The following is a 111,991-nucleotide window of genomic DNA, read 5'->3' as shown; positions in this document are numbered from 1 at the left end:
TGGTCGTGCTCGCGCTCTTGGCATAGTCACCATATTGCGGACCGAGCTTTTCGCCGATCTGTTCAACGGTTTCCTCGATGATGTTGGCGATGTTGCCGAGCGTGGTCGAGCCGCTCTTCAGGCCATCGCCGACAAGACCGCGGGCGCGGCCCATGGCTTCGTCCTTGGCTTTGCCGGTGACGTTGCTGACCATGCCGCGGATGCCGCCGTTCGAGGTTTCGTTCGAACCGGTGGCGCCACCGGTCGAGTCGCCGGTGATCAAGGCGTCGGTCTGGGTGTCGCCCGAGGTCGCGGTGGTGCGGCCCGCGGCCGAATTGATCGCGCTCGACGTGCTCGCGCTGTTCGAACCGGTGCCGCTGCGGCCAAGGCCGCCGCTCGTTCCGCCGGTGCCGCCGGCTTCGATCACCGTGTCGGTGCCCTCCGGTAGCTTGTTCGTGGTATCGGCCATCAGCCTGTCTCCTTCGTAATGCTGGAAAACTTGGGTATGGGCCGATAACGAGCCGCCATCGCCGCCGTTCCGGCTTTCCGTGACCGACCCAACATGGGTTGTGATGATCGGGACCGCAACGCCTGCGTAACGAAATCAGACTGACGGAGTGTCTTTCCCAATGACCGCCATCCTCGACATCCACGCCCGTGCCATTCTCGACAGCCGGGGCAACCCCACGGTGGAGGTGGATGTGACGCTGGAAGACGGCAGCATGGGCCGGGCCGCGGTGCCGTCGGGCGCGTCGACCGGGGCGCACGAAGCGGTCGAATTGCGCGACGGCGACAAGGGCAAGTGGGGTGGCAAGGGCGTCGGCAAGGCGGTCGACGCGGTGAACGGCGCAATCGCCGACGAGCTGGTCGGCTACGAGGCCGAGGACCAGGCCGAAATCGACGCCGCGCTGATCGCGCTGGATGGAAGCGAGAACAAGAGCCGGCTCGGCGCCAATGCGATCCTCGGCGTCAGCCTTGCCACCGCCAAGGCGGCGGCCGATGCGCGGGGCCTGCCGCTGTACCGTTATGTCGGCGGGGTCGCGGCGGACACGCTGCCGGTTCCGATGATGAACATTTTGAACGGCGGCGCGCATGCCGACAATCCGATCGATTTCCAGGAATTCATGGTGATGCCGGTCGGTGCGCCGACGTTCGCCGAAGGGCTTCGCTGCGGCGCCGAGATCTTTCACGCGCTGAAGGGCAAGCTGCATGCCGCGGGCCTCTCGACCGCGGTGGGCGACGAGGGCGGGTTTGCACCCAACATCGCCTCGGCCCGCGCAGCGCTCGATTTCATCGGGGAGGCGGTGCATACAGCCGGCTACACGTTGGGCGACGACGTGCTGCTGGCGCTGGACTGCGCCGCGACCGAATATTTCAAAGGCGGCAAGTATGCGATGGACGGCGAGGGGCTGAGCCTGTCGCCGGAAGAGAATGCCCGCTTCCTTGCCGACCTTGTGCGCGATTACCCGATCGCCTCGATCGAGGACGGCATGGGCGAGGACGACATGGCCGGGTGGAAAGCGCTGACCGACCTGCTCGGCGACAAGTGCCAGCTGGTCGGCGACGACCTGTTCGTGACCAATGAGCGCCGCCTTGCCGATGGCATCCGCGACGGCATCGCCAATTCGATCCTGGTCAAGGTCAATCAGATCGGCACGCTGAGCGAGACCATCGCGGCGGTGCGGCTGGCGCAGACCAGCGGCTATACGGCGGTGATGAGCCACCGGTCGGGCGAAACGGAGGATTCGACCATCGCCGACCTCGCCGTCGCGCTCGCTTGCGGGCAGATCAAGACCGGCAGCCTGGCGCGCTCGGACCGCACCGCCAAGTACAACCAGCTGCTCCGCATCGAGGAAGAATTGGGCGATGTGGCGCGCTATCCGGGCCGGGCGGCGCTGAAGGCGTATCGGCGCTGACACAAAATCGACGCGGCTCGGCATTTTTTTGTTGCTGAGCCGTGTCGAACCCCTTGCGTAGCGTGCTCAAAACTGATTCTGTCTCCGCATGGGACGGGGAGCAGTCAGCCAGGCGCAAGGCCTGATCCGCAGGGCGATGTGGCCCGCGGTGTCGCTGCTCATCATCGGCACCTTCGCTGGTCATGCGGTGGCCGGCCCCAATGGCCTGCTGGCGTGGGGCGGCTATCACCGTGACCTTGCCGACAAGCAGCAGCAACTGGCCAAGCTCGAGGACCAACGGTCCGCGCTCAAGCATCGCTCGGCGCTGCTCGATCCGCGCAAGGCCGATCCCGACATGGCCGACGAGCTGATCCGCCGGGACCTTGGTCTCGTCCGCCCCGACGAAGTGATCGTCACCCTCGACGATTGAGCCGCGTCTGCGGCGTTGCGGGGGCTTGCCGCGGCTCCTATAGACCCGGCTGATCATTCTTCCGACGAGGTACACTGTGGCGCGTACGCCCAAGGCCGCGGCTCCGGCCGATCCGTTGACACTGACCCACGCGGACGAGGCGTCGCCGCTACTCGCCAACCGCGAACGCCCGCCGCAGCCGCAGCGTTATCAGGCGAGCAAGGAAGAATTGCTCGATTTCTACAAGCAGATGCTGCTGATCCGCCGCTTCGAAGAGCGCGCCGGCCAGCTCTACGGCCTCGGCTTCATCGGCGGCTTCTGCCACCTCTATATCGGCCAGGAAGCGGTCGCGGTCGGCCTTCAGTCGGCGATGACGGTGGGCAAGGACAGCGTGATCACCGGTTATCGCGACCACGGCCACATGCTGGCCTATGGAATCGATCCCAAGGTCATCATGGCCGAACTGACCGGCCGCGAAGCCGGCATTTCGCGCGGCAAGGGCGGTTCGATGCACATGTTCAGCGTCGAGCATGGTTTTTACGGCGGGCACGGCATCGTCGGCGCGCAGGTCTCGCTAGGCACCGGGCTGGCGCTCAAGCACAAGTATAGCGAGGATGGCGGGGTCAATCTCGCTTACTTCGGCGACGGCGCGGCCAATCAGGGCCAGGTCTACGAAAGCTTCAACATGGCGAAGCTGTGGGACCTGCCGGTGATCTACGCGATCGAGAACAATCATTACGCGATGGGCACCAGCGTCGAACGGTCGGCGTCCGAGCCCGCTTTCTACAAGCGCGGCGAAAGCTTCCAGATCCCCGGCATTCAGGTCGACGGCATGGACGTGCTGGCGGTGCGCGGCGCGGCCGAAGTGGCGCTCGAATGGACCCGTTCGGGCAAGGGGCCGATCATCCTTGAGCTCAAGACCTATCGCTATCGCGGCCATTCGATGAGCGATCCCGCCAAGTACCGCAGCCGCGAGGAAGTGCAGAGCTATCGCGAGAACCAGGATCCGATCCAGCGCGCCGAGAAGGAGCTGGTCGCGATGGGGGTCGCCGAGGACGAGCTCAAGGGCATCGACAAGGAGATCAAGGACATCGTGGTGGAAGCTGCAAAGTTCGCCGAGGAGGCGCCCGAGCCGGATGCGGCCGAGCTTTACACTGACGTACTGGTGGAGCGCTACTGATGGGCGTTGAACTGAAGATGCCGGCCCTGTCCCCGACGATGGAAGAGGGCACGCTCGCCAAGTGGTTGGTCAAGGAAGGCGACACCGTGTCGTCGGGCGATATCCTGGCCGAAATCGAGACCGACAAGGCGACGATGGAGTTCGAGGCGGTCGACGAGGGCGTCATCTCCAAGATCCTGGTGCCCGAAGGCACCGACGGGGTGAAGGTCGGCACTGCCATCGCGCTGATGGGCGGCGAGGGCGAGGAAGCCTCGGCCGAACCGGCTCGGGCCGAGCCACCGGCGCCCGCTCTCGCTGCGGCTCCGACGCCTTCCGATCAGACGGCCGAAGCCCAAGCGCCGAAGAAGGCCGAGACGGGTACCACCCAGCTGGTGAAGCCGCAGGCCGTCGATCCCGAGGTTGCCGTCGGCACCGAAATGCAGAAGCTGACCCTTCGCGAAGCGCTGCGCGACGCGATGGCCGAGGAAATGCGCCGCGACGAGCGCGTGTTCGTAATGGGTGAGGAAGTCGCGCAATATCAGGGCGCTTACAAGGTGACCCAGGGCCTGCTCGACGAATTTGGGCCGAAGCGCGTGATCGACACGCCGATCACCGAATATGGCTTTGCCGGGCTCGGCACCGGCGCGGCGATGGGCGGACTGAAGCCGATCGTCGAATTCATGACCTTCAATTTCGCCATGCAGGCGATCGATCACATCATCAATTCGGCGGCAAAGACCAATTACATGTCGGGCGGCCAGATGCGCTGCCCGATCGTGTTCCGCGGTCCCAACGGCGCCGCCAGCCGCGTCGGCGCGCAGCACAGCCAGAACTATGGTCCTTGGTATGCCAGCGTGCCGGGCCTCATCGTCATCGCGCCCTACGACGCGGCCGACGCCAAGGGCCTCCTCAAGGCCGCGATCCGGTCCGAAGATCCGGTCGTGTTTCTCGAGAACGAGCTGCTCTACGGTCAGACGTTCGAGCTTCCGGCGGTCGACGACTGGGTGCTGCCGATCGGCAAGGCCCGCACTATGCGCGAAGGCAAGGACGTCACCATCGTCAGCTATTCGATCGGGGTGGGCGTCGCGCTCGACGCGGCGAACACGCTGGCCGGCGAGGGGATCGAGGCCGAGGTCATCGACCTGCGCACGCTGCGGCCGCTCGACAAGCAGGCGGTGCTGACCAGCCTAGCCAAGACCAACCGCATGGTGGTCGTTGAGGAAGGCTGGCCGACCTGCTCGATCGCGAGCGAGATCATCGCGATCTGCATGGAAGAAGGCTTCGACGACCTCGACGCCCCGGTGATGCGCGTGACCAATGCCGACGTGCCGCTGCCTTATGCCGCGAACCTCGAAAAGCTGGCGCTGATCAAGGCGGCGGACGTGGTCGAAGCGGTGAAGAAGGTCACCTACCGATAGGCCGTCATCCCGGACCTGATCCGGGATCCCGCTCCGTTTGGGGCGGGTAAGGCAGAAGCGGAAGCCGGGGTGACGAGGGTAGGATTAGGCACTAAGTGGCCGCGCATGGCCATTCTTCCTATCGTCTGCATTCCCGATCCGATCCTGCGCGAGACCTCCACCCCGGTCGAAACCTTCGACGCGGAACTGAAGACGCTCATCGCCGACATGTTCGAGACGATGTACGACGCGCCGGGCATCGGCTTGGCCGCGGTGCAGGTTGGCGTGCCCAAGCGACTGCTGGTCATCGACCTTCAGGAAGAGGACGACGCCGAAGGCAAGCCGGTCAAGGACCCGCGCGTCTTCATCAATCCCGAGGTGTTGGAAGAGAGCGACAGCTTCGTGCCCTATAAGGAGGGCTGCCTGTCGATCCCCGATCAATATGCCGACGTGATGCGGCCCGACCGGATCAAGGCCAAGTGGCAGGATGCCGAGGGCGATTGGCACGAGGGCGAGATCGAGGGGCTGCTGGCGGTCTGCCTGCAGCACGAGATCGATCACCTCAACGGCGTGCTGTTCATCGACCACCTCAGCCGCCTTAAGCGCGAGATGCTGCTCAAGAAGCTGGCAAAGGGCCGTAAGGACGGCACCATCACGATGTGATCAGGCGATCGCAGCCAGCTTGAGGCCGCTCTCCTCCGCCTTCTTCTCGGTCAGATCGGTGAGCCGGGTTGGATAATCGCCGGTGAAGCAGGCATCGCAGCGTTGCGGCGCCGCGGGATCGCGCTGGTCGCCGAGGGCGCGGTAGAGGCCGTCGATGCTGATGAAGGCAAGGCTATCCGCGTTGATGTATTTGGCCATCGCCTCGACATCCATCTGCGCTGCGAGAAGCTTGGCCCGCTCCGGCGTGTCGACGCCGTAGAAGCAGCTGTGCCGCGTAGGAGGCGAGGCGATGCGCATGTGGACTTCGCGCGCGCCCGCGTCGCGCATCATCTGGACGATCTTGACGCTGGTGGTGCCGCGGACGATCGAATCGTCGATGAGGACAATGCGCTTGCCCTTGATCAGCGCGCTGTTGGCATTGTGCTTCAGCTTGACGCCGAGGTGGCGGACTTCCTGGCTCGGCTGGATGAAGGTCCGGCCGACATAGTGCGAGCGGATGATTCCGAGCTCGAACGGAATGCCGCTTTCCTGCGCATAGCCGATGGCGGCCGGCACCCCGCTGTCGGGGACGGGGACGACGATGTCGGCGTCGATCCCGCTTTCGCGCGCCAGTACCGCGCCGATGTTCTTGCGCGATTCGTATACCGAAATGCCCCCCGCGACGCTGTCGGGACGCGAGAAATAGACATGCTCGAAGATACACGGGCGCGGGGAGGCGGCGGCGAAGGGGCGGAAGCTGCGCAGGCCATCGGCGTTGACGACGATCATCTCGCCCGGCGCCACTTCGCGTTCGAAGCGCGCGCCGATGACGTCGAGTGCGACGGTTTCGCTGGCAAAGATCACCGTGTCGCCGATCCGGCCCATCACAAGTGGGCGGATGCCGAGCGGATCGCGGCAGGCGATCAGGCCCTGCTCGGTCAGCATGAGCAGCGAATAAGCGCCTTCGACCTGATGCAACGCATCGACGATGCGGTCGAGCATCTTGCTCTGGCCCGAGGTGGCGACAAGGTGGATGATGACTTCGGTGTCGGAGGTCGACTGGAAGATCGAGCCGCGGCGGTTCAGGGTGCGGCGCAGTTTCATCGCATTGGAGATGTTGCCGTTGTGGGCGACTGCGAAGCCGCCGTCGGCCAGTTCGGCGAACAACGGCTGAACGTTGCGCATCGCGCTGGAGCCGGTGGTCGAATAGCGCACGTGTCCGATCGCGGTGCGGCCGGGGAGGGCGCGGATCACTTCGTCTTTGTCGAAGTTGCCGGCGACATGACCCGACGCACGGTGCGAATGGAAACCGGCCCCGTCGCAGCTGGTGATTCCCGCCGCTTCCTGCCCGCGATGCTGAAGCGCGTGGAGACCGAGCGCGACGAAGCTTGCCGCATGATCGGCGTTCCACACGCCGAACACGCCGCATTCCTCGCGAAGCTTGTCGTCGTCGAAGGGATTGGTCGTCAGCATGATGCTCGCCCGAATGTCCATGAGGAGCCGCGCATATAGGGGCGAGTCGGAGGTTTGTCGCGGTCCAAACGTGTCGGGCTTGAAGGGGCGGGCGGAGCAGGGCAGGGATTGGTCATGCGCGCCCTGCTTCTCTCGCTTCTTCTCCTCTCAGCATGCAAGCAACAGGAGCAGCAACCCAACGCCGTTGATGCGCCGGTCGCCGCGATGACCGGTGTCTATGCTGGCACCGGCCGTGACCGGCTTTGCTACAATGCCGATTCTAAGCGGATGGGAATGATCACCTTCGGCGCGGCAGAAACGAATTGCGCCATCAGGGGGAGCTTCGACGGCAGCAGCGTAAAGCCCGACGGCGACACCAAGTGCCAGGTGCCCGTCGCCATCGAAGGCAATCGCATCACGTTGATCAACCAAGGCGGCGCGGAGTGCGCTTATTATTGCGGACCGAACGCTTCCTATGCGGGCAAGACCTTCGACCGGATGGATAATCAACCGCCGGCGACCGATATTGCTGGCGACCCCCTTTGCTGACAATTATGTTGATAGCGAGCCTTTGCCCACCTAGACCCTAGCCAACGCCTTTTCCCCGGAGAGCCAAGACATGCCCGTCTACAACGCCCCCGTTCGTGACACCCGTTATGTCCTCGACCACATCGTCGAGATGCAGAATTACGGCAATCTGCCGGGCTTCGCCGATGCGACGCCCGACCTCATCGAAGCGATCCTCAACGAAGGCGCGCGCTTTACTCAGGAAGTGCTGGTACCCTTGAACCGCACCGGCGACGAGGAAGGCTGCACCCGCCACGAGGACGGGTCGGTGACCACGCCCAAGGGCTTCAAGGACGCTTACAAGCAGTTCTGCGAGCTTGGCTTCACCAGCCTGGCCGCGCCGCAGGAGTTCGGCGGGCAGGGACTGCCGCACGTGCTGGCGACCGCGCTCAGCGAATATGTGCTGTCGGCCAACCAGAGCTTCGAAATGTATCACGGCCTGACCGCGGGCGCGATCGCGTCGCTGCTGGTCAAGGGCAGCCCCGAGCAGCAGGAAAAGTATGTGCCCAAGATGGTGTCGGGCGAGTGGACCGGCACCATGAACCTGACCGAGCCGCATTGCGGCACCGACCTTGGCCTGCTCAAGACCAAGGCCGAGCCACAGGCCGACGGCAGCTACAAGATCTCGGGCACCAAGATCTTCATCTCGTCGGGCGAGCACGACATGAGCGAGAACATCATTCACCTGGTGCTCGCCAAGATCACCGGCGCGCCCGACAATGTGAAGGGCATCAGCCTGTTCGTGGTGCCCAAGTTCATGGTCGGCGACGATGGGTCGGTGGGCGAGCGCAACAGCCTCGCCTGCGGGTCGATCGAGCACAAGATGGGCATTCACGGCAATTCGACTTGCGTCATGAACTATGACGGGGCGACCGGCTGGCTGGTCGGCGAGCCGGAGAAGGGCCTCGCCGCCATGTTCATCATGATGAACGCGGCGCGCCTCGGGGTCGGGCTGCAGGGCCTGGCGCAGGGCGAGATCGCCTATCAGAACGCGGTCGCCTACGCGAAGGACCGCCGCCAGGGCCGGGCGATCAATCCGGCGCTGCGGGATCCCAATGCCAAGGCCGACAATCTGTTCGTCCACCCGGACGTCCGCCGCATGCTGCTGGAAGCAAAGGCGTTCAACGAAGCGGCGCGAGCGCTGATCCTGTGGGGCTCGCTCCAGGTCGATCTCAGCCGCAAGGGCGCGACCGAGGAAGAGCGACAGAAGGCCGACGACCTGATCGGCCTGCTGACCCCGGTCATCAAGGGCTATCTTACCGACAAGGGCTTCGAGGCCACGGTGAACATGCAGCAGGTGTTCGGCGGGCACGGCTATATCCGCGAATGGGGGATGGAGCAGTTCGTCCGCGACGCGCGCATCGCCCAGATCTACGAAGGCACCAACGGCGTGCAGGCGATGGATCTGGTCGGCCGCAAGCTCGCCCAGAATGGCGGCCGCGGGGTTCGCCTGCTGTTCGAGGTGATCGGCGCCGACATCGCCAATGCCCGCAAGAATGGCGACCCGGTCGGTATCGCCGATCCGCTGGAAAAGGCGCTGGGCCACCTTCAGGCCTCGACCATGTGGCTGGCGCAGAACGGGATGCAGGACCCGAACCACGCGGGCGCGGGCGCTGTGCCTTACATGCACCTGATGGGGCTGGTGACGCTCGGCTGGATGTGGCTCAAGATGGCCGACGTGTCGGCCCGGCTGGAGAATGAGGCGGGCGAGGATGCCGGCTTCCACCAGACCAAGCTTGCCACCGCGCGTTTCTACGCGCAGCGCGAGCTGCCCAAGGCGAGCGCGTATCGCGGGCAGATCGAGGCCGGCGGCGACACACTGATGGCGCTGGCCGAAGACGCTTTCTAAGCGGCGCCAAAGGTCGCCACGGGCTCGTGATGAGCGCCGTGGCGGCCGAGGTGGCTTTCGAACAGGGTGAAGCTGCGCACCGTCCATGGCGTGGACGACAGCGTGCCGTGGCGGGTCAGCCGGGGTTGGAGATCTGGCGCCGGCCCGCTCCACCGGGCGAGCGTCATGTGCGGCATGAAGGCGCGGGTTTCGGGCGGCAGACCGGCCGACGCTACGGCGCGGTCCACCCGTGGGGCGAGCGCGGCAATTGGGTCGCGCTGGGCGATGCCGGCCCACAACGTGCCCGAGCGGCGATGCTGAAATTGGCCGACACCGCTCAGTGACAGGTCGAACGGTTGGAAGCGGAGGGAGGCGAGGGCGATCGCCACGTCTTCCGCGGCGGCGCCATCCACTTCACCGATGAATCGCAGGGTGAGGTGCAGGGTATCGGCATCGACCCAGCGCAGACGCTCGGGTCCTTCCATCAAGTCGAGCAGTTGGTCGGTGACGAAATCGGGGATCGGAAGCGCGACGAACAGGCGGTGCATGGCGCTTCTAACGCTGTTCGAGCCGCTCTAGTCGCTCTTCGATTCGGGCAAGGCCGGCGATGATGCGCTCCTGCTCTTCGTGGGTGAACTGGTGCTGGTCGTGACTCATGCGCTCGATCAGTCGCACCACGATCAACGGCGCGATGACAAAGATACTGATGTGCATCAGCGCCACCGCGACCAGCTTGCCCCCCAGCGTTTTTGGGCTGATGTCGCCATAGCCGGTCGAGGTGGCGGTGGTTCCGGCCCAGTAGAGGCTATCGAGGAAGGGCTGCCCTTCCAGCATCGCGAAGGCCAGCGCGGCCGTCAGCAACAGCACGAAATAGATTACCGCGACTTCCTTCAGCGTGTCGGTCGCGGAGCGGAGGGTGTGAAGGGCCATCGTGTCAGCCTTCGATGATGTGCGGCACGAAGCGGGCGTCGTCGGCGGTGATGCGGCCGCCTTCGCGGATGCCGAGCCCGGCGGCTTCGCCGCCGACGGTCCAGACGCCGAGGACCGGATAGGCGCCGTCGAACTGCGGCACGTCGTAAAGCTGCTGATAGACCTGCCCAAAGTCGCCGTAGGGCCCGTCGGAGCGCGCGGTTTCCAGGCCATCCTCGACGATACGGACGTTGGCGCCTTCACGGGCGAGGATCGGCTTGACGACGTGGCGCGGACCGACGCTTGTCGCATCCCAGCCGGCGGGCAGGAGATTGGGGTGCTTCGGCTCAAGCTCATACAGCAGCGGCAGGATTGCTTTGTTCGACCACAGCATCTTCCAGATCGGCTCCAACCACAGCGTCGCATCCATCCGCCGCACGATCTCACGGCCATAGTCCTCGGCGACGATCCATTCCCACGGGTACAGCTTGAACAGCGCGGTGATGAGGAAGTCTTCCTCGTCCACCAGCCGCCCTTCGGCGTCGAGGCCGATCCGCTCGATCAGGATGCCGCGAGTCTCGAGCCCGGCCTGCTCGGCCAGATCGCGCATATAGGTGGCGGTGACGGTGTCTTCGTGAAGGTCGTCGGCATGGTGGGTGACCCACACCCTGCCGCCGAGGTCGCGCGCCATGAAGCGCCAGCGGTCGATCAGTTTTTCGTGCAGCGAGGTGAACTGGTCGTGGGCGGGAAAGACCTCTTCTTTCCACTGCCATTGCACCACACCGGCTTCGAGCATCGAGGTCGGGGTGTCACAATTATATTCGAACAATTTGGGCTCGCCGCTGCCGTTCCAGCCGAAGTCGAAGCGGCCGTAATCGAGGGCGGGGCGGTCGCGTTTCCATTCGGCCAGGACGGCGTCGATCGCCCAGTCGGGGATGCCGAAGCGGGTGAGTTTTTCCGGGCGTTTGGCGAGGTGGTCGCCGGCTTTCAGAAACAGCTCGTGACAGCGCTCGGCGGCGGCTTCCAGCGTTTCGATCTGTTTCAGCGTGAAGACGTAGGCGGCGCTTTCGTCCCAATAGGGCTTGCCGTCCTGCGTGTGCCAGACGAGGCCCTGGTCCTCGACGATCCGCTGCCAGCCTTCGCGCGGACGAAGCCTGCGCCGCTCCACTAGCCCCCGCGCCCGAAGCTGCGCGCGCTGCTGCCGAGACCGCCGCGCGAGATGGCGGTGGAGCGCGCCATGTTGGTCGCCGCCGGTGCGCGGACGAAGGATCCGCCGGGGGCCGTGCGGCTGACGTAGCCGGCGTATCGGGGATCACGGATGTTGTCGTAATAATAAGGAATCGGGGCGCCGCGCCCGAGATAGAAGAAGCTACCGCCGCGGCGTTGTTCGCAATAATCGTCGGAAATGCGCTGACCCCAGTCGTCGGCGCAAACCCGGGTGGTGCCTGCCGCGCGCACGTCGAGATTGTCGCGGTTCGAGCAACCGCCGAGCCCGGCCAGCGCCGCGGCCAGCGACACGGTCAGCGTGAGTTTCTTTTCCATCTGCTCAGGGAACCATGCAGGCGGCCTGAAGCACGCCGATGCCCAGCCCCATCCCGCCGACGAAGATCCCGCTCGCCGCGCAGCCGTCCTCGATCCGGGCCGAAATACCACGGAACAGCAGCCGGGCGATGATCACGAAGACGAGCAACTGCACGACCAAAGCCACCGCACCCCACAGCAGCATGTCGGGAATCGAAACGCTGTTTCCGATCACCACCGCGACCGGCAGTGCGAAGCCGAGGAACGTGCCGGTCAACTGAATCGCCGCAGCGCTGTTGCCGGCGCGGATTAGTGCCATCTCGCGATGCGGGGTCAACTGAATGTAAAGCGCAAGGAAAGCCGCAGCAAGTAGCAGCGCGGCCCCGAAATAGGCAAGGAAATGCGGCAAAACCGCCGTGAAATAGCCGAACAACTTCTTCCCCCTTCGAACTAACGGCGAGCCTAGCAGCCGGAGGGCGACACGCAAGCGTCACCGCGCCGATCGTCCGCCCTTCCGAAACCGCCACTTCGGCTACCGAAATTCCTTGAAACCTTCAGAGCCCTCTACGATATATGATCACGTGGACGAGCCCTTTGGCTCGCCGACGATGGAGCTTGAGAATGCAGAACTGGTCTGACCCTCGCACGACGACCGCCTATGATCCGGCGGTGTCGGTCGGCGTTCCGCGCGCCGCACGCGATGCGGGCCTGCGGTCCTACATGTTGAGCGTTTACAATTACATGGCGTCGGGTGTGCTGCTGACCGGCATCGTCGCCCTGTTGTTCGCCTCGAGCGGCCTGGCGCAGCAAGTGTTGTCGACCCCGCTGCGCTGGGTGATCATGCTCGCGCCCTTGGGCTTCGTGATGGCGATGAGCTTCGGCCTCAATCGCATGTCCACCGCGACCCTGCAGATGCTCTATTGGGCATTCACGGTGGTCATGGGCCTGTCGATGAGCTCGATCTTTCTCGTCTACACCGGCACCAGCATCGCCCAGACCTTCTTCGCCGTCTCTGCGGCGTTCGCTGGCCTGAGCCTGTTCGGCTACACCACCAAGAAGGATCTGTCCGGCATGGGCACCTTCCTGATCATGGGTGTGGTCGGCCTGATCGTGGCGATGTTGATCAACCTCTTCCTGCAATCGAGTGTGCTGCAGCTGGCGATCAGCGCCATCGGCGTGCTGATCTTCGCCGGACTGACCGCTTACGACACGCAGAAGATCAAGAGCATGTATGCCTATGTCGCGGGCAGCGACATGATGGGCAAGGTCGTGATCATGGGGGCGCTGAACCTTTATCTCGACTTCATCAACATGTTCACCTTCCTCCTCAGCTTCATGGGCAACCGCGAATAAGCGGAACGCCTGAAAGGCAGTGAACAAGGGGCTCGGCGGGAAACCGCCGGGCCCTTTTTCTTGTGCCGGTCGGCGCGCCCGTGCCATTGGCCCCGGGCGGCCGTCACGGCCGGTGGGGGAGTATCGGCGTGATCGACAGGCGGGCGTTCGTGGCGGGAGGCTTGTGCCTTGGCGTGCCGGTCACCGGATGGGCGAACGGTCAGGCGCGATCGCGCGCCGCCGCCCTCAGCGCCATCGCCTTGCCGTCCGGGTTCAACGGCGTTCTCGCCTACGGCCGCCGCGGACGGATCGAGGCGCTGCGCAACGTCGGCTTGGCGGATCTCGAAAGCAAACGCCCGATCACCGCCGACACAACCTTTCGTTGGGGATCGGTTAGCAAGTGGCTGACAAGCGTCGCGGCGCTCCGACTGGTCGAACAGGGTCGCCTTCGCCTCGACACGCCGATTGCCGAGCAGCTTCCGGAACTCCCCCGAGACACCAGATCCCGGGTCAAGCTGCGCCACCTGTTGTCGAATACCAGCGGCATCCCCGACTTGCTCAGCCGCCGCCTCGGGGCCGAGCCCGAGCTGCGCACCTCGACCGCCACGGCGACGCAAATTCTGGCTCGTTTCGGCGGCGGTGAGCTCGCGTTCACGCCGGGCGAGGGATGGGACTATGCCGCGCTCAACTGGGTGTTGGTCGCAGCCATATTGGAACGGGCCGGCGGCACCGACTTCTCGACTTTGCTCCGTGACCGCGTCTTCCGGCCGCTGGGCATGCGCGGTGCGCAACTCGTGCAGGCTGGCCAACCTGAACTGCCGACCCTCGCCGCCGCCTATGACGCGGGCAATCCGCCCCGCCGCAAGATGTCGCCGGTGCCGCCCTTTCTGGCAGCCAGCGGTAATGTCGCCGGAAGCGCGAGCGACGCGGTTCGCGCGGCACATGGCATTTTTCATGGATCGCTGCTCGGAGCGGAGGCCCGCCGCCAACTGACCCAGATTGTCTGGCCCGCCGAAGACTATGCCTTGGGCGGCCGCGTGCGCACGATCGGCGGCGAACGCTGGGCGTGGGAAGCTGGCAAGGTCGGTGGGTACCGGACCCTCATCGTGCACCGGCTGAAGCAAAGCGAAACGATCGCCCTGTTCGCGACCGGCGACCAAGAGCAATCCTTGCTATCCCAGTGGGCGGAACGCGTCATTCAGGGCTGACCGATTTACCCGTGATCTTGCGCCAGGTTAGCGCTTCGCCGTAAAAGCGAGTCGGTCCATCTGGGGGTGGGCCGAATGAGGCAGGGGAACGCATATGCCTTATCGTCACGCGCACTGGTATATTCTGGGCCTGTTCCCACTGATCGCGCTCGCCTATTGGCCCGGCTACCTGTCGACGCTCCCAACCGCGAGCTGGCAATTTCACCTTCACGGTTTGACCGCCTTCGCGTGGCTGATGCTACTGGCCGCGCAAAGCTGGACCATCCAGCACGGCGAGCGCGAGACGCACCGCCTGGCGGGGCTGGGCAGCCTGGTGCTGTTTCCCCTGTTCATGGCGGGCGGCGCCGCGCTGTTCTTCGGGATGGCGGCCAAGATGAATGCCGGCAGCGAGTTTCACGTTCTCTTCGCGCCGCAGCTTGCCTGGCTCGATACCGCCAGCGTGGCGATGATGGTGGCGTTCTACCACCAAGCGCTCCGCCATCGCCGCAAGGTCAAACTTCATTCGGCCTATATGCTGGCGACGGTGATCCCGTTGCTGCCGCCGATCCTCGGCCGGCTGAGCGGCATCCCGCTGGGCGTGCGGGGGCCGGGGACGCTGCACCTCCTTTATCCAGGCTTCATCGCCGCCCAATTGGTCGCTGCGGCCGTGGCCTTGCTGATCGCGCGCGGACGCGGCGCCGATGGGCGGCCGTGGCTCTGGGCGGCCTTGGTCAGCACGCTGGGCGCGCTGGCCTTCGCCACGATCGGCAGTCTGCCGGCCTGGCGGAACCTCTATGCGTTGCTGGCCAATGTGCCGCAGGCGCCGATCATCGTGGCTGCCGGCGCCTTCGGCGCACTGGTCGCGTGGTCTGGCTGGAACGCCGGCAAGCGCCCCAGCCAGAGCGGCGCGCTGCCCGCCTAGCCGAGGTTCTTCTTGAAGAAACGCAGGGTCCGCTGCCAGCTCAGTTCGGCGGCGGCCTTGTCGTAGCGTTCGGCCGAGGTGTCGTTGTGGAAGGCGTGATTGACGCCGTCGTAGAGCTGGAAGGTCACCGGCTTGTTCGCAGCCCGCAGCGCCTCGACCCACGGGAAACCGGTCTGATTGACGCGGGTGTCGAGCCCGGCCAGTTGGATCAGCAGCGGGGCCTGGACCTTGGCGGCCTGACTGGGGTCGGGTGCGGTGCCGTAATAGACCACGCCTGCGTCGAGATCGGCCCCGGCATCGACCGCCAGCCGGTTCACATAAGCTCCGCCCCAGCAGAAGCCGACCGCGCCGACCTTGCCGCCGCGGCTCGACTTGGCGAGTTCGCGGGCCATCGCGACACCCGCCGCGCTGGCCTGGGCGAGGTCGAGCTTGCCGATCATCTCTCGCGCCTGATCCTCGTTGGCGGGCGTGCCGCCGAGCGGGGTGAGGAAGTCGGGCGCGACCGCGCGATAGCCGGCAAGCGCGGCACGGCGGGCGACGTCCTTGATATGGGCGTTGAGGCCGCGATTCTCGTGGATCACGATCACCGTCGGCTTGAGGCTGCGGCTGCGCGGCTCGGCGACATAAGCCTTGGTGCCGGCGATGGTTTGATCGCGGATGGTCAGGCGCTTGTCGTTCTCGGGCACGATCGCGGCGGCGGCGGGGGAGGCGGCGATGCTTCCGATCAGCGCTTCGGCAGCGGCGGCGCTGCCTGCCAGCACGACCATCCGCGACATGAATTCGCGCCGCGGCATGCCCTCGTGGGTGTAGCGGTCGTATAGCGCGATTGCGCGGGCCTTGAGGTCGTCGGTCATGCTTTTCTCTCCATTTCGTCCTACGGGCGCGGCCCGGGATCCCGCTTCTCACTCAGAAGAGAACGCAGAAGCGGGACCCCGGATCAAGTCCGGGATGACGAAAGGCGGGGTCAGCCCGCGGCCTTCATCGCTTCGGCCGCGTCGGCGTCCTTCTGCTTGGCGCGGCAATACGCTTCACGTGCCCCTCTCGCCCTGCGGCAGGAGGGGCGTGGATCGATCAGCCGCGTTCGCCTGCTTGGCGGGCGGCAGGGGCGGGAACCGCTCCATCGCGCTCCGACGCGGAGGCATCACGCGCGCCGCGGAATTCGCTGTCTTCGCTCCAGTTTGGCCAAGCGGTCGAATTGGCCAGCGCACGGCCGACGTTGTGGAGGATCTGCGCGTCCTGGACGAGGCCGGTGAAGTCCCAGTTGGGATCGAATTCGTCGGCCGGCTGGTGATAGCGCTTGGCGGTGTAGTCGTCGGCCAGCGCCTTGGCCCGCGCCTTGCCGCCGTTGACCAGATCGCGCCCGCCGTTCCAGCTGATCGCCGGCACCCCGCGCTTGGCGAAGGGGAAGTGGTCCGAACGGAAGAAGGAGCCGGCTTCGGGCCGCTCGTCGGGCGAATAAGTGCGGTTCTGCTTGGCGGCTTCGGCGGTCAGGAGGTCGAGCAGGCCGAGCTTGGCCGAGCCCGAGATCGAGAAGTCGCGCGCCGGACCGTACAGCGCGCCGCCATCGGTGTTGAGCACGCCGGCGGTCTTGCCGAGGGCATAAAGGGGGTTCGACACGTAATATTCGGTGCCGAGCAGGCCCTTCTCCTCGGCGGTCACGAACAGGAAGACGAGGCTGCGCTGCGTGCGCGGTTCCTTGGCGAACCAGCGGGCCTGTTCGAGCACGTGGGCGGTGCCGGTCGCATTGTCGGCCGCACCATTATAGATCCGGTCGCCGCGCGCGTCGGGCTGGCCGACGCCGAGGTGATCCCAGTGCGCGGAATAGATCACCGTCTCGTCAGGACGCGTGGTGCCGGGCAGCAGGCCGACGACATTATAGCTGGTGATGGTCTCGGCCGCGGCATTGCCGGTGGCGCTGAGGCGGACGGGCAGTTCGACCGGCTTGAAGTCGCGGCGGCGAGCGGCGGCCTTGGCCTGCGCCAGGGTCATGCCCGACGCGGCGAAGATCTTTTCCGCCGTCGCAGCGGTGATCCAGCTTTCCATCGCGGGATGCGCGCCGCCCGGGTTCTGGCGGACGACGTCGAACATGGTGTTGGTGTTGGAGTTCTTGACGGTGGCCCAGCCGTAGGAAGCAGGCGCATCCTCGTGGACGATCAGCACGCCCGCGGCACCGAGCTTGGCGGCCTGCTCGTACTTGTAGGTCCAGCGGCCGTAATAGGTCATCGCCTTGCCGCCGAAGTCGGGGCCGCCGTCGGCCAGCGGGCCGTCGAAGTCGGGGTCGTTGATGAACACGACGAGGATCTTGCCCCGCACGTCCATGCCCTTGAAATCGTCCCACTGCCGCTCGGGCGCCTGGACGCCGTAGCCGGCGAACACCAGCGGAGCGTTCTGGAGCTGTAGCTGGCTCGCGCCGTTGAGCGGGGCACGGACGGCGATGTCGGTGCCTTGCGCAAGCCGCCCGGCAGCGGCGCCGCCTTGCAGCGTAACGACCGGATCGGCGCTCCAGTTCGACTGCAGCAGCGGGACGCGCTGGGTGTATTGGCGCTGGCCGTTCACCACGTCGCCGCCCGGCTGCACGCCCGCGGCCTTCAATTGCTGGGTGAGGTAGGCGACGGTCTTGGTCTCGCCCGCGGTGGCCGGGCCGCGCCCTTCATAAGCGTCGGAGCTGAGCGTCCTGATGTCCTGCGACAGGCGCGGAACCGAAAAGCTCTGCGCGGCAAGCGGCGCGGCGGCGAGGAAGGTGGCGGCGAGCAGGAAAGCGGAACGGATCACAAGCGAACTCCGGATCGGGAATCGGGGGTGCGGGCTTCATGCGCCGCTCGGCGGAGCGAGGAAAGAGGGAGCGGCAATCTCGCAATCGCAGCAAATTCGTATTCGCACTTGCAACATTTCGTGAAAAAGCGCGTATATGGCTCCGACTCGAGGCCGCCGCCTGAATGACGACGACCCCTGTTCTAGGGTTCAACAGGCGCAGGAACGTCTTCGCTCATGACTGAAAGCACTGCCGCCGGCTCGACCGGCCCAACCGTCGACGCCCACGCGCCGCGCGGCTCCACCCCCTTGCTGACGCTGGGCGCGATCGGCGTGGTGTTCGGCGATATCGGTACGTCGCCGCTCTATGCGCTCAAGGAAAGCTTCATCGGGCACCATCCGATGCCGGTGTCGGAAGAACGCGTGCTCGGTGTCCTCAGCATCGTCTTCTGGACGTTCATGCTGGTGGTGACGCTGAAGTACGTCTTCATCATGATGCGCGCCGACAACAAGGGCGAGGGCGGTAGCCTGGCGCTATTGGCGCTGCTGTCGCGCCATGGCGAGAAGAAGCGCTGGACCGCTGGCCTGACCATCCTCGGCGTGTTCGCGACGGCCTTGTTCTTCGGCGATGCGATGATCACGCCGGCGATCTCCGTTCTGTCGGCGGTCGAGGGCGTTCAGACCATCAACGCCGATTTCCTGCCGTTCGCCATGCCGACCGCCCTGGCGATCATCGTTCTGCTGTTCGCCGTCCAGCGGCACGGGACGACCAAAGTCGGCGCCGTCTTCGGCCCGATCATGTTGCTTTACTTCGCTGTGCTGACGGCCCTCGGCCTGCTGTCGGTGATTGAGCGGCCGGACGTGCTGCGCGCGCTGTCGCCGCTATGGGGCCTCCGCTTCATCGTCGACGATCCGTGGTTCGCCTTTCTCGCCTTGGGCTCGATCGTGCTCGCGGTGACCGGGGCGGAAGCGCTTTATGCCGACCTTGGCCATTATGGTGCCAAGCCGATCCGGCTGGCCTGGCTGCTGGTCGCCTTTCCGGCGCTGATGACCAATTACCTCGGCCAGGGCGCGCTGTTGCTGCGCAGCCCGGAAGCGGTCGAGAATCCGTTTTACCTGCTGGCCGGCGAGGAATGGCGGCTGCCGCTGATCCTTCTGGCGGTCGCGGCGACCGTGATCGCCAGCCAGGCGGTGATCACCGGCGCGTTCAGCGTGGTGCGGCAGGCGGTCCAGCTCGGTCTCGTGCCCCGTCTCACCATTCGCCACACCAGCACCACCGCCGAAGGCCAGATCTTCGTGCCGGCGATCAACTGGCTGCTGTGCCTGTCGGTGATCGCACTGGTCGTGGTGTTCAAGAACAGCTCCAACCTCGCCAGCGCCTACGGCATCGCGGTGACGGGCACGATGGCGATTACCACCCTGATGCTGGCGGTGCTGCTGACCCAGCATTGGCAATGGCCGCGGTGGGTGAGCTGGCCACTGATCGCGGTGCTGGGCGTGGTCGACCTGACATACTTTGCGTCGAACCTGACCAAGCTGTTCGACGGCGGCTGGTTCCCGGTGATCGTGGCGCTGATCGCCTTCACGCTGCTGACGACCTGGGCCAAGGGGCGCCAGCTGGTCCGCGCGCAGCAGGAGGAAGCCGCGATGCCGGTCGAAGTGTTCGTCAAATCGGTCGGCAAGGGCGTGCATCGCATCCGCGGCACCGCGGTCTACCTGACCAGTGCCGCCGCCGGCATTCCGCCCGCGCTGCTGCACAACCTCAAGCACAACCAGGTGCTCCACGAGACGGTGCTGCTGACCACGGTCAAGGTGATGGACGTACCCTTCGTCGACGAGGCGAACAGGGTCAGCGTCGAGGAACTGGGCGCGGGCCTGAAGCGCGTGATCGTGCGCTACGGTTTCTCCGAAGACCCTGATATTCCCGCGGCGCTCGACGGGGCGGCGGACCGGGTCGGGAGCTGCAAGGCCATGACCACCAGCTATTTCCTGTCGCGGCAGACCATCCTCTCGTCGGCGCGACCGGGCATGGCGCGGTGGCGCGAGCGGTTGTTTGGCTGGATGATGCGCAATTCGGCGACCGCGATGGACTTCTTCAAGCTGCCGCCCAACCGCGTCGTCGAACTCGGCAGCCAGGTCGCGATCTGAGGCGGCGGGGCCGGGGAGGACCGGCCCCACTCGCTGCTTATTTGGTCCGGTAGCGGTCGAACCAGGCGGTGATCGCCGACACGCGCGCCGCCGCTTGGCTCGGCCGGCCGTCGAGGCTGTGCGGGGCGCCCGGCACCTTGATCAGCAGCGAGGGTACGCCTTGGACCCGAAGCGCGCCATACCATTGCTCGGCCTCGGCGTTGGGGGTGCGCAGATCATCGCCGCCGACGATCACCAGAGTTGGCGTCTTGACCTTGCCCGCGAGACTGAGCGGCGAGCGCTGCCAGTATTTTTCGGGCTGTTCCCACGGTTCCGCGCCGAGCCAGTAGCGTCCGAAGAAGCCGATCCCGTCGGCGACCAGCGCTTGGCTGGTCCAGTTGATCACCGGCTTCTGCACCGCTGCCGCCTTGAACCGGTTGGTGTGGCCGGTCATCCAGGCGGTCAGCAGACCGCCGCCCGACCCGCCGGTAATGAAGAGGTTGTTGGGATCGGCCAGCCCCGCCGCCACCGCCGCATCGACGGAGGCCATGAGATCGGTTTCGTTGGGTGTCGGATAACTTTTCTCGATCCCGTCGGCGAAGGCTTCGCCATAGCCGGTCGACCCGCGCACGTTGGGGAACAGCACGGCATAACCGGCCGAGGCGAACAGCTGGTAGTCGGTCGAGAAATAGGGGCCGTAGCTGGTGTAGGGGCCGCCGTGGATCTCGAGAATGGTCGGGACCTTTTGCCCTTCCTGATAGCCTGCGGGAAGCAGGATCCAGCCGGGGATTGGCGTGCCGTCGGGCGCGGTGGCGTCGAGGGTGCGGACCTCGCCCAGCCGCTTGCCCGACAGCCACAGGTCGTTGAGCGCGGTCAGCCGCCGCGCGGTGCCGCCGCGAGCCATCGACACATCGGCCGGACGGCTGGCCGAGCCGCTGGTGAACGCCACCGTGCCGTCACGCGCTACGCTGAATTCGCCGCCGGTATAGGGACGACCCACCGCCGGTGCCGCGAGATCGAGGGGCAGGGGGGTGACCGCGCCTGCGGTGCTGATCCGGGCCATGCGGTAGTGGCCTTTCTCCTCATAGCCGACGAACAACTGATTGCCGGCCCATTCGACCTGATTGATCGAGCGGTCGAAACCGGCGGCGATCCGGCGCGAACCCGAGCCGTCGGCGTTCATCAGGTAGAGCTTTGTCTGGTTGTAGGCCTGCCCATCGTCGTCGGCGCCGAGATAGGCGATGGTGCGACCGTCGGGGGATACCACCGGTGAGCCGTCCGGGCCCTTGCGGCGGGTCAGTTCGCGAACGGCGCCGGTCGCCACGTCGACGGCCAGGATTTCGCTTTCCTGCGGCTCGGCTTCCCATTCGGGCGCGTGATTGCCGCTGACAAGTACGCTGTTGCCGCTCCACGCCAGCGGTCCGTTCAAGGGGAAACCCCCAGCGGTCAGCCGCCGCGGGGCGCCGCCATCGGCATCGACCACGAACAATTGGTCGAAGCCCGGCTTGACGTTGCCCGACCCGTCGTTGCGATATTGCAGGCGGTCGACGGCCTGCAGCGGCTCTGCCCAGGTCGCACCTTCGGGTTTGGGCGGGGCCTTGCCGATGCTCGGTCCCTCGCCGGGCACACGCATCAGATAGGCAAGGCGGCGGCCGTCGGGCGACCAGGCGATGTCCGAGGGGCCGTCGGGAAGGCCGGTGATCCGGGCGGTCTGCCCACCGTCCATCCACCGCACGTGAAGCTGCGCGCCCGGTCCTTCCGCCGTCGAAACATAAGCCAGGCGGCGGCCGTCGGGCGACCAGCGCGGGCTGCGGTGCGCGCCGCTGCCAGCGATCAGCGGCTCCTGCCGGCCGGTGGCGGTGTCGATCAGCCAGATGGTCGGACGATAGCGGTCGGTCATCACGTCCGCGCTCATCCGGACATAAGCGATGCGCTTGCCGTCGGGGCTGATCTGCGGATCGGACGCATAGGTGAGGTTGAACAGGTCGCCGCCGGTGAAGACGGGGGAGGGGGCGGGGGTGACCGCAGCGATCGGCTGCTGGGCAGCGGCCGCGCTCCCCAGCAGCGCAAGGGTCAGCGCGAAGGCAGTTCTGGTCGTCATGGTAGTCCCCCGATTAGTTGCGGTGGCACTCAATCATCTTTCGCGCGCGCGCGCCAGCGGATCGCGATTGACTTGATGATCGAGCTTGGCGTATTACATCACCAATACACTTACAGGGGAACCACCATGAACAAGATCGTCGCACTCACGCCGTTGCTCCTGCTGGCCGCCTGCAAGGCCGAGGTAAGGGAGCCGGCGGCGGGTGACGAGACGGTGCAGATGCGGGCCGACGCCGATGGCCGCGTCGCGTTCAACCTGCCCTTCGCTAAGGGCGAAATCAAGCTTCCGACGGGCATCATGTCGAATGCCAATTTCGATATCGACGGGGTGAAGATGATGCCCGGTGCCACGCTGACCGGCTTCAATCTCGATGCCGGCGACGGTAAGCCCGGCAAGGTCAATTTCACCTTCACCGCCCCGGCCTCGCCGGCGGAAGTGCAGACCTATTTCATCGACCAGTTCAAGGCGCAGGGAATCGAAGCGGCGCTGGCGGCCGATGCGCTTCAGGGGAAGACCAAGGACGGCGCCACCTTCGTGATGCGCTTCGCCCCGCAGGGCAGCGGCACCAGCGGGACGATCCTGCTCGACGAACGCAGCTAGGGCGCCCGCAAAGAGCGACTGGTGTTCTGCAAAGAAAAGAGGCCGGGGGCATGACGCTCCCGGCCTCTTTTCTTAGCGCTCCCCGCCGCCTTATTCGGCGGTGGGCGTTTCGGGCGTTTCGCCCGGCTCGGACTGGTCGCCAGTCTCCGGCTGGGACGGCTGGTCGACAGGACGGGCCGAGCGTGCCCTGACCGGCTTGGGCTTGCCCTTACCCTTGGCGGTCTTGGCCGGAGCCGCGGGCGTGATCTCGAACACCGGCGCATTGTCCTTCAAGCGGACCTTGACCTCGCCGCCGTGGACCAGCTTGCCGAACAGCAATTCCTCGGCCAGCGGCTGCTTGATCTTCTCCTGCACCAGACGGCCCATCGGACGCGCGCCGTAGAGCTTGTCATAGCCCTTGGCGGTGAGCCACTCGCGTGCCTCGTCGTCCAATTCGATGTGAACGCCGCGATCGGCCAGCTGAAGCTCGAGCTGCAGGATGAACTTGTCCACCACGCGGGCAACGACCGCGGGGGGCAGGTAGCCGAACGGCACCACCGCATCGAGGCGGTTACGGAATTCGGGCGTGAACATCTTGCGGATCGCGTCTTCCTGCACGTCCTCGCGGCTCATCGCCCCGAAGCCGATGCTCTCCCGCGCCATGTCCGACGCACCGGCATTGGTGGTCATGATCAGGATCGTGTTGCGGAAATCGACGGTCTTGCCGTGGTGATCGGTCAGCTTTCCGTTGTCCATCACCTGCAACAGGATGTTGAACAGGTCGGGGTGCGCCTTCTCGATCTCGTCGAGCAGGAGGACGCTGTGCGGCTGCTGGTCGACCGCGTCGGTCAACAGGCCGCCCTGGTCGTAGCCGACATAGCCCGGAGGCGCGCCGATCAGCCGGCTGACGGAGTGACGCTCCATATATTCCGACATGTCGAAGCGCTGCAGCGGGATCCCGAGGATCGAAGCGAGCTGACGCGCCACCTCGGTCTTGCCGACGCCGGTCGGACCCGAGAACAGGTAGTTGCCGATCGGCTTGTCAGGGTCGCGCAGGCCGGCGCGGCTGAGCTTGATGGCCGAAGCCAGGCGCTCGACCGCGAGGTCCTGCCCAAAGACGACGCGCTTCAGGTCCGCTTCGAGGTTCTGGAGCGTCTTCTTGTCGTCGGTGGACACGCTCTTCGGAGGGATTCGAGCCATGGTCGCGACGACCTGCTCGACCTCCTTGGGCGTGATCACCTTCTTGCGCTTGCCCGGCGGCACCAGCATCTGCATCGCGCCGACTTCGTCGATCACGTCGATCGCCTTGTCGGGCAGCTTGCGGTCGTGGATGTAGCGCGCCGACAGCTCCACCGCCGACTTGATCGCGTCGGGGGTATAGCGGACCTTGTGATGCTCCTCGAAGCTCGACCGCAGACCCGAGATGATCTTGATCGTGTCCTCGACCGTCGGTTCGTTAACGTCGATCTTCTGGAAGCGCCGGAGCAGCGCCCGGTCCTTTTCGAAGTGGTTGCGGAATTCCTTGTAGGTGGTCGACCCGATGCAGCGGATCGAGCCACCCGACAAAGCGGGCTTGAGGAGGTTGGACGCGTCCATCGCCCCGCCGCTGGTCGCGCCGGCGCCGATCACGGTGTGGATCTCGTCGATGAACAGGATCGCGTGCGGCAGCTTCTCGAGTTCGGTGACGACCGACTTCAAGCGCTCCTCGAAATCGCCGCGATAACGGGTGCCGGCCAGCAGCGCGCCCATGTCGAGCGAGTAGATCACCGCGGGCTTCAGCACCTCGGGCACATCACCTTCGATAATCTTACGTGCGAGGCCTTCGGCGATGGCGGTCTTGCCGACGCCCGGATCGCCCACATAGAGCGGATTGTTCTTGGACCGGCGGCAGAGGATCTGCACCGTCCGGTCGACCTCGGCCATGCGCCCGATCAGCGGATCGACCTTGCCGTTCTTGGCCTTTTCGTTGAGGTCGACGGTGAACTGCTTGAGCGCGCTTTCCTTCTTGTCGGCGCCGGGCTTGTCGGACTTGGTTTCGGGCTGCTCGGCGCCGGCAGCGGGCTGCTGGCCTTCCGCATTCTCGCCCTTGCCGACGCCGTGACTGATATAGGTCACCGCATCCAGGCGGCTCATGTCCTGCTGCTGCAGGAAATAGACCGCATAGCTTTCCCGCTCGGAGAACAAGGCGACCAGTACGTTGGCGCCGGTCACTTCGTCGCGGCCCGAGCTCTGGACGTGCAGGATCGCGCGCTGAACCACGCGCTGGAACCCGCTGGTCGGGGTCGGGTCGGTGCCGCTGTCGGCAACCAGCGCGCCGAGTTCGCCGTCGAGATACTGTTTGACGGTGGCCTTCAATTCATCGCGGTTCACACCGCAGGCGGTCATCACCTTGGACGCATGGCCGTCGTCGATCAGCGCCATCAAGAGATGCTCGAGCGTCGCATATTCATGGCGACGGCGGCTCGCTTCCCCAAGCGCATTGTGGAGGGTCTGTTCGAGCTCGCGGGCGAAACTGGGCATTAGGGGAACTCCTTGGCCGGGCGGAGACAATCTCCCGGCATTCTTAAGATCTTATCTTGTGAGGCGGCGCGGCCGCTGCAAGGGCGGCCAAAAACGTCAGGGGGTGCGGCCTATCGCTTGAACAGCGCATCGGCCGCGGATCGGTGCTTAGCGACCGCCTCGCTGTGCGCGCGCACCCGCGCGATTTCGGCTTCGAGCGCCGCGATCCGCTCGTCCAGCTCATGCTGGCTCAACGGATCGAGATCCTGGCGGGCAAGGCTCGCCAGCGGATCCTCGGGGCGTGACGAGAAGAGATCATCGTCCATGAGCATCAAGGTCGGGGCGGGGGTCCTACAAGTCAACACGCATCTGGAGGCAATCCACAAGATTTCGCTTTGCCGCGTCCGTTCAGCGACTATGGCTAAGCGAAACTTCTGCAGCGTGGGACATCATGGACATTCCTGACGTCATGACGGCGATCGAGATCAGCACGCCCGGCGGGCCAGAAGTGCTGGTTCCGGTCACGCGCCCAGTGCCCCGGCCTGCCGCAGGCGAGTTGCTGGTCCGGGTCGCGGCGGCGGGGGTCAATCGCCCTGATGTCCTGCAGCGCCGCGGCTTCTATCCGCCGCCACAGGGCGCCAGCGACATTCCGGGACTCGAAATCGCCGGCGAAGTGGTCGCGGCGGGCGAAGGGGCGACCCATCATATCGGCAGCAGGGTTACCGCGCTGATCGCTGGGGGCGGTTACGCCGAATATGCTGTGGCGCCGGCCGCCTTGGCACTACCGGTGCCGGACGGCCTGTCGATGGCCGAAGCGGCGGCGCTGCCCGAAACCCTGTTCACCGTGTGGGTCAATCTGTTCGAACGCGGCTTCGCTGCCGAAGGGGATTGGGTGCTAGTCCATGGCGGGACCAGCGGCATCGGCACCACCGCCATCACGCTTTGCCGCCTGCTGGGCGTCAAGGCGATCGTGACCTGCGGCAGCGACGACAAATGCGCGGCGGCGCTGCGTCTCGGCGCGGCGGCGGCGATCAACTACAAGACGCAGGATTTCGTCGCGGAGGTGAAGCGGCTGACCGGCGGCGGTGGCGTCAATGTCGTCCTCGACATGGTCGGCGGCGATTACCTGCCGCGCAACCTGTCCTGCCTCGCCGACGACGGCCGTCACGTCTCGATCGCCACCCAGCGCGGGGTCTCGGCCGAGCTCAACATCCTCGACGTCATGCGCCGCCGGCTGACCCTCACCGGCTCGACGCTGCGCCCGCGTGCCGTCGCCTTCAAGGCGCTGGTCGCCGAGGAACTCCGCCGCGAAGTTTGGCCTTTCGTCGAAAGCGGACAGATGCGGCCGGCAATGGACCGCACCTTCCCGCTGGCGCAGGCTGCCGCCGCGCATGCCCAGATGGAAGCGGGCGACCATGTGGGCAAGATCGTGCTCGTCGTCGATCAACCCTGAGGCGCGTGTCTCGGCGGTCGCCACGACTTGGTGAACAGATTGGTAAGAGTGTTCCGTTAGGACGGTGGACATGAGCTTCATGTCCCCGATCACGTCCGCCGCCCCGGCCAAACGCGATCTTCGCCCAGTCCATTATCTGCTCGTCCTCGCGGTCTTTGCGCTGCTCGCAGCTCTGCGCCTGCCGCTGACGTGGGTCGAAGGCCGCTTCCAGGACGAGGAAGCCACCGTGTTCCTAGCCTTTGCCTGGCATTTTCCGGGGGAAGCGCTGTTTCGCTCGTTCGGCGGCTATCTCAACCTTGCCGCCAACGGGACGACGCTGGTCCTGGCCGAGCTGATCAAGGGCGGCGTCCTTTCGCTCGAAAAAGCGCCCTATTTTACCATGCTCGCCGGGCTGGCGGGTCAACTCGTGCCGGCCGTCCTCATTCTCAAGAGCCGGTCGCCGTGGCTTGCCGACTACCGCCATCGGGCCGTGGCGCTCCTGATCCTCCTCGTGATGCCGACCACCGAGGAAGTCTTTCTCAACGTCATGCACATCCAGTTCCACCTGGCGCTGGCGGTGGGGTTGATCGCGACGCTTCACGCCGGGGACGGGCGGAGGCGAGCGTGGTTCGAAGGGACGATCCTGTTCCTGGCCCCGCTGTGCGGTCCGGCGGCGATCGTGTTTTTACCCCTGTTCGCGCTTCGGGCGCTCGTCGATCGCGATGCCCGTCGCTGGCGGCAGTTCGCCATTCTTGGCGCGGGCGCGGCCATCCAGCTGCTGTTCTTCTATCATTCGACACCGCTTCGCGGCGCCCCGTTCGATCCGGTCAATCTTGCCGCAGCCCTGTTCATTCGCCTGCCCGTGCTGGCGCTGAGCGGGCTGAACGGTGCCGATCATGTCGGGCTGGCAGCGGCGACCGGATTGGTGAACGGCGGCCCCTGGCTCCATCTCATCGCGGCCCTGTCGGCAGTCGTCTTCAGCGTTCTCTTCGCCGCGACGCTCAAGGTCCGCGACGATGCCTTCTGGCTGTTCGCCGGCGCTTTGGGCGTCGGTGCGGTCAGTCTCGGGTTCGGCATCCTCACCGGAACGCCTTATTCCGTCTTCTTCTCGATCGCGGGGCCGCGTTACAATTACATCCCGCTGGTGATGCTGGGGCTGTGCTTTCTGTGCCTCGCGACCAGGACCAACCCGGTCGAACGCCGCGCTCCGCGCATGTTGGTCGTACTGATGCTGTTCGTTGGTGCCGTATCATGGTTTCGGCCCATCCCCACCTATGCCGAGGGCCCGAGCTGGAAAGCCGAAGTCGCTGCCTGGCGCGCCGATCCCACCTATCAGCCGCGCACCTGGCCGTTCTATCGCGCCGATTTTTCCGATCGCCATATTCGCTGCGACACCGCCTTGGCGCCGGACCAACAATATCCGCGTTATTGCGAACAAGGCTGGCTCCGCTCTTTCGACAGCTGGAAGCACAAGAAAACCACGCCCTCTAATTGATTGGCGACCTTGCCCGCAGGGGCGGATCGGTCTATCAACGCTGCAACGCGGCCGCTCCTTCAACGGGGCGGCCCTTTTTGTGTCCGGAGACGAACAATGGCCCAAGCCCCGCAGGCAACTCAGGCAACCCCGCTCATGCCGCACGCGACCGCCGCCTGGCTGGTCGACAATTCGAGCCTGACATTTGAGCAGATCGCGTCGTTCTGCGGCCTTCACATCCTCGAAGTGCAGGCGATCGCCGACGATACCGCGGCGACCAAGCTGACCGGGCGCGATCCGCTTCGCTCGGGCGAGCTCACCCACGAGGAGATCGAGCGCGGTCAGGCCGACCCGAACTACAGCCTCAAGATGTTCAAGGCGCCCGAGCAGGTCACCCGCACCAAGGGCCCGCGCTACACCCCGGTGTCGAAGCGCCAGGACAAGCCCGACGGAATCGCCTGGATCATCAAGAACCATCCGGAAGTGTCGGACGGCGCGATCGGAAAGCTGATCGGCACCACCCGCACCACCATCGCCGCAATTCGCGACCGCAGCCACTGGAACATCGCCAACATCCAGCCCAAGGATCCGGTCACCCTGGGCCTGACCTCGCAGCGCGAACTCGATGCGGCGGTTGCCAAGGCGCAGAAGGCTGCCGGCATCGAGCAGGTCGACGACGGCCGCCTCGATACGGATCGCGCCAGCCTGATCGAGCAGCTCCGTGCCGAGCGCGAGCAGCATGTTCGCGACGCAGAGGCCGCCGCGATCGACGCCCAGCGTGACGAGCATGGCCTTGCCCCGGGCGAGATCGTGCCCGGCATCGCCGACCCGTTCCGCAAGGCCTGATCGGTGGCAAGGGGGCCTTGCGCCCCTCGCCATGACGGCTAATCGGTAGGCATGGCTTCAGCCCCCGAAAACATGTCCTTCGAGGCCGCTCTCCAGCGGCTCGAGGAAATCGTCCGCCTGCTGGAACGCGGCGAAGCGCCACTCGATCAGTCGATCGACCTTTATCAGGAAGGCGACCGCCTGAAGCGCCTCTGCGAGGAGCGGCTGAAGTCCGCTCAGGCGCGGATCGACGCCATCGCGCTCGGCCCCGACGGCCAGCCCGCGGGCACCCGCCCGTTCGAGGCACAATGATGGCGAGCGTGGCCGACGTCACCGACCTGCTCGGTGAAGCCAAGCGCATCGCCGCCGGCGTCGACCGCCTGTTCGAACAAGCGCTGGCCGACCGTTGCGATGGCCGCGACCAATTGTGCCAGGCGATGCGCCATGCCGGGATCGGCGGCGGCAAGCGGCTCCGTCCGCTGCTGACCGTCGCCGCCTCCCGCCTGTTCGGCATCGACGAGAAACGCGCGCTGCGTGCCGGCGCGGCGATCGAGGCGATCCACGTCTACAGCCTGATCCACGACGATCTCCCCTGCATGGACGACGACGACCTGCGCCGGGGCAAGCCGACCGTCCACAAGCTGTTTGACGAAGCCACCGCCGTGCTGGCAGGTGATTGCTTTCACGCGCTGGCGTTCGAATTGCTGGCCGACGAGCGCACGCACGAAGATCCGTTCGTCCGCGCGGACCTGGTTCTCGAACTCGCCAAGGCCTCGGGCATCGATGGCATGGGCGGCGGACAGGCGATGGACCTGGCCGCTGAAGGCCAGATCCTCGACCTCCAGGCAATCACCCGCCTTCAGCAACTCAAGACCGGCGCCCTGATCGAATATTCGGTCGAAGCCGCGGTCATCATGGGCCGCGTCGCCGAGGAAGGACGCGCGCGTTATCGCGGCTATGCCCGCAACATCGGCCTCGCGTTCCAGATCGCCGACGACCTGCTCGATCACGAAGGTGACGAACAGGCCGCTGGCAAGAAGCTGCAAAAGGATGCCGAGGCCGGCAAGGCGACCTTCGTCTCGCTGCTTGGTGCGGACCGTGCCCGCCAGCAGGCGGAAATGCTGGTCGAACAGGCCATCGAGCATCTGCATGGCCATGGCGAGGAAGCCGATCTCCTCCGCGCGATCGCCCGTTATGCGGTGGAGCGCGACCGGTGAGCCGCACTGCCGTCTATCCCGGAACCTTCGACCCGATCACGCTCGGTCACCTCGACATCATCCAGCGAGGCGCGCGGATGTGCGACAAACTGGTCATCGGAGTCACCACCAATCCGTCCAAGCAGCCGATGTTCACGGTCGAGGAGCGGATGGCGATGGTCGAGCGCGAGGTCGCCGATTTCCCCAACGTCTCGGTCACCCAGTTCGACAGCCTGCTGATGGATTTCGCCGAAAGCCAGGGCGCCGCGATGATCCTGCGGGGTCTGCGCGCGGTGTCAGATTTCGAATACGAATATCAGATGGCCGGCATGAACCAGCAATTGAACGACCGGATCGAGACCGTCTTCCTGATGGCCGACGTCTCGCTTCAGCCGATTGCGTCAAGGCTGGTGAAAGAAATCGCGCGTTATGGCGGCGATATCAACAAGTTCGTTACGCCCGCCGTGGCCGCCGACGTGGCCGCCCGGATTGGGCACAAGGGGAAGAAATGAAGCTCAAGTTCGCCCTGCCGTTGCTCGCCCTCCTGTCCGCGCCGGCGCTGGCCCAGGCCCCCGCCGCCGCGCCCGCCCCGCTGCCGATCAATGCGCCCGCCAATATCGTCGCCGATCTCTCGAACCGCTGGTCACTCGAGCTGTCGAGCGGCGGCACCGTGGTGGTGCAGCTGCGCCCCGACGCCGCCCCGCTGGCGGTCGAGCGGATCAAGACGCTGACCCGCCAGGGCTTCTACAATGGCCTGACCTTTCACCGCGTGATCCCCGGCTTCATGGCGCAGGGCGGTGATCCCAAGGGCAATGGCAGCGGCGGCAGTGAGCTTCCCGACGTCAAGGCCGAGTTCAATGTCTTGCCGCATTTGCGCGGCACCGTCGCCGCCGCTCGTGCCGACAGCCCGGACAGCGCGAACAGCCAATTCTACATCATGTTCGTGCCGCGCATCTCGCTCGACAACAAGTACACGGTGTTCGGACGAGTGGTCTCGGGCATGAACTTCGTCGACGGTATCGCGCCCGGCGAGCCGCCCGCCGAGCCCACCCGCATCGTCCGCGCGACGCTCGGCGGCTGATCCTTTCCCGGCGACGCCGAGGCCAGTAGGGGCGGGTCCATGAAAGTGGACCTGTTCGACTTTGACCTTCCCGACGAGAATATCGCGCTGCGCCCGGCCCGGCCGCGCGACAGCGCGCGGCTGCTGCTGGTCGACGGCGACACGATGCAGGACCGAACCGTCCTCGACCTGCCTTCGCTGCTGCGTCCCGAGGACGTGCTCGTCTTCAACGATACCAAGGTCATCCCCGCACAGCTCGAAGGTCGACGCGGGGAAGCGAGCATTGGCGCCACCCTGCACAAACGCCACGACCTGCGCGCCTGGTGGGCATTCGTGCGCAACGCCAAGCGGGTGCGGGTCGGGGATACCGTCACCTTCGGCGGCGGGGTTGAGGCGGTGTGCGAGGAAAAGGGTGCCGACGGCGCGCTGCTGCTCCGCTTCGCCGGGGAGGAGCCGGTCGAGGTGCTGCTGCATCGCGCAGGCACTATGCCGCTGCCGCCCTATATCGCGTCAAAGCGTCCGATCGATGCCGCCGACGCCGAAGATTATCAGACGATGTTCGCGGCCGCGGAGGGCGCCGTTGCGGCTCCTACTGCCTCGCTGCACTTCACACCGCGACTGATCGCCGCTCTCGATGCCGCCGGAATCACGCGCGAAACGCTGACGCTGCATGTCGGCGCCGGCACCTTCCTGCCGGTCAAGGCCGACGACACCGCCGAACACAAGATGCACGCCGAATGGGGCCGCATCGACGCCGCCACCGCCGACCGGCTGAATGCGGCTCGCGAACGGGGCGGGCGGATCATCGCGGTCGGGACCACGGTACTGCGCCTCCTCGAAAGCGCGGCGGACGAGGATGGCCGCATCCAGCCGTTCGAAGGCGACACTGCCATCTTCATCACGCCCGGTTATCGCTGGAAAGCGGTTGGCGGCCTGATGACCAACTTCCACCTGCCGCGCTCGACCCTGTTCATGCTAGTCTCGGCGCTGATGGGGCTCGACACCATGCAACGCGCTTATGCCCATGCGATCGCGAGCGGATACCGCTTTTACAGCTATGGCGATTCGAGCCTGCTGCTGCCGAAGCGCTAGGCGGACAGGGCCGCTTCGACGATCTCTGCTGCGCGTTTGGCGCCGCCGGCTTGATCGAGCGCCTTAGCCACCGCTTGGCAGCGCGTTTTCATCGCCTTGTCGGCCATCATTCGCCTGATCTGCTCGGCGATCAGGCCGCTCCGTCGCGGGCTCGCCAGCTTCTCGCCGAGCCGATGATGCCGCACCCGCGCGAGATTGCCGGGCTGGTCGAAGCCGACCGGGCGGATCAGCAGCGGTACACCGCACGCCAAAGCATCTAGCACCGTGTTGCTGCCGCCATGCGTGATGACCAGCGCCGCGTGCTCCATTACCGCGCGATAGGGAAGAAAAGCCGCGGCGTGATGCACGTCGAGCTTGTCGGCGTCCGCGTCGCTTAGCCGCCCGCCGTGCGCGATCACCAGTGAGGCTCCGGCCTCACGGCTTGCCTTGGCCAGTACTCGCCACAGATTGAGATCGCCGCCAAGCAGCGTGCCCATGGTGGTGAACACCAAGGGCTTGTCGGGCAGCGCAAAGGGCAGCGGCGCGTCGGCGAGTTCTTCGGGCCGTCGCAGCGGTCCGACCGGGACAAAGGGCAAAGGCTCGGGCCGAGGAAGGTCGAGCGCTGGCACCATTTGCGCGATCTGCACCGGGCCAAGGCAATCGGTCAGGCTTGCCAGCGGCCCGATTCCGAACCGCTGACCCCAAGCGGCGATCACCTGGTTCTGGCGGCGGCTCAAGGCTGCGGCGATTTTGCTGGTCCGGCGGTGCTTGCCCTCGGCTTCGGGCTCGTAGGGCCAATCGAGAAAGGGGAGGGGGACGCCCGGCGCCGGGTCGATCGGCACCGCGCAGGCGAGGCCGACGAACGGCAGGTCGAGCGCCTTGGCAAGCAGAAACCCGGCCGGCTCCATCTGATCGCCGACGACCGCATCCACCCCCAGCGCCTCGAGCCGCGTCCGCCCGCCGTCGCACAATTGGTCGGTCAGCGCCGCGCTGTCGGCGATGGTGCGCAGCGTGGCGACCAGCCCGCCGGGCTTCTCGGCAGCGACCAGCACACGCGCCACATCGGGATCGCCGTCTCGCGCGGCCACGTGATGAACCGGAATGTCGCCCACCGCTGCCTCGGCACCGGCGTTGAGCAGGAAGAACGGCTCGTGCCCGCGCGTCCGCAAGGCTTCGCCCAGCCCGCGAAAGCTCGCCAGATGCGCCGCGAAGGGCGGGCAGATGAAGGCGATGCGGGCCAAAAGGAAAGGCTAGAGGCTGAGTTCGCGGCGCTTGGCGGGAAGCGCCCACCACGGTGTTCCGGGGCTCAGGTGATGCTCACGATGATAGCCGAAATGGAAGCAGGTCAGCAGCGAGGCCACCACGCCATAATCGTTGCTGCGCGCCTTATGCTCATCGGCAAACGGCGCGTCCTCGTGCCGATGCGGCAGGTAGGTGCCGAAATAAAAGAGCTGCAACGACGACAGGATCGCCGGCACCGCCCAAAACAGCAGAAGATTGCCAATCGGCGCGCCGAGCAGCAGCACGTAGGTCCACACGATCGCGCTTAGCACCAGAAACTCGCGCAGGCCGAAATAGCGGACCATGAACTGGTGGTACCAAGGCCAGAAGCGGGTCGGATGATCGACCGCGAAATCGGGGTCGCCTTCGGAGCCGACATGCTTGTGATGGTCGAAATGCTTCGGGCGCAGCCGGTCCATCCAGAACCCTGCATAGAGCAGCAGGGTCAGCCGTCCGAACAACAGGTTCACGCCGGGGCGCCCGGGCGCGAGGCTGCCGTGCATCGCGTCATGTGCGACGATGAACAACCCGACGCTCAGCCAGCTCAGCACCGCCACCAGCGGTACCGCCAGCGCCCAGCGCCAGCCTTCAAGCGGCAGGAAGAACACCGACCACACGTGCAGCGCGACGAACGCCGCGATGATGCCGACCGCGAGGGTCAGTCCGATCCGCGTTTGCCGCCGTTTCTGCGCCTCGCTCAGCATGACGTGCATATAGGCGCGTGGGCGGCGGCGCGCCACGGGCCTAAAGGCTGGTGACACCCGCCCCGTTCGTTGCCATCATGACGCCAGCGTCATCAGGGGAGACAGCGGCCATGATTTCCGACTTCCGAGCCTTTATCGCCAAGGGCAATGTCCTCGGCCTTGCCGTCGCCGTGATCATCGGCGCGGCGTTCGGGACCATCGTCACCAGCCTCACCGACGACATCATCATGCCGGTGGTCGGCTCAATCATCGGCGGGATCGATTTTTCGAGCTATTTCGTGCGCCTCGGCGAGATACCGGCGGGCTATGCCGGGTCGCTGACCAACTATGAGGAACTCAAGAAAGCGGGCGTGCCGCTGCTCGGCTACGGCCAGTTCATCACCGTGGTGGTGAATTTCCTGATCCTTGCCTTCATCATCTTTCTCCTGGTCCGCGCCGCGGCCAAGGTGATGAAGGAAGAAGAAGCCGCCGGCCCGACCGAGGAAGTGCTGCTCCTTCGCGAGATTCGCGACAGCCTGCGTCAGCCGCCGCTGAAATAGCCCCACAGCAGCCGCGCGGTCATCGCCACGCTGGCGGTGATCAGCAACGGGCGGATCAGCTTCGCGCCGAAGCGCATGGCCGTATGGCTGCCGAGCCAGCCGCCGGCCATCGCGCCTATCGCCATGCTTGCGCCGAGCAGCCACAGCACCTTGCCGCTCACCGCGAACAGCAGCACGGCGGCGACATTGCTGGTCCAGTTGAAATATTTGCACAAAGCCGTCGCGCGGGTCAGGCCGTAGCCGCGTAAGGCCACCAGGCTCGAGGTAAAGAAGCTGCCCGTGCCCGGCCCGAAAAAGCCGTCGTAAAAACCGATCGCCCCGCCCACCGGGGCATAGCCCGCGGCGCTGATCCGCTGATGCGCATCCTCGTCGCTCATCCGCGGACTGACCAGGATGTAGACGGCATTGGCCAGCAGCAGCAGCGGGATCACCAGCGCCAGCGTGCGCGCTTCCACATATTGCACCAGCAGCGCGCCGCTCGCCGCGCCGGCAAAGACGATCAGCGCGGTCGGCAGGTTGGCCCGCCAGTCGATCAATCCCTTGGAACCGTAATTGCGCATCGCGACGAAGGTGCCGAACATCGATTGCAGCTTGTTGGTCCCGAGCGCGAACAGCGGCGGTACCCCGCTGACCAGCAGCGCCGGCATCATGATCAGCCCCCCACCGCCGGCGATCGCGTCGATGAAGCCTGCGCAGAAGGCAACGCCGGTGAGAAGGGGGTAAAGCCAGGGTTCGATCACGCGTTCGCCCGTAGCCGCTCGATCCGAGCGAAGTCGAGGACCCACCCCTCGACTTCGCTCGGGGCAAACGGATAGGGGCTCACCCCATGTCTCCCCGCTTCCAGTTCACCATCCACGCCACCGACGGCCGCGCGCGGCTTGGCACCATCGCCATGCAACGAGGCGAGATCCGTACGCCCGCCTTCATGCCGGTCGGCACCGCCGCGACGGTCAAGGCGGTGAAGCCCGAGGGTGTCCGTGCGGCCGGGGCCGACATCATTCTTGGCAACACCTACCACCTGATGCTGCGCCCCGGCGCCGAGCGGGTGGCGCGCCTCGGCGGGCTGCACCGGTTCATGGGCTGGGAACGGCCGATCCTGACCGACAGCGGAGGCTACCAGGTGATGAGCCTGTCCGACCTCAACAAGGTGACCGAGGAAGGCGTCACTTTCAAAAGCCATCTGGACGGGTCGCGCCACCTGCTCAGTCCCGAACGCTCGATCGAGGTCCAGCGGCTCTTGGGCTCCTCGATCGTGATGCAGTTCGACGAACTGGTCCGCCCCGACGTCCCGGAGAAGAAACAGCGCGAGGCGATGGATCGCTCGATCCGCTGGGCCCGCCGCAGCCGCGAGGAATTCGACCGTGGCGGGGCTCACGCCGAGACCAATGCCATCTTTGGCATCCAGCAAGGCGTACTGGACGAGAAACTGCGGCGGGAGAGTGCCGACGCGCTGATCGACATCGGCTTCGACGGTTATGCGGTCGGCGGGCTGGCGGTGGGCGAGGGGCAGGAAGCGATGCTCCGCTGCCTCGACTTCGCGCCGGGCCAGCTACCGGCCGACAAGCCCCGCTACCTGATGGGCGTCGGCAAGCCCGACGACATCGTCGAAGCGGTCACCCGCGGCATCGATATGTTCGACTGCGTGCTCCCGACCCGCTCGGGCCGCACCGGCCAAGCGTTCACCGCCGACGGTCCCCTGAACATCCGCAACGCCTGCCATGCCGAGGATACCGCGCCGCTCGAAGAAGGCTGCCCATGCCCGGCCTGCTCGACCTACAGCCGCGCCTATCTCCACCACCTCGTCCGCTCAGGCGAGATCCTCGGCGCGATGCTGATGACCGAGCATAATCTGTGGTTCTATCAGCGGATGATGCAGGGCCTGCGCGATGCGATCGGCGAGGGACGGTTGGCGGCCCATGCGCGCGGCTTCCTCGACCGTTATCGCGGGAAGGGCCTTGAGCAGGCTTGACCCGCCCTTTACCAACTGGCGTCGAACATCGGCTGGGGTTTGGATAGATGGGAAAGAAAGCTTGATTCGGCTTCGGTGCCTTCCTGCTCGTGGCGGGATTCGTCTGGGTGGTGTTCGACAATCTCGCTCTAGGCCTGATCTTCGGCTTGATCGCCGGCGGGAGAGCCGCGGCCCGGGCGCAGGGAAATCAGGTACAGTGACGATCGTCGTCGGAGGCCGCAGTGGACTGGCTTAGCGCGCAATTGATCGCGCTCCAGCTTGCGGTCGCAACTCCGACACCATCGGTCCCCCGCGCCGCCGTTCCCGTTCAGGCCGATGCAGCCTTTGCCGAGCTGAGCCGAATGGTCGGCCTGTGGCGGCCGGCGGACAGGCCCGACAGTCCGCTTCGGATTCGCTTCGCCCTGACCGCCGGTGGCACGGTGCTGGTCGAAGAATGGACCGCACGCGGCAAACCGCATTCGCTGACCTTGTACCACCGCGACGGGGCCCGGCTGCTTGCGACCCATTATTGCCCGCAAGGCAATCAGCCGCGTCTGGTGCTGACTGGCCGCGACGCAGGCGGGCTTCGTTTCGGCTTTCTGGATGCGACCGGCCTCGATCCGGCAACTGAGACACACCAGCACGATCTGTGGATCGACCGCTCGAACCCGGTTCATCCGGTTCGTAGCGAGATCTATGTCGGCAAGGACGGTCCTGGCCAGATAGAGCGACTGCGGCTTGTCGCTACGAAATAGAGGGTAAGCTTACACCGCCGCCAGCTCGTCCACCCTGTCGAGGATCGCAAGGTCGCGCAGCAGGTGGTCGACGCCGCGGGTCATCTCGGGGAGGAAACTCACCTGATGCCGCGCGCCGCGATAGGCTTCGGCCATCAGGATCGCGTCGATGAGGATGCCGACGACCTGGCTTTCGGCATCGTCGAGCTCGCCGAGGCGCTGCAGGCGGGCCAGTACCTTGTGGCGGGCGGCCTCGGGATCGGCGAGCGCCTCCGAGCGGGCGATGTTCCAGGCCATAAGTGTCTCCTTTGTCTGAAGGAGATAGACGGCGGCGCGGGGAGGGGAAGCTCGGCTCGGCGCAAGCAGATTGGGGCGGAGCGTTAACGGCCGCGCTAACGCTTAAAGAAGGTCGAGCACCTTGTCCTTCGGGCGGCACAGCGCCGTGCCCTTGGGAGTGACGACGATCGGCCGGTTGAGCAGGATCGGGTCGGCCTCGATGGCGTCGAGCAGCGCGTCTTCGGTTAGGCCCTCGTCCGCAAGGCCGCGCTCGGCATAAGGCGCGACGTTTTCGCGCAGCAACGCCCGCACTGGCACGCCCGCCGCCGCCGCCAGCCGCCGAACCTCGTCGCGGCTTGGCGGAGTCTTGAGATACTCGATGACGCGCGGCGCGATCCCATGCTCCTCGAGCAGCGCGAGAACGCCGCGCGACGTCCCGCAGGCCGGATTATGGTAGACAGTGACGTCCATCGCTCAGCTGCCCAGCGACACCGACAGGAAGCTCGGCATCGGGCCGTTCCAATCGTCCTCGCCCGCAGGCTCGGCGACGCGCGGGGCGGGGGCGGGCTTGCGCGGGGCCGGCGCGGGCGTCGGCTCCTCGCGGCGCTTCGGCTCGCTGGCACGCGGCGCGGGGGCCGGCGCTTCCTCGCGCGCGGGCTGGCTGGTGCGCGCCGCGGGCTGCGGCTTAGGCTCGGCCTTGGCGCTCTCCGCCTTGCCCGATCGCCGCGCCGGGCGCTTGGCCTTGGGCTTCTCGTCCTGCTCCAGCGCCAGCTTCTCGCCGGCTCCCGCCGCGATGTCCTGACCAAGCCGCGGGATCTTGCTGCCTTGCAGCTTCTCGATCTGCGACACGGCTTCGCCATCCTCGCGCGTCGCAAGGGTATAAGCCTTGCCCTTGGCGCCGGCGCGACCGGTGCGGCCGATCCGGTGGACATAATCGTCGGGCTGCCACGGCACGTCGAAGTTGAAGACGTGGCTGACGCCCTTGATGTCGAGCCCGCGGGCGGCGACGTCGGACGCGACCAGGATATTGATCTCGCCCGCCTTGAACCGGTCGAGCTCGGCGATGCGGGCGGCCTGCTCCATGTCGCCGTGGATCTGCCCCACCGCGAAGTTCGAGCGCTTGAGGCTGGTGGTCAGCTCGCGCACCGTGGTCTTGCGATTGCAAAAGATAATGGCGTTGGTGACGTCCTCGGCGCGCAGCAGGTCGCGCAGGACCTCGCGCTTCTTGTCGGACCGGGTTTCGACCAGCTTGGCCTCGATATTGAGGTTCGAGGAGGCCGGGCGCGCGACCTCGATCCGGCGCGGTTCGTTGAGAAACTTGGCGGCCAGCTTCTGGATCACCGGCGGCATGGTCGCCGAGAACAGCAGGGTCTGACGCTGCTTTGGCAGCTTGGTGCAGATTTCCTCGATGTCGGGAATGAAGCCCATGTCGAGCATCCGGTCGGCTTCGTCGATCACCAGAAGGTCACAGCCGGTCAGCAGAATCTTGCCGCGGCTGAACAGGTCCATCAGGCGGCCGGGTGTTGCGATCAGCACATCGACGCCCTTTTCCAGCGCCTTGATCTGGTCGCCCATCTGCACGCCGCCGATCAGCAGTGCCATCGAAAGCTTGTGATACTTGCCGTATTTTTCGAAATTCTCAGCGACCTGGGCAGCGAGTTCGCGGGTCGGTTCGAGGATCAGGCTGCGCGGCATGCGGGCGCGGCTGCGGCCTTCGCCCAGGATGTCGATCATCGGCAACACAAAGGCGGCGGTCTTGCCCGTGCCCGTCTGGGCGATGCCGATCAGGTCCTTGCCCATGAGAACGGGGGGAATGGCGCCGGCCTGGATCGGCGTCGGCTCGGTATAGCCGCTATCGCCGATGGCGCGCAGCAGGTCGTCGGAAAGGCCGAGATCGGCAAAAGGCATCAAGTTATCCGGATAAGAGAAAAGGCCGGCGCTGCATCGGGCAGGCCGGGCGCTTTGCGCCGTGCCTCAAAAGGCCGTTTTTGTCAAGAAAAGCGGGGTCAAAGCGCCTTTGGAACCATCCGCTTGAACTTCTCGATCCGGCAGGATCCGCCGATCCGGCTGCGGATCTCGTCGCGCTTGGCGCAGACCCGATCGTCTTCGGGTTGGATGTAAAAATTGCCGTAGAAATCGAGCGTCGGGCAATCGTCGTCCATCCTCGCCCGAATACGGGTCCGGTCGGACAGCAGGAAATCGACCGAGCGCGCATCGCCCAGCGCGGCGGCGACGATGCGATCGGACCCGATACATTTCGGTCCCTTTTTCTCTGCCCATTCGATGCGCCGGACCGCTCGCGGCCGGATCACCGGCACCCGCAGGATCAATTCCTCGCGCACCACCAGACGCGTCACCGTCACCGGCTGCAACTGCGCCACTCCCACCAGGGAGGCCAGCCAGGACAGAAGCGGAAGCGAAACCAGCATGAAGGATCGAAAAACCTGCCAAGGGGGCGCCGGGCAGCGCCATGGGGTAGTGGCCCTTGCACATGTCCGCCCCGCCTTGAACCCGGGGTGAACTCGGCGTGGCTTTTGTGCACGGGATGGAGCCACACTTGCAAGGCTCCCAAAGCCCGCATAGAGGCGCGGCCCACTACGTCTTCATCAGGGGCGGGCTGGCGGGCCATCCCCAATCCATTCTTCAGGAGAGATCAATGGCTTCCGCTGCGCCTAACATGGGCCTTCCGCTCCTTTACAATCAGCTGGAGCCGATCAGCAGCCAGCAGCACGGCACCAAGAAGGTGCGTGGCCTGCCGGCGCTTCCCGCCGTCGCCAATGTTCATGCAGTTCCGCTGACGGTGGACGAGTTTGGGCTGGCGCAGCGCCATTATCCGATCATCTTCTCGGCCGGCGACGATCCTGTGCCGCTGGCGCTGATGGGCCTCAACGAAGGCGTCAACACCTTTATCAACGCCGAAGGCCAGATGATCGATCGCCATGCCTACGTCCCGGCGTATATGCGTCGCTATCCCTTCCTGCTGGCCCGCCTCGACCCGCAGGGCGACGAATTGTCGCTGTGCGTCGATCCAACCGCCAATGCGGTTGGCGACTTCGAGGATGGCCAGCCGCTGTTCGACGGCGATCAGCCGAGCGATGCGACCAAGGCGATCCTTCAGTTCTGCGAGCAGTTCGAGGAAGCCGGCCAGCGCACCGGCATGTTCATGGCCGAGATCAAGAAGGCCGGTCTCCTGATGGACGGCGAAGTCGCCATTCAGCCGGAAGGCGCCGAGCAGCCGTTCATCTATCGCGGCTTCCAGATGATCGACGAAGAAAAGCTGCGCGACCTGCGCGGTGACGAGCTTCGCAAGATGAACCAGAGCGGCCTGCTTCCGCTGATGTTCGCGCATCTGTTCAGCCTATCGCAGACCCGCGAGATCTTCGCTCGTCAGGTGGAGCAGGGCAAGGGCCCGATCAACCAGGGCAATCCGGCGCCGCAACCCGTCGAGGCGTGATCGGGGCGCGGCAGGGCGAGGGCAGGCACTGCTTGCCCTTCCTGCCGCCGCCACCACATCGGGCTGGCACCGGACGACTAATCGTCGGCCGGCTGCGTTCCCCTCGACCTCAATAGCCCTCGGCGGTTTCGCCGGGGGCTTTTTTTATTCGGCGGCGAGGGGAAGCGCGCCGCGGTCCAGAAGCGCCTTGCCGACCGTGTCGGCGATGGCCTGGATCAGCCGCGCCGACCGGTCGAAGCCAAGTCCCGGCGCCCGTCCCGCGCTGTCGAGATAGCAGCGTCTATCGAGTTCGAGCTGGATCGCATGGACCCCGCGGACCGGCGCCGAATGAGCGGCGATGATGTGTCCGCCCGCATAAGGCTCGTTGCACGCGGCGGAGAAACCCTGTTCCTCGGCGGTGCTGCGGCAAAGATTGGTGACAAAGGCGGCCGCGGTGCTGCCGTGGCGATCGCCGATCACCACCTCCGCTTGCCCCGACCGCCACGGCATCGAATGGCAGTCGAGCAGCAGCACCTCGCCGTGGCGGCGCTGCAGCGCGGCAAGCGCTTCGGCGACGAGCCGGTGATAAGGGCGCCACGCGGTGTCGAGCCGCGCTTTGAGTTCGGCCGGCCCGATTCGGCGCCGCCACAGCTCCCCGCCGGCGGCGAGCCTGCCGGGGATCAAGCCAAGCCCGGCGCGCACCCGCCAGCCGTCGTGGCCCGTGCCCGGCGGCAGGCTGATTACCGCCGGGTCGAGCTCGTCCTCCGCCCGGTTGCAGTCGATCGCGGCGCGCGGCGCATCGGCGATCACGCAAGCAAGCCCGAGCGTCTGCGCCCGCCACACTAGCCGATCGACCAGCGGGTCCTCGAGCGGGCGAAGGCTGTCGCGTCCGCGCCGGCTGAGACGCACCAGCCAGTCGGGATAATCGCGCCCGGCGTGCGGCACCGACAAAAGGACGGGCAGCCGCCCGTTGCCCGGGATCAGCCGGGGCGGAGCGAGGGCACCAAGGTCGGCGGAACGAAGGGGCAAGCGGCAGGGGCTCCGTTGGGGACGTCGGCGCGTCTTGGCACCTTGCGCCCTTTTTCTTCAAACCTCGACCCTCCAAGTGCCGTTCCGCCTAGAAAATCTTAAAGCTTCGGGGCATAAGAGATCGTTCTGATGATCAAGATTCTCCTCGCCGAAGACGACACCAGCATGCGCGAATATCTTGCGCGGGCGCTGGAGCGCGTCGGTTACAGCGTGAAGGCGGTCGGCTGCGGCACCGAGGCGATGCCGCTGCTGGAGGCCGAATCGTTCGATCTCCTGCTGACCGATATCGTCATGCCCGAAATGGACGGGATCGAACTGGCGCAGAAGGCGGGGGTGATTGATCCCTCGATCCGAGTCATGTTCATCACCGGCTTTGCCGCCGTGGCCTTGCAGAGTGGCCGTACGGCCCCTGAAGCCAAGATGCTGAGCAAGCCGTTCCACCTCAAGGATCTGGTCGCCGAAGTGGACCGGATGTTCCAGACCGAAGATCAGCACGGCCGCCTCTAGGCCGGCCTGGGACACCCGTTGCGGCACCCGGAACCGGACCGCCTCCGTTCCGTTCAGGATGGCGAAAATCCATCTCTTGTACGGAAACATGCATGCGTAAGACCTTTCTTCTTCTGAGTGCTGCCGCCGTCGTATCGGCGCCGGTGATGTTGTCCGCGCAAACCGCCAATCGCGGTCTTGCGAGCCGTTACGTGCAGGAAGCGCAGCAGCAGCATCCCGCCGTGGTCCAGGAGTTCGGCGGTGCCGAAACCGGCGCGCGCGCCGCTTACGTCGACGGCGTCGGCCGGCGGGTCGCCACCTACTCGGGTGTCAATCCGGCCTCCTTCCGCTTCACCACGCTCAATTCCGCGGTCGAGAATGCCTTCGCGGTGCCGGGCGGTTACATCTACATCACCCGCCAGCTGATGGGGCTGATGAACGACGAGGCCGAACTGGCCTTCGTGCTCGGTCACGAGACGGGCCACGTCGCCGCCAATCACGCCCAGGCCCGCCAGTCGGCGGCGCAGCGCAATGCGATCGGCGGCGTTCTCGGCGCGATCCTCGGCTCGGTGATCGGCGGCGGGATCGGCAGCGCGATCGGTCAGCTGGCGCAGCAGGGTTCGACCCTCAACACCCTGCGCTTCAGCCGGGGTCAGGAATATGACGCCGACCGGCTCGGCATCAGCTATCTCGCCCGCGCCGGCTACGATCCGGCCGCCTCGGCCTCGATGCTCTCGGCGCTTGGCCGAGCCACCGCGCTCGGAGCCCGCGTACAGGGCAAGGAAAACCGCTCCACGCCCGAATGGGCGACGACCCACCCGAACAGCGAAAATCGCGTCGCGCAGGCGTCGCAGCTGGCGCGGCAGACGGGCCGCGCGGGGACCGGCCTGCGTAACCGCGACCAATTCCTGGCGCAGCTCGACGGCGTGTTCGTCGACGACGATCCCGCGCAGGGCGTGATCGACGGGCGGACCTTTGTTCACCCGGATCTCCGCCTCGCCTTCACCGTGCCGACCGGATATCTGATGCAGAACGGGACCGACGCCGTGTCAATCCAGGGATCGGGCGGGCAGGCGCAGTTCAAGACCGGGCGTTTCTCGGGAAATCTCCAGGCATATATTCAGCAGCGCCTGCAGGAGCTGACTGGCGGCCGGACCCAGATCCAGCTGATCGAGAACAACCGCACTCAGGTGAACGGAATCCCGGTCGAATATGTGGTCGGCCGTGCGCAGACCTCGAACGGGATCGTCGACGTCAGCGTGTTCGCTTATGCCTTCAACCAGAACACGGCCTACGATTTCACCATGCTGACCCGTGGTGGCCAGGGCGTCGGTCAGTTCGCCCCGATGGTGAATTCGCTGCGGCGGATTTCGGCGCAGGAAGCGGCGTCGATCCGGCCGCGGGTGATCGACATCTACACCGTGCGCGGCGGCGAGACGGTGCAAAGCCTGGCCGCGCGAATGGCCTATCCCAACTTCCAGGCCGAGCGCTTCCTGTCACTGAACGGCCTTGCGGGCAATGCGCGGCTGGTGCCGGGTCAGAAGGTCAAGCTGGTGGTCTACGGCCAGCGCCGCTGACCGCTGCTGAAAGCACCAAAGGGTCGGCGTCTCTTAGGTAAGGCGCCGACCCGTTGAGTCACTTGATCGGTGAAGCTCAGGTCACCTTGTTGCTTGCCTTCACCACCCGCTCGTCGATCTTGCCCCACATGCCGTTGCTGCCGCCGCCAAGCGTCGACAGACCGGTAATGCAGGCGACCGCGAGTAGGGCCGCAATCAATCCATATTCGATCGCCGTTGCGCCGCTCTGGTCAGCGCGCAACCTGCGCAACATCGTTCGGATAGCGTCCAAGCCACCCTCCTCTGGTCCACGTCCACGCCGATGGTGCTAACCCCGCGCAGTTAACGAACCTTGCGCAGCATGTTCTTGCTTTCCGGTTAAGGACGCTTGCTCGCCGGTCTGGCCCAGGCGGCGAAATGAAGAAGGTCGATGCGCTCGGCCGTGACGGCGCCGTCGCCAGCCTCGGAGAAGCACAGGCGCGCGGCGTCCAGTCCGGCCTTGCCGAGGCCGCGGCGGGGGCGCGCCAGCAGCACGTTGGTCGCCGCATGATCGCGCAGGTCGGCGATCAACCGCTCGAGGCTGCGATAGCGCACGGTCAGCCGGTCGATGTCGACCACCGCGTCCTTCAGTCCCGCGTCGCCAAGCAGGGTTGCAAGCGCGCCCGGCTCGATCCGCGGATGGCTGCGCGCGGCAAACGCCCCGCCGCCTTCACGGTCCGCGCTGTGCAGGGCCAGACGCAGGGCAGGGAGGCTTTGGCCACCCGGGATCGCTCCGGCCAGCAAGCCCCCGGCCGCCAGGCGCGAAGCGATAACGCGCAGCAGGAGTGGCAATTCGTCCCGGCTGTCGAGTTCGCCCATGACGAGGATCAGGTCGAGGCTCGCTTCCTCCTCGGAGGCAAGGGCATCGATCGAACCCGCAAAGCGCACCTCGTCGCCAAGCCCGGCGAGCGCGTCATGCAGCGCGGCCGGCACGCCGGTGACGAACACCCGCTCGAAGCGGCGGCTGACCGGGCGGAGCCGCTCAAGCCATTCATCGACGATCCGCTCCGCCAGAAAAGGGCGCGGCTCGCGGCGGATCGCGCGTTTCCGGCGTGCCGCGCGCGCCGTGTCGTCGAACAAAGTTTCGGCCATGCCCCCTTGTGGGAAGGCCGGGGCTGACGGACAAGGGGACATGGACGGGGCAGCGGCCTTGCGCGGGATTCGGATGGCGGGCGGCTGGCTGCTCGACTTCGCCCTGCCGCCACGCTGTCCGGGCTGCGGCGAGATCACCACGGCGGTGGATTTGTTTTGCGGCGAATGCTGGGGCTCTCTCGACTTTCTTAATGAGGGTTGCGAGCGGTGTGGGCTTGGCCTGAAGCCGGGAGAAGCGGGCCGCTGCCAATCCTGCGAGCAGACTGATGGGCCGCTCTGCCGGATACGCGCCGCGGTAGGCTATGGCGAGGTGTCCCGCTCGATCGCCATGCGCCTGAAATACGGCCGCAAGATCGCGCTCGCGAAGACCATGGGGGGCATGATGCAGCGGCCGCTCCACGCGCTCGATCCGGACGCGATCCTGGTGCCCGTGCCTCTGCATCGCTGGCGCCTGTGGGGAAGGGGGTTCAACCAGTCGGTGCTGATCGCCCGCGCGCTTGGGCGGCCGATGGACTGCGATCTTCTCCGCCGCATCCGCTCGACGCCGCGCCTCAAGGGCCTGAGCCCGGCCGAGCGCCGCCGGACGGTGGACCGGGCGATTGCCTTGCGTCCGGACGCGGACGTCAAGGGCCGCTCCTTCATCCTGGTCGACGACGTCATCACCACCGGCGCCACGGCCGAGGCCTGCGCGCGAACGCTTCGCCGCGCCGGAGCGGCCCACGTGGACCTGATCGCCTTCGCGCGCGTCCTACGCTGACTGGCACTTCAGGTGCCGCGCTCTATCTAGGACCCAAAGCAACCTTTTCGGAGATCAGAACGCCGTGGCGAACGTGGAAATGTATTTCAAATCGACCTGCCCCTACTGCATCCGCGCCGAAGCGCTGCTGCGCTCCAAGGGCGTCGAGGCCGACATCTACAATCTCGATGCCGGCGGACCGAAGCGGGACGAGATGATCCAGCGATCGGGCCGGATGACCGTGCCGCAGATCTTCATCGACGGGCGCCATGTCGGCGGCTGCGACGATCTGTTCGCGCTGGAGCGGGACGGACAGCTCGACACGCTTCTCGCCGCATGACCCGTATCGCGCTGCTTCAGGCGCAGACCGGGATCGACCCGCGGCGCAACGGTGCGGCGCTGGTCGACGCCGTAGCCAAGGCCCGCGAAGGCGGCGCGGCGATGCTGTTCACGCCCGAAATGAGCGGGCTGCTCGACCGCGAGCGCGAGCGGGCAGCCGCCAATCTCTTCGCGCAGGCGGACGATCCGGTGCTCGGCATGGTGCAAGAGGCTGCCGCTCGTGAGGGCCTATGGGTGCATCTCGGCAGCCTTGCGATTCGGCGCGAGGACGGCTTGCTCGCCAACCGCGCGTTCGTGATCGATCCCGCCGGCACCATCCGCGCGACCTACGACAAGCTGCATCTGTTCGACGTCGATCTGCCGACCGGCGAAAGCTGGCGCGAATCGGCGAGCTATGCGGCGGGTGAGGGGACGGTGGTGGTCGAGGGAACGCCGGTCGGCCGCCTCGGCCTCGCCATTTGCTACGACATCCGCTTCCCGGCTTTGTTCGCGGCGCTGGCCGAAGCCGGCGCCGACTCCATCGCGGTGCCGGCGGCCTTCACGGTTCCAACCGGACAGGCGCATTGGGAAATCCTGCTTCGCGCCCGGGCGATCGAAGCGGGCCTGTTCGTGGTCGCGGCGGCACAGGCCGGGCAGCACGAAGATGGTCGCACGACCTATGGGCACAGCCTGGTCGCCGACCCGTGGGGCGAGCTTCTGCTGCACATGGATGGCGCGCGGGGCCTCGGGTTTGCCGACCTCGAGAAGGCGCGCATCGCCGAGGTGCGCGGGCGCGTGCCGGCCCTGTCGCATCGCCGTGCCATCCCGCCGGTCGCGCTGCGCTGAACCCTTCGCGTTGATTCCGCCCGCCGCCATCCTCTAAGGGAGAGGCGAAGGCCCCGTAGCTCAGCAGGATAGAGCGCCGGATTCCTAATCCGTAGGCCACTGGTTCGAATCCAGTCGGGGTCACCATCTAAGCCCAAGGGAGGCGAATTTGATTGGCCGGCTGTTTCTCGACCACCCTCGAACCCTTGGCATGGGGTGGGCCGGGCATGGCGCCGGCGCCGTCGTGATCGGGATGCGGATGATCGGCGGCGGGGTTGCGTGTCTTGTCCACGCCGCGGTCCCCGCGCTGTTTACCGAAACCGCCGGGCGGACGATCATGAGCCTCCATGCCTACATGACCCGCCGCAAGGCCGCCGCCCCCGATCCGCAGGCCTGGCCCGATTATGAAATCTGACGCGGCGCCGGTTCGTCCGGTTGCCATTGTCGGCGGTGGGTTCTCGGGAACCATGACTGCCGTTCAGTTGGCGGCGCGGGGCGTGCCCGTGGCGCTGATCGACGGGTCGGGCAGGCTTGGCCGCGGGGTGGCTTATTCGACGCGGGAGGCGGTGCATCTGCTGAATGTCGCGACCGCCAAGATGAGCGCGTGGCCCGACCGACCGAACCATTTTGCCGACTGGTGCGAGGACGACGGCCTGAGCTTCGCCCAGCGCCGCGACTTCGGTCGCTACCTTGGCGAACAATTGGCCGCCGCCGAGGGCGTGGACCGGCTCGAAGCGATGGTTGTCGCGGCGGAGCGGGCAGGGGACGGGTGGACCATCACTCTGTCCGACGGGCAGCGCATCGACGCCTCCGCGCTGGTCCTCGCGCAAGGTAACCAGCCGCCGACACCGTTTCCGGGCTCGGCCGATCTTCCCGGCGACCTATTCATCAACAATCCGTGGAGCGCGGCCGCCCATGGCGCGATCGAGCGGGTCGCGGCCGAAGGGTCGGACGTGCTGATCCTCGGCACCGGCCTGACCATGGTCGATACTGTGCTGTCGCTGGCCGCCGCCGGGCATAAGGGGCGGATCACGGCGCTGTCGCGGCGCGGCCTCATTCCCCGTCCGCACGTCCACCCGCCGGGCCCGCCCGCACCCGTCTCGCTGGACGAGGTGCCGCAGGGCAATCTCCTCGCTCTCTGGCGATGGCTGCGGCGCCGTGCGGTCGAGGTCGGTTTCCGCGCCGCGGTGGATTCGCTGCGGCCTCATACCCACGCCATCTGGCAGCAGCTTTCTTCAGATGAGCAACGCCGCTTCCTGCGCCACGCCCGGCCATGGTGGGACGTTCACCGCCACCGCATCGCGCCGCAGGTCGCCGAACAACTCAAGGACATGATCGCTGCCGGCCGGCTCGAAATCATCGCCGGCCGCACCCGCCGCATGGAAGCCGCAGACGGCAAGCTCCGGGTCGAGATCGCCCGGCGAGACGGCCGGCAGGTTACCCGCGAGGTCGGCGCGGCCTTCAACTGCACCGGCCCGCTCGGCGATCTTCGCCGCACGTCGGACCCGTTGCTCGCCCAATTGCTCGACGCGGGGAACGTCAGGACCGACGCCTTCGCCATGGGCCTTGCCGTCGACGGCCACAGCCGCGCCGGAGACAAGGTCTGGGCGCTCGGGCCGCTGACCAAAGGTCGCTATTGGGAAATCGTCGCGGTGCCCGATATCCGCCATCAGGCCGAAGCCGTCGCCGCCCACATCCAGAAGGAACTCGCCGCCCATGTCTGACACCCCCGACGACGGCGATCTCGTCGCCCCGCCGCCCAAGCTCCCCGTGCCCGACGACGTCGCCGACGCGGTCCGCACCCTGATCCGCTGGGCCGGCGACGATCCCGAACGCGAAGGCCTGCTCGACACCCCCGCCCGCGTCGCCCGCGCGTGGAAGGAATATGCCCGCGGCTACAACGAGGATCCGGCCGCGCACCTTTACCGCACCTTCGAGGAGGTCGGCGGCTATGACGAGATCGTGCTGCTGAAGGACATTCCGTTTCAATCGCATTGCGAACATCACATGGCGCCGATCATCGGCAAGGCGCACATTGCTTACCTGCCCAACACCCGCGTGGTCGGCATCTCCAAGCTCGCACGCGTGCTGCACGGCTTCGCCCGGCGCCTACAGGTGCAGGAGCGCCTGACCGCCGAAGTCGCCGACTGCATCTGCGAGCATCTTCAGCCCAAGGGCGTCGCGGTGGTAATCGAGGCGACCCATGCCTGCATGACCGCGCGCGGGGTCAACACGCCGGGTGTGATCATGACCACCAGCCGGATGATGGGCACTTTCCGCTCCGACGAGCGCAGCCGCAAGGAGGTGCTGGCGCTGATGGGGAAGGGCTAGGCGACGAGATCAGGCCGGCAGGCCGCGTGCGCGCCGGCTGAGCCAGCGGATCGGCAAACCCGCCAGCGCCAGCGCGCCGCCCCACAGCGTCGCCTCCAGGCCTGAGCCGACGAACATGGCGATGGCATAGAGAACGGCGATCACCGCAATCGCCGGCTTTTCCAGCCGGAGCTTGAGCGCCGCCGCCGCGCAGATGAAATAGAGCACCAGCGCCGACACCGCCGAGACCAGCGCGACAAAGGTAAAGACCGCGACGAAACTGTCGCTTACGCTCGCCACCACCAGCAAAATCGCGATGCTTGCCGCGACCAGCAGCGACCCGGTCGCCACGCCCGCTTTGTTGGTCCGTGCGAAAAAGGGCGGCAGGTCGCCGGCATTGGCCATGGCGCGCGAAATCTCCACCGCCAGCAGGATGATCGCATTGCCCGCGCCAAGCGCGCTCACCGCCGCGACGATGGCGACGAAATTGCCCGCTATGTCGCCGAAGGCAGGGGCGATGGCATCGGCGAACGGTGCCTGGGAGGTTGCCGCGCTCGCGCTCGGCAGGAGCCAAAGGACCGCCACGGTGGCAACGAGATAGAGCAGCGCAACCAGCACCGTGCCGCGAATGGTCGCTCCGGGCACCACGTCGCCGGCATCCTCGGTGACATTGGCGGTGACGGCGGCCGCTTCGAACCCGGTGAAGGCAAAAAGCATCAGGGCGCAGGCCGAGATCGTCGCACCAAGGCTGAGCGGAACGGGTGCGAAGGGTTCGAGCGGCGGCCCGCTGACGACCCTCAACAGGACGAGCAGCGCGACCAGCAGCAACGGCACGATCTTGATCAGCGTCGCGGTCACCTGCACCGCACCGGTCGAGCGTGCCCCGCGCAGATTGACCAGCACCATGCCGATGATCGCCCCGCACGCGGCAAAGGCGAGCGGCCAGCCCGAAGCGATGGCGGGAAACACATGGCCGAGCGCACCCATCGCCGCAATCGCCACCGCCGCCACCGCCGTCCATTGCGAAACGACATAGCTCCATAAGGTCACAAAAGCAGCGCGGTCTCCGAAGGCCGCGGCGATATAGGCATAGGGACCGCCGGGCAGCCGCCGCGCCAGCCGGGCCAACGACAAGGCGAGGCAACAGGTCCCGACGATCGCGATGGCGAAGGCGAACAAGATATTGGCGCCGAAAGGCGCGACCGTCGCGGGCAGGATGTAGATGCCCGACCCGATCACCGTGCCGACGACCATCGCCAGGCTCATAACCGGGCCGAGCCGGCGCGACGGCGGGGGAGGGGCTGGCGGCGGGGGAAGTTGCGCGGCGATCTGGGTCATCCTTCGCCCCGTCGCACCGCCAAGCAAGCTTGGCAATCGGCGGCGTCCGGACTAACCCGCGCCCCGCAAATCGAAGGGTCATTCATGCGCGCATTTCTTTTTCCCGGACAGGGCAGCCAGTCAGTCGGCATGGGCGCAGAGCTCGCCGCCGCCAGCACCGCCGCCCGCGACACCTTCGCCGAAGTTGACGACGCGCTCGGCCAGCATCTTTTCACGCTGATGCGCGACGGCCCGGAGGCTGACCTCACCCTCACCGAAAATGCGCAGCCGGCAATCATGGCGCACAGCATCGCGGTGCTGCGCACGCTCGGGATCGATCTGGCGGCCAAGGCGGACTTCGTCGCCGGCCACAGCCTTGGCGAGTATAGCGCACTATGTGCGGCGGGCAGCTTCGATCTCGCCACCACTGCCCGGCTGCTGAAGAAACGCGGGCAGGCGATGCAGGCAGCGGTGCCCGTCGGCGTCGGCGCCATGGCGGCGCTGCTCGGTGCCGATCTCGACAAGGCGCAGGCGATCGCCAACGCCGCCGCGCAGGGCGAGGTCTGTACCGTCGCCAACGACAACGATCCGAGCCAGGTCGTCATCTCCGGCCACCGCAGCGCGATCGAGCGGGCGATCGCCATCGCCAAGGATCACGGCGCCAAGCGCGCGGTACTGCTGCCGGTGTCGGCGCCGTTCCATTGCCCGCTGATGCAGCCCGCTGCCGATGTCATGGCCGACGCGCTTGGCGACACCGACATCAACGCGCCGGCCGTCCCGCTCTACGCCAACGTCATCGCCGCCCCGGTCACCGACCCCGCCCGCATCCGTGAGCTTTTGATCGAGCAGGTGACCGGCATGGTCCGCTGGCGCGAAAGCATCGCCGAGATGCGCGCGGCGGGGGTCGAAGAATTCGTCGAGATCGGCGGCAAGGTGCTGGGCGCAATGGTCAAGCGCATCGCGCCCGACGCGAAGATTACCAGCGTGGTGACGATGGAAGACGTCGAGGCGCTGGCCAAGGAGATTGCATGATGTTTTCGCTCGAAGGAATGACCGCGCTCGTGACGGGCGCTTCCGGAGGCCTCGGCAGTGCCATCGCCAAGGCGCTAGCCGCGCAGGGTGCTCGGCTGGCGGTGAGCGGGTCCAATGCCGAGAAGCTCGAAGCCTTCCGTGCCGGCCTCGGCGGCGAGCATGTCGCGCTGCCGTGCAATCTTTCGGACGGCGCCGCCGTCGACCAGCTCGTCCCCAAGGCCGTCGAAGCACTCGGCGGCAAGCTCGACATCCTCGTCAACAATGCGGGCGTCACCCGCGACAATTTGCTGATGCGAATGAAGGACGAAGAGTTCGAAAGCGTCATCGCGATCAACCTCGAAGCCGCTTTCCGCCTGATGCGCGCCGCCGCCAAGCCGATGATGAAGGCCCGATTCGGCCGGATCGTCAGTGTCACCTCGGTGGTCGGCCAGACCGGCAATCCGGGCCAAGCCAACTACGTCGCCTCCAAAGCTGGTCTCGTCGGCATGAGCAAGGCGGTCGCGCAGGAACTCGCCACCCGCAACATCACCGTCAATTGCGTGGCGCCCGGCTTCATGACTTCGGCCATGACCGATGCGCTGAACGATGCGCAGCGCGCCGCCATCCTGGCGAAGATCCCGTCGGGGGCGATGGGCAGCGGCGAGGATGTCGCCGCCGCAGTCTGCTATCTCGCCAGCCGCGAGGCTGGCTACGTCACCGGCCAGACGCTGCACGTCAATGGCGGCATGGCGATGATCTAACGCCAGCCGTCGACCGGCATGGCGATGGTGTAAGCCCGGCGCCCGATTGGTTCCCGGGCTTCGTCACTGTTCGCACGGCCGTATTGCATTCGTGCAACACCGACGTCTTGTCGCTGTTTTTGCCCTACCTATATCGCCGCCAGAACAATGACACGGACGCGCCTTTGAAAGGGCGTCCGGGGGCGAGTGAAAGGGTAGAAGAATATGGCAAAAGTGATCGGGATCGATCTCGGCACGACCAACAGCTGCGTTGCGGTGATGGAGGGCGGCAAGCCCAAGGTCATCGAAAATGCCGAAGGCGCGCGCACCACTCCGTCGGTGGTCGCCTTCACCAAGGATGGCGAGCGCCTCATCGGCCAGCCGGCCAAGCGCCAGGCCGTCACCAATCCTGACAACACGATTTTCGCGGTGAAGCGCCTGATCGGCCGCCGCTTCGATGATCCGGTGACCAAGAAGGACACCGAACTGGTCCCCTACAAGATCGTCAAGGGTCAGAATGGCGATGCCTGGGTCAATGCCGGCAGCCAGGATTACAGCCCGTCGCAGATCAGCGCCTTTATCCTGCAGAAGATGAAGGAATCGGCCGAAGCGTATCTTGGCGAAACCGTCACTCAGGCGGTGATCACCGTGCCCGCTTACTTCAATGACGCGCAGCGCCAGGCGACCAAGGACGCCGGCCAGATCGCGGGCCTTGAAGTGCTGCGCATCATCAACGAACCGACCGCCGCGGCGCTCGCCTACGGGCTTGAGAAGAACGACGGCAAGACCATCGCGGTGTACGATCTTGGCGGCGGCACGTTCGACGTGTCGGTGCTCGAGATCGGCGACGGCGTGTTTGAAGTGAAGTCGACCAACGGCGACACCTTCCTCGGCGGCGAAGACTTCGACGCTAAGATCGTCGAGCACCTGGCGGCCAAGTTCCAGGCCAAGGAAGGCATCGACCTCCGCAAGGATCGTCTCGCCCTCCAGCGCCTCAAGGAAGCTGCGGAAAAGGCCAAGATCGAGCTGTCGTCCGCCCAGACGACCGAGATCAACCAGCCCTTCATCACCGCCCGCATGGAAGGTGGCCAGACCACCCCGTTGCATCTGGTGGAAACGATCACCCGTTCCGACCTCGAGAAGCTGGTCGCCGACCTCATCAACCGCACGCTCGAGCCCTGCAAGAAGGCGCTCAAGGATGCCGGTCTCGACGCGTCGGCGATTGACGAAGTCGTGCTGGTCGGCGGCATGACCCGCATGCCGCGCGTGCGTGAAGTCGTGAAGGAGTTCTTCGGCAAGGAGCCGCACACCGGCGTCAACCCGGACGAGGTCGTAGCCATCGGCGCCGCGATCCAGGCCGGCGTCCTCCAGGGCGACGTCAAGGACGTGCTGCTGCTCGACGTCACTCCGCTCAGCCTCGGCATCGAGACGCTGGGCGGCGTCTTCACCCGGATGATCGATCGCAACACGACGATCCCGACCAAGAAGAGCCAGGTCTTCTCGACCGCCGACGACAACCAGAACGCCGTCACCATCCGGGTATTCCAGGGTGAGCGCGAAATGGCCGCGGACAACAAGATCCTCGGCCAGTTCGATCTCGTCGGGATCCCCCCGGCGCCGCGCGGCGTGCCGCAGATCGAGGTCACCTTCGACATCGACGCCAACGGCATCGTCAACGTGTCGGCCAAGGACAAGGGCACCGGCAAGGAGCAGCAGATCCGCATCCAGGCCTCGGGTGGCCTGTCGGACGCCGACATCGACAACATGGTCAAGCAGGCCGAGCAGTTCGCCGAGGACGACAAGAAGCGGCGCGCCGCGGCCGAGGCGAAGAACAACGCCGAAAGCCTGGTCCACTCGACCGAGAAGCAGCTTGCCGAGCATGGCGACAAGGTGACCCCGGAGGTCAAGACCGAGATCGAAACCGCGATTGCCGAGACTAAGACGGCGATCGAGGGCGGCGATCCCGACACCATGACGACCAAGACCAACGCGCTGACCCAGTCGGCGATGAAGCTTGGCCAGGCGATCTACGAAAGCCAGCAGGGCGCTGGGGCCAACCAGACCCAGGCCGACACGGCCGAGAACGCCCAGGCGTCCGATGAGGAAGTGGTCGACGCGGAATATTCCGAAGTCGACGAAGACAAGAAGGCGTGATGTTTACGTCGTCCCTGCCAAGTTCGCTTCGGCAGGGACGACGGCTTGAGGTTGCGTCATGACCGTCCACATCGATTATTATGAACTGCTCGGCGTCCAGCGCGGCGCCGACGAAAAGGCCATCAAGGCCGCGTTCCGCAAGGCGGCGATGGAATGCCATCCCGACCGCCACGGCGGCTGTCCCGAGCGCACGGCCAAGTTCAAGCAATTGAACGAAGCCTATGACTGTCTGAAGGACCCGCAGAAGCGTGCCGCCTACGACCGCTTTGGCCATGCCGCCTTCCAGAACGGCGGGGCAGGGGCTGGCGGTTTCGGCAGTGGCGGCCCCGACTTTTCCGACATCTTTTCGTCGATCTTCGGCGAGTTCATGGACCCGCGCGGCGGCGGCGGGCGGCACAATGCCGCGCGCGGCGCCGACCTCCGCTACGATCTCGAACTGACGCTGGAAGAAAGCTTCGCCGGCAAGTCGGCGACCATCGATATCGAGACTATGACCCCGTGCGAGCCGTGCGAAGGCGACGGTGCGCGCGGCGCGGCCGTGCCCGACCGCTGCAACACCTGCGGCGGAGCGGGCAAGGTCCGCGCGCAGCAGGGCTTCTTCGTGGTCGAGCGAAGCTGCCCGACCTGCCACGGCCATGGTGTCACCATCGCTGACCCGTGCCCCGAATGTCAGGGCGAAGGCCGCACGCTCAAGCGCCGCACACTGAGCATCCAGATCCCCGCCGGGGTCGACGAAGGCACCCGCATACGCGTTGCTGGTGAAGGCGAAGCGGGCGTGCGCGGGGCGCCGGGCGGCGACCTCTACCTTTTCGTGCACTTGAAGCGGCACCCGATCTACGCTCGCGAAGGAACGACGCTCGTGGCGGATTGCCCGGTCAGCTTCACCACCGCGGCGCTGGGCGGGACGATCTCGGTTCCCGGGATCGACGGCGAGGAGATCGAGGTGAAGATTCCCGCCGGCATCCAGTCGGGCGAAACGCTGCGGATGCGCGGGCGGGGCATGAGTGTCCTGAACGGTCGTGGCCGCGGCGACATGGTCACCCGCGTGCTGGTCGAAACCCCGACCCGGCTGACCGCCAAGCAAAAGGAAATCCTTGCCCAGTTCCGGGAAACCGAGACCGGCGAGGAATGCCCCAACTCGAAGAGCTTCTTCGCGCGGATCAAGGACGCGCTGGGCTAAGCACTGCTGGACCGCGGCGAAGGCTCGGCTACAAAGGGCGCAACAGGGGAGACCTCGATGCGCCGCTTTGCCATTCTACTTGCCGCCACCTTCGCCACGCCCGCCGCGGCGCAGCAGGATTATTCCAAGGTCGAGATCAAGGTCGAACGCCTCGCGCCCGGCGTCGCAGTGCTGTTCGGGGCGGGCGGCAATATCGGCCTCAGCTTCGGCGAGGACGGCAATGTCATCATCGACGACCAGTTCGCGCCGCTGGTCCCCAAGATCGAAGCGGCGGTGAAGTCGGTCGATTCCGATCCGGTCCGCTTCGTCATCAACACCCACTGGCACGGCGATCACACCGGCGGCAACGAAGCGTTCGGAGGAGCCGGCGCGGTGATAGTCGCGCACGACAACGTCCGCCGCCGGATGAGCGTCGACACCTTTTCCAAGCAGATGGATCAGACGCTGAAGGCGACCCCCAAGGCGGGCTTGCCGGTCGTCACTTTCGCACAAGGGGTGACCTTCCACCTCAACGGCGACGACATCCAGGTCACCCACGTCGACAACGCGCACACCGACGGCGATTCGCTGGTCTATTGGTCTAGGGCCAACGTCATCCACATGGGCGACACCTTCTTCTTCAAAGCGACCTATCCCTTCATCGATCGCGAAAGCGGCGGCTCGATCGACGGCATGATCGCGGCGGCCAAGACCGGACTCGGGATCGTCAAGCCCGGCGGCAAGGTCATCCCCGGCCACGGCCCCGTCGCCACCCGCGAGGATTTGCAGGCCTATCACGCCATGCTGGTCGACATCCGCGCCAAGGTCGCCGCAGGCATCCGCGCCGGCCGCACCAGGGCCCAGGTCATCGCCTCGAACCCCACCGCCCCCTACGACGGCAAAGTTGCCACCGACGGCTTCATCAAACCCGACCGCTTCGTCGAGACGATGTATGACGAACTGAAGGCTAAGCTGAGGCGGTGATGATCGGGTAAGGGCGAGGATGCTACCTTATGTCTGCTTTCGACCCATTGCGGACATTAGGCCAACCGACATAATCTCTCCGCATGAAGCGAGGAGACGGTTTGGCTCGGGCAGTCGCGCCTATGTCGTCACAAGAGCTTGAGGCGCTCCCTACGGGTGCTTTACTCGCTCGTATGAAGCGGCTGCGCTGGTGCGAGGAAAGCCGAGCGACCAGTGACTTGTCCGATGATGAGGTAGCGTCAGTCAAGCACCTCATCTTGTTTAAGGATGATGCTGCTTGGCGTTCGGCACATGCCGACCTCAAGGCGGTTCTCTCTCAGCGTGAGCATGTCGAGAACAAGCCCTAAGCCGCAACCTGACAACGTCCGCTTTCCACCCAAAGCGGACATTCGCGGCTCTTGAATCAGTCACCCTTTGGCGGTCGAAAGCGGACATTCCTAATCTGATGAGCATTGATACCCTTCGATCGGCAGAAAAGGGGATCTGAAATGGGGCTTACCGATCTGGCGACGGCCATCGCCGCGCAAATGGCGGGTGCTCCGCTCGATTGCTCGCGAAGTGGACCGGCGTTCATGCGCTCTTATGCAGACGAACTTCTTAAAGGAGATCGAAAAGCCATTGCCGCGCGGTACAGCGCAGGAGGGGCCTACACGCTCGGCTTGCAAGCCAAGACCCGAGACAGCTTCGAGGCGATCGGACGGCGTTATGCCGGGCCGGAATGGCAGAAACCGGACAGGTTTGCGTGGACCGATCTCAGCTACGAGTAGCTTGGACCGTAAACTTGCCTGGTAGCCGGCGGCTTCCATTGGACCAGCGGCGAACGTACGGCAGCCTTGGCCTATACAGCGGTGCTCAAGCGCGAGAGCGGCGCTCTTCGTATCATCCTCGAGCATGAGAATATGCTTGCGCCGCCTCGCTCGTCGCAATGACGACCCAACGAGGCGACAATTCAAGGCGTGCAGGGCAGGCATTGCGGACGATGCTCACAAATGTAGAAAATAGAGGTGCTACGTCGCGCATTCATCATCTTGGCGGTTGCCTCAGCTACCCTAGGGTGCTCGTCTCGGAAGTCCGACAACATCAAGGTCGCCTGCGATGTCGCGGCGGCTCACGCCTCGAACTTTCAGAAACAGGCCGCGCGACCGATCGCCATTGTATCCCAGCCCTCCTACCTCAAGCCGCCTATCGGCGAAGTTGAGGCATTTCTGCGCGACACGCTGACAGCGGGTGGTCGCGCCGCTGTGGAGAAGCCTGAGGCAAGCCCCGTCGCGCGCTGTCCTACGTTGAGGAAGGTGCTGTCCGACAGGGGCGTGATAATGATCACAGCCGGATTGCTGCGCTTACCGGGAGCGAAATTTGGCCGATCGAAGTCCTGCGCATGTCGGTGCCGGTCGTGTCAGCAGATGGCCGCACTGCGACGCTAAATGTCAGCGAATATATGGGGCCGCTGTCCGGTGGCGTGTCCCTAGTCACCTACAGGCAAGATCGGAGTGGCGAGTGGATAATCGCCCGCAGGCAAGGACTTATGCGTAGTTAAGGCGATGTTCGTGCGCGGTCGCAAGTGACCATCGTCGCACCAACGTCTTCCCTTCAAGCGTCCTTCTTCATTCCCGCCGGCGCCGCCGCATAAGGCATTACCAGCGTGCCGTCGGGCGCGGCGGTGAAGGTCGTCTGGGTGGGATAGGCGAATTCGATGCCTTCCTCGGCGAAACGGCGGAGGAGGGCGATGAGGATGGCGGCGCGCTTGGCGAACAGGACGTCGGCGTCGAGGCCGGTGTGGCGGAACAGCAGTTCGTGGTCGAGGCTGGAGGCGCCCAAGGCGACCAGCACGCAGCGGTGGAGAGAACAGCCTTGCTGCGCTTCCACTACCTCGCGGGCGATGTCGGGCACGCGCTCGAGCTTTTCGGTCGGGGTCTGGTAGACGAGGCCGAAGCGGAGCGTTTCCTGGCGGCCGTCTCCTTCGGCAAGATTACGGATCTCGCGCTCGAGCAACTTGGTGTTGGCCATGATCACCCGCTCGCCGGTCAGGCTGGTCAGGCGGGTGGTCTTGAGGCCGATCTTCTCGACGTTGCCGGTGGTGGTGTCGAAGCGAATGGTGTCGCCGCGGCGGAACGGTTTGTCGAACAGGATGGCAAGCGCCGCGAACAGGTCGGAGAAGATGCCTTGCGCGGCGAGGCCGATGGCGATGCCGCCGATGCCGAGGCCGGCGACTAGCGCGGTCACGTTGACGCCAAGATTGTCGAGAATGACGATGATGGCGATGGCGAAGACCGCGACGCTGACCAGCACGCGGATGACGCCCATCGCATTGCCCAGCGTGGTCTCGCCGGGCCGCTCGCCGACGCGGGCGCCGATCACGCCGAGAATCAGTTCGCGTGCCCAGACCGCGGCCTGAACCGCGAAGGCGATGATGAAGGCATTGTGGAACAGGCGGTCGATGCCGCCCGGCGGCTCGGCATAGGTGAGGACGATTTCCAGCGCCGCTGCGGCCATGAACAGGACGCCGGTCTTGGAAAGGACGCGGCCGACGACCCCTTTCCAGGTGGTTGAGGCGGGATCGGCGGCGACGATGCGGTGGCCGACCGAGCGAGCGATCAGCATCAGGCCGACGAGACCGACCGCGATGGCGAGGCCGATCGCGAGGGCTTCGCGATTGACGGTGAGCCAGTCGACGAGTTGAGCGAGCTTGAGATTCATCGGGGGCGGGATGGCGGAGGGGTGGGGCAGGGGTCAAGCCGCGGCGGACGAGGCGGGCCGTCGGCGGGGTGCGTGACGCCGGGGAAAAGTTCAGGCGGCTGCTTGCGCCACCTGATCGACCTTTTTCATCGAGACGTTGGCAGCAGCCACGGCCTTGTCGACCGTCTTCTCGCTCGCCTTGGCGGTGCGTTCGCGCTTGCCCTTCATCAACCAGTCGATCAGCCCGACTTCCTCGCTGGCGAGATATTTGCGGGCGCGGGGACGTTCGATGGAGCCTAGCGGACGCTTGGGATCTTCGCGGGCGGCGTCGATCAGCTTGGGGTGAACATAGGATTTGCGGCTGATCGCGGGCGTGTTGCCGAGCGCTTCGGCGACCGGTTCGAGCACGGTCTTGAGGCTGATCTTGCGGACTTCCTCTTCCTGCGCCGAGAGCATCTGGTCGAACGCGATCACGCTTGCGCCCCAGGTGCGGAAGTTCTTGGCGGTGAAATCGCCGCCGGTCGCTTCGCGGATGTAATCGTTGACGTCGGACGAGGAGACCGCGCACGCCTCGCCGTCCTCGGTGACATATTGGAACAGGTTCTGACCGGGTAGCTCGGTGATCTTGGACACCACGCGCTTGAGCTTCGGGTCGGTGATCGCGAGTTCGCGGGGGATGCCGTGCTTGCCCTTGAATTTGACAAGCAGCTTGGCGCCCGATTTCTTGACGTGGCGGCTGCGCAGGGTGGTGGCGCCGAAGCTCTTGTTTTCCTTGGCATAGGTTTCGTTGCCGATGCGGATATGCTCGGTGTCGAGCAGGCGGACCACGGCGGCGAGGACGGCGTCGCGGCTAGTGGCCTTGAGGCCGAGATCCTTTTCGACCTTCCGGCGAAGCTTGGGGAGGGCGGCGCCAAATTCGATTGTGCCGTTATACTTTTTCTTGTCCTGCCGCCCGCGAAAGGCTTCGTGATAGCGATATTGCTTGCGGCCCTTGGCGTCGCGTCCGGTAGCCTGGATGTGGCCGTTGGGATAAGGACAGAACCAGGCGTCGGTGTAGGCGGGGGGCAGCGCAATGGCGTTCAGCCGGTCGATCTCGTCCCGGTCGGTGATGCGTTTGCCGTCCGGATCGTGATAGGCCCATTTGCCCTTCACTTGCGAGCGGGTGATGCCGGGCTGATCATCGCAGCAGTGGCGGAGGCGGGTTGAGCTCGTTTGTTCCATCGTGGCCGATAAAGCGCCGCAGCCGTAACGAAGGTTCCTGATGCAGACTAAAGTCCTGATCATGGCGTCCGGCGGGTTCGAGCAGGACGAGTTGTTCGTGCCTCTGGAGCGCTTGCGGGCGGTCGGGTGCGACGTGAAGGTGGCGGCGCCCTCGCTCGAGCCGATCCGGGCGACTGTACTCGACGATCCGGGCGAGTGGATCACGCCCGACTTGACCATCGAAGCGGCTGTGGCGGCGGAGTGGGATGCGCTGTTGCTGCCGGGCGGGTTGATCAATCCCGATCACCTGCGGACAAATGCGGCGGCGGTGGCTTTGGTGCGGGCATTCGTGGATGCGGGCAAGGCCGTGGGGGCGATCTGTCATGGGCCGTGGTTGCTGATTGAAGCCGATGCGGTGCGGGACAAACGGGTCACGGGATGGCATTCGATCCGGACCGATCTCAGGAATGCCGGCGGTGTGGTCGAGGAGGGGCCGGTGGTCAGCGACGGGGCGCTGGTGACGGCGGTGGGGCCACAGGACAGCGCCGCCTTTGCTGACGCGCTACTCGAGGCGGCGCGGCTAAGGAAAGCCTAACCATTTGGCGTTAGCCCGGTCGGCATGGACAGGGGCGGGGACGAAGTTATCGGCTGGAGCATCGACGGGCTGGCGGCCGCGCTGCTCGGCATGGCGGGCGGGGCCTGCCTGCTGCTGCTGGGGATGCCGCGCCAGGCGGTGGCGGCGGCGGCGATGTTGTGTTTGGCCGCGCTGGCGGGGCTGCGGCTGGTGCGGCCCGAGGCGCGGCGGTTCCGGGTGCGAGCGTTCGAGCTGCCGCCGGTTGAATTTGCCGCTGCGGATGAACCGGACGTGCTCGAGCTTACTGAGGTAGACGACGACGAGCCGCTGGAACTGATCGATGCGCTTCCGCAAGCGCCCGAGGACAGCCGGGTGGTGCAATTGTTCGCGCCGCGACCGCTGCCGACGCCGGGCGAGCTGGCGCGGCGGATCGATGATCACCTCGAGCAAGGCGGGGACGAGCGCGGCGGCAAGGTCCTCGAACTCGAGGTCGATGCCGCCGCCGCCCTGCGCCAGGCGCTTGGCGATTTACGCCGGAGCCTTGCTTAATCGTCGAGCGTGAGCGCGGCGATTTCGACCACCGCCATGCCGTCGTCGCGAAGGGTCGGCTTGCCCACCACTTCGATGTCGGCGACGAACCCGCGCGGAAGGTTGAATTCGGCCTCCGACAGCCCGGCCAGCCAGAGCGCCGCGAAGCGCAACGGGTCGGGCCCGCCTACGGTAAAGGAAGCAGTGTGCCGTTCGCCGTCGAGCGTCAGCGAATTCCACTCGACCGTCTTCCACTCGCTAAGAAAAATCCTGTTGCAGTCCTCTCCTGCGCGCTGCAAAAGTAGGCGCAGGAGGACATTGGCGTAAGCCGTCATGCGCGGCCGGATCATTTTCCATTCTCCAGATAGGCTTTTACCTTTTCAATGGTTTGTGGGCGCGGCTCCCGTCCCCGGCGCAAATCGAACACGAATCTGGGATCTCCCATTACCTCCCGACCAAAGCGTGCTGCACTGAAATTCCCCGCGTTTAAAAAGCGTTCAACGTCTCGAAGTAAATACACTGGCTGTCCCCCGACAGACCGACTCGGCGACCACCGGTGTTCCAATTTGCTTCCTACATGTCTAGGCTCAATCCTATGGTCGATAGGAATTTAACTATGGATGCGCGCCAAGCCCTCGAGCAACTGTGCCGTGAGCGCGGGCAGGATTATGCGAGCCTGTCGCGGCTGATTGGGCGCAACAGCGCCTACATCCAGCAATTCATTCGCCGGGGAACTCCGCGTCGCCTGCCCGAACAGGAGCGACGGGTGCTGGCCCGGCACTTCGGGGTTCCCGAGCATCTCCTCGGCGCCGACGCCGCGCCGGTTATTGCCTCCGGGCTGATCCCGGTGCCCTTGCTCGATCTCACGGTGTCGGCGGGGCCGGGGACGGCGGGGGGCACCGAACTGCCGCTGGCGCAGATTGGCTTCGATCCGGCCTGGCTCAACCGGCTGACCGCCGCGGGGTCGGAAGATCTCAACCTGGTTCAGGTCGAAGGCGATTCGATGGCGCCCACCCTGCTTCCGGGCGACGACATCCTGGTCGATCGAAGCGACGGCGGGTCGCGGGTGCGCGATGGCATTTATGTGCTGCGGATCGACGACAGCCTGCTGGTCAAGCGGCTGACCGTGCATCCGGTATCGCGCCGGGTGACGGTGCAGTCGGACAATCCCGCTTACGCCGACTGGCCCGATCTCACGCTGACCGACATCAATCTCATCGGCCGGGTGATCTGGACCGGGCGGCGGGTCGCCTAGCGGGTTCGCGCCCGCAGGAAGAGCAGGGCCGCGACCACCGCCGCCGCGCCGACGCCGATCATCGCGCCAAGGCTCGGCTCGTCCTTGGCAATTCCGACCGCCGAACCGACGATGAAACCGACAAAAAGAAGCAAGCCACCCGCAAACAGGGCATTGGATCCATCACGCTGCATGGGCGGGCCTTTAAGCGAGCGCGACCGCCGCGCCAAGCTGGCCGGGGAAAATCGACAAGGTGAATGCCGCGTCAATCCTGTTTGGTCGCCGTCCGTTGGGGCCTTTGGGCTAAAGACGCTGCCCATGGTAACCTTTATCGCTTCGCGCCGCGCTCTCGACGATGCTTGCCAGCTGATCGACCATTTCGGCGCCGACGCGGGCATGGAAGCGGCGGTCCGGGCCGAAGGCGCGCGCGACAAGGGCAATGTCCTGCGCTTCTGCCACTGGCGGCAGATCGAGCGGATGATCGTGACCCTGGCCAGCGACGAACCGGTCGGGACAATTCACTGAGCCATCCTTTTCGTTGACGAGGCGCAACGCTTCGGCTTCCTTCCCGGTCCATGAGCAACTGGACCTATCGCAAGACCGTCGTCGCGCATGACGACATGCCCGAGCATCACCGGCTGGCGCGCACCCTGTCGTGGCCGCATCTGGTGGCGCTGGGCGTCGGCGCGATCGTCGGCACCGGCATCCTGACCCTGATCGGGGTCGGCGCGGGCAAGGCGGGTCCGGCGGTGATCCTGAGCTTTGCCATCGCCGGCCTGATCTGCGCCTGCGCCGCGCTGGCTTATGCCGAGGTGGCGACCATGATCCCGGCGTCGGGGTCGGCCTATACCTACAGCTATGTCGTGTTCGGCGAGTTCATCGCCTGGATCATCGGGTGGAGCCTGATCCTCGAATATAGCCTGGTGGTGAGCGCAGTGGCGGTCGGCTGGTCGGGTTATGTCACCGGCTTTCTCGCCAGCCTCGGCTGGGGGCTACCGGTCACGTGGACCGCGGGGCCGCATGCCGGGGGCATCCTTAATATCCCGGCGGTGGTGATCATCGGGCTGGTCGCGGCGATGCTGATGGCGGGGACGCGCGAGAGCGCGACGCTGAATGCGGTGCTGGTGCTGGTGAAGATAGCGGCGCTGGCGCTGTTCATCTTCGTCGCACTGCCGCATTTCCAGGCGAGCAATTTCGAGCCCTTCATGCCTTATGGTTTCCCGCGCTCGGGCCCGAGCGGGAGCGAGGTCGGAGTGATGGCCGCTGCGGCGATCATCTTTTTCGCATTCTACGGGTTCGACGCGATCGCGACCGCGGCCGAGGAAGCCAAGAATCCGGGGCGCGATCTGTCGATCGGGATCGTCGGGTCGATGGTGGTGTGCGTCGCGATCTACATGGCGGTCGCCGCCGCCGCGATCGGGGCGCTTGCGTTCACCCGCTTCGCCGACAGCCCCGAACCGCTGGCGCTGATCCTGCGCGAGATCGGGTCGGGTTGGGCCGCGAAATTGCTCGGTGCGAGCGCGGTGATCGCACTTCCGACGGTGATCCTGGCGTTCTTCTACGGTCAGAGCCGGATCTTCTTCACCATGGCCCGCGATGGCCTCTTGCCGCAGGGGCTGGCGACAGTGTCGAGCCGGGGCAGCCCGGTGCGGATCACGCTGTTCACTGCTGCGGTGGTGGCGGTGATTGCCGGTCTGTTCCCGCTCGACGAGATTGCGGCGCTGGCCAATGCGGGCACGCTGGCGGCGTTCGTCGCGGTGTGCGCGGCGATGCTGGTGCTGCGCCGGCGCGACCCTGGTGCCGAGCGCAAATTCCGGGCGCCTGCGGCGATGCTGATCGGGCCGGCCGGCATCGCTGGCTGCCTGTATCTGTTCTGGAGCCTGCCGGCGAAGACCCAGTTGTATTTCCTGTTGTGGAACCTGATCGGCCTCGCGGTCTACGCGCTGTGGGCGCAGCGGCAGGTGGCACGGAGCCGCACGGCGGGCGTTTAGAACGAGGTCAGGGCTCGTCCCGCTGAAGGCGACCCCGGGCCGTTGGCATGGGGATAAAAAAGGGGCTCCGGCGCGGTCCGCCGGAGCCCCTACGGGAATCAGCTCGAATAATACATGTCGAATTCGACCGGGCTGGGAGTCGTTTCCCAGCGCATCACTTCGTCCCACTTGAGATCGATGTAGGCGTCGATCTGGTCCGACGAAAAGACGTCGCCCTTGAGGAGGAAGTCCTTGTCGGCCGCGAGGCTGGTGAGGGCTTCGCGCAAGGACCCGCAGACGGTCGGCACGCTGACCAGTTCGGCCGGCGGCAGGTCGTACAGATTCTTGTCCATCGCCTCACCCGGGTGAATGCGATTCTGGACGCCGTCGAGGCCGGCCATCAGGATCGCGGCGTAGGCGAGGTAGGGATTGGCCATCGCATCGGGGAAGCGGAATTCGACGCGCTTCGATTTCTCGCCGGTGCCATAGGGAATGCGGCACGAGGCCGAACGGTTGCGGCTGGAATAAGCCAGCAAGACTGGCGCTTCGAAGCCCGGGACCAAGCGCTTGTAGCTGTTAGTGGTCGGGTTGGTGAAGGCGTTCAGCGCGCGGGCGTGCTTGATGACGCCGCCGATGAAGTAAAGCGCGGTGTCGCTGAGGCCCGCATAGCCATTGCCCGCGAACAGCGGCTTGCCGCCGCTCCACAGCGAGAAGTGGGTGTGCATGCCCGAGCCATTATCCTTGGCGATCGGCTTGGGCATGAAGGTCGCGGTCTTGCCGTAGGCGTGGGCGACCTGATGCACGACATATTTGTAGACCTGCATCCGGTCGGCGGTTTCGACCAGGGTGCCGAAGGTCAGGCCGAGCTCGTGCTGGGCGGCGGCGACTTCGTGGTGATGCTTGTCGCAGGGCAGGCCCATTTCGAGCATGGTCGAAACCATCTCGCCGCGGATGTCGACGGCGCTGTCAACCGGGGCGACGGGGAAATAGCCGCCCTTGGCGCGCGGACGGTGCGCCATGTTGCCGCCTTCATAGGTGCGGCCGGTGTTGGTAGGAAGCTCGATATCGTCGAGGTGGTAGTAGCTGCCGTTATAGTCGTCGCCGAACCGGACGTCGTCGAACATGAAGAATTCGGCTTCGGGCCCGACGTAGACGGTGTCGGCGAGGTTGGTCGCCTTGAGATAGGCTTCGGCACGGACGGCGCAGGAGCGGGGATCACGGGCGTAGAGCTCACCGGTCGCGGGCTCGACCACGTTGCAGCAGAGGATCATCATCGGAGTCGCGCTGAACGGATCGATGTAGGTGGCGCCAAGATCCGGCATCAGGATCATGTCGCTTTCATTGATCGCTTTCCAGCCTTCGATCGACGAGCCGTCGAACATGAAGCCGTCTTCCAGCATGTCCTCGTCGATGGCGCCGGCGGCCATGGTGAGGTGCTGCCACTTGCCCTTGGGATCGGTGAAGCGAAGATCGACCCATTCGATCTCCTCATCCTCGAGGCGTTTCAGGATGGAGGAAGCGGTTACCTTGTCGGCCATGAAAGAATCGTCCTTGCACTGAGCTTGAGAGAGCGCGGACAGCGATTCCAGCCGGGCGCGCGAAGGCCAAGAGCGAGGTGAAATCTTCGCAGGAACGCAAGCTCAGCCGAGGAGTAGGCCGGGACCAGTTGCGGCCAGGACGACCCCCGGCAAGAGGCCGGCAAGGGTTGCGAGCGCGAAAGTGGTGCGGCCCATCGAGGTGATGGCAGCGCTCGCGGTAATCAGCGGACCGGGCGCTCCGGCCACGCGAAGGGTGACGACGGCGTAGGGGCCGAAACGGGTCAATCTGGCTTCAAGCGGCTGTAGCCGATGACCGAAGCGTCGCCGCAATCGCTCGGTGCCGAAGCGGCGGGTCAGCGCGAACAGGAACAGGCTGCCGGTCATGGCGCCGGTTGCGACCGCCAGTACTGCGAGCCACGGGCCGAGCAGCAGGCCGCCGGTCAGGCTCATCGGGATCAGCACGCCGGGGATCGAACAGGCGGTCAGGGTGGTGACGACCAGAAACAGAAGCAGCGCAGCACCGATCGTGCCGCCGATCGACGGGAGCAGGGGAGCAAGCTCGAGATGAAGCGCGGCAAGGTCCATGTGTATCTGCCAATGTACTAGCAGGGACAGCCGTTCCGGGCGAGGGCGGTCTTAGTCCTTTGCCGACTCGCCGTTGCCTCGGCGCAACGCGGCGTTATGAGCCGGGGGATGGCGAACGAGGGTGACATGGCGATCGAGGCGCTCGAGCATCAGCTGATGCGGGCGTGGCTCGAGGGGGACCGCAAGCAGATGAAGAAGCTGCTGTCGAGCCGCTTCCGGCTGGTGGTCGGGGGCAGGGCGCCGGTCCTGCTCGATCGCAAAAGCCTGATCGAGGCGGCGGGGACCGGCTGGCGGATGAACGGCTATCGCTTCGGCAACAGCGTGTATTCGCGCAAAATCGTCCAGTCGGCGCTGTTCGCGGTGGAGGTCGAACTCAAGCTCGAGATCGACGGGGCGGACCTGTCGGGCAGTTGGTGGATGGCGGATTATTGGCGGCGGTCGGGCTTGAGGCAAAGCTGGCAGCTGACCGACCGGCAGATGGCGCGGCTGGACGAGGGGACCAGGTTTCCCGACGCGGTCCGCGCGCTTCAGCTCTGGCGTTAAAAGGACCGCCGCTGGGCCGCGACCAGCATCCGCAGCAGCATGGCGACCGGGCGCGGGACGCCGACCTTGCCTTCGAGCCATAAGGACACCGCGGAGCGGCTGACCCCGATCGCATTGGCAAGGTCATTCTGCGTTCGGTAGCCGAGCGCGCGCATGTGGCTGCGCAGCTCGTCGGGCGCCATGGAAGCGAGGCGGGGGTCGTTGGTGCTCACGGGGCTGCGCAGCGGATCAGATCGCGTCCGGGCCTTCGTCGCCGGTGCGGATGCGGATGGCCTGTTCGATCGGCGAGACGAAGATCTTGCCGTCGCCGATGCGGCCGGTGCGGGCCGCGCTGGCGATGGCTTCGACGGTGTTGGCGACCAGGCTGTCCTCGACCACCACCTCGATCTTCACCTTGGGCAGGAAGTCGATCACATATTCCGCGCCGCGATACAGCTCGGTGTGGCCTTTTTGGCGGCCGAAGCCCTTGACCTCGGTCACGGTCATTCCGCTGACCCCGACGTCGTGCAGCGCGTCTTTCACGTCGTCCAGCTTGAAAGGCTTGATGATCGCTTCGACCTTTTTCACGTTCATTCTCTCCCGGGTGCAGCAGGCTACCTTAGACAGCGTCTTGGCTTTGCCGCAATTCCCCGGCAACGGCGCTGATCATGCGTCAGGCGATCATCCTGTCGGCGGGGCAGGGATCCCGCCTCGGCCACCTTACCACCGACCAGCCCAAGTGCCTGATCGAATTCGGCGGACGAAGCCTGCTCGACCGGCAGCTTGATGTCGCCGCGGCGTGCGGGGTGAGCCAGGTGGTCGTGGTCACCGGCTTTCGCGATCATGCGATCGAGGATGCGCTGGAGCGGCGCCGGGCGGCGGGGGAGGGGCCGGCGGTGCGCACCGTCTTCAACCCCTTCTACAAGGTCGCGGACAATACCGGCTCGCTGTTCATGGCGCGCGAGGCGCTTCGGGGCGATACCCTGGTTTGGAATGGCGACACCATGGTCAGCCCGGAGCTGATGAAGAAGGTCGTGGCCAACAGCGGACGAAGCGGCATCTGTGTCACCATCGACCGCAAGGCCGAGGGCTATGATGCCGACGACATGAAAGTGGTCGAAGAAGGCGGCCGCCTCCGGGCGATCGGCAAGCGATTGAGCGACGAGGACGGGGTGAATGCCGAATCGATCGGCCTGCTCGCCTTCCGCGGCGATGGTGCCGAGCGGTTCCGGGCGGCGATCGAGGAAGCGATGCGAAGCCCCGAGGGCACCCAGATCTGGTATCTGCGCGTCATTCATCACCTTGCCCAGTTAGGCGAGGTGTGGACGCTCGACATCGCGGGCGAACAATGGGGCGAGGTCGATTTTCCCGAGGACGTCGAGCGCGCCGAGGCGATGGTCGGCGGCTGGTGAGATCCGCCGTTCAGTAAGGCGGCTGGTGAAGACCCTTGGGGCTGGTCGTGAAAATCTCGCAGCCGTCTTCGGTGATGCCGATCGAATGCTCGAACTGCGCCGACAAGGAGCGGTCGCGAGTAACCGCGGTCCAGCCGTCGTCCAGCATCTTGCAGTCGGCGCGGCCGATGTTGATCATTGGCTCGACCGTGAAGAACATGCCGGGCTTCAATTCCGGCCCGGTGCCGACGCGGCCGGCGTGGACCACCTCGGGGCTGTCGTGGAACAGCCGCCCGAGACCGTGGCCGCAGAAATCGCGGACCACCGAATAGCGGTTCTTCTCGGCATGGCGCTGAATCGCGGCGCTGATGTCGCCGAGGCGATTGCCGGGCCGCGCCTGCTCAAGCCCGATCATCAGGCATTCGTAGGTGATGTCTACCAGCCGCCGCGCTTTCACGCCGACGTCGCCGACCAGATACATGCGGCTGCTGTCGCCGTGCCATCCATCGAGGATCGGCGTCACGTCGATATTGACGATGTCGCCGTCCTTGAGCGGTTTGTCGCTGGGGATGCCGTGGCAGACGACATGGTTGATTGAGATACAGCTGCTGTGAGTATAGCCGCGATAACCGAGCGTCGCGGGCGTCGCGCCGGCGTCGCGCATCAGGCGATAGACGGTGGCGTCGAGTTCGGCGGTTGTGACGCCTGGGGCGACGAGCGGGGCCATTGCGTCGAGAATCTCGGCCGCAAGGCGTCCGGCGGCGCGCATGCCGGCGAACCCGGCTTCGTCATGGAGCTTGATCACACCGCTGCGGGCTTCGCTGCGGTCTTCGGCGGCTACGGTGATGTATTGGGTCATCAAAGGCCATATAGCGCCGGCCTCTTCAAAAGGTTAGCCCCACGCCGATGACAGACAACCGCACCTGGACCGCCGCTCTTCTCGTGATCGGAGACGAGATCTTGTCCGGCCGGACCCAGGACAAGAATGTCGCGCAGCTGGCGACTTGGCTCAACGTGCAGGGCATCCGACTGGCCGAGGTGCGGGTGGTGCCCGACGTCGTGGAAAAAATCGCCGCCGCCGCCAACGCGTTGCGGGCGGAGAATGATTATCTGTTCACCACCGGCGGGATCGGCCCGACGCATGACGACATCACCGTCGATGGCATGGCCGCGGCGCTGGGCGTGGACGTGGTGGTGCATCCCGATGCGCGCGCGATCCTCGAACGCTATTACGAGACGCGCGGGGGCCTGACCGAGGCGCGGCTGCGGATGGCGCGGGTGCCGGACGGGGCGGAGCTGATCGTCAACAAGGTGTCGGGCGCGCCGGGCATCCGCCACGGCAATATCTTCATTCTCGCGGGCGTGCCGCACATCGCCGCCGGAATGCTCGACGCACTGACCGGCACGCTCGAAGGCGGGCGGCCGGTAGTCAGCGTGACGCTGGGCGGGATGGTGCCCGAAAGCGAGGTTGCCGACCTGTTGAGGGAGACCGAACGGGCGCATGAGGGGATCGCCATCGGCTCCTATCCCTTCTTCCGCGAAGGCCGGGTCGGCGCCAATTTCGTGGTCCGCTCCGAAAGCTGGGAGGATGCGCAGGCGGTCGCCGACCTCCTTCAGGCAAGCATGGAAAGCGCGGGCTATTCGGTGGTGATGGGCGGGGTATGAGCAAATTCGTCTCCCCGGCGAAGGCCGGGGTCTCAGTCGGATGAAGCTTTCTTGCCTCCTGAGGTCCCGGCCTCCGCCGGGACGACGTTTCGGTACCAATGGGCATAAGGGGTGTTCTTTGCAAGGTGGCGGTTCCAGTCGGGATCGCCATCGTCCCACCACACCGGTCCGCGCTCGCCCAAGGCTCGCTTGGCCGCATCCACCCGTGCGCGGTCACGCTTGCGGCGGGCGTCCATCAGTTCGATCACCAGCTCCTGCCGCCGGGCAGGATCGAGCGCCGGATTGCTGGTTCGCCATAGGCGGCCGCGTACCACGAAGTAGCGGCCGTCCGGGGTGACGGGATAGTCCGGTGTCAGGCGTCGACCATCGCTTTGGGCGGCACGACCTGGCTATGGTGGACCACGGTCCAATCCTCATGCCCGCGGCGCATGATGGTCGAGCTCGCGTAGCAGCGATAGGTTTCCTCGCCGCGCTTCGCCTCCACCTGATAGCCGATCACGATCAGTCCTTCGTGGGGGCGATTCACCTTGGTGTCGGAGAAATTCACTTCCTCCCACCGCGGGGTGTTCTTGACCGCTTCCTTGGCTTGGTCGCGGGTGAAAATGAAAGGCTCGGCCGGCAGGCTCATCACGACATTTTCATCGACCAGGGTCTCGTAAACCTCGTCGCCACCGTGCCACAGCTTTTCTTCCATCGCCCAGATCCGCTCGTCTTCCATGCTCATTCTCCTCTTCGGCCATCGAACGGGCGGGAACGGGAGAGGTTCAACATCGTTGATTTAATAAGCAACCTTACTATATGGCGCGTATGGAACAACTGGCCTGGGATATCGGTGAGACCTCGCACGCGCTTCGCCGCGCTTTCGATCGGCGGGCGGCGGAGCTTGGCATTACCCGCGCGCAATGGCGCGTGCTGGCGCGGCTCGACCTGCAGCCGGGGCAGCGGCAGGTCGATCTGGCCGAGCGGATGGACATCGAGCCCATCACCTTGTGCCGGATCGTCGACAAGCTCGAAGAAGCCAACCTCGTCGAGCGTCGCCGCGATCCCGGCGACCGGCGCGCGTGGCAGCTCTACCTGAGCGATAGCGCAGCACCGCTCGTCACCAAACTCCACGCGTTGGCCGACAGTTTTTCGGCCGAGATTTTCGGGTCGCTTGATCCCGAAGACGTCGAGCGGACCCGGGCACTGCTCGCAACCATCAGGAATAACATCACCGGCCTGGCGCCGGTCACGAAGGCATCGGCATGAACCAGGAAACAAAGATCACCGGCACGCCGCTCGAAGCCGAGCAGGCCGTCGCTGCAGCCGAGATCGGTGAAGAAACGCCGGGCAAGGCGCCTAACAAGCGCAAGCGGTTGCTGCTGTTCATGATCGTGCCCCTGCTGCTGCTCCTCGGCGGCGGCTGGATGTGGTGGTCGGGGCAGGGCAAGGTCGAAACCGACAATGCCCAGGTGAAGCAAGACATCACCTCGGTCGGTGCGCAGATCAGCGGGCCGATTTCCGAAGTGCTGGTCAAGGAAGGTCAGCAGGTCCTCGCGGGCCAGGTGCTGTTCCGGATCGACCCCGAGCCCTATCGCGTCGCGTTGCTGTCGGCCGAAGCGCAGCTGGCGCAGGCGCGATTGGCCAAGAGCCAGGTGGTGACCGCCGCTGCCGGGACCGGCGCCGATATCGCGGGCGCGCAGGCGCAGCTTATCATCAACGAACGCGCGCTCGCCCGTCAGGCCGAGCTACTGCGCCAGGGCTTCACCACCCGCGTGCGGTATGACGAGGCGCTGGCCGACGTCACCGCTGCGCGCACCGCGCTGGCCGATGCCCGCTCGCGCGCCGCCAATGCCGGGGCCGCGATCGCGCCGGGCGGGGAGCAGCCGGGTGAAGCGGCCGCGCGCGCCGCCATCGCCAAGGCCCGGCTCGACCTGTCGCGCACCGAAGTGCGCGCGCCGACGTCGGGTATCGTGTCCAACACCGACCGGCTGCTGCCGGGCCAGCAGGCGGTGCCGGGGATTGGCCTCCTGTCGCTGGTCGGATCGCAGGACAGCTGGGTCGAAGCCAATTTCAAGGAAAAGGACTTGGCCCGCATGGCGCCCGGCCAGCGCGCGCGGATCGAGATCGACGCTTATCCGGGCCTCGAGATCGTCGGCCGCGTCGCCAGCATCGGTGCTGGTACCGGCAGCGAGTTTGCCATTCTTCCGGCGCAGAACGCCAACGGCAACTGGGTCAAGGTGACGCAGCGCGTGCCGGTCCGCATCCGCTTCGACGGCAAGCCCGCCAAGCCGATGATCGCCGGCCTCAGCGCCACGGTGACGGTGGATGTCGAGTAGGATCCCGCGCGCGGGAGCGGCGCAATGACCGCCGCTTCCCAGCCGCTCGACCGCACCCAGCATTTCCTCGTCACCATTGCGGTGATGCTGGCGGTGCTAATGCAGGTGCTCGACACCACCATCGCCAACGTCGCCCTGCCGCACATGCAGGCGAGCCTCGGCGCGACGCAGGAGAGCGTGAACTGGGTGCTGACGAGCTATATCGTCGCCAGCGCCATCGCGATCCCCATTGCCGGCTGGCTGTCCGAGCGGATCGGGCGGCGGCGGCTGATGATCATGGCGGTGATCGGCTTCACCGCCGCCTCGATGCTCTGCGCCATCGCCACCTCGTTGCCCGAGATGGTCGCCTTTCGCATCGTTCAGGGCATCACCGGCGCGTTCCTCGTGCCGCTGGCGCAGGCGACGATGTTCGACATCAACCCGCCCGAGAAGCACGCGCAGGCGATGGCGCTGTTCGGCGGGGGGATCATGATCGGGCCGATCATGGGTCCTGTACTGGGCGGCTGGCTGACCGACAGCTTCGACTGGCGCTGGGTGTTCATCGTCAATCTGCCGGTCGGCGTGCTCGCCGCGGTCATGCTGTGGCGGACGATGCCCGAGAGCGAGACCAGCCGACGACCGTTCGACCTGCTCGGCTTTGCCTTGCTCGCGCTCGCGCTCGGGTCGTTACAGATGTTTCTCGATCGCGGCGAAAGCCAGGACTGGTTCGAAAGCTGGGAGATCCTCATCGAGCTTGGCCTTGCGATCGGCTTCATGTGGATGTTCGCGGTGCACACGATCACCGCCAAGGCCCCGATCTTCGAGCGCAGCATGTTCGCCGACCGCAATTTCGCGACCGGCCTTCTGTTCATGGCGGTGACCGGCGTCCTGCTGCTGGCCGGCCTGGCGCTGCTGCCGCCGCTGCTGCAGCACGTCTATGGCTATAGCGTGCTGCAGTCGGGCATCCTGACCGCGCCGCGCGGGGTGGGGACGTTGATCTCGATGCTGGTCGCGGGACGCCTCGTCGGCAAAGTCGACAGCCGGCTGCTGGTGGTGGCGGGGATCAGCCTGATGGCGACGAGCCTGTGGATGATGACCGGCTTCGCGCTCGACCAGCCGGCCGGTCCGGTGATCTGGTCGGGCGTGATTCAGGGCCTCGGCATCGGCCTCATTTTCGTCGTCATGCAGAGCCTCGCCTTCGCGACGCTCAAGCCGATGCTGCGCACGTCTGCCGCCTCGCTACTCAACCTCGCCCGCAACATAGGCGGGTCGATCGGGATCGCGGTGGTGGGTTCGCAGCTGGTGCGGATGACTCAGGTCGCTCACGCCGATATCGCCAGCAACGTCACGGCTTCGACCATCCCGACGCTCGATCCCGGCCTGCTCGAACGGATTGGGCAGCAAGGTGACATCGCGCTGGCGGTGATCAATGCGGAAGTCACGCGGCAGGCGGTGTTCATCGCCTATCTCGACGATTTCTGGCTGATGATGTGGGTCACGCTGGCGGCGCTTCCGCTGGTGTTGCTGCTGCGCAAGGCCAGCGCGCCGCAAGGTCGGCCGGCGGCGCATGCCATGGCCGACTAATTGGGCTAGGGCGGCGGCATGAGCGATATCACCACGCATCACTGGGCCGCGTCCGACGGCGTCGATCTCGTCTGGCACGAGACCGGCACCGGCCGTCCCCTGATTCTGGTCCACGGTCTGTTTTCCGATGCGCAGATGAACTGGATCAAGTTCGGTCATGCCGCGCGGCTGGCGGAGGCCGGCTTCCGAGTGATCATGCCCGATCTGCGGGCGCATGGGAGCAGCGCCAAGCCCCATGATCCGGCGAACTATCCCAAGGGCGTGCTCGGCAGCGATTTGAGCGAGTTGATCGCGCACCTCGGACTTGACGACTATGATCTTGGGGGCTTTTCGCTCGGCTCGCGGACGGTGGTGCAGGGCGTCGGGCAGGGGCTGACGCCTCGCCGTGCGATCCTGTCGGGCATGGGCCTCGAAGGGCTGATGGGCTGGGAGAAGCGCCACGCCTTCTTCATCGAAGCGTTCGAGAAATTCGATGCGACGGTGCGCGGCGATCCCCACTGGTTCGCGATCCAGTTCATGAAAAGCCAGAAGGTCGACCGCGTAGCGACCCGCCTGCTGCTCGAAAGCAATGCGGGTGTCGACGAGGCGATGCTGGCGCGCTTCACCATGCCGACGTTGGTGCTGTGCGGGGCCGACGACCACGACAATGGCTCGGCCCCGGCGCTGGCCGATGCGCTGTCCAATGCCTCCTATGTCGAGATTCCCGGCACTCACACGACCTCGGTCACGCAGAAGTCGCTGGGCGAGGCAATCGCCACGTTCTTGACGGAGGAGTGAGGCAGGCGCAGGGATTTGGCGGTTTCGTTCCTAGTTGAAGGCGTCAGATCCATGAAATTGGCCGCTTCGGTTTCCGTTCTCGCCCTTGCCCTCGGCGCCTGCGCCGCGACCCCCGCCGAGCCGGTCCAGACCGCGTCGGCCGCGCCGATGGCGCCGGATGCCGCTCCGACGACCGCCCGCACTCCCGAAGGCGCGCGCCAGTTCATCGCCTCGGTCGAGAAGGATCTGTTCGACTATTCCACCATCGCCTCGCGCGCGCAGTGGGTGAACGCCACCTACATCACCGAGGATACCGATGCGCTGGCCGCGTACTTCGGCACCATCGGCACCGAAAAGGGCGTCGCCTACGCCAAGGAAGCGGCGGAGTTCTCGAAGGTGCAGGGGCTCGATCCCGAGACGCAACGTAAGCTCAACATCCTGCGCGGCGCGCTGGTGCTGGCGGCGCCCTCGACCCCGGGTGCGGCGGCCGAGCTCAACACCATCTCGACCCGCCTGTCCTCGACCTACGGCAAGGGCCGCGCGACGCTCGACGGCAAGACCATCACCGGCGACGTCGCCGAGGAAGCGATGGGCGAACTGCGCAATCCGGCCAAGACCGCCGAAGTATGGACCAGCTGGCACACCAATGTCGGCCGCCCGATGCGGCAGGACTATACCCGCATGGTCGAGATCGCGAACCAGGGCGCCAAGGAGCTCGGCTATGCCGACAGCGGCGCGATGTGGCGGTCGCAATATGACATGAGTCCGCAGGAATTCTCGGCCATGTACGACCGGCTGTGGAGCGAGCTGACCCCGCTTTACAACCAGCTTCACTGCTACACCCGCGACCGGCTGAACGCGAAATATGGCGACCGGGTGCAGCCCAAGACCGGCCCGATCCGCGCCGACCTCCTTGGCAACATGTGGGCCCAGGAATGGGGCAACATCTATGATGTGGTGGCGCCCAAGGGGGCAGGCGATGTCGGTTATGACGTGACCGAACTGCTCAAAGCCAAGAAGAAGACCCCGACCGACATGGTCAAGATCGGCGAGGGCTTCTACACCTCGCTCGGCCTCGCGCCACTGCCCGAGACGTTCTGGCAGCGCAGCCAGATCGTCCGTCCTGAAGGCCGCGAAGTGATCTGCCACGCCAGCGCCTGGGACCTCGACAACAAGGACGATCTGCGCATCAAGATGTGCACCAAGGTCAACGGCGACGACTTCGTCACCATCCACCACGAACTTGGCCACAATTATTATCAGCGCGCCTACAACAAGCAGCCGTATCTCTATTTGAACGGCGCGAACGACGGCTTCCACGAAGCGATCGGCGATTTCATTGCGCTGTCGGTCACGCCCGAATATCTGGTGCAGATCGGCCTACTTGACCGCGCGAAGGTGCCGGACGCCAGCAAGGACACCGGCCTGCTGCTGCGCCAGGCGATGGACAAGGTGGCGTTCCTGCCATTCGGACTGATGGTCGACAAGTGGCGGTGGGGCGTGTTCGACGGGTCGATCAGCCCGCAGCAATATGAGGCCGGCTGGAACCAGCTGCGCCTGCAATATCAAGGCATCACCCCGCCCACGCAGCGCAGCGAAGCGGACTTCGATCCGGGCGCCAAATATCACATCCCGGCGAGCACGCCTTATGCGCGCTATTTCCTCGCCCGCATCCTCCAGTTCCAGTTCTACAAGGCGGCGTGCGACATGGCCGGCTGGAAGGGGCCGCTGCATCGCTGCTCGTTCTACGGCAACAAGCAGGTCGGGCAGCGTCTGAACGCGATGCTGGAAATGGGCGCGAGCAAGCCGTGGCCCGATGCGCTGGAGGCCTTCACCGGTACCCGCGAGATGAGCGGCAAGCCGATGCTGGAATATTTCGCGCCGCTGCAGAAGTGGCTGGAAGAACAGAACAAGGGCAAGACCTGCGGCTGGCAAGCCTGAGGCGAACCCTGATCGTCGTTTCGGCGAAGGCCGGGACCTCAGTCGGCGATGAGCGCTCTATCGCCTGAGGTCGCGGCCTGCGCCGGGACGACGTTCTTGTTTCAGCTCATTCCCGCAGCCTTGATCCGCCGGTGCGCTTCGGCGGTGCCGATGTCGCGACTCTCTTCCTTGGCCCACAGGAACAACGCGCCCGCGGCGACCGAACCCAGCACGGCGGCGGTGGCGAGCGGGTGCATCTGAGCTTCGAGGAACAGCGAAGTCTTGCGCTTGAAGGGTTCCTGATTGCCCTCGATCCGGCCGTCGCGGCGCGGCTCGAACAAATTGTCAGCGGTGCCGGGCGCGGGCGCGACGTCGGTGGTCTGCATCGCTTCGCCGCCGACCAGTTCCATGCCCTTGTCGGCAAGGCGGGGCAGGGACGGCGCCAGGGTGGTCAGCGCCAATCCACCGCCGCCGACGATCAGCGAGCGGCGCGGCTTTTGCGCGGCAAAGCAGATCGCCTTGGCGACCAGTTCGGCATCGTAGAGCGGTTGGGGCAGGCGGGCGGGCTTCTCCAGCTTGTTGCGCGCGTGCTCGGGATACATGGTGTCGATCGCGGCGGGCTTGATCAAAGTGACGCTGATCGGTGCGCCTTCGGCTTCCAGTTCCATGCGCAGCGCGTCGGTGAATTGCATCACCGCCGCCTTCATCGCGCAATAGGGGCCTTGCAGGGGAATGGCGCGGTTGGAGAGGACCGAGCCGATGTTGATGAGCGCGCCACCTTCGGCCTTGAGATGCCTGGCCGCGATGAGGCTGGCTTCGACCAGACCGAAATAGCCGACGTCGAACACACGGCGATGCTCTTCCTGGCTGACGTCCTCGAGGCGCGCATACATGGCGGCTGCGGCGTCGTTGACCCAGGTATCGACCCGCCCGAAGGTGTCGAGCGCGTGGGCCAACAGGCGCTCTGCGGCGCCTTCCTCGGCGATGTCGAGGTCGAGCGCACTGGCCTGCCCGCCCTTGTTGCGGATCGCCACCACGGCTTCGTCGAGCGCTTCGGCGTTGCGGGCGGCAAGCACCACCCTGGCGCCGGCGGCAGCGGCGCGCCGTGCGGTGGCAAGGCCAATCCCGCTCGATGCTCCAACGATCACCATGACCTGATCCGAAAGAGGCTTGAGCGACACGGCCATGGGTAGATTCTCCAGATATGACAAAGGGTGCCGAGCGATGCCCGACACCCCCCATCAATCCTTCAGGACCCGTTAGGCTCCGTAAGCGATGGCGCCGACCTTGGTATCGGTCTTGGCATTCTGGTCGAGAGCGGAGTCGGCGGTCTTGTCGGGCGAGGCCGACGTGGCCCGCATTGCCTCAGCCTTGCTGGACGAAGCGCCTGTGCCGCCGGTCGCGGCGGCATTGGTGCTGGTGTCGGAGGCGGAAAGGTTCGCGGCCTGTGCCGCCGATGGACTGGTGGCCGCCGCGCCGTCGCTGCTCTGAGATTCCTGTCCCCATTTCATCAGCGGCTTGTCGCTTTTGCCGCGGGTGAGGAAGAAAGCGGCGGCACCCGCCGCCACGGTGGCAAGTGCGGCGGCGGTGTAGGGCCGTTCCTTGACCGTGTTCACCACCACGTCGCGGCGGCGCTCGCGCTTGCTCGCGGTGCGGCGGGGCGCGTGAGAAGTACTGTGGGAGTTGTCGTTCTTGGCCATGCCCTGATCCTTTCGTGACGCAAAGGTGTCGGGCAGCAAACGAGCGGGCACGCGGCTTGTTGCGATGACCATCGGATGGGGAGTGCCGGGCGAGGGGCAGACGGCTCGCCCGGCGCTCCGAATGATTAGAGTTGCTCGAGCAGGGTCTCGGCGCTCGACGCGCGATATTCGCCGGGTGCTTCGACGTTGAGCTGCTCGACCACGCCGTCGTTGACGATCATCGAGTAACGCTGCGAGCGCACCGCCCCCATGCCAAAGTTCGATCCGTCCATGGTGAGGCCGAGCGCTTCGGCCAGCTGACCGTTGCCGTCGGCGATCATGGTGATGTCCTGGCTACCCTGATCCTTGTTCCAGGCGGCCATGACGAACGCGTCGTTGACGCTGGTGCAGGCGATTTCGTCGACGCCCTTGGCGCGCAAATCGCCCGCCTTTTCGACGTAGGACGGGAGGTGCTTGGCCGAGCAGGTCGGGGTATAGGCACCCGGCACCGCGAAGAGGGCGACGCGGCGGCCGCCGAAATAATCGCCGGTAGTGGTCGGCTTGGGCCCTTCGCTGGTGGCGATGGTAAGGGGCATGTCGGGAATACGCTCGCCGGTCTGGATGGTCACGGGATGGGGGCTCCTTGGTTGGTCTGACAGGGCGCTCTATCGGGCGAACGTTTCGTCAACAAGGCTTGTGCAGCGGCAGGCAAGTGGCATGCTTAAGGGATGCCCGACACGCCGTTTCTCGCCGGAAAGCTGTTGCTCGCGATGCCTGGCATGGCCGATCCCCGCTTCGAACGCAGCGTCACCGCCCTTTGTGTCCATGACGAAAATGGCGCGGTGGGCATCGGCATCAGTCACAAGCGCGCCGGGATCCGGCTGCGTGGACTGCTGAAGCAGCTCGAGCTCGATCCGGGCGAAGCGCCGGATTCGGCGATCCATCATGGCGGCCCGGTCGAGCCCGGTCGCGGCTTCGTGCTTCATTCGGAAGACTGGGGCGGGGAGGATACGCTTCAGGTCGTCGGTCCGGGCGGCAAGCTGTGGGCGATGACCGGCACGATAGATGTGCTCCGCGCCATTGCCGAAGGGCGGGGGCCGGCGCGCTGGCTGGTCGCGCTCGGCTATGCCGGCTGGGGGCCGGGCCAGCTCGAAGACGAGATGACCCGCCACGGCTGGTTCGCAGCGGCGGGCAATCCCGAGATCCTGTTCGACACGCCCACCGACGAACGCTGGGCGGCGGCCTTCAAACAGGAAGGCATTGACCCGCGCCTCCTTGCCAGCGAAACGGGCGCCGCCTGACTGTGTCCGCTAGGCAACATTCTTAATAAGTTCCACGATCGCCAACAAATGTTGCATCTTCTCGCGACCCGCGAGTGTTTGCAGTTGGGTTCCGAGTTTGGGGAAACACCGTCTCATGAATAAGTTCGAGTTTTTGAACGCTACGGCGCTGCGCAGCGTCGCCGTCGCCACTTTGTTTGCGGCCAGCGCCACGCCGGCCTTTGCGCAGGACGCGACCGATACGGCCGTGCAGAATTCGGCCCCCGCTGCCGAAGCCACGACCGAGCAGGAGCTTGAGTCCAACACGCAGGCCACCGGCGACGAGATCGTCGTCACCGGGTCGCGTATCCGCCGCCCCAATCTCGAAAGCACCGTTCCGATCACCTCGATCAATGGTGAGGAATTCTTCCAGACCGGCCGCACCTCGGTCGGTGACACGCTGAACGAACTGCCCGCACTGCGCAGCACCTTCAGCCAGTCGAACTCGACCCGCTTTCTCGGCACCGCCGGCCTCAGCCTGCTCGATCTGCGCGGCCTCGGTTCGCAGCGCACCCTCGTGTTGGTCAACGGCCGCCGCCACGTCGCGGGCGACATTCTGAACAATGCCGTCTCGCCCGACGTCAACACCATCCCGACCGACCTGATCGAGCGCGTCGACACCGTCACCGGCGGCAACTCGGCCGTCTACGGTTCGGACGCCATCGCGGGCGTCGTCAACTTCATCCTCAAGGATAATTTCGACGGCCTTCAGATCCGCGGCCAGGGCGGCGTGTCGATGTATGGCGACGCCGGCTCCTAGTACGTCAGCGCGCTCGGCGGCAGGAACTTCGCGGACGGTCGCGGCAACGTCGCGCTGAACCTCGAATATTCGCGTCAGAACGACTTCTACGCGTCGGGCCGCCCGAACCTGCGCAATGCCAACGGCTTCGTGACGGTCGACACCGACCCGGCCTCGTCGGTCAATGGCAGCGACGGCGTCACCGATACCCGTTTCGTCAACGACATCCGCAGCGGCATTTACAGCAACGGCGGCACCTTCCTGTCGTACCTCGGCGGCGACAGCTACACCCCGTATCTGTTCACCCCGTCGGGCCAGCTGATCCTGCAGACCGGCACCCCGGTCGGCCTGCCGCCGCTGCCGAGCTACATCGGCGGCAACGGCAGCAGCTTCCGGGAAGGCAAGCAGCTTGCCCTGTCGCCGGCGCTCGATCGCTACAGCGCCAACCTGGTCGCCAAGTTCGAGATCAGCCCGGCGCTGGTACCGTTCATCGAGGCCAAGTACGTTCGTACGGACTCGATCGGCAGCCAGAGCGGTCCATTCTTCTTCTCGGGCGGCACCACTGGCAGCCCGCGTGAATTCTTCTACACCACCAACCCGTATCTCAGCGCCCAGGCGCGCGGCGTGATTAACGACTATTACGGCTATGCGCCGAACGAGGAAGGCACCTTCACCTTCATTCGTAACGTGGTCGAGCTCAGCAACCGCGACGAAAAGGCCAAGCGCGAAACCTATCGTGCGGTGGGCGGCATCAAGGGTCGGTTCAACGACGACTGGAACTACGAACTCAGCGCCAATTATGGTGAGTTCAAGGAAAAGACCCGCATCCTCGGCAACGTGAACCTGCAGCGTTTCCTGTTGGCGATCGATGCGGTCGATGCCGGTGTCGCCGCCGGTGGCGCGGCCAACGGCAACATCGTCTGCCGTGCGCAGGTCGATCCGTCGGCGCGTATCGCGTTCGAAGCGGCAGGCAACGCGGCCTATGCGGCCTCGCAGCTGGCGGCCGACGTCGCGGCCTGCGTTCCGATCAACCTGTTCGGCGAAGGCAATATCACGCCCAACGCCCGCAATTATCTGCTCCAGGATTCGCTCGCGAGCGGGAAGATCACCCAGTTCGTCGCCAGCGGCTTCGTTGCCGGTGATTCGAGCCAGCTGTTCGAGCTTCCGGGTGGTCCGGTGGGCTTCGCGGTCGGTGCCGAATATCGCCGCGAAACCACCAACTACGTGCAGGACGAGGCGACTGCTGCCGGGCTGACGTTCTACAACGCAATCCCGCCGTTCGATCCGCCCTCGTTTGAGGTGAAGGAAGCTTACGCCGAAATCCGTGCGCCGCTGATCCGGGAATCGTTCATTCACGAACTGTCGCTCAGCGCCGCCGGCCGTGTCGCCGACTACAAGGGAGCGACCGGAACGGTCTATTCGTACAACGCGGGCATCGATTTCGCCCCCGTTCGCGACCTTCGCCTGCGTGGCAACTATTCGCGCGCCGTGCGTGCGCCGAACCTGACCGAGCTGTTCACGGTGCCGGGCCAGAACTTCGCCACCGTCGGCGATCCCTGCTCGGCGCGTAACATCGGCACCGGCTCGGCCACCCGCGCCGCCAACTGCCGCGCCGACGGCGTGCCGGCCGGCTACGACTTCGTGTATCGCCAGTCGCTGGGCTTCCTGTCCGGCGGTAACGAAAACCTGAAGGCCGAAAAATCCGACTCCTACACCGTCGGCGGCGTGTTCCAGCCGCGCTTCATTCCGGGCTTCTCGCTGTCGGTCGATTATTACGACATCACCGTGAACGACGTGATCAGCTCGCCGTCGGCGCAGGGCATCATCAATGCCTGCTACGACGCGGCCGACCTCAACAACCAGTTCTGTGACCTGTTCGCACGCGCTGGTGCGGGTGGCGGTCCGCGCGGGGAAATTCCGGGGCAGATCCTCGAGAACAACCTGACGGTGGTCCCTCTCAACTACGCCAAGCTGAAGGTCCGCGGCATCGACTTCGAAGCCGCCTACACCAAGCGCTTCGGGTTCGGCACCTTCAACACCCGGGCGATCTACACCCGCGTGCTGCAGAACGACTCGTTCCTGTCGCCGACCGACCCGGGCCGTGCCGATCAGGCACTGTTCGAGCTGGGCGATCCGCGCGATGCGTTCAACGTCAACAGCTCGCTGAAGCTCGGCGCGGTGACCATCGGTCACAAGCTGCGCTACATCGGCAAGATGACGCCGGGTGCGTACGAGAACAATTTCAGCAAGCAGGGCCGCCCGCCGCAGAATGCGGATGCGTTCCCGATCGTCTTCTATCCGGAGCGTTGGTACAACGACGTTCGCCTCGACTTCGAAGCGACCCGCAAGTTCAACTTCTATGTCGGCGTCGACAATGTCGCCAACGAGAAGCCGCCGTTCGGCCTGACCGGTGCGGGTGGCGGCAGCGCCATCTACAACAACACCGGCCGCTTCTTCTATGCCGGTGCGATCGCCAAGTTCTGATCGTATCTCGTTGATCCAAGAGCGGGGAGTCGGAGGCGTCAGCTTTCGGCTCCCTTCTCGTTTCAGGCACGCCGATGACCCAATCCGACAGTCCCGAACGCATTCTCGATCAGGCGAGCAGACGGCCCGAATTTGTCCGTGCGGCGCAGGCATTCATGGCTGGACGGCTGCCCGAAGCCGAAGCCGGGGCACGAGCTATTCTGGCCAGCGACCCCGACGATCCCGCGGCGATGCTCCTGCTCGCGGAGATCGCCACCGTCGCCGGTCTGCCGGGGGAAGCGGTGTCGCTGCTGACCAAGGCATCGACCCTTCTGCCGGGGCATCGCGAGACGCTGACCAAGCTTGCGGAATTGCTGGTTCGGCAATGCGCGTTCGAACAAGCACTCGACCTGCTGGACAAGCTGGTCGCGCAGCAGCCAGACGATATGCGTGCCGCGACCATCCGCCTCAGCCTGCTGACGCAGATCGGTCGCTACGAGGATGCGGAACAGAGTTTCCAGGCGCTGATGGCGAGCCATCCGGCAGATCCGCGCCTGCCGCTCGGCTATGCGCACCTGCTACGCACCTTGGGCCGGGCCGAGGAAAGCGCCGCGCTTTATCGTTCAACCCTTGAGCGCTCGCCGGCGCTCGGCGAAGCCTGGTGGGGGCTTGCCGATCTTAAGTCGGGAGCGCTCAGCGCAGACGACATCGCGACACTCGAAAGGCTGCTTGGCAGCGGCCGTCTCGACATCAATCAGGCACTCCACCTCAGCTTCGCGCTCGGCAAGGCACAGGAGGATGCGGGCGATTACGAAGCGTCGTTCCAGGCCTACGATCAGGCCAATCGGCTCACCCGCCGGGTACGGCCCTACGATGCCAAGGCGAACGAGGATTTCGTGGACCGCTCGATCGCCTTTTTTGACAAGTCCTATTTCGAGCGGACGCAAGGGTGGGGCGATCCTGCGCGGGCACCCATCTTCGTGCTCGGCATGCCGCGGGCCGGATCGACCCTGCTCGAGCAAATGCTCGCCAGCCATCCGGCGATCGAAGGCACGGCCGAGCTACCTTACATTCCGCAGATCGCGCATGAGTTGATGGCCGAGCGGTGGACCGACGCGCCGCTTCCTTATCCCGAAATCCTATCCCGCATAGACAAGGCGGCTGCTGAGCGCCTCGGCGCGGAATATCTCGCTCGGGCGGGCATCCATCGGCGGACCGATCGCCCGTTGTTCATCGACAAGCTAAACGACAATTGGCCGCACATCGGATTGATCCAGACCATCCTGCCGAACGCGATCATCATCGACGCGCGGCGCGAGGCGATGGCCTGCTCGTTCGCCAACTTCAAACAGCATTTCGCCCGCGGCCGCGACTTCGCCTACGACCAGCGCGACATCGCCCATTACTACCGCGATTATGTGCGGCTGGTGGGGCACTTCGAGGAGGTGCTGCCGGGCCGCATCGTGCGGGTCGAGCATGAGCGGCTGGTCGCCGATCCCGAAGGCGAATTGCGGCGGGTGCTGGGTGCGATCGGGCTGCCGTTCGATCCGGCCTGCCTGTGCTTCCACGAAAATGCTCGCCCTGTGCGTACCGCGAGCGCGTCGCAGGTACGGCAGCCGCTCAACAAGCGGAGCGGCGAATTGTGGCGGCATTACCGCCCGTGGCTGAGTGAGATGGAGCAGGCGCTCGGCGATCTGGCGCCCGAATAGGGAAGGGCGGGCCCGGCGTCCGGGCCCACCCTTCTCATATTAGTAGCGGTAATGCTCGGGCTTGAACGGGCCCTGCGGCTTCACGCCGATGTACGCGGCCTGCTTGTCGTTGAGTTGAGTCAGCTTGACGCCCAGCTTCTCAAGGTGAAGCGCGGCGACCTTTTCGTCGAGGTGCTTGGGCAGGACGTAAACGTCGTTCCCGTACTTCTCGCTCTTGGTCCACAGCTCGATTTGGGCCAGCGTCTGGTTGGTGAAGCTGGCGCTCATCACGAAGCTCGGATGGCCGGTGGCGTTGCCGAGATTGACCAGGCGACCCTTCGACAGGACGATGATCTTCTTGCCGTCGGCAAATTCGACCTCGTCGACCTGCGGCTTGATCTCGGTCCACTTCATGTTGTTCAGCGCGCCGATCTGGATCTCGCTGTCGAAGTGGCCGATGTTGCAGACGATCGCCATGTTCTTCATCGCCCGCATGTGGTCGACGGTGATGATGTCCATGTTGCCCGTGGCGGTGACGAAGATGTCGGCGCGCGGCGCGGCCTCTTCCATCGTCACGACTTCATAGCCTTCCATCGCGGCCTGGAGCGCGCAGATCGGATCGACCTCGGTCACCAGCACGCGGGCGCCGCCGTTGCGGAGCGAGGCGGCCGAACCCTTGCCCACGTCGCCGAAGCCCGCGACCACGGCGACCTTGCCGGCCAGCATCACGTCGGTGCCGCGGCGGATGGCGTCGACCAGCGACTCTTTGCAGCCGTAGAGGTTGTCGAACTTCGACTTGGTGACGCTGTCGTTGACGTTGATCGCGGGGAAGGGGAGCTTGCCCTGCTTGGCAAGCTCATACAGGCGGTGGACGCCGGTGGTGGTTTCTTCCGAAACGCCCTTGATGGTCTGAACGGTCTTGGTGAGGTACCCCGGACGCTCCTTGAGGAAACGGTTCAGGGTGGCGACGAAGACTTCTTCTTCCTCGTTGGTCGGGGTGAAAAGGGTTTCGCCCGCTTCGACCCGCGCGCCCCACAGCGCGAACATGGTGGCGTCGCCGCCGTCGTCGAGGACCAGGTTGCAGGTTTCGTCCTGGCCCCAGTCGAAGATGCGGACGACATAATCCCAATATTCTTCCAGCGTCTCGCCCTTGACGGCAAAGACCGGCACGCCCGTCGCGGCGATCGCGGCGGCGGCGTGGTCCTGGGTCGAGAAAATGTTGCAGCTCGCCCAGCGAACCTTGGCGCCGAGCGCGGTCAGCGTCTCGATCAGGACAGCGGTCTGGATGGTCATGTGAAGCGACCCGGTGATCCGCGCGCCGGCGAGCGGCTTGGACGCACCGAATTCCTCGCGCAGCGCCATCAGGCCGGGCATCTCGGTCTCGGCGATCTCGATTTCCTTGCGGCCGAAGTCGGCAAGCGAGATGTCCTTCACCAGGTAATCGCCGGTTTGCGTGGCGCGGGTAAGGGTTTCGGTCGACACGTTCATCATCTCCTTGGGGGGCCTCATCCGCGACGAACGGAAGGCCGATCTGGCGAGCCCCCTAGCCGAGACCGCCCGTTCTGGAAAGGGCAGGGCGCGGCACGGCGCTCCCCGGAGTACAAGCAAAAAAGGCCGCCCCCGGGGGAGCGGCCCTTCCTGAACCGATGATCGTGCGCTTAGAAGCGCAGACCGATGGCGGCGGTCAGGTTGTTGCGGCTGAAGCGAACCTCTTCCGACGTGCTAATGGTCGCGCGGTCATAGCGGTGATGGGTGTATTCGAGCTTGCCGTAGAGGCGGCCGCGGAGCGCGAATTCGGCGCCGCCGCCGACATGGAAGCCGTCGCGGTTCTCGTCATAGCCGTTGAACAGCGTCGTGCTGCCGCCGCTGAGGACGTTCGCCTTCAGTTCCCCGTTCGAATAACCGGCCTTGGCATAGACCAGGACGCCGCGGGTCTGGAAACCGGCGCGGGCACCGACCGTGTAGTTGTTGCCGGTGTCGAAGCGATAGGGGCGGGCAAGCGCAAGAATCTGCGTTTCGCCGAATTCGGCGCCCGCATAGACGCCGACCACCGCCGGACCGGCGGCAATATCAAAGCCGACTTCGCCGCCGATGTTGGTGCCCTCGTTCGAGGTGTCGTCACCAAAGGTGCCGCGACCCTGGAAATCGGTGGTGTTGCGGAAGCCGGCGCCGACGAAATCGTAGGTCGCACGCAATTCGACGCGCGGACCGGTGTAGGCCGGAGCGTCCTGCGCCTGCGCGGGCAGGGCCACGCCGGCAAGAAGCGCAAACGCGGCAAACTTCAGAGCATTCTTCATAGTGTAAGCCCTTGTTGTCGATACCGGCCGAGCCCCCAGGCCCGGCCGGTCATTGAGGCGATTAGTAACGGACCCGGGCGCTGACCGAGAAGCGGCGACCAAGCAGGTCGACATAGCTCGCCGGGATAATGGTCCCGTAATATTCCTGACCCTTCTTATTGAACACGTTGGTTACGGCCAACGTGAAGCGGAACTTGTCCGTGGGATCGAAGAACAGACCACCGCTGACCGTCGCATATCCCTTCAGCTTGTCGATTTCGCGGGCGTCAGGACCCGAACCCGCGATGCCGACTTCGCGGTTGAGGCGGCTGAACAGCTGCTCACCCACGTAGTTGACGGTGGTGTTCACGCCCCAGAACTTGTTCGCATAGCGCAGGCGAACCTGGCCGGCGAACGCCGGATCGCCGATCACGCCATCGCTGCGCGACGGAGCGACACCGGTGATGTCGTTGAGGCGATACTTGGTCAGCAGGAAGTCCGAGCCGATCGAGAAGCTGCCCGGAATGTTCAGGCCGCTCAGCGGAACGCTGTAGTTCGCCGTGCCCTGCCAGCCGCGATACAGGATGCGCTGGCCGTTGACGTAGCCGACGCGGACCGCAGGGGTGCCGTCGTTGACGACGGTGCCGTTGGCGTTGCGACGGATCAGCGAGCAGAAGGCGTTGCCGTTGAAGGGGTCGGACGTGTCGAAGCTCGGGTTGTCGAAGCAGCCCGAAGCCACCTGCGCCACCGTCAAGCTTGAAATTGGGTTGAGCAGATCGATGTTGATGTAATCCAGCGTCGCGCTGAACCGCGGAATGAAGCTCGGACGCAGGATAACGCCGATGGTCCACGAATTGGCCGTTTCGTTGCCGAGCGCCGGATTACCGCCGGTCTGGATCGACACCGTCGCCGTCGACGCCGGATCCGGGGTCGGGCCGGTGTAGCGGGTCAGGAAGGCCGCGCAGTTCGCAGCGCGAGTGGCCGGAGCGGCACCCGCGTTGATCTGCGAGGGCTGGCAGAGATCCGGAACAGTGCTGAAGGCGTTGACGATCGGAAGGAACAATTCGGTGATCGCCGGCGCACGGAACGACCGGGTGTAATTGCCGCGGATTTCGATGTCCTGGATCGGCGCATAGCTGCCGCCAGCCGCGAACGCGGTGAAGGTGCCGTTGACGGTGTTGTCGACCCGGCGCACGCGGCCAAAGGCCTGGAGACCATAGATGCCCGGAACGTTGTTCTGGGGGCCGACAATCGGTGCGAAGACTTCGCCGAACACTTCGTCGAGGTTGTACTGTCCGTCGATGCCGACGATCGCGACCGAGCGGCCGCGACCGGCGCGCTGGAACTCGCTGGGGTCGAAGACGGCCTTTTCGTCACGATGCTCGTAACCCGCGTTGAAGCGGAACGCGCCGCCCGGCAGATCGAACAGCGAACCACCGACGTTGATGTTGCCGACCCACTGGCGCTGCATCGTCCGAGTGACAAAGTCCTCGATGATGTAGTCGCGCGCGGCGTCCGACGCGCGGCCGAAGCCGAGCGGGTTGAAGGGGACGCAGTTCGGATCGGCGATCGGCGTCAGGCCGCCGGCCGCAAAGCCGTTGCCACCGGTACGGGTCGCCGCCGTGGTGCAGACGATCTGGCCCTGAGCATTCGTGGTCACGTTGACCGCGTTCACGAAGTTCTGGGCGTTGATGTCCTGGTTGTATTCGTTGGTCTTCGTCTTGCCGTAGTTGAAATAGGCCTCGAAGTTCATCTCGCGGCCGAACAGGCTGAAGTCACCGCGCGTTCCGATCACGCCGCGATGAATGCGGGTGCGGTTGTATCCGGTAAGGTCGGCGATGTCGGTCGACGCACGCGAGATGCCGAAGTTGGTCACGCCGCGGCTAATCAACGTGCTGCGCGCATCGGCGGTCAGGAACGGCGAGTTGGTAGTGAAGAACAGCTCGCCGCTGGCGCCCGAGAACAGGCTCGAGTTGAAGGTCGGCTGCTGGACCAGTTCGTTCGCCTGCGATTCGAACAGCGTGCCTTCGGCGAACAGCTCGATATTGTCGGTGACGTTGAAGGTCACAAAGCCGTAGCCGATCTTCCGCTCGAGATCGCTGGTGATCTGGCTGAAGTTGTTGAACTGGAACACGCCGCTGCCGTCACCGCCAACCAGCGAGGCCGACGTGGCGCTGCCGAACAACACGCCCTGATTGAACGGCCGCAGGTTGCCCGAACTGTCGAAGAACAGCGCGGCCGGCGAGGCCACGCCGAAACAGGATGCCGGGTTGGTGGCGCGGTTGGCCGCGGTGCAGGCGATGTTGCTGCTGGTGATGAGACCACCGCTGGTCAGGTACGGAATACCGACATTGCGGCCCAGAACCGTACCCGGGAAGGTGTCGGTAAGGCTGCTGTTGAAGCCGATGTTCGGATTGAGACGGCCGTCCTGCGTGATGCCGACGCCCGGAAGACGCGACGCGCCGGCGGCGGTGGTGGCGCTCGGATTGGTCAGGCCGCCGATGTTCTCGCGCAGGTAATCGCGCGAATTGTAGACCAGACCGGTGACGTTGTCGTAGCTGACGGCCGCGGTCAGGTTGAGCCGGCCGTCGAGCAGATCGCCGCCGAACAGGCCCGACACGTTGTAGCGGAAATTGTCGCCTTCCTCGGTGATTCCGGTGTTACCGGTGACTTCGATCCCGCGATACTTGGTCCGCAAGATGACGTTGACCACGCCCGAAATCGCGTCCGAACCGTAGACCGGCGCGCCGCCGATGCTGACGATGTCGATGCGGTCGAGCAGGATGTCCGGAACGATGTTGAGGTCGGTCTGAGTGCCGGGGGCCGCTCCGCCGAAGTTGGTCGCCGGGGTGGAGGTCACGAAGCGGCGACCGTTGATCAGCGTCAGGGTGCGGTTCGAACCAAGGCCGTAGGTGTTGACGTAGTTCGTGCCCTGGCCGAACGAACCCTGCGCGCCGGCCGGGGTGACCGAGCCGCGGATGTTCGGCAGTTCGTTCAGCGCGTCGGCGACGTTGGTGAAGTTGCGCTCACGAACCTGGCGGAAGTCGACGGTCGTGGTCGGCTCCGCGGATTCGAGGTTGGGAACGCGAATACGCGAGCCGGTAATGACGACGTCCTGACCAGCGTCGGCCGTGTTGCCGTCGGCGCCGCGGCGCGAAAGCTGACCCGGATCATTGGCATCGACCACGTCGGCCGGCTTGTCGCAAACGCCGGTGTTCGAGTTGTACGCGGGATTGTCCGAATTGCAGACGGTGCCATCGGCGGCGGGCGCCGGGGTGGCCGGCGGGGTCGCCTGGGCCATGGCAACGCCGCTCATCGTAAAGGCGATTCCGGCTGCCAGCGTGCGGAGCGCAGTGGCGCTCAACAGCATCTTGTTGTTCATATGAGACATTCCTTCGCGTGGGGGCAAGATCGGCAGCCTTCATGCCGTTTGGTCCCGCGAAGGCAATCTTCTGTTCATCTCCGATTAAAAGTTTTTGCAGCTGTCGCAAGATTGTCACACGCCCCGTCGAGCGGCTGGCAAAGGCGACACGTACGGCGGTTCAAACGCCCGACGCTGCCGGAATCCGCGCTTTCGCTTCTGTTTCGCGGCGACGCTGATATGAACCTCGCCATGGGTGGGTTGGGGACTGTCAGTCATCAGGGCGTGCTCGCCGCGGCGGTGGCCGGGCTATGCCTGCTGATCGGGATCGCGCTCAGCATCGCGGCGCTTCGACAGATCGCCGCGGCCCGTAAGGCGATGGGATCGGCCCGATTCTTGCGCGAGCTTCTGGAAGCCGGCCCGGCGCGGGCGGTGCTGGTTCAGGCCGATGGAAGCGTCGAGCTTGACGAAGCCCTTGCCCGCGACTTCGGCGTGGCACTGCACCTGCCGTCGCTCAAAGCGCTGGGCGAGGGGCCGGGCGGGATCGAGGCGGACGATGTCGAGCGCCTCGCCGCGATGCTCCGGCCCGCGATCCTTGCGGGCGATCGGATCGATCTGGCGCTGCGGGTCAAGGGATCGGCGCGGCTGGTCGACGTCCGGGGCGGCGCGGCGCCGCACAGCTTTGGTGCGGGAACGGCGCTGCTGTGGATTTCCGACAGCAGCAATGCGGCGGCCGAACGGGGCGAATTGGCGGCTCGTCTTGCCGGGACCGAACAAGCCTTGGGCGCGCTGACCCAGCTTATCGAGGCGGCGCCTTTTCCGATGTGGGTGCGGGACGGCGAAAGTCGTCTGGCGCTCGTCAACGACGCCTTCGTCACCGCGGTCGAGGCGGCGAACGCCAACGAGGTCGTCGAGCGCGGCATCGAACTGGTCGAGGGCGGCGGCGAAGCGGGGGCGCGGGCCGGTGCCGAGCAGGCGCTCAAGGACGGTCGCCCGATCGAACGGGTGCGGCCTGCCACCATCGGCGGCGAACGGCGGATGCTTCGCCTGGTCGACGTGCCGTTGCCGGGCGGCACCGTGGCCGGCTACGCCTTCGACATCCAGGAACTGGAGGACGCCCGGTCCGAGCTTGAACGCCATGCGCTGAGCCAGCGCGAGCTGTCGGACCGGATGACCGCCGGTGCGATCCAGTTCGATCCCGATCGTACTTTGTCGTTCTACAACCGGCCTTTCGCCGTGCTGTCCGAGATCGAGCCCGAATGGCTCGACGAACGTCCCGAGTTCGACCGCCTGCTGGAACGGATGCGCGAGAACCATCGCTTGCCCGAAGTGCGCGACTTTCCCGAATGGAAGGCCGAGCGGCGCGGCTGGTTCATCTCAGCCGAAGAGGTGCATGAGGAAGAGTGGATCCTCACCAATGGCGATCACCTGCGGGTGGTCGGTCAGCCGCTTCCGGATGGCGGCCTGCGCATCATCTTCGAGGATCGGACCGAGCAGGTCCGGTTGGCCAGCGCCCGCGATACTTTGCTCAGGGTCCGCACCGCGACCTTCGACAATCTGTTCGAAGGGGTGGCGGTGTTCGCGTCCGACGGGCGGCTGACCTTGTGGAACCGGCGGTTCGGTGATTTCTGGAGCCTGGACGAAAGCTGGCTTGCCCAACACCCGCGGGTCGATGAGCTGGTGCCCGCTTTTGCCGGTCGCCTGGTCAATCCGACCGCCGCCGCCACGTTGCGCGAACTGGTCCGTGCCGCCACCGGCGAACGGCGGGCGGAGCAGGGACGACTGAACCTTGCCGACGGGCGCCATTTCGCCTTCGCGGCGGTGCCGCTGCCCGACGGCAATGCACTTTTCACCATGATCGACGTGACCGATTCGAGTCGGATCGAAGCGGCCTTGCGCGAACGGGCGACGGCGCTGGAGCAGGCCGACCGCGTCCGCACCGACTTCGTCGCCAACATGAGCTACGAATTGCGCACGCCGCTGACGTCGATCGGCGGCTTCGCCGAAATGCTGCGCGAAGGCTATGCGGGCGCGTTGTCTGAAGCGGCCAAGGAATATGTCGCCGCCATTCTTGAAAGCGTCTCGCGCCTGTCGCGGCTGATCGATGACGTGCTCGACCTGACGCAAGGCGCCAAGGGCGAGGTCGCGCTGGAGCGTGAGCGGGTCGATCTTGCCGGCCTGATCCGCACCGTCACCGTGCAGATGGAGCCGGCGGCCAAGGCCAAGGGGTTGCGTTTCAAGGTGGTGATCGGGGAGGGGACGGGGAGCATCTCGGGTGACCACCGCCGCCTTCGCGAAAGCCTCGAGCATGTGCTGCGCAACGCCGTTGCCTATACCGACAAGGGCGAGGTCCGTTTGATCACCCGCGGCGATGCCGAACGGGTCGAAATCCTGATCGCCGATACCGGGCGCGGGATTGCCGACGAGCTTCAGGCCCGCGTGTTCGAACGCTTTACCCGCTTCAGCGAGCGGCGCGGCGAAGCGGCGCTCGGCCTTGGCCTTCCGCTCACCCGCCAGTTCATCGAAGCGCACAGCGGCACGGTTCAGCTGAGCAGTGTCGTTGGCAAGGGAACCAGCGTCCTGATTACCCTGCCGCGCACCGGTCCCCGCTGAGATGTGGGTGCTGGACGAGCCGGCGATGGCGGGGGCGGGCGCGGCGCTCGCGGCCGTGCTTCGACCGGGCGACGTGGTGACGCTGGCAGGACCGCTCGGCGCCGGCAAGACGACGCTGGTGCGCGGGGTGCTGGCGGCGCTGGGACACCAAGGCGAGGTGCCGTCGCCGACCTTTGCCATCGTCCAGCCTTATGACTTGACCAGCCCGCCGGTCAGCCACGCCGACCTTTACCGGCTCGAAGACCCGTCGGAACTCGAGGAATTGGGACTTGAGGACCAGTTGCTCGACGGCGCCTTGCTGGTCGAATGGCCCGAGCGGGCGGGTGAGGCAGCGTGGCCACAGGCGCTTCGGCTCAGCCTGCAACCGCGTCCCGATGGCCGACGCGCCTTGACTTGGGAGGTGCCGAAGTCATGGGAAGGGCGATGGCCACCGCCGCACCACCCCACATGATTCCGCCCGCGTCCTGCGACCGATTCCTGGCCGAGGCCGGATGGCAAGGCGCGCGGGTCGAGCCGCTAGCCGGCGACGCCAGCTTTCGCCGCTATTTCCGGGTCAATCATCCCGACCATGGCGCGGCGGTGCTGATGGACGCCCCGCCGCCGCACGAGGATCCGCGGCCGTTTATCGCGGTCGCCGAATGGCTGGTCGGCCGCGGGTTCAGCGCGCCGGATATCCTGGCCCGTGATCTCGACGAGGGCCTGCTACTGCTCGCCGACTTCGGTGACGTGCGTCTGCGCGAAACGTTGGACGACGCACCAGAGCGCGAGGAAACGCTCTATGGCCTTGCCACCGACCTGCTGGCCGACCTCCACCGCAGCCCGCCGATGCCCGGCCTGCCGCCCCATGGTCTCGCCGAATGGCTGACCGAACTGGAGCTGTTCCCCGACTGGTATGCGCCCGCCGTCGGCATCGAGGTCGACCGCGCTTCCTATCGACAAGCGTGGGAAGAGGTGCTGGCACCGGTTGCCGCCGACGGGCTCGGCCCGGTCACCGTGCTGCGCGACTTTCATGCCGAGAACATCATGCTGGTCAGCGGGCGCGAGGGTCACGCCCACCTCGGCCTGCTCGACTTCCAGGACGCGCTGGCGGGGCACCCGGCCTATGACCTCGCCTCCATCCTCGAAGACGCACGCCGCGACGTGACCCCGGCGATCGAACAGGCGATGCTGGACCGGTATGTCGCCGCGCGGGGCGACGACGAAGCCTTTCGCCGCGCCTATTGGGCGCTGGCCGCACAACGCAACACCCGCATCCTCGGCGTCTTCTGCCGCTTGTGGAAGCGCGATGGAAAGCCCGGCTACCGGCGTTTCCAGCCGCGCATGTGGGGCTTGCTCGAGCGCGACCTTGGAGCGCCGCACCTCGCGCCGGTGAAGCGCTGGTTCGACGACAATGTGCCGGCCTCCGCCCGCGCCGACGCCTGGAAGGACGCGCAATGAGCATCACCCATCGCACGCTTCGCATCCGGCCCGAGATCAGCGCCGAGGTACCGCGTTGTGCGATGGTGATGGCAGCGGGGCTGGGCAAAAGGATGCGGCCGCTGACCGCGACACGGCCTAAGCCGCTGGTGGAAGTCGCCGGCAAGCCTTTGCTCGACCATGTGCTCGACCGGCTTCGGGCCGCCGGGGTCGGGCGGGTGGTGGTCAACGTCCACTATCTCGCCGACAATCTCGAAGCGCACCTCAAAGCACGCTGCAAAGACCTTGAAGTCGCGATCAGTGACGAGCGCGACCTGCTGCTCGAAACGGGCGGCGGAATGGTGCGCGCGCGGCCGCTGATCGATTGCGATCCCTTTCTCGCGGTAAACAGCGACAATTTCTGGGTCGACGGTCCGACCGATACGCTCAAGCTGCTTGCCAGCCACTGGAACAGCGAGCGGATGGATGCGCTGCTGCTCCTCGTGCCACAGGCGCGGGCCGGCAATCATGGCGGAAGCGGCGACTTCCACATGGACGCCGCCGGACGCCTGCGCCGCAGAGCCGCCGGGCGGGTCGCGCCATTCGTCTATACCGGGATCCAGATGGTGGCGAAGCGCCTGCTCGACGGAGCGCCCGAAGGACCCTTCTCGACCAACATCCTGTGGGACCGCGCGATCGAGGAAGGGCGTTGCTTCGGCGTCGTCCATCAAGGCTTGTGGTTCGACGTCGGCACCCCGGCAGCCATCCCCGCGACCGAGGAAGCGCTTGCCCGAGGCTGACCCGCGTGCGGGCCCCAGCCTGTGGTCGATCCCGGCTGAAGCGAGCTTTGCCGACGCCCTCGCGCTGGAACTGATCCGCCGCCACCGGGACGATCCGCTGGCGCTTGCCCGTGGGCGCATCCTGCTTCCCAACGCCCGTGCGGTGCGGACGGTCACCGAAGCCTTTGTGCGAGCCAGCGGGAAGGGACTGCTGCTCCCGCGTCTCATCCCGATCGGCGATCCCGCACTCGACGAGCGGATCGGCGGCGCGTTCGAGGCGCTGGAAGGCGAGGCCATTCCTCCGGCCGTCGATCCGCTGACCCGGCAGGCCGAACTCGCCGGCCTGCTGCAACAGGCGCGCGGGCTCGGCACCGCCGAAGCATGGCGGCTCGCCGGCGATCTTGCCGGAACGCTCGACCAGTTGCTGATCGAGGGCATCGTGCCGGCCGCCTTGCTCGGCCGGCTGGGCGAGCAGGCCGAACTGGCAATCCATCAGGAGCGCGCCCTCGAAACATTGTCGGTGCTGCTGAAGCGGTGGCCCGAACGCCAGGCGGCGATGGGGCGGATCGACCTCGTCGAGCGCCGCAACCTCTTGCTGAGGGCGACGGCGCGGCGCTGGCAGGCCGCGCCCCCCGCTGGTTTCACGATCGCCGCGGGCATCACCACCGCGGCCCCGGCGGTGGCCGAGCTGCTGCGGGTGGTCGCGTTCATGCCTAAAGGCAGTGTCGTCCTTCCCGCGCTCGCCGACGACGCGTTGCTCAGCGAAGAACAATGGCAGGCGCTCGGCGGCGAGGGCGAGGAGGAGGGGCGGCCCGAGCCGACCCACCCGCAATATCACCTGAAGCTGCTGCTTGGCCGAATGCGGGTGGATCGCGCTTCGGTTCGGCCCTGGCCGTCCGCGAGCGCCGCCCCCGATGGTCCGCAGCGCAGCCGGGCCGCCGCACACGCGCTGACCGCGGCCTCGTTCAGCCAGGGATGGAGCCGCCTTCCCGCCGAGGAGAAATCGCTGGGCAGCGTGCGGCTTGCCGTACTGCCGGACCCCGCCGCCGAGGCCCAGGCGATTGCGCTAGCGCTTCGAGAAGCGCTGGAAACCGAAGGCCGCACGGCCGCACTGGTGACGCCCGATCGCCAGCTTGCGCGGCGCGTCGGCGCCCATCTCCGCCGATGGGGCATCGAAGCGGACGACAGCGCCGGCACGCCCTTGTCGCTGCTGCCGACGGGAAGCCTGTTGCTCGCGCTGGCGGCGGCCGCCGCCGACCGTCTCGCGCCCGTGCCGCTGCTAGCGCTGCTCGGCCATCCGTTGGTGCAGGCGGGCGAGGGCAGGCGGGCGTGGCTCGACGATGTCCGCGCGCTGGATCTCGCACTGCGCGGGCCGCGGCCGCTGCCCGGTGTTCACGGGCTTCAGCGGCTGATCGACCAGAAACTTGCCGATGACGCCAGGCGCAACGCTCATCTTCAAGCGCGATGGGAGCGGCTGAAGCCGTTCATCGCCGCGGTCGAGCCCATGCTTCAGCCCGGCACCAGCCTTGCAGGCCTTGCCGCCGCCTTGCGTGACATCGTGCAGAGGCTGGCCGGGGATGCGGCGTGGAGCGGCTCGGCCGGGCGGGCTGCGGCGGACCTCCTAGCCGCGCTCGAAGCCTCGCCGGCGACCGCCGCGCTGATCGTCACGGCCGAAGACGCCGTGCCCTTGCTCCGCTCATTGCTCGACGGGATCGCGATCCGTCCGCCTTATGGGCAGCATCCGCGCGTTCGCATCCTCGGCCTGATCGAGGCGCGGCTGGTCAAGACCGACCTGATGATCCTCGCCGGGCTGAACGAAGGTGTCTGGCCCGCGCCGCCCAGTCCCGATCCATGGCTTGCCGTCAGTGTCCGCCGCCAGCTCGGGCTGCCCGGCCCGGAGCTTCGCATCGGCCTTTCCGCGCATGACTTCGCCGGGCTGCTGTGCGCCGAGGAAGTGCTGCTGACCCGCGCGCGGCGCGATGGCCGCTCGCCGACCGTGACCTCGCGCCTGCTGCTGCGGCTCGAAGCGCTGACCGGCGGGCTGCCGCGGGACGAGACGCTGGAAGCGCTGGCGATCGCGCTTGACGAGCCCGAACGCGAGCAGCCCGCGCTCCGCCCGGCGCCCGCGCCGCCGGCGAGCGAACGGCCGCGCCGCATTCGCGTCACCGACCTCGATCGTCTCAAGGCCGATCCCTTCTCCTTTTACGCCAAGGCGATGCTCGGCCTGCACCCGCTCGATGATCTTGGTGCCGAGCAGGATGCCGCTTGGCGTGGGACCATCGTCCACGAATTGTTCGAGCGATGGTTCGAGGAGGATCAATGCGCGACGCATCGCCTGGTACCGCGAGCCCGCGCGCTGCTGGCGGGCGACGACATCCACCCGCTGATGCGCGCCTTGTGGGGACCGCGCCTGCTCGAAGCGATCGCCACGCTGGCCGAGGCCGAGGAAGCCAATCAGGCCGAGGGTCGCCGGCCGTTCGCGGCGGAAGCGAAAGGCGAAGCCGACATCGCGGACGTGCGCCTGATCGGACGCGCGGACCGGATCGATCGGCTGGCCCACGGGGATCTGGCCATCCTCGACTTCAAGACCGGCAAGCCGCCGGCCAAGAATCAGGTCGAAGCAGGCTTTGCGCTACAGCTCGGGCTGCTCGGGATGATCGCAGCGGCAGGCGGCTTCAAGGATATCGCGGCGGCACCAGCACTGCTCGAATATTGGTCGCTGGCCAAACAGGATCGCAAGGATCGGCGCGGCTTTGTCGAGGCGATCGGTCCGGCCGAGAATATCCTCGCCGAAGCGCGGCATCACTTCAGCGAAGCAGCGGCGCGGTGGCTGACCGGGGATTCGCCCTTTACCGCCAAGCTCCAGCCGCGGTTCGCCCGCTATGGCGACTACGACCAACTGATGCGGCTGGAGGAATGGCTGGGGCGGAGCTGAGCGCCGCCCCGACGCCCGATTACTTCTTCTTGGCTTTGCCCGTGCGAGCATAAAGCAAGGCGGCAACGATCGCGGCCGAGCCGACGCCGACCGCGATCCCCGCCTTGAAATTGCGGTTGTCGCCGTCCTTGCTGCCGGTGCCCGTCTTCTTGCCATCGTCCGCCACGTGTCGCTCCTCCTGAGGTTGTATCGTCGCCCATAAACGCATGGCGTGGCTGAGCGGAAGCGTTATGACGTCAGGCCCATGTCGCGTCCCACTGCCCTCAAGCCGCTCGATCCCGATCAAGCCGCGGCCGCCGATCCGTTTATTCATGCGTCGCTGTCAGCCAGCGCCGGGACCGGCAAGACGCAGGTGCTGACGGCGCGGGTGCTCCGACTGCTGCTTGAGGATGCGTCGCCCGAGAGTATCCTGTGCCTGACCTTTACCAAAGCGGCGGCGGCGGAAATGGCCGAGCGGGTCGGCGGGCGGCTGGCCTATTGGGTCGGGCTCGACGACGAAGCTCTCGGTGCCGAGCTGGAGGCGCTCGGCGTCACGCCGGACGAAGCGATGCAGGACCGCGCGCGGCGCCTGTTCGCGACGGTGCTCGATTGTCCGGGCGGCCTGCGCATCCAGACCATTCACAGCTTCTGCCAGACCTTGCTTTCCGCCTTTCCGGCCGAGGCGGGGATCACGCCCGGCTTCCGCCCCATCGAAGGCCGCGAGGAAGAAGCCCTGGTCGAGCGAACGCTGGCCTCGCTTGCCGAGCAGTCCGCGGCGGGCGACGGCGCGTTTCTCGCCGATCTCGAAGTGCTTGCCGGACGGCTCGGCGAGGGGGATGTCCGCAACTACCTCCGTCGCTGCGCCGGCGCGGTCGAGGGCATGGCGCGCTTCGACCGGCTGGAGGCAGTCGAGCCGGCCTTGCGCGAGCTGATGGGCTTGCCGGAGGAAGGCGTCGAGGAACTGGTCGCTGCCCGTTGCCACGACGACGCATTCGACTGCGACGCGCTTCACGCGCTGGCCGATGCGTACCGGCAGTGGGGCACCAAGACTGCTGCCACGATCCTGCCAGAGATCGAAGGCTGGCTCGCCCTCCCGCCCGCCGAGCGGTGCCGCAACCTTCATCGCTTCGCCCACGCCACCGTGCTGACGGCCAGCGGCGGGCGGCGGTCAGTCAAGAATTTGATCAAGCACTGGCCCGAAGCGCAGGAAGAGTGTGACGCGCTATGCGAGCAGATCGAGGAGCTGCTGACGCTGCTGCGCGGCGATGCGCTGGTTCGCCTGCTCGCCGCGGGGCTGCGCGCGGGAAAGCGCTTTGCCGATGCCTATGCCTCAGCCAAGCGCGCCGAGGGGGTGGCCGATTTCGACGACCTCATCCGCTGGTCGCGCGCGCTGTTGGCGCAGGACGGGATCGCCGAATGGATCCGCTTCAAGCTCGACCGGCGGACCGATCACCTGCTGGTCGACGAAGCGCAGGATTCGAACGAAAGCCAGTGGGCGATCGTGAAGGCGATGACCGAGGAATATTTCGCCGGGGCGGGGGCGGGGCCGGAGCATCGCACCTTGTTCATGGTCGGCGATTTCAAGCAGGCGATCTACGGCTTCCAGGGCACCGATCCGGCCGAGTTCGAGCGTGCGCGCTCGCACTTTCGGGCCGCCGCCGACGGGAGCGCGATGCCGTTCCGCTCGCTGTCGATCAGCCGCAGCTTCCGCTCGGCGCAGGCGGTGCTCGACGTCGTCGACATGGTGCTGGCCAGCCTCGGCCACGAACGGATCGGTCTTCCCGAAGCCGCCCCGCCTCACGTCAGTTTTCACGCTGGGCGAGGCGGCAGCGTCGAGGTCTGGCCGCCGTTCTCGCACGAAGACCCGGGCGAGGAGGAAGATGGCGAAGAGAAATGGGAGGACGAAGCCCGCCGCCGCTATGCGAGCGAGCTTGCCGACTGGATCGCGGCCGAGATCGAGCGCGCGCCGGTGCTCGCCTCGACCGGCCGGCCGCTGGGGCCCGGCGACATCCTCGTACTGGTGCGCAGCCGCGCCAATCTCGCGCCCTTGCTGGTCGCGCGCCTGTTCGAGCGCAAGGTGCGGACCGCGGGGCTCGACCGGCTGATTCTGTCCGAGCCGCTGGCGGTGCAGGACCTGCTCGCCGCCGTCCGCTTCGCGGTGCAGCCGCTCGATGACCTGACCCTTGCCAATCTGCTGGTTTCGCCGCTGATCGGCTGGGACCAGGACCAGCTTTATGCGCTGGCCGGACCCGAGCGGCGGCGCAGCTTGTGGGAAGAGCTCGGCCACCGCGCCGACGAACGCGCCGACTTCCGCGCCGCACGTGACGCGTTGAACGACTTGCTCGGGATGGCCGATTACTCCGGTCCTTACGCCTTTCTCGAGCGGATTCTGTCTGGGCCGATGGATGGGCGCCGAAAGCTTCTGACCCGCCTCGGACGCCAGGCGCGCGATCCGATCAACGAGCTGGTCGCCGCCGCCATCCAGTTCGAAGGCGGGGAGCCGGTCACGCTGCAGCAGTTCCTCGCCTGGCTGTCGCACGGCGAGATGCAGGTGAAGCGCGATCCCGAAGGGCGCGGCGACGCGGTGCGGATCATGACGGTGCACGGCGCGAAGGGCCTCGAAGCACCGGTGGTGATCCTTGCCGACACCACGGCCGATCCCGCGCAGCTGGGCGGGGTTAGCGCGATCCTCGACGTGCCGAGCGAGGCTGGCCGGTTTCCGATGATCCGCCCGCGCAAAGACGAGATCGCCCCGCCTTTCGACCAGATCCTTGCCACCGAAAAAGAGCGCGACCTCGAAGAGCATTTCCGCCTGCTCTACGTCGCGCTGACGCGGGCAGGGGAGCGGCTGATTTTGGCCGGGCTCAAGCCGTCGCGGAAGCAGTCGAGCGACAGCTGGCACAGCGTCGTATCGGAAGCGATGACGGCGGGCGGGGTCGAAGCCGACGCGAATGGCGTGCTTCGCTTCGCGTCGGGCAACGCGCCGCTTGCGGTGGGCGAAGCGCGCGAAGTCGCGGCTCCTCGCTCGCCCGTTCCGGCTTGGGCGACGACCCAAGCCCCGGCGGAGGCACGGCCGCCCCGGCCGCTTGCCCCGTCGCAGATCGCCGCGGACACCGACAGCCGGCCGCCGCCAAGCCCGGCACTCGCCGCCGCCGCCGAGCGTGGACGCCTGCTCCACGCCCTGTTCGAACGATTGCCCGCCACGCCACCCGGTGATCGCCGGCAGGCCGCCTTCGCCTGGCTTCAGCGCTCGGCCGGGGTCGCAGATGCGGCGCTGCGCACGAGCCTCGTCGACACGGCGCTTGCCATCATCGAGGCGCCCGAGCACGCCTCCTTGTTCTCGCCGGATGCGCTGGCCGAAGCGCCGATCGCCGCGACCCTGTCCGATGGGACGGTGGTCGCGGGAACGGTGGACCGGCTGCTAGTCACCGAGAGCGCCGTTCGCGTGGTCGATTTCAAGACCGGCCGGCAGGTGCCGCGTAGCGAGAGCACCATTCCGCAGAGCCATCGCCGCCAGATGCAGGCTTATGGCCGCGCCCTGCAGGTCATCTTTCCGCGCCACCGGATCGAACTGGCATTGCTCTACACCGACGCGCCGCTTCTCCTCACCGTGCCGCTTGAGGACCTCGATGCTGCGACCCATATGGGCGGAAACCCGAATCAGGAGAGCCTTCCGACATGACCCAGACCATCACCGACCAGAGCTTTGCCACCGACGTCCTTGGCGCCGACAAGCCCGTTCTGGTGGATTTCTGGGCGGAATGGTGCGGTCCGTGCAAGATGATCGCCCCCGCCCTCGAAGAATTGAGCCAGACGATGGGCGACAAGGTCACCATCGCGAAGCTCAACATCGACGAAAACCCCGACACGCCCGGAAAGTACGGTGTCCGCGGCATTCCCACCATGCTGCTGTTCAAGAATGGCGAGCCGGTAGCGCAGAAGGTCGGCGCCTTGCCGAAGAGCCAGCTGGCGGCGTGGCTGGAAGGCGTTCTTTAAGCCCGATGCACGGGCGGGTGCGGCTTCCGGTCGATTGACTAGCCTGCACCCCGAACCTACATCGCCCGGCACTAGAAAACGCTCGTGCGCGGGCGCGTTTGTTGTTGCCCTGCGCCCTTAAGGATGTTTCATGCTGCAATCGTTCGCCAAGTCGCTCTTCGGCTCGAGCAACGACCGTTATGTCGCCAAGCTCCGCCGCATCGTGGAGGCGATCAACGCGCATGAGCCGACCATCTCGGCGCTGACTGACGACGAGCTCAAGAATAAGACGGCGATTTTCCGTCAGCGGCTCGACAATGGCGCGAGCCTCGACGACCTGCTGCCCGAAGCCTTTGCGACCGTGCGCGAAGCGGCCAAGCGGACGCTCGGCCAGCGGCATTACGACGTGCAGATGATTGGCGGCATCGCGCTTCACCGCGGCGAGATCGCCGAAATGCGCACCGGCGAGGGCAAGACCCTGGTCGCGACGCTTGCGACCTATTTGAACGCGCTTCCGGGCAAGGGCGTTCACGTCGTCACCGTCAACGATTACCTCGCCCGCCGCGACGCGGAATGGATGGGGCAGGTCCACAATTTCCTCGGCCTGACCGTGGGCGTCATCGTCCCCAATCTCAATGAGGACGAGCGGCGCGCGGCTTACGATGCCGACATCACTTATGCGACCAACAACGAGCTCGGCTTTGATTACCTGCGCGACAACATGAAGTTCAGCCGCGACCAGATGGTCCAGCGGCCGTTCAATCATGCCATCGTCGACGAGGTGGACTCGATCCTGATCGACGAAGCCCGCACTCCGCTTATTATCTCGGGGCCGACCGACGACAAAAGCGAGCTTTACATCTCGGTCGACGCGCTGGTGAAGCAGCTTGGCGAAGGCGATTACGAGAAGGACGAAAAGCAGCGCAGCGTCGTCCTGACCGAAGATGGCACCGAAAAGGCCGAGCGCCTGCTCGAGGAAGCGGGCCTGATCGAAGGCGCCAACCTTTACGACATCGCCAATACGCAGGTGGTCCACCACCTCAACCAGGCGCTCAAGGCGAACACCATGTTCCGCCGCGACATCGATTACATCGTCAAGGACGGCAAGGTCGTCATCATCGACGAATTCACTGGCCGCATGATGGATGGCCGGCGCTGGTCGGACGGCCTTCACCAGGCGGTCGAGGCCAAGGAGGGCGTGCAGATCGAGCCCGAGAACCAGACGCTCGCCTCGATCACCTTCCAGAATTATTTCCGCATGTATCCCAAGCTCTCGGGCATGACCGGAACCGCGCTCACCGAAGCGCCCGAATTCTTCGACATCTACAAGATGAACGTCGTCACCATTCCGACTCACAAGGCGGTCAGCCGGGTCGATGAGGAGGATGAATTCTACAAGAATATCAACGACAAGTTTGCGGCAATTGCCAAGTCTTTGAAGGAAAAGCAGGAGCTTGGTCAGCCCGTTCTCGTCGGTACCGTGTCGATCGAAAAGTCCGAGCTTCTCAGCGAATATCTCAACAAGGAAGGCGTCGAGCACGCCGTCCTTAATGCCCGCTTCCACGAGAGCGAAGCGCACATCGTCGCGCAGGCGGGCCGGATCGGCAAGGTCACCATCGCCACCAACATGGCCGGTCGCGGCACGGACATCCAGCTTGGCGGCAACGTCGAGTTCCGGGTCGAGGACGAACTTAAGGACATGCCCGAAGGCCCGGAGCGCGAGGCCGCGATCGCCAGGATCCGCGACGAGGTGCAGGCCGAGCGCGAACGCGTGCGCGAAGTGGGCGGGCTATTCGTGCTCGGCACTGAGCGCCACGAAAGCCGCCGCATCGACAACCAGCTTCGTGGCCGCTCCGGCCGCCAGGGCGATCCGGGTCTGTCGCGCTTCTATCTCAGCCTCGACGACGATCTGCTGCGCATCTTCGGCCCGCAGACCGCCTTTGCCCGGCTGATGGAAAAGAACCTCGAGGATGGCGAAGCGATCGTCTCCCCGTGGATATCCAAGGCGATCGAGACCGCGCAGAAGAAGGTCGAGGCGCGCAACTACGACATCCGCAAGCAGGTCGTCGAATTCGACGACGTGATGAACGACCAGCGCAAGGTCATCTACGAGCAGCGCGCCGAGATCATGGACGCCGAGCATGTGTCCGACGTGGTCACCGACATGCGCGCCGATACCGTCGCTTCGCTGGTCACGGCGCATTGCCCGCCGGGCACCTACCCCGAGCAATGGGACCTCGATGGGCTCAAGGAGAGCCTGGACGAAGTGCTCGGCCTGCAGCCGCCGATCGACGAGTGGTTCAAGGAAGACGGCGTCGACCAGGATCTGCTGATCGAGCGTATCGGCGGGCTTGCCGATGAAGCGATGATCACCAAGACCAGCGAGGTCGAGCCTGACCGCTGGCAGGAGGTCGAAAAGACCGTCCTCATCCAGACCCTCGACCACCACTGGAAGGAGCATCTGGCGACGCTCGACGCGCTGCGCCAGGTCATCCACCTGCGATCCTACGCCCAGAAAAAGCCGATCGACGAATATAAGTCGGAAGCCTTTGCCCTGTTCGAGCGGCTGCTGGTCGCTATCCGCGAGGACGTCACCAAGACCCTGATGCGCGCACAGATCGCGATGGAGCCGCCGCCGCTGCCCGAGCTGCCGGCCTTCCTGACCCAGCATCTCGACCCGCTCTCGGGTCTTGACGATACCGCCGATCTCGATGCGGCGGCGCGCGGGCTGGTCAGTGGCTTTGGCCCCGGTACCAACATCCCGCAGCCCGATCTTCCCGAGGGCTCGCTGGCCGAGCCGATCAGCCGCAATGCGCCGTGCCCGTGCGGTTCGGGCAAGAAGTTCAAGCATTGCCACGGGCAGCTTGCGTAAGGGCAAAGACAGCCCTTTCCTCGTCTGTTCGAGGAGCGTAGCGACGTAGTCTGTCCTGAGCGCCGCCGCAGGCGTCGTCGAAGGGCAATCCAGGGCGCGGCGATGGATTGCTTCGCAGCGCTCGCAACGACGAGTGCCCTTTGATGAACGCGTATAATCCGCCAGTCGCCGCCATCCTCGACCGCACGGCCGTGCGCCGGGACATCCGCCGCGACGAGGAAAAGGTCGTCGCCGAACGCCTCGATCAGGCTCGTCTCGACCCGGCGCAGTTCCGCGAAGCTGAGGCGATTGCGCGCAATCTCGTCGGTCACGTCCGGGGCGCCAAACCCGCCGGGCTCGACGCGTTCTTGCACGCCTACGACCTCGGCTCGGAAGAAGGCGTGGCGCTGATGTGCCTTGCCGAGGCGCTACTGCGTATCCCCGATGCGCGCACCGCCGACGAACTGATCCGCGACAAATTGTCCGGTCCCGACTGGAACGAAAAGCTCGGCGACAGCCACTCGCCCTTCGTCAACGCCGCGACCTTTTCTTTGCTGCTCACCGGCAAGGTGCTCGACGCCGGGCACAATGAGCGCGGCACCTGGAGCGCGGCGCTGGGCCGCGCGGTCGGGCGCCTTGGCGAGCCGGTCATCCGCACGGCGGTCGGACAGGCGATGAAAATCCTCGGCGGGCAGTTCGTGTTCGGCCGCACCATCGACGAAGCGCTGCAACGTGCCGCGCCCGAACGGAAGAAGGGGCTTAGTCACAGCTTCGACATGCTGGGCGAAGCGGCCCGCACCTTGGCCGACGCGGATCGCTATGCCGACGCCTATCGCGGGGCGATCCGCCGCATCGCGCGCGAAGCAGGGGAGGGCGTGATCCGCTCGCCCGGCATCTCGGTCAAATTGTCGGCGCTGCACCCGCGTTACGAAGCGCTGCATGCCGACGAAGCCAAGGCCTACATCATGCCGGTGCTGCGCGAGCTCGCCGCTGCCGCCAGCGCCGCCAACGTCCACCTGACCATCGACGCGGAAGAATCCGACCGGCTCGAATTGCAGATGGACTGTCTCGAAGCTTTGGTCGCCGACGACGCGCTGTTCGCGAATGGCTGGACCGGCCTCGGCATGGCGCTTCAGGCTTATGCCAAGCGCGCGCGCCCGGTGGCCGAATGGGTGGTCGAGCTCGCCCGCGCGCACCGCCGCAAGCTGATGATCCGGCTGGTCAAGGGCGCCTATTGGGACAGCGAGATCAAGGTCGCGCAAGTCGGCGGCTATGAAGATTATCCGGTCTTTACCCGCAAAGTCGCGACCGACGTGTCGTATCTTGCCTGTGCTAAGGTGCTGCTCGGCGCGCCCGATTGCATCTATTCCGCCTTCGCCACGCACAATGCGACCACCATCGGCGCGATCAAGGCGTTGGCGGGAACGACCCCGTTCGAATTCCAGCGCCTGCACGGCATGGGCGAGGAGCTGTTCGAGGGCCTGGTCAAGCTCGAGCGCGAGTTGGGGCAGCCGCAGACGCCGGTTCGCATCTACGCCCCAGTGGGAAGCCACAAGGAACTGCTCGCCTATCTCGTCCGCCGCCTGCTCGAGAACGGCGCTAACAGCTCGTTCGTGAACCGCATCGCCGATGCCGAGGTCGGGGTCGATGATTTGATCCGTGATCCGGTGTCGCAGCTCGACGCGATGAGCCCCCGCCGCAACCCCGTGATTCCCCTTCCGGGCGAGATGTTCGGCACCGCGCGCCGCAACAGCGCGGGCTGCGATCTGACCGACATCTCGGTGCGCGAACCCCTACTTCGCCGCCTGGCCGATCTCGAGCGCAAGCGCTGGACGGGCGGGGAGGGCAACGGCGAGCGCATCGAAATCCGCTCGCCCTTCGATCGCGCACAGGTGGTCGGAGAGGTCGTCGAGACCAGCCCCGCCGACCTCGACGCCATGCTCTCTCGCGCCGCCGCCGCGCAGGCGGCGTGGGATGCAATCGGCGGCGAAGCCCGTGCGCGCCTGCTCGACCGCACCGCCGACCTGTTCGAAGCGCACCGCGAAGACTTCTACTCGCTGTGCATCCGCGAGGCCGGCAAGTCGCTGCCAGACGCTGTGCTCGAAGTGCGCGAGGCAGTCGACTTCCTACGCTATTATGCCGCCGAAGCGCGCCGGCTTGCGACGCCGGTGCAGCTGCCCGGACCGACCGGTGAGCTGAACGAGCTTCGCCACCACGGGCGCGGCGTATGGACCTGCATCAGCCCGTGGAATTTTCCGCTCGCCATCTTCACTGGCCCGGTCGCCGCCGCGCTGGCCGCCGGCAACAGCGCCATCGCCAAGCCGGCCGAGCAGACCCCGCTGATCGGCGCGCTGGCGGTCCGCCTGATGCACGAAGCCGGCATTCCCGCCGACGTCGTCCAGATCGCGGTCGGCGACGGCAAGATCGGGGCGGCTCTGGTGTCGCACCGCCTAACCTCGGGCGTCGCCTTCACTGGCTCGACTGCCGTCGCCCGGGCGATCAACCGCAGCCTAGCGGAACGAGAAGGCCCGATCGTGCCGCTGATCGCCGAAACCGGCGGCCAGAATGCGATGATCGTCGACAGCTCGGCGTTGCCCGAGCAGGTGACGCGCGACGTGGTCGCCTCGGCCTTCCAGTCGGCCGGCCAGCGTTGCTCGGCGCTGCGCGTCCTGTTCGTGCAGGAAGACGTCGCCGACACCATGCTGACGATGATCCGCGGCGCGATGGAAGCGCTGTCGATCGGCGATCCGCGGCTGCCGACCACCGATGTCGGCCCGGTCATCGACGCCGACGCCAAGGCTTCGCTCGACGCGCATGTCGCCGAGCTTCGGGCCGCAGGGAAGGTGGTGGCCGAACTGCGTTTGCCACCCAATAACGGCAGCTTCGTCGCCCCGGTGATCGCCGAGCTGCCCAGCCTCGCCAGCCTCAAGGACGAGCATTTCGGCCCGGTGCTGCACGTCATTCGCTGGCAATCGGGCGAGCTCGACAAGGTGATCGACCAGATCAACGCCACCGGCTTCGGCCTGACCCTCGGGCTTCAGAGCCGCATCGACACGGTGGCCGAGCAGGTCGCTGCCAAGGCGCGGGTCGGCAATCTCTACATCAACCGCAACCAGATCGGCGCGGTGGTGGAAAGCCAGCCGTTTGGGGGCGAGGGGCTGTCGGGGACCGGTCCCAAGGCCGGCGGCCCGCATTACGTCGCGCGCTTCGCGACCGAACGGGTGACCTGCATCGACACCACTGCGGCAGGCGGCAATGCGACCTTGATGGCGGCAATCGACTAGACCGCGGTCCCGACCAATTTGCCGATGCCGGCGGTGATCGCCATCGCCAGTGCACCCCAGAAGAAGACCCGGAAGGTCGCCTTGCCGACCGGCGCGCCGCCGCTTCTGGCACCGATGGCGCCGAGCAACGCCAGGAACAGCAGGGACGCAACCGTCACGGCGACGATCATGGTCTGACCGACCGGGGCGAAGAACGCGACCAGCAACGGCATGGCGGCGCCCGCGGTAAACGTCGCCGCCGACGTCAGCGCGGCCTGCACCGGACGCGCAGTACTGACGTGGCTGATGCCGAGTTCTTCGCGGGCATGGGTGCCGAGCGCGTCCTTGGCCATCAGTTGCCGTGCGACCTCATCGGCGGTGGCGTCCGATACTCCGCGCTCCTGATAGAGGCGCGACAATTCCTGATGTTCCAGTTCGGGCGATTGCTCTAGTTCGGCGCGCTCGCGGGCGAGGTCGGCCTGCTCGGTATCGGACTGCGAGCTGACCGAGACATATTCGCCCGCCGCCATCGACATCGCGCCGGCGACCAGGCCCGCTGCACCGGCAAGCATCACTTCCGCCTTTCCGGAAGCGGCGGCGGCGACCCCGACGATCAGGCTGGCGGTCGAGACGATGCCGTCGTTGGCGCCGAGCACCGCGGCGCGAAGCCAGCCGATCCGTTGCACCAGATGCCGCTCGACGTGCGCTCGCATAGGTCGTCTCCTTCGTCCTCGGCAATGCGGGCGAAGGCCTCCAGGCGCAAGGCAGGCAAACAAAAAGGGCCGGTGCGGACACCGGCCCTCCTTGGTAAGCCATCAGCCCTTAGTTACAGCGGACGTCGCCGCGAGTGATGGCCTGACCCAGCGCCGCGCCGATCGCTCCGCCGGCGATAGTCCGAAGCGTGGTCGAACCGCCGATGTTGATCTGATTACCGAGCAGAGCACCGATGCCGGCACCCACGATCAGGCCGGTCGTGCCGTCGTTGCGGCGGCAATAATAGCTGCCGTTCTGCCCGCGATAGATGCGGTCGTTATAGCCGAGCCGGCGCTGGCTGTAATAGCGGCCGTCGCGGTAATAGCGGTCGGCGTAATATTGGCGCTGCCCCGGCTCATAGCGATTATAGTCGTAAGCGCTGTAACGGCGCCAATCGCGGGCATCCTGGCGCTGGGCGCGCTGCAGATCGCGCTGGCACTGGCGAAGCTCCCGACGATACTCGGCACGGCTGTCGGCGCGGCGCAGGTCGCGGTTACAGTCGCGAACCTGCTGGTTGTAATTGCGGTTCTGTGCCTCGGCAGGGGCCGCGAGGGTCAGCGGGCTGGTCAGCGCGACCGCACCGGCGGCAAGAAGAAGGGGCTTCATCTACTCTCTCCAACAACATCGGCTTCCCGACTGGATGAGAGAAAAACACCCGCGATCACGGCGAAGTTGCGTGAACTGAAAACAACATACGGTTCAGGCAAGGGCAGGGATCAATCGGTCACTCGAACTCCAAGGCTGCCGCGGCACCGCCCGACAAAATGAGCGGTTTGTCCGGCTTCACCGTTACCCCGCCGGCATCTGGCCGCTTTTTGTCGCCGGGACGCCGTGGGCGGGGCACCAAACGCTCTCGATACGGACGTTTCGAGACTCTCGGGTGCTTTCCGAACCGGGCGGCCTGATGCTCTTCGAACGTTGCCCTGATCTTTCTCACGGCCTGTTCGTAGTCAGCGACGAGTGCAGCCACTTCGCGATGCAGATCGTCGGGACGGTGCGCGAAGCGCGACATGAGCGTCTGCATGTGCCGCTTAAAGGCACTGGCAAGGTACGCGGCATCCATACCGCCATGCTCGCTTTCGAACCGTTGAGGCCTGTCACTGGTGCCCAAGAGACGCGACTCCGCTGCCGAACGCGTCCATCTACCACGGTACCGACCGTGGCAGAACATATTCATCGATGCGAGATGGCTCCCCGAGTTGGATTCGAACCAACGACCAAGTGATTAACAGTCACCTACTCTACCGCTGAGCTATCGGGGAACGATGCTTGGGCGAGCGGGCCTATGGCGCAGGCGGCGGGGCTTGGCAAGCCTCAAGAACGACACTTCACGTGGCAAATTGCTCGGCGGCGATCCGTTCGTCGAGCGCCTGATCGGGATCGAACAGCAGGGTCAGCGATCTCTCATGATCGAGTTCGATCTCGACTTCCTCGACGTCACGCACCTCGAACTGATCGGCAACCGCGGAAACCAGCCGATCCGTGGGCTCCATCACCCGAAAAGAGATGCGGGTTTCGTCAGGCAACAGCGCTCCCGCCCAGCGCCGCGGACGGAAGGGCGCAATCGGGGTCAGCGCGAGGAGAGGCGCCGACAACGGCAGGATCGGCCCGCGGGCAGAAAAATTATACGCGGTCGATCCAGCGGGCGTCGCCACCAGCACGCCGTCGGCGACGAGTTCGGGCAGGACGACGCGACCGTTGACCACCACCTCGATCTTGGCCGCTTGGCGCGTTTCACGCAGCAAGGACACTTCGTTGATCGCGGCGTGGGTCCACTCGTCCCCGTGAACGGTGCGGGCGCGCATGGTGAGCGGGGCGATGCGGACTGCCTTGGCGTTCTCCACCCGCTCGGCGAGGCAATCGAGCTGCCATTCGTTCATCAGAAAGCCAACGGTGCCGCGGTTCATTCCGAACACCGGCCGCGCTTCGCCGCCGTCGAGCATCTGGTGGAGGGTGTGCAGCATGAACCCGTCGCCACCGAGCGCCACCAGGATCCTGGCGTCGTTCTCCGGGGCGAAGGTGTAGCGACGGCGAAGCATCGCGGCGGCGGCCTGAGCCGCTTCGCCTCTGCTGGCGACGAGAGCGATCCCGGCTTGCGTCAGGTCTTGGCGGACCGGCTGGCCCTGCGGAAGTTCAGCGCTCAAACCTTTGAATCCCTGTTTTTCCGCACCGCAATGGCGCAAAGCATAGCGGGGGAGGTGCGTCGCCGCCACCGTTCCATTATGATGCAGCAACAGGTGAGGGCGATGCGCTGGTCCCCGCCATGCCCTAGGAGCGCCGCCATGGTTCCACCCATTGCCTCCCCCGCCGTCATCCCCGCTCGCCGTGCCAGCGATCAGCCCCTGTCTCTCCTGCCGGAAAGAACCGATCTCGCGCTTGAAGCCTTGCTCGCCGAGGACAAGGTGACGCTTGCGTTCCAGCCCCAGATCAGTGTCGCCACCGGCGACGTGATCGGGGTCGAGGCGCTCGCCCGCGATCCTGGCGGCATGACGCCAGAC

General features: G+C 65.9%; 110 protein-coding genes and 2 tRNA genes (2 of these 112 running past the window's edge). 66 read left to right on the top strand and 46 right to left on the bottom strand.

What is annotated here, in order from left to right; translation table 11 throughout:
- A protein-coding gene (locus V6R86_RS11360; protein WP_338504621.1) for a hypothetical protein crosses the window boundary here: on the bottom strand, positions 1-448 show its 5' portion. Its footprint begins 212 nt before the window's first position; only the first 448 of its 660 coding nucleotides appear in the window; the start codon lies at positions 446-448; its stop codon lies off the left edge, out of view.
- A 160-nt stretch (positions 449-608) separates the two neighbouring features.
- Between V6R86_RS11360 and eno the strand changes: the two genes are divergently transcribed.
- The 5 genes from eno (at position 609) to def (ending at position 5,502) form a co-directional block, all read left to right on the top strand.
- A complete protein-coding gene (eno, locus tag V6R86_RS11355; protein WP_338504620.1) occupies positions 609-1,895 on the top strand; it encodes a phosphopyruvate hydratase in 1,287 nt (428 codons plus the stop codon).
- 88 nt (positions 1,896-1,983) lie between these two features.
- A complete protein-coding gene (locus V6R86_RS11350) occupies positions 1,984-2,304 on the top strand; it encodes a septum formation initiator family protein (protein WP_338504619.1) in 321 nt (106 codons plus the stop codon).
- Positions 2,305-2,419: 115 nt separating this feature from the next.
- Complete coding sequence (gene pdhA, locus V6R86_RS11345) at positions 2,420-3,463, top strand: pyruvate dehydrogenase (acetyl-transferring) E1 component subunit alpha (RefSeq protein ID WP_425335988.1); 1,044 nt, start codon at positions 2,420-2,422, stop codon at positions 3,461-3,463.
- Positions 3,463-4,860, top strand: a complete 1,398-nt coding sequence (locus V6R86_RS11340) for a pyruvate dehydrogenase complex E1 component subunit beta (protein WP_338504618.1) — start codon at positions 3,463-3,465, stop codon at positions 4,858-4,860. The genes pdhA and V6R86_RS11340 overlap by 1 nt, the downstream gene beginning before the upstream one ends.
- A gap of 105 nt (positions 4,861-4,965) precedes the next feature.
- On the top strand, positions 4,966-5,502 hold the full coding sequence (gene def / locus V6R86_RS11335; RefSeq protein ID WP_338504617.1) for a peptide deformylase: 537 nt from the start codon (positions 4,966-4,968) through the stop codon (positions 5,500-5,502).
- Here def and purF read toward each other — a convergent pair whose 3' ends face one another.
- Entirely contained in the window at positions 5,503-6,954 is a 1,452-nt protein-coding gene (purF, locus tag V6R86_RS11330; protein WP_338505482.1) for an amidophosphoribosyltransferase, read from the bottom strand.
- Positions 6,955-7,068: 114 nt separating this feature from the next.
- Here purF and V6R86_RS11325 point away from each other — a divergent pair, with 114 nt between their 5' ends.
- Both V6R86_RS11325 and V6R86_RS11320 read left to right on the top strand, forming a co-directional pair.
- Complete coding sequence (locus V6R86_RS11325) at positions 7,069-7,482, top strand: hypothetical protein (RefSeq protein ID WP_338504615.1); 414 nt, start codon at positions 7,069-7,071, stop codon at positions 7,480-7,482.
- Between the two features lie 70 nt (positions 7,483-7,552).
- Complete coding sequence (locus V6R86_RS11320; protein ID WP_338504614.1) at positions 7,553-9,349, top strand: acyl-CoA dehydrogenase C-terminal domain-containing protein; 1,797 nt, start codon at positions 7,553-7,555, stop codon at positions 9,347-9,349.
- Here the strand turns inward: V6R86_RS11320 and thpR are convergent.
- From thpR to V6R86_RS11295, 5 genes are read right to left on the bottom strand one after another with little or no spacing between them, the layout of a single operon-like run.
- The gene (gene thpR / locus V6R86_RS11315) at positions 9,346-9,876 is read right to left on the bottom strand and encodes an RNA 2',3'-cyclic phosphodiesterase (RefSeq protein ID WP_338504612.1); all 531 of its coding nucleotides are present in this window, start codon (positions 9,874-9,876) and stop codon (positions 9,346-9,348) included. The two genes, V6R86_RS11320 and thpR, sit on opposite strands and share 4 nt — an antisense overlap.
- Positions 9,877-9,883: 7 nt before the next feature.
- Complete coding sequence (locus tag V6R86_RS11310; protein ID WP_338504610.1) at positions 9,884-10,258, bottom strand: potassium channel family protein; 375 nt, start codon at positions 10,256-10,258, stop codon at positions 9,884-9,886.
- Positions 10,259-10,262: 4 nt separating this feature from the next.
- The gene (locus tag V6R86_RS11305; protein ID WP_338504609.1) at positions 10,263-11,405 is read right to left on the bottom strand and encodes a glutathionylspermidine synthase family protein; all 1,143 of its coding nucleotides are present in this window, start codon (positions 11,403-11,405) and stop codon (positions 10,263-10,265) included.
- The gene (locus V6R86_RS11300) at positions 11,405-11,779 is read right to left on the bottom strand and encodes a hypothetical protein (protein ID WP_338504607.1); all 375 of its coding nucleotides are present in this window, start codon (positions 11,777-11,779) and stop codon (positions 11,405-11,407) included. Before V6R86_RS11300 ends, V6R86_RS11305 begins: the two co-directional genes overlap by 1 nt.
- Before the next feature lie 4 nt (positions 11,780-11,783).
- Complete coding sequence (locus V6R86_RS11295) at positions 11,784-12,191, bottom strand: DUF350 domain-containing protein (RefSeq protein WP_338504605.1); 408 nt, start codon at positions 12,189-12,191, stop codon at positions 11,784-11,786.
- A 188-nt stretch (positions 12,192-12,379) separates the two neighbouring features.
- On the opposite strand from V6R86_RS11295, the gene V6R86_RS11290 reads away from it, so the two are divergent.
- The 3 genes from V6R86_RS11290 to V6R86_RS11280 all read left to right on the top strand — a co-directional run bounded on the left by V6R86_RS11290 (position 12,380) and on the right by V6R86_RS11280 (position 15,199).
- Positions 12,380-13,111 (top strand): Bax inhibitor-1/YccA family protein, encoded by a 732-nt coding sequence (locus V6R86_RS11290; protein WP_338504603.1) that lies wholly within the window; start codon positions 12,380-12,382, stop codon positions 13,109-13,111.
- Between the two features lie 128 nt (positions 13,112-13,239).
- The gene (locus tag V6R86_RS11285; RefSeq protein ID WP_338504602.1) at positions 13,240-14,298 is read left to right on the top strand and encodes a serine hydrolase domain-containing protein; all 1,059 of its coding nucleotides are present in this window, start codon (positions 13,240-13,242) and stop codon (positions 14,296-14,298) included.
- Between the two features lie 94 nt (positions 14,299-14,392).
- The gene (locus tag V6R86_RS11280; RefSeq protein ID WP_338504600.1) at positions 14,393-15,199 is read left to right on the top strand and encodes a hypothetical protein; all 807 of its coding nucleotides are present in this window, start codon (positions 14,393-14,395) and stop codon (positions 15,197-15,199) included.
- On the opposite strand, the gene V6R86_RS11275 is transcribed toward V6R86_RS11280, so the two are convergent.
- Positions 15,196-16,053: a dienelactone hydrolase family protein gene (locus V6R86_RS11275; RefSeq protein WP_338504599.1), complete on the bottom strand. Its 858-nt coding sequence runs from the start codon at positions 16,051-16,053 to the stop codon at positions 15,196-15,198. The two genes, V6R86_RS11280 and V6R86_RS11275, sit on opposite strands and share 4 nt — an antisense overlap.
- A 217-nt stretch (positions 16,054-16,270) precedes the next feature.
- Positions 16,271-17,971: a M28 family metallopeptidase gene (locus tag V6R86_RS11270; RefSeq protein ID WP_338504598.1), complete on the bottom strand. Its 1,701-nt coding sequence runs from the start codon at positions 17,969-17,971 to the stop codon at positions 16,271-16,273.
- A gap of 216 nt (positions 17,972-18,187) precedes the next feature.
- Between V6R86_RS11270 and V6R86_RS11265 the strand changes: the two genes are divergently transcribed.
- Positions 18,188-20,098, top strand: coding sequence for a potassium transporter Kup (locus tag V6R86_RS11265; protein ID WP_338504597.1), 1,911 nt, complete (start codon positions 18,188-18,190; stop codon positions 20,096-20,098).
- A gap of 37 nt (positions 20,099-20,135) precedes the next feature.
- Here the strand turns inward: V6R86_RS11265 and V6R86_RS11260 are convergent, their stop codons facing one another.
- Positions 20,136-22,178, bottom strand: coding sequence for a S9 family peptidase (locus tag V6R86_RS11260; protein WP_338504596.1), 2,043 nt, complete (start codon positions 22,176-22,178; stop codon positions 20,136-20,138).
- A gap of 126 nt (positions 22,179-22,304) precedes the next feature.
- On the opposite strand from V6R86_RS11260, the gene V6R86_RS11255 reads away from it, so the two are divergent.
- Positions 22,305-22,778 (top strand): hypothetical protein, encoded by a 474-nt coding sequence (locus V6R86_RS11255; protein WP_338504594.1) that lies wholly within the window; start codon positions 22,305-22,307, stop codon positions 22,776-22,778.
- A gap of 90 nt (positions 22,779-22,868) precedes the next feature.
- Here the strand turns inward: V6R86_RS11255 and clpA are convergent, their stop codons facing one another.
- Entirely contained in the window at positions 22,869-25,277 is a 2,409-nt protein-coding gene (gene clpA / locus V6R86_RS11250; RefSeq protein ID WP_338504592.1) for an ATP-dependent Clp protease ATP-binding subunit ClpA, read from the bottom strand.
- 110 nt (positions 25,278-25,387) lie between these two features.
- Complete coding sequence (locus tag V6R86_RS11245; protein ID WP_425335960.1) at positions 25,388-25,582, bottom strand: DUF1192 domain-containing protein; 195 nt, start codon at positions 25,580-25,582, stop codon at positions 25,388-25,390.
- A gap of 125 nt (positions 25,583-25,707) precedes the next feature.
- Between V6R86_RS11245 and V6R86_RS11240 the strand changes: the two genes are divergently transcribed.
- From V6R86_RS11240 to queA, 8 genes are all read left to right on the top strand, one after another.
- Positions 25,708-26,709 carry an NAD(P)H-quinone oxidoreductase gene (locus V6R86_RS11240; RefSeq protein WP_338504589.1) on the top strand — a complete coding sequence of 334 codons (1,002 nt, stop codon included), beginning with the start codon at positions 25,708-25,710 and terminating at the stop codon, positions 26,707-26,709.
- 70 nt (positions 26,710-26,779) lie between these two features.
- The gene (locus tag V6R86_RS11235) at positions 26,780-28,183 is read left to right on the top strand and encodes a hypothetical protein (protein ID WP_338504587.1); all 1,404 of its coding nucleotides are present in this window, start codon (positions 26,780-26,782) and stop codon (positions 28,181-28,183) included.
- Between the two features lie 135 nt (positions 28,184-28,318).
- Complete coding sequence (locus tag V6R86_RS11230; protein ID WP_338504585.1) at positions 28,319-29,008, top strand: DUF1013 domain-containing protein; 690 nt, start codon at positions 28,319-28,321, stop codon at positions 29,006-29,008.
- 51 nt (positions 29,009-29,059) lie between these two features.
- The gene (locus V6R86_RS11225) at positions 29,060-29,299 is read left to right on the top strand and encodes an exodeoxyribonuclease VII small subunit (RefSeq protein ID WP_338504584.1); all 240 of its coding nucleotides are present in this window, start codon (positions 29,060-29,062) and stop codon (positions 29,297-29,299) included.
- Positions 29,299-30,204, top strand: coding sequence for a polyprenyl synthetase family protein (locus tag V6R86_RS11220; RefSeq protein ID WP_338504583.1), 906 nt, complete (start codon positions 29,299-29,301; stop codon positions 30,202-30,204). The genes V6R86_RS11225 and V6R86_RS11220 overlap by 1 nt, the downstream gene beginning before the upstream one ends.
- Positions 30,201-30,695: a pantetheine-phosphate adenylyltransferase gene (gene coaD, locus V6R86_RS11215; protein WP_338504582.1), complete on the top strand. Its 495-nt coding sequence runs from the start codon at positions 30,201-30,203 to the stop codon at positions 30,693-30,695. Before V6R86_RS11220 ends, coaD begins: the two co-directional genes overlap by 4 nt.
- On the top strand, positions 30,692-31,264 hold the full coding sequence (locus V6R86_RS11210; protein ID WP_425335959.1) for a peptidylprolyl isomerase: 573 nt from the start codon (positions 30,692-30,694) through the stop codon (positions 31,262-31,264). The genes coaD and V6R86_RS11210 overlap by 4 nt, the downstream gene beginning before the upstream one ends.
- A gap of 39 nt (positions 31,265-31,303) precedes the next feature.
- Entirely contained in the window at positions 31,304-32,335 is a 1,032-nt protein-coding gene (queA, locus tag V6R86_RS11205; protein WP_338504580.1) for a tRNA preQ1(34) S-adenosylmethionine ribosyltransferase-isomerase QueA, read from the top strand.
- Here queA and V6R86_RS11200 read toward each other — a convergent pair.
- Together V6R86_RS11200 and V6R86_RS11195 are read right to left on the bottom strand one after the other, a co-directional pair.
- Positions 32,332-33,555, bottom strand: coding sequence for a glycosyltransferase (locus V6R86_RS11200; protein ID WP_338504578.1), 1,224 nt, complete (start codon positions 33,553-33,555; stop codon positions 32,332-32,334). The genes queA and V6R86_RS11200 overlap by 4 nt on opposite strands.
- 9 nt (positions 33,556-33,564) lie before the next feature.
- On the bottom strand, positions 33,565-34,335 hold the full coding sequence (locus V6R86_RS11195) for a fatty acid desaturase (protein ID WP_338504576.1): 771 nt from the start codon (positions 34,333-34,335) through the stop codon (positions 33,565-33,567).
- Between the two features lie 74 nt (positions 34,336-34,409).
- On the opposite strand from V6R86_RS11195, the gene mscL reads away from it, so the two are divergent.
- Positions 34,410-34,838 (top strand): large conductance mechanosensitive channel protein MscL, encoded by a 429-nt coding sequence (gene mscL / locus V6R86_RS11190; RefSeq protein WP_338504574.1) that lies wholly within the window; start codon positions 34,410-34,412, stop codon positions 34,836-34,838.
- Here the strand turns inward: mscL and V6R86_RS11185 are convergent.
- Positions 34,820-35,578, bottom strand: a complete 759-nt coding sequence (locus V6R86_RS11185; RefSeq protein ID WP_338504572.1) for a TSUP family transporter — start codon at positions 35,576-35,578, stop codon at positions 34,820-34,822. The two genes, mscL and V6R86_RS11185, sit on opposite strands and share 19 nt — an antisense overlap.
- A gap of 86 nt (positions 35,579-35,664) precedes the next feature.
- Here V6R86_RS11185 and tgt point away from each other — a divergent pair, with 86 nt between their 5' ends.
- Both tgt and V6R86_RS11175 read left to right on the top strand, forming a co-directional pair.
- Positions 35,665-36,807, top strand: a complete 1,143-nt coding sequence (gene tgt, locus V6R86_RS11180; protein ID WP_338504571.1) for a tRNA guanosine(34) transglycosylase Tgt — start codon at positions 35,665-35,667, stop codon at positions 36,805-36,807.
- A gap of 221 nt (positions 36,808-37,028) precedes the next feature.
- A complete protein-coding gene (locus V6R86_RS11175; protein ID WP_338504570.1) occupies positions 37,029-37,541 on the top strand; it encodes a hypothetical protein in 513 nt (170 codons plus the stop codon).
- Positions 37,542-37,550: 9 nt separating this feature from the next.
- On the opposite strand, the gene V6R86_RS11170 is transcribed toward V6R86_RS11175, so the two are convergent.
- The 4 genes from V6R86_RS11170 to V6R86_RS11155 form a co-directional block, all read right to left on the bottom strand.
- Positions 37,551-37,817 (bottom strand): hypothetical protein, encoded by a 267-nt coding sequence (locus V6R86_RS11170; protein WP_338504569.1) that lies wholly within the window; start codon positions 37,815-37,817, stop codon positions 37,551-37,553.
- A 102-nt stretch (positions 37,818-37,919) separates the two neighbouring features.
- Positions 37,920-38,267 carry an arsenate reductase (glutaredoxin) gene (gene arsC / locus V6R86_RS11165; RefSeq protein WP_338504568.1) on the bottom strand — a complete coding sequence of 116 codons (348 nt, stop codon included), beginning with the start codon at positions 38,265-38,267 and terminating at the stop codon, positions 37,920-37,922.
- Between the two features lie 3 nt (positions 38,268-38,270).
- On the bottom strand, positions 38,271-39,704 hold the full coding sequence (locus V6R86_RS11160; RefSeq protein WP_338504567.1) for a DEAD/DEAH box helicase: 1,434 nt from the start codon (positions 39,702-39,704) through the stop codon (positions 38,271-38,273).
- A gap of 98 nt (positions 39,705-39,802) precedes the next feature.
- Positions 39,803-40,225 carry a hypothetical protein gene (locus V6R86_RS11155; RefSeq protein WP_338504565.1) on the bottom strand — a complete coding sequence of 141 codons (423 nt, stop codon included), beginning with the start codon at positions 40,223-40,225 and terminating at the stop codon, positions 39,803-39,805.
- A 227-nt stretch (positions 40,226-40,452) separates the two neighbouring features.
- On the opposite strand from V6R86_RS11155, the gene V6R86_RS11150 reads away from it, so the two are divergent.
- Positions 40,453-41,250, top strand: a complete 798-nt coding sequence (locus V6R86_RS11150) for a SapC family protein (protein WP_338504564.1) — start codon at positions 40,453-40,455, stop codon at positions 41,248-41,250.
- 144 nt (positions 41,251-41,394) lie between these two features.
- On the opposite strand, the gene V6R86_RS11145 is transcribed toward V6R86_RS11150, so the two are convergent.
- Positions 41,395-42,258 carry an N-formylglutamate amidohydrolase gene (locus V6R86_RS11145; RefSeq protein WP_338504563.1) on the bottom strand — a complete coding sequence of 288 codons (864 nt, stop codon included), beginning with the start codon at positions 42,256-42,258 and terminating at the stop codon, positions 41,395-41,397.
- A 129-nt stretch (positions 42,259-42,387) separates the two neighbouring features.
- Here V6R86_RS11145 and cpdR point away from each other — a divergent pair, with 129 nt between their 5' ends.
- Both cpdR and V6R86_RS11135 read left to right on the top strand, forming a co-directional pair.
- On the top strand, positions 42,388-42,765 hold the full coding sequence (gene cpdR / locus V6R86_RS11140; RefSeq protein ID WP_338504561.1) for a cell cycle two-component system response regulator CpdR: 378 nt from the start codon (positions 42,388-42,390) through the stop codon (positions 42,763-42,765).
- A gap of 92 nt (positions 42,766-42,857) precedes the next feature.
- Positions 42,858-44,321, top strand: coding sequence for a M48 family metalloprotease (locus V6R86_RS11135; protein ID WP_338504560.1), 1,464 nt, complete (start codon positions 42,858-42,860; stop codon positions 44,319-44,321).
- Between the two features lie 76 nt (positions 44,322-44,397).
- Here the strand turns inward: V6R86_RS11135 and V6R86_RS11130 are convergent, their stop codons facing one another.
- Both V6R86_RS11130 and V6R86_RS11125 read right to left on the bottom strand, forming a co-directional pair.
- Positions 44,398-44,592, bottom strand: coding sequence for a Flp family type IVb pilin (locus V6R86_RS11130; protein ID WP_425335958.1), 195 nt, complete (start codon positions 44,590-44,592; stop codon positions 44,398-44,400).
- Between the two features lie 86 nt (positions 44,593-44,678).
- Positions 44,679-45,431, bottom strand: a complete 753-nt coding sequence (locus V6R86_RS11125) for an SAM-dependent methyltransferase (RefSeq protein WP_338504558.1) — start codon at positions 45,429-45,431, stop codon at positions 44,679-44,681.
- A 40-nt stretch (positions 45,432-45,471) separates the two neighbouring features.
- Here V6R86_RS11125 and V6R86_RS11120 point away from each other — a divergent pair, with 40 nt between their 5' ends.
- From V6R86_RS11120 to folE, 7 genes are all read left to right on the top strand, one after another.
- Entirely contained in the window at positions 45,472-46,188 is a 717-nt protein-coding gene (locus V6R86_RS11120; protein WP_338504557.1) for a ComF family protein, read from the top strand.
- A 64-nt stretch (positions 46,189-46,252) separates the two neighbouring features.
- Positions 46,253-46,507, top strand: a complete 255-nt coding sequence (gene grxC / locus V6R86_RS11115; protein WP_338504556.1) for a glutaredoxin 3 — start codon at positions 46,253-46,255, stop codon at positions 46,505-46,507.
- Positions 46,504-47,331, top strand: a complete 828-nt coding sequence (locus V6R86_RS11110) for a carbon-nitrogen hydrolase family protein (RefSeq protein ID WP_338504554.1) — start codon at positions 46,504-46,506, stop codon at positions 47,329-47,331. The genes grxC and V6R86_RS11110 overlap by 4 nt, the downstream gene beginning before the upstream one ends.
- A gap of 49 nt (positions 47,332-47,380) precedes the next feature.
- Positions 47,381-47,457, top strand: a tRNA-Arg gene (locus tag V6R86_RS11105).
- 22 nt (positions 47,458-47,479) lie between these two features.
- Positions 47,480-47,725: a DUF6356 family protein gene (locus V6R86_RS11100; RefSeq protein ID WP_338504552.1), complete on the top strand. Its 246-nt coding sequence runs from the start codon at positions 47,480-47,482 to the stop codon at positions 47,723-47,725.
- Positions 47,715-49,034: an FAD/NAD(P)-binding protein gene (locus tag V6R86_RS11095; protein ID WP_338504551.1), complete on the top strand. Its 1,320-nt coding sequence runs from the start codon at positions 47,715-47,717 to the stop codon at positions 49,032-49,034. Before V6R86_RS11100 ends, V6R86_RS11095 begins: the two co-directional genes overlap by 11 nt.
- The gene (gene folE, locus V6R86_RS11090; RefSeq protein ID WP_338504549.1) at positions 49,027-49,641 is read left to right on the top strand and encodes a GTP cyclohydrolase I FolE; all 615 of its coding nucleotides are present in this window, start codon (positions 49,027-49,029) and stop codon (positions 49,639-49,641) included. Before V6R86_RS11095 ends, folE begins: the two co-directional genes overlap by 8 nt.
- Positions 49,642-49,650: 9 nt before the next feature.
- Here folE and V6R86_RS11085 read toward each other — a convergent pair whose 3' ends face one another.
- Positions 49,651-50,958 (bottom strand): APC family permease, encoded by a 1,308-nt coding sequence (locus V6R86_RS11085; RefSeq protein ID WP_338504547.1) that lies wholly within the window; start codon positions 50,956-50,958, stop codon positions 49,651-49,653.
- An 84-nt stretch (positions 50,959-51,042) separates the two neighbouring features.
- Here V6R86_RS11085 and fabD point away from each other — a divergent pair, with 84 nt between their 5' ends.
- The 6 genes from fabD to V6R86_RS11055 all read left to right on the top strand — a co-directional run bounded on the left by fabD (position 51,043) and on the right by V6R86_RS11055 (position 57,752).
- Positions 51,043-51,969: an ACP S-malonyltransferase gene (gene fabD / locus V6R86_RS11080; protein WP_338504545.1), complete on the top strand. Its 927-nt coding sequence runs from the start codon at positions 51,043-51,045 to the stop codon at positions 51,967-51,969.
- Positions 51,969-52,709 (top strand): 3-oxoacyl-[acyl-carrier-protein] reductase, encoded by a 741-nt coding sequence (gene fabG, locus V6R86_RS11075; RefSeq protein WP_338505479.1) that lies wholly within the window; start codon positions 51,969-51,971, stop codon positions 52,707-52,709. The genes fabD and fabG overlap by 1 nt, the downstream gene beginning before the upstream one ends.
- A gap of 204 nt (positions 52,710-52,913) precedes the next feature.
- Positions 52,914-54,842, top strand: coding sequence for a molecular chaperone DnaK (gene dnaK / locus V6R86_RS11070; protein WP_338504544.1), 1,929 nt, complete (start codon positions 52,914-52,916; stop codon positions 54,840-54,842).
- Between the two features lie 58 nt (positions 54,843-54,900).
- Positions 54,901-56,022 (top strand): molecular chaperone DnaJ, encoded by a 1,122-nt coding sequence (dnaJ, locus tag V6R86_RS11065; protein ID WP_338504542.1) that lies wholly within the window; start codon positions 54,901-54,903, stop codon positions 56,020-56,022.
- Positions 56,023-56,079: 57 nt separating this feature from the next.
- Positions 56,080-56,985, top strand: a complete 906-nt coding sequence (locus V6R86_RS11060; RefSeq protein WP_338504541.1) for an MBL fold metallo-hydrolase — start codon at positions 56,080-56,082, stop codon at positions 56,983-56,985.
- Positions 56,986-57,473: 488 nt separating this feature from the next.
- Positions 57,474-57,752: a hypothetical protein gene (locus V6R86_RS11055; protein WP_338504539.1), complete on the top strand. Its 279-nt coding sequence runs from the start codon at positions 57,474-57,476 to the stop codon at positions 57,750-57,752.
- Between the two features lie 823 nt (positions 57,753-58,575).
- Here the strand turns inward: V6R86_RS11055 and V6R86_RS11050 are convergent.
- Positions 58,576-59,682, bottom strand: coding sequence for a mechanosensitive ion channel family protein (locus tag V6R86_RS11050; protein ID WP_338504537.1), 1,107 nt, complete (start codon positions 59,680-59,682; stop codon positions 58,576-58,578).
- Positions 59,683-59,772: 90 nt separating this feature from the next.
- Positions 59,773-60,882, bottom strand: coding sequence for a DNA topoisomerase IB (locus V6R86_RS11045; protein WP_338504535.1), 1,110 nt, complete (start codon positions 60,880-60,882; stop codon positions 59,773-59,775).
- 40 nt (positions 60,883-60,922) lie between these two features.
- On the opposite strand from V6R86_RS11045, the gene V6R86_RS11040 reads away from it, so the two are divergent.
- Together V6R86_RS11040 and V6R86_RS11035 are read left to right on the top strand one after the other, a co-directional pair.
- Positions 60,923-61,456, top strand: coding sequence for a type 1 glutamine amidotransferase domain-containing protein (locus tag V6R86_RS11040; protein WP_338504534.1), 534 nt, complete (start codon positions 60,923-60,925; stop codon positions 61,454-61,456).
- A 24-nt stretch (positions 61,457-61,480) separates the two neighbouring features.
- Complete coding sequence (locus V6R86_RS11035) at positions 61,481-61,984, top strand: hypothetical protein (RefSeq protein WP_338504532.1); 504 nt, start codon at positions 61,481-61,483, stop codon at positions 61,982-61,984.
- Here the strand turns inward: V6R86_RS11035 and V6R86_RS11030 are convergent.
- Positions 61,981-62,313: a hypothetical protein gene (locus V6R86_RS11030; protein ID WP_338504530.1), complete on the bottom strand. Its 333-nt coding sequence runs from the start codon at positions 62,311-62,313 to the stop codon at positions 61,981-61,983. The two genes, V6R86_RS11035 and V6R86_RS11030, sit on opposite strands and share 4 nt — an antisense overlap.
- Positions 62,314-62,579: 266 nt before the next feature.
- Between V6R86_RS11030 and V6R86_RS11025 the strand changes: the two genes are divergently transcribed.
- The gene (locus V6R86_RS11025; RefSeq protein WP_338504528.1) at positions 62,580-63,218 is read left to right on the top strand and encodes a S24 family peptidase; all 639 of its coding nucleotides are present in this window, start codon (positions 62,580-62,582) and stop codon (positions 63,216-63,218) included.
- Here the strand turns inward: V6R86_RS11025 and V6R86_RS11020 are convergent.
- A complete protein-coding gene (locus V6R86_RS11020; RefSeq protein WP_338504526.1) occupies positions 63,215-63,391 on the bottom strand; it encodes a hypothetical protein in 177 nt (58 codons plus the stop codon). The genes V6R86_RS11025 and V6R86_RS11020 overlap by 4 nt on opposite strands.
- 124 nt (positions 63,392-63,515) lie before the next feature.
- On the opposite strand from V6R86_RS11020, the gene V6R86_RS11015 reads away from it, so the two are divergent.
- Together V6R86_RS11015 and V6R86_RS11010 are read left to right on the top strand one after the other, a co-directional pair.
- A complete protein-coding gene (locus V6R86_RS11015) occupies positions 63,516-63,722 on the top strand; it encodes a hypothetical protein (protein WP_338504524.1) in 207 nt (68 codons plus the stop codon).
- Between the two features lie 50 nt (positions 63,723-63,772).
- Positions 63,773-65,188: an amino acid permease gene (locus V6R86_RS11010; protein WP_425335957.1), complete on the top strand. Its 1,416-nt coding sequence runs from the start codon at positions 63,773-63,775 to the stop codon at positions 65,186-65,188.
- A 98-nt stretch (positions 65,189-65,286) separates the two neighbouring features.
- Here the strand turns inward: V6R86_RS11010 and glnA are convergent, their stop codons facing one another.
- Both glnA and V6R86_RS11000 read right to left on the bottom strand, forming a co-directional pair.
- A complete protein-coding gene (gene glnA / locus V6R86_RS11005; protein ID WP_338504522.1) occupies positions 65,287-66,705 on the bottom strand; it encodes a type I glutamate--ammonia ligase in 1,419 nt (472 codons plus the stop codon).
- Between the two features lie 102 nt (positions 66,706-66,807).
- Positions 66,808-67,290 carry a VTT domain-containing protein gene (locus V6R86_RS11000; RefSeq protein WP_338504520.1) on the bottom strand — a complete coding sequence of 161 codons (483 nt, stop codon included), beginning with the start codon at positions 67,288-67,290 and terminating at the stop codon, positions 66,808-66,810.
- Positions 67,291-67,398: 108 nt separating this feature from the next.
- Here V6R86_RS11000 and V6R86_RS10995 point away from each other — a divergent pair, with 108 nt between their 5' ends.
- Positions 67,399-67,833 carry a nuclear transport factor 2 family protein gene (locus tag V6R86_RS10995; protein ID WP_338504519.1) on the top strand — a complete coding sequence of 145 codons (435 nt, stop codon included), beginning with the start codon at positions 67,399-67,401 and terminating at the stop codon, positions 67,831-67,833.
- Here V6R86_RS10995 and V6R86_RS10990 read toward each other — a convergent pair.
- Together V6R86_RS10990 and V6R86_RS10985 are read right to left on the bottom strand one after the other, a co-directional pair.
- Positions 67,830-68,045 carry a helix-turn-helix domain-containing protein gene (locus V6R86_RS10990; RefSeq protein ID WP_338504517.1) on the bottom strand — a complete coding sequence of 72 codons (216 nt, stop codon included), beginning with the start codon at positions 68,043-68,045 and terminating at the stop codon, positions 67,830-67,832. The two genes, V6R86_RS10995 and V6R86_RS10990, sit on opposite strands and share 4 nt — an antisense overlap.
- A gap of 16 nt (positions 68,046-68,061) precedes the next feature.
- Positions 68,062-68,400, bottom strand: a complete 339-nt coding sequence (locus V6R86_RS10985; protein ID WP_338504515.1) for a P-II family nitrogen regulator — start codon at positions 68,398-68,400, stop codon at positions 68,062-68,064.
- A gap of 74 nt (positions 68,401-68,474) precedes the next feature.
- Between V6R86_RS10985 and V6R86_RS10980 the strand changes: the two genes are divergently transcribed.
- Positions 68,475-69,224, top strand: coding sequence for a phosphocholine cytidylyltransferase family protein (locus tag V6R86_RS10980; RefSeq protein ID WP_338505476.1), 750 nt, complete (start codon positions 68,475-68,477; stop codon positions 69,222-69,224).
- 10 nt (positions 69,225-69,234) lie between these two features.
- Here V6R86_RS10980 and map read toward each other — a convergent pair whose 3' ends face one another.
- Positions 69,235-70,062: a type I methionyl aminopeptidase gene (map, locus tag V6R86_RS10975; protein ID WP_338504514.1), complete on the bottom strand. Its 828-nt coding sequence runs from the start codon at positions 70,060-70,062 to the stop codon at positions 69,235-69,237.
- Between the two features lie 47 nt (positions 70,063-70,109).
- Here map and V6R86_RS10970 point away from each other — a divergent pair, with 47 nt between their 5' ends.
- Positions 70,110-70,868, top strand: a complete 759-nt coding sequence (locus V6R86_RS10970; protein WP_338504512.1) for a competence/damage-inducible protein A — start codon at positions 70,110-70,112, stop codon at positions 70,866-70,868.
- Positions 70,869-70,900: 32 nt separating this feature from the next.
- Here the strand turns inward: V6R86_RS10970 and V6R86_RS10965 are convergent, their stop codons facing one another.
- Both V6R86_RS10965 and V6R86_RS10960 read right to left on the bottom strand, forming a co-directional pair.
- Complete coding sequence (locus V6R86_RS10965; RefSeq protein WP_338504511.1) at positions 70,901-71,182, bottom strand: hypothetical protein; 282 nt, start codon at positions 71,180-71,182, stop codon at positions 70,901-70,903.
- A 38-nt stretch (positions 71,183-71,220) separates the two neighbouring features.
- Positions 71,221-71,592 carry a DUF4440 domain-containing protein gene (locus V6R86_RS10960; RefSeq protein WP_338504510.1) on the bottom strand — a complete coding sequence of 124 codons (372 nt, stop codon included), beginning with the start codon at positions 71,590-71,592 and terminating at the stop codon, positions 71,221-71,223.
- Positions 71,593-71,666: 74 nt separating this feature from the next.
- On the opposite strand from V6R86_RS10960, the gene V6R86_RS10955 reads away from it, so the two are divergent.
- The 5 genes from V6R86_RS10955 to V6R86_RS10935 are packed head-to-tail and all read left to right on the top strand — an operon-like array spanning position 71,667 to position 77,446.
- Entirely contained in the window at positions 71,667-72,116 is a 450-nt protein-coding gene (locus tag V6R86_RS10955; RefSeq protein WP_338504508.1) for a MarR family transcriptional regulator, read from the top strand.
- A complete protein-coding gene (locus V6R86_RS10950) occupies positions 72,113-73,186 on the top strand; it encodes an HlyD family secretion protein (protein WP_338504507.1) in 1,074 nt (357 codons plus the stop codon). The genes V6R86_RS10955 and V6R86_RS10950 overlap by 4 nt, the downstream gene beginning before the upstream one ends.
- 24 nt (positions 73,187-73,210) lie before the next feature.
- Positions 73,211-74,749, top strand: coding sequence for a DHA2 family efflux MFS transporter permease subunit (locus tag V6R86_RS10945; protein WP_338504505.1), 1,539 nt, complete (start codon positions 73,211-73,213; stop codon positions 74,747-74,749).
- Positions 74,750-74,767: 18 nt separating this feature from the next.
- A complete protein-coding gene (locus tag V6R86_RS10940; RefSeq protein WP_338504504.1) occupies positions 74,768-75,526 on the top strand; it encodes an alpha/beta fold hydrolase in 759 nt (252 codons plus the stop codon).
- 51 nt (positions 75,527-75,577) lie between these two features.
- On the top strand, positions 75,578-77,446 hold the full coding sequence (locus V6R86_RS10935) for a M2 family metallopeptidase (protein ID WP_338504503.1): 1,869 nt from the start codon (positions 75,578-75,580) through the stop codon (positions 77,444-77,446).
- A gap of 101 nt (positions 77,447-77,547) precedes the next feature.
- On the opposite strand, the gene V6R86_RS10930 is transcribed toward V6R86_RS10935, so the two are convergent.
- From V6R86_RS10930 to V6R86_RS10920, 3 genes are all read right to left on the bottom strand, one after another.
- On the bottom strand, positions 77,548-78,612 hold the full coding sequence (locus V6R86_RS10930; protein WP_338504502.1) for an SDR family oxidoreductase: 1,065 nt from the start codon (positions 78,610-78,612) through the stop codon (positions 77,548-77,550).
- Between the two features lie 72 nt (positions 78,613-78,684).
- Positions 78,685-79,125, bottom strand: coding sequence for a hypothetical protein (locus V6R86_RS10925; protein ID WP_338504501.1), 441 nt, complete (start codon positions 79,123-79,125; stop codon positions 78,685-78,687).
- Positions 79,126-79,250: 125 nt separating this feature from the next.
- A complete protein-coding gene (locus tag V6R86_RS10920) occupies positions 79,251-79,733 on the bottom strand; it encodes a peroxiredoxin (RefSeq protein ID WP_338504499.1) in 483 nt (160 codons plus the stop codon).
- Positions 79,734-79,832: 99 nt separating this feature from the next.
- Between V6R86_RS10920 and V6R86_RS10915 the strand changes: the two genes are divergently transcribed.
- The 4 genes from V6R86_RS10915 (at position 79,833) to V6R86_RS10900 (ending at position 85,334) form a co-directional block, all read left to right on the top strand.
- A complete protein-coding gene (locus V6R86_RS10915; protein WP_338504498.1) occupies positions 79,833-80,405 on the top strand; it encodes a YqgE/AlgH family protein in 573 nt (190 codons plus the stop codon).
- 115 nt (positions 80,406-80,520) lie between these two features.
- Positions 80,521-81,183: a TonB-dependent receptor plug domain-containing protein gene (locus V6R86_RS10910; RefSeq protein ID WP_338504497.1), complete on the top strand. Its 663-nt coding sequence runs from the start codon at positions 80,521-80,523 to the stop codon at positions 81,181-81,183.
- Between the two features lie 129 nt (positions 81,184-81,312).
- A complete protein-coding gene (locus V6R86_RS10905; protein ID WP_338504495.1) occupies positions 81,313-83,646 on the top strand; it encodes a TonB-dependent receptor domain-containing protein in 2,334 nt (777 codons plus the stop codon).
- Positions 83,647-83,720: 74 nt separating this feature from the next.
- On the top strand, positions 83,721-85,334 hold the full coding sequence (locus V6R86_RS10900; protein WP_338504493.1) for a tetratricopeptide repeat-containing sulfotransferase family protein: 1,614 nt from the start codon (positions 83,721-83,723) through the stop codon (positions 85,332-85,334).
- A gap of 39 nt (positions 85,335-85,373) precedes the next feature.
- On the opposite strand, the gene ahcY is transcribed toward V6R86_RS10900, so the two are convergent.
- The 3 genes from ahcY to V6R86_RS10885 all read right to left on the bottom strand — a co-directional run bounded on the left by ahcY (position 85,374) and on the right by V6R86_RS10885 (position 90,971).
- A complete protein-coding gene (gene ahcY, locus V6R86_RS10895; RefSeq protein WP_425335956.1) occupies positions 85,374-86,801 on the bottom strand; it encodes an adenosylhomocysteinase in 1,428 nt (475 codons plus the stop codon).
- 170 nt (positions 86,802-86,971) lie between these two features.
- Complete coding sequence (locus V6R86_RS10890; protein ID WP_338504490.1) at positions 86,972-87,610, bottom strand: outer membrane beta-barrel protein; 639 nt, start codon at positions 87,608-87,610, stop codon at positions 86,972-86,974.
- 61 nt (positions 87,611-87,671) lie between these two features.
- The gene (locus tag V6R86_RS10885) at positions 87,672-90,971 is read right to left on the bottom strand and encodes a TonB-dependent receptor domain-containing protein (RefSeq protein WP_338504489.1); all 3,300 of its coding nucleotides are present in this window, start codon (positions 90,969-90,971) and stop codon (positions 87,672-87,674) included.
- Between the two features lie 231 nt (positions 90,972-91,202).
- Here V6R86_RS10885 and V6R86_RS10880 point away from each other — a divergent pair, with 231 nt between their 5' ends.
- The 5 genes from V6R86_RS10880 to addB are packed head-to-tail and all read left to right on the top strand — an operon-like array spanning position 91,203 to position 98,672.
- Positions 91,203-93,563 (top strand): sensor histidine kinase, encoded by a 2,361-nt coding sequence (locus tag V6R86_RS10880; protein WP_338504487.1) that lies wholly within the window; start codon positions 91,203-91,205, stop codon positions 93,561-93,563.
- Position 93,564: 1 nt separating this feature from the next.
- Positions 93,565-94,014, top strand: coding sequence for a tRNA (adenosine(37)-N6)-threonylcarbamoyltransferase complex ATPase subunit type 1 TsaE (gene tsaE, locus V6R86_RS10875; protein WP_425335955.1), 450 nt, complete (start codon positions 93,565-93,567; stop codon positions 94,012-94,014).
- Positions 94,011-95,000 carry an aminoglycoside phosphotransferase family protein gene (locus V6R86_RS10870; protein ID WP_338505474.1) on the top strand — a complete coding sequence of 330 codons (990 nt, stop codon included), beginning with the start codon at positions 94,011-94,013 and terminating at the stop codon, positions 94,998-95,000. Before tsaE ends, V6R86_RS10870 begins: the two co-directional genes overlap by 4 nt.
- A complete protein-coding gene (locus tag V6R86_RS10865; protein WP_338504483.1) occupies positions 94,997-95,758 on the top strand; it encodes a nucleotidyltransferase family protein in 762 nt (253 codons plus the stop codon). Before V6R86_RS10870 ends, V6R86_RS10865 begins: the two co-directional genes overlap by 4 nt.
- Entirely contained in the window at positions 95,745-98,672 is a 2,928-nt protein-coding gene (gene addB / locus V6R86_RS10860; RefSeq protein WP_338504482.1) for a double-strand break repair protein AddB, read from the top strand. Before V6R86_RS10865 ends, addB begins: the two co-directional genes overlap by 14 nt.
- 19 nt (positions 98,673-98,691) lie before the next feature.
- Here addB and V6R86_RS10855 read toward each other — a convergent pair whose 3' ends face one another.
- Positions 98,692-98,838 (bottom strand): hypothetical protein, encoded by a 147-nt coding sequence (locus V6R86_RS10855; protein WP_338504480.1) that lies wholly within the window; start codon positions 98,836-98,838, stop codon positions 98,692-98,694.
- A gap of 78 nt (positions 98,839-98,916) precedes the next feature.
- Here V6R86_RS10855 and addA point away from each other — a divergent pair, with 78 nt between their 5' ends.
- From addA to putA, 4 genes are all read left to right on the top strand, one after another.
- A complete protein-coding gene (gene addA / locus V6R86_RS10850; protein WP_338504478.1) occupies positions 98,917-102,333 on the top strand; it encodes a double-strand break repair helicase AddA in 3,417 nt (1,138 codons plus the stop codon).
- The gene (gene trxA / locus V6R86_RS10845) at positions 102,330-102,647 is read left to right on the top strand and encodes a thioredoxin TrxA (RefSeq protein WP_249504289.1); all 318 of its coding nucleotides are present in this window, start codon (positions 102,330-102,332) and stop codon (positions 102,645-102,647) included. The genes addA and trxA overlap by 4 nt, the downstream gene beginning before the upstream one ends.
- A gap of 130 nt (positions 102,648-102,777) precedes the next feature.
- Positions 102,778-105,498, top strand: a complete 2,721-nt coding sequence (secA, locus tag V6R86_RS10840; protein ID WP_338504473.1) for a preprotein translocase subunit SecA — start codon at positions 102,778-102,780, stop codon at positions 105,496-105,498.
- 143 nt (positions 105,499-105,641) lie between these two features.
- On the top strand, positions 105,642-108,761 hold the full coding sequence (putA, locus tag V6R86_RS10835; RefSeq protein WP_338504471.1) for a bifunctional proline dehydrogenase/L-glutamate gamma-semialdehyde dehydrogenase PutA: 3,120 nt from the start codon (positions 105,642-105,644) through the stop codon (positions 108,759-108,761).
- Here the strand turns inward: putA and V6R86_RS10830 are convergent.
- From V6R86_RS10830 to V6R86_RS10810, 5 genes are all read right to left on the bottom strand, one after another.
- Positions 108,758-109,453: a VIT family protein gene (locus tag V6R86_RS10830; RefSeq protein WP_338504470.1), complete on the bottom strand. Its 696-nt coding sequence runs from the start codon at positions 109,451-109,453 to the stop codon at positions 108,758-108,760. The genes putA and V6R86_RS10830 overlap by 4 nt on opposite strands.
- Before the next feature lie 109 nt (positions 109,454-109,562).
- Positions 109,563-110,099, bottom strand: coding sequence for a hypothetical protein (locus V6R86_RS10825; RefSeq protein ID WP_338504468.1), 537 nt, complete (start codon positions 110,097-110,099; stop codon positions 109,563-109,565).
- Between the two features lie 118 nt (positions 110,100-110,217).
- Entirely contained in the window at positions 110,218-110,517 is a 300-nt protein-coding gene (locus V6R86_RS10820; protein ID WP_338504466.1) for a hypothetical protein, read from the bottom strand.
- 163 nt (positions 110,518-110,680) lie between these two features.
- Positions 110,681-110,755 (bottom strand) — tRNA-Asn (locus V6R86_RS10815).
- 66 nt (positions 110,756-110,821) lie between these two features.
- Positions 110,822-111,637 carry an NAD kinase gene (locus V6R86_RS10810; RefSeq protein ID WP_338504464.1) on the bottom strand — a complete coding sequence of 272 codons (816 nt, stop codon included), beginning with the start codon at positions 111,635-111,637 and terminating at the stop codon, positions 110,822-110,824.
- Between the two features lie 138 nt (positions 111,638-111,775).
- On the opposite strand from V6R86_RS10810, the gene V6R86_RS10805 reads away from it, so the two are divergent.
- A protein-coding gene (locus V6R86_RS10805) for an EAL domain-containing protein (RefSeq protein ID WP_338504463.1) crosses the window boundary here: on the top strand, positions 111,776-111,991 show its start. Its footprint extends 600 nt past the window's final position; only the first 216 of its 816 coding nucleotides appear in the window; it begins with the start codon at positions 111,776-111,778; the stop codon falls past the right edge of the window.

The organism is Sphingomonas kaistensis, assembly GCF_036884275.1.
Classification (GTDB): domain Bacteria; phylum Pseudomonadota; class Alphaproteobacteria; order Sphingomonadales; family Sphingomonadaceae; genus Sphingomicrobium; species Sphingomicrobium kaistense_A.
This window is presented reverse-complemented; position numbering and strand designations above follow the sequence as displayed.

Bases quoted from the DNA above. Each gene is read 5' to 3' on its own strand.
- eno (WP_338504620.1), top strand. From the start codon at position 609: ATGACCGCCATCCTCGACATCCACGCCCGTGCCATTCTCGACAGCCGG.
- V6R86_RS11350 (WP_338504619.1), top strand. From the start codon at position 1,984: ATGGGACGGGGAGCAGTCAGCCAGGCGCAAGGCCTGATCCGCAGGGCG.
- V6R86_RS11340 (WP_338504618.1), top strand. From the start codon at position 3,463: ATGGGCGTTGAACTGAAGATGCCGGCCCTGTCCCCGACGATGGAAGAG.
- def (WP_338504617.1), top strand. From the start codon at position 4,966: ATGGCCATTCTTCCTATCGTCTGCATTCCCGATCCGATCCTGCGCGAG.
- purF (WP_338505482.1), bottom strand. From the start codon at position 6,954: ATGCTGACGACCAATCCCTTCGACGACGACAAGCTTCGCGAGGAATGC.
- V6R86_RS11325 (WP_338504615.1), top strand. From the start codon at position 7,069: ATGCGCGCCCTGCTTCTCTCGCTTCTTCTCCTCTCAGCATGCAAGCAA.
- V6R86_RS11320 (WP_338504614.1), top strand. From the start codon at position 7,553: ATGCCCGTCTACAACGCCCCCGTTCGTGACACCCGTTATGTCCTCGAC.
- thpR (WP_338504612.1), bottom strand. From the start codon at position 9,876: ATGCACCGCCTGTTCGTCGCGCTTCCGATCCCCGATTTCGTCACCGAC.
- V6R86_RS11310 (WP_338504610.1), bottom strand. From the start codon at position 10,258: ATGGCCCTTCACACCCTCCGCTCCGCGACCGACACGCTGAAGGAAGTC.
- V6R86_RS11300 (WP_338504607.1), bottom strand. From the start codon at position 11,779: ATGGAAAAGAAACTCACGCTGACCGTGTCGCTGGCCGCGGCGCTGGCC.
- V6R86_RS11290 (WP_338504603.1), top strand. From the start codon at position 12,380: ATGCAGAACTGGTCTGACCCTCGCACGACGACCGCCTATGATCCGGCG.
- V6R86_RS11280 (WP_338504600.1), top strand. From the start codon at position 14,393: ATGCCTTATCGTCACGCGCACTGGTATATTCTGGGCCTGTTCCCACTG.
- V6R86_RS11275 (WP_338504599.1), bottom strand. From the start codon at position 16,053: ATGACCGACGACCTCAAGGCCCGCGCAATCGCGCTATACGACCGCTAC.
- V6R86_RS11265 (WP_338504597.1), top strand. From the start codon at position 18,188: ATGACTGAAAGCACTGCCGCCGGCTCGACCGGCCCAACCGTCGACGCC.
- V6R86_RS11260 (WP_338504596.1), bottom strand. From the start codon at position 22,178: ATGACGACCAGAACTGCCTTCGCGCTGACCCTTGCGCTGCTGGGGAGC.
- V6R86_RS11255 (WP_338504594.1), top strand. From the start codon at position 22,305: ATGAACAAGATCGTCGCACTCACGCCGTTGCTCCTGCTGGCCGCCTGC.
- clpA (WP_338504592.1), bottom strand. From the start codon at position 25,277: ATGCCCAGTTTCGCCCGCGAGCTCGAACAGACCCTCCACAATGCGCTT.
- V6R86_RS11245 (WP_425335960.1), bottom strand. From the start codon at position 25,582: ATGGACGATGATCTCTTCTCGTCACGCCCCGAGGATCCGCTGGCGAGC.
- V6R86_RS11240 (WP_338504589.1), top strand. From the start codon at position 25,708: ATGGACATTCCTGACGTCATGACGGCGATCGAGATCAGCACGCCCGGC.
- V6R86_RS11235 (WP_338504587.1), top strand. From the start codon at position 26,780: ATGAGCTTCATGTCCCCGATCACGTCCGCCGCCCCGGCCAAACGCGAT.
- V6R86_RS11230 (WP_338504585.1), top strand. From the start codon at position 28,319: ATGCCGCACGCGACCGCCGCCTGGCTGGTCGACAATTCGAGCCTGACA.
- V6R86_RS11225 (WP_338504584.1), top strand. From the start codon at position 29,060: ATGGCTTCAGCCCCCGAAAACATGTCCTTCGAGGCCGCTCTCCAGCGG.
- V6R86_RS11220 (WP_338504583.1), top strand. From the start codon at position 29,299: ATGGCGAGCGTGGCCGACGTCACCGACCTGCTCGGTGAAGCCAAGCGC.
- V6R86_RS11210 (WP_425335959.1), top strand. From the start codon at position 30,692: ATGAAGCTCAAGTTCGCCCTGCCGTTGCTCGCCCTCCTGTCCGCGCCG.
- queA (WP_338504580.1), top strand. From the start codon at position 31,304: ATGAAAGTGGACCTGTTCGACTTTGACCTTCCCGACGAGAATATCGCG.
- mscL (WP_338504574.1), top strand. From the start codon at position 34,410: ATGATTTCCGACTTCCGAGCCTTTATCGCCAAGGGCAATGTCCTCGGC.
- tgt (WP_338504571.1), top strand. From the start codon at position 35,665: ATGTCTCCCCGCTTCCAGTTCACCATCCACGCCACCGACGGCCGCGCG.
- V6R86_RS11170 (WP_338504569.1), bottom strand. From the start codon at position 37,817: ATGGCCTGGAACATCGCCCGCTCGGAGGCGCTCGCCGATCCCGAGGCC.
- arsC (WP_338504568.1), bottom strand. From the start codon at position 38,267: ATGGACGTCACTGTCTACCATAATCCGGCCTGCGGGACGTCGCGCGGC.
- V6R86_RS11160 (WP_338504567.1), bottom strand. From the start codon at position 39,704: ATGCCTTTTGCCGATCTCGGCCTTTCCGACGACCTGCTGCGCGCCATC.
- V6R86_RS11155 (WP_338504565.1), bottom strand. From the start codon at position 40,225: ATGCTGGTTTCGCTTCCGCTTCTGTCCTGGCTGGCCTCCCTGGTGGGA.
- V6R86_RS11150 (WP_338504564.1), top strand. From the start codon at position 40,453: ATGGCTTCCGCTGCGCCTAACATGGGCCTTCCGCTCCTTTACAATCAG.
- cpdR (WP_338504561.1), top strand. From the start codon at position 42,388: ATGATCAAGATTCTCCTCGCCGAAGACGACACCAGCATGCGCGAATAT.
- V6R86_RS11135 (WP_338504560.1), top strand. From the start codon at position 42,858: ATGCGTAAGACCTTTCTTCTTCTGAGTGCTGCCGCCGTCGTATCGGCG.
- V6R86_RS11125 (WP_338504558.1), bottom strand. From the start codon at position 45,431: ATGGCCGAAACTTTGTTCGACGACACGGCGCGCGCGGCACGCCGGAAA.
- V6R86_RS11120 (WP_338504557.1), top strand. From the start codon at position 45,472: ATGGACGGGGCAGCGGCCTTGCGCGGGATTCGGATGGCGGGCGGCTGG.
- V6R86_RS11110 (WP_338504554.1), top strand. From the start codon at position 46,504: ATGACCCGTATCGCGCTGCTTCAGGCGCAGACCGGGATCGACCCGCGG.
- V6R86_RS11095 (WP_338504551.1), top strand. From the start codon at position 47,715: ATGAAATCTGACGCGGCGCCGGTTCGTCCGGTTGCCATTGTCGGCGGT.
- folE (WP_338504549.1), top strand. From the start codon at position 49,027: ATGTCTGACACCCCCGACGACGGCGATCTCGTCGCCCCGCCGCCCAAG.
- V6R86_RS11085 (WP_338504547.1), bottom strand. From the start codon at position 50,958: ATGACCCAGATCGCCGCGCAACTTCCCCCGCCGCCAGCCCCTCCCCCG.
- fabD (WP_338504545.1), top strand. From the start codon at position 51,043: ATGCGCGCATTTCTTTTTCCCGGACAGGGCAGCCAGTCAGTCGGCATG.
- fabG (WP_338505479.1), top strand. From the start codon at position 51,969: ATGTTTTCGCTCGAAGGAATGACCGCGCTCGTGACGGGCGCTTCCGGA.
- dnaK (WP_338504544.1), top strand. From the start codon at position 52,914: ATGGCAAAAGTGATCGGGATCGATCTCGGCACGACCAACAGCTGCGTT.
- dnaJ (WP_338504542.1), top strand. From the start codon at position 54,901: ATGACCGTCCACATCGATTATTATGAACTGCTCGGCGTCCAGCGCGGC.
- V6R86_RS11060 (WP_338504541.1), top strand. From the start codon at position 56,080: ATGCGCCGCTTTGCCATTCTACTTGCCGCCACCTTCGCCACGCCCGCC.
- V6R86_RS11055 (WP_338504539.1), top strand. From the start codon at position 57,474: ATGGGGCTTACCGATCTGGCGACGGCCATCGCCGCGCAAATGGCGGGT.
- V6R86_RS11050 (WP_338504537.1), bottom strand. From the start codon at position 59,682: ATGAATCTCAAGCTCGCTCAACTCGTCGACTGGCTCACCGTCAATCGC.
- V6R86_RS11045 (WP_338504535.1), bottom strand. From the start codon at position 60,882: ATGGAACAAACGAGCTCAACCCGCCTCCGCCACTGCTGCGATGATCAG.
- V6R86_RS11040 (WP_338504534.1), top strand. From the start codon at position 60,923: ATGCAGACTAAAGTCCTGATCATGGCGTCCGGCGGGTTCGAGCAGGAC.
- V6R86_RS11035 (WP_338504532.1), top strand. From the start codon at position 61,481: ATGGACAGGGGCGGGGACGAAGTTATCGGCTGGAGCATCGACGGGCTG.
- V6R86_RS11030 (WP_338504530.1), bottom strand. From the start codon at position 62,313: ATGATCCGGCCGCGCATGACGGCTTACGCCAATGTCCTCCTGCGCCTA.
- V6R86_RS11025 (WP_338504528.1), top strand. From the start codon at position 62,580: ATGGATGCGCGCCAAGCCCTCGAGCAACTGTGCCGTGAGCGCGGGCAG.
- V6R86_RS11020 (WP_338504526.1), bottom strand. From the start codon at position 63,391: ATGCAGCGTGATGGATCCAATGCCCTGTTTGCGGGTGGCTTGCTTCTT.
- V6R86_RS11015 (WP_338504524.1), top strand. From the start codon at position 63,516: ATGGTAACCTTTATCGCTTCGCGCCGCGCTCTCGACGATGCTTGCCAG.
- V6R86_RS11010 (WP_425335957.1), top strand. From the start codon at position 63,773: ATGAGCAACTGGACCTATCGCAAGACCGTCGTCGCGCATGACGACATG.
- glnA (WP_338504522.1), bottom strand. From the start codon at position 66,705: ATGGCCGACAAGGTAACCGCTTCCTCCATCCTGAAACGCCTCGAGGAT.
- V6R86_RS11000 (WP_338504520.1), bottom strand. From the start codon at position 67,290: ATGGACCTTGCCGCGCTTCATCTCGAGCTTGCTCCCCTGCTCCCGTCG.
- V6R86_RS10995 (WP_338504519.1), top strand. From the start codon at position 67,399: ATGGCGAACGAGGGTGACATGGCGATCGAGGCGCTCGAGCATCAGCTG.
- map (WP_338504514.1), bottom strand. From the start codon at position 70,062: ATGACCCAATACATCACCGTAGCCGCCGAAGACCGCAGCGAAGCCCGC.
- V6R86_RS10970 (WP_338504512.1), top strand. From the start codon at position 70,110: ATGACAGACAACCGCACCTGGACCGCCGCTCTTCTCGTGATCGGAGAC.
- V6R86_RS10960 (WP_338504510.1), bottom strand. From the start codon at position 71,592: ATGAGCATGGAAGACGAGCGGATCTGGGCGATGGAAGAAAAGCTGTGG.
- V6R86_RS10955 (WP_338504508.1), top strand. From the start codon at position 71,667: ATGGCGCGTATGGAACAACTGGCCTGGGATATCGGTGAGACCTCGCAC.
- V6R86_RS10950 (WP_338504507.1), top strand. From the start codon at position 72,113: ATGAACCAGGAAACAAAGATCACCGGCACGCCGCTCGAAGCCGAGCAG.
- V6R86_RS10945 (WP_338504505.1), top strand. From the start codon at position 73,211: ATGACCGCCGCTTCCCAGCCGCTCGACCGCACCCAGCATTTCCTCGTC.
- V6R86_RS10940 (WP_338504504.1), top strand. From the start codon at position 74,768: ATGAGCGATATCACCACGCATCACTGGGCCGCGTCCGACGGCGTCGAT.
- V6R86_RS10935 (WP_338504503.1), top strand. From the start codon at position 75,578: ATGAAATTGGCCGCTTCGGTTTCCGTTCTCGCCCTTGCCCTCGGCGCC.
- V6R86_RS10930 (WP_338504502.1), bottom strand. From the start codon at position 78,612: ATGGCCGTGTCGCTCAAGCCTCTTTCGGATCAGGTCATGGTGATCGTT.
- V6R86_RS10925 (WP_338504501.1), bottom strand. From the start codon at position 79,125: ATGGCCAAGAACGACAACTCCCACAGTACTTCTCACGCGCCCCGCCGC.
- V6R86_RS10915 (WP_338504498.1), top strand. From the start codon at position 79,833: ATGCCCGACACGCCGTTTCTCGCCGGAAAGCTGTTGCTCGCGATGCCT.
- V6R86_RS10910 (WP_338504497.1), top strand. From the start codon at position 80,521: ATGAATAAGTTCGAGTTTTTGAACGCTACGGCGCTGCGCAGCGTCGCC.
- V6R86_RS10900 (WP_338504493.1), top strand. From the start codon at position 83,721: ATGACCCAATCCGACAGTCCCGAACGCATTCTCGATCAGGCGAGCAGA.
- ahcY (WP_425335956.1), bottom strand. From the start codon at position 86,801: ATGAACGTGTCGACCGAAACCCTTACCCGCGCCACGCAAACCGGCGAT.
- V6R86_RS10890 (WP_338504490.1), bottom strand. From the start codon at position 87,610: ATGAAGAATGCTCTGAAGTTTGCCGCGTTTGCGCTTCTTGCCGGCGTG.
- V6R86_RS10885 (WP_338504489.1), bottom strand. From the start codon at position 90,971: ATGAACAACAAGATGCTGTTGAGCGCCACTGCGCTCCGCACGCTGGCA.
- V6R86_RS10880 (WP_338504487.1), top strand. From the start codon at position 91,203: ATGGGTGGGTTGGGGACTGTCAGTCATCAGGGCGTGCTCGCCGCGGCG.
- tsaE (WP_425335955.1), top strand. From the start codon at position 93,565: ATGTGGGTGCTGGACGAGCCGGCGATGGCGGGGGCGGGCGCGGCGCTC.
- V6R86_RS10870 (WP_338505474.1), top strand. From the start codon at position 94,011: ATGATTCCGCCCGCGTCCTGCGACCGATTCCTGGCCGAGGCCGGATGG.
- V6R86_RS10865 (WP_338504483.1), top strand. From the start codon at position 94,997: ATGAGCATCACCCATCGCACGCTTCGCATCCGGCCCGAGATCAGCGCC.
- addA (WP_338504478.1), top strand. From the start codon at position 98,917: ATGTCGCGTCCCACTGCCCTCAAGCCGCTCGATCCCGATCAAGCCGCG.
- trxA (WP_249504289.1), top strand. From the start codon at position 102,330: ATGACCCAGACCATCACCGACCAGAGCTTTGCCACCGACGTCCTTGGC.
- secA (WP_338504473.1), top strand. From the start codon at position 102,778: ATGCTGCAATCGTTCGCCAAGTCGCTCTTCGGCTCGAGCAACGACCGT.
- putA (WP_338504471.1), top strand. From the start codon at position 105,642: ATGAACGCGTATAATCCGCCAGTCGCCGCCATCCTCGACCGCACGGCC.
- V6R86_RS10830 (WP_338504470.1), bottom strand. From the start codon at position 109,453: ATGCGAGCGCACGTCGAGCGGCATCTGGTGCAACGGATCGGCTGGCTT.
- V6R86_RS10825 (WP_338504468.1), bottom strand. From the start codon at position 110,099: ATGAAGCCCCTTCTTCTTGCCGCCGGTGCGGTCGCGCTGACCAGCCCG.
- V6R86_RS10820 (WP_338504466.1), bottom strand. From the start codon at position 110,517: ATGCAGACGCTCATGTCGCGCTTCGCGCACCGTCCCGACGATCTGCAT.